This is a genomic window from Corynebacterium dentalis (assembly GCF_900232865.1).
Taxonomy (GTDB): Bacteria; Actinomycetota; Actinomycetes; order Mycobacteriales; family Mycobacteriaceae; genus Corynebacterium; species Corynebacterium dentalis.
Window position 1 is genome coordinate 1 of sequence record NZ_OCTS01000004.1, and the last position, 115,343, is coordinate 115,343.

At 59.4% G+C, this 115,343-nt stretch carries 109 protein-coding genes (1 of these 109 running past the window's edge); 30 read left to right on the forward strand and 79 right to left on the reverse strand.

The genetic code is table 11. The features are described 5' to 3' along the window. Together menD and CS919_RS04440 are read right to left on the reverse strand one after the other, a co-directional pair. A partial coding sequence (gene menD / locus CS919_RS04435; protein WP_234990813.1) for a 2-succinyl-5-enolpyruvyl-6-hydroxy-3-cyclohexene-1-carboxylic-acid synthase occupies nt 1-1,386 on the reverse strand: 1,386 nt, incomplete at its 3' end. 62 nt (nt 1,387-1,448) lie between these two features. Then, nucleotides 1,449-2,516, reverse strand: coding sequence for an o-succinylbenzoate synthase (locus CS919_RS04440; protein WP_234990814.1), 1,068 nt, complete (start codon nt 2,514-2,516; stop codon nt 1,449-1,451). Between the two features lie 19 nt (nt 2,517-2,535). Here CS919_RS04440 and CS919_RS04445 point away from each other — a divergent pair, with 19 nt between their 5' ends. Then, nucleotides 2,536-3,480 carry a 1,4-dihydroxy-2-naphthoyl-CoA synthase gene (locus tag CS919_RS04445; protein ID WP_099298306.1) on the forward strand — a complete coding sequence of 315 codons (945 nt, stop codon included), beginning with the start codon at nt 2,536-2,538 and terminating at the stop codon, nt 3,478-3,480. 131 nt (nt 3,481-3,611) lie between these two features. On the opposite strand, the gene CS919_RS04450 is transcribed toward CS919_RS04445, so the two are convergent. Next, nucleotides 3,612-4,994, reverse strand: coding sequence for an NAD-dependent succinate-semialdehyde dehydrogenase (locus CS919_RS04450; protein WP_099298307.1), 1,383 nt, complete (start codon nt 4,992-4,994; stop codon nt 3,612-3,614). Between the two features lie 324 nt (nt 4,995-5,318). Between CS919_RS04450 and CS919_RS04455 the strand changes: the two genes are divergently transcribed. From CS919_RS04455 to CS919_RS04465, 3 genes are read left to right on the forward strand one after another with little or no spacing between them, the layout of a single operon-like run. Continuing rightward, on the forward strand, nt 5,319-5,738 hold the full coding sequence (locus CS919_RS04455) for a hypothetical protein (RefSeq protein WP_099298308.1): 420 nt from the start codon (nt 5,319-5,321) through the stop codon (nt 5,736-5,738). A gap of 32 nt (nt 5,739-5,770) precedes the next feature. After that, on the forward strand, nt 5,771-7,081 hold the full coding sequence (locus CS919_RS04460; RefSeq protein ID WP_099298309.1) for an AMP-binding protein: 1,311 nt from the start codon (nt 5,771-5,773) through the stop codon (nt 7,079-7,081). Between the two features lie 58 nt (nt 7,082-7,139). Then, nucleotides 7,140-8,027 (forward strand): 1,4-dihydroxy-2-naphthoate polyprenyltransferase, encoded by an 888-nt coding sequence (locus tag CS919_RS04465; protein ID WP_099298310.1) that lies wholly within the window; start codon nt 7,140-7,142, stop codon nt 8,025-8,027. Between the two features lie 60 nt (nt 8,028-8,087). Here CS919_RS04465 and CS919_RS04470 read toward each other — a convergent pair whose 3' ends face one another. After that, nucleotides 8,088-8,492, reverse strand: a complete 405-nt coding sequence (locus CS919_RS04470; RefSeq protein WP_234990815.1) for a DUF4229 domain-containing protein — start codon at nt 8,490-8,492, stop codon at nt 8,088-8,090. 150 nt (nt 8,493-8,642) lie between these two features. On the opposite strand from CS919_RS04470, the gene CS919_RS04475 reads away from it, so the two are divergent. Next, the gene (locus CS919_RS04475) at nt 8,643-9,041 is read left to right on the forward strand and encodes a hypothetical protein (protein ID WP_099298312.1); all 399 of its coding nucleotides are present in this window, start codon (nt 8,643-8,645) and stop codon (nt 9,039-9,041) included. Nucleotides 9,042-9,763: 722 nt separating this feature from the next. Here CS919_RS04475 and CS919_RS10760 read toward each other — a convergent pair. The 9 genes from CS919_RS10760 to CS919_RS04520 all read right to left on the reverse strand — a co-directional run bounded on the left by CS919_RS10760 (nt 9,764) and on the right by CS919_RS04520 (nt 16,966). Continuing rightward, nucleotides 9,764-9,841 (reverse strand): helix-turn-helix domain-containing protein, encoded by a 78-nt coding sequence (locus CS919_RS10760; RefSeq protein WP_200818346.1) that lies wholly within the window; start codon nt 9,839-9,841, stop codon nt 9,764-9,766. Between the two features lie 24 nt (nt 9,842-9,865). After that, nucleotides 9,866-10,054: a recombinase family protein gene (locus tag CS919_RS10765; RefSeq protein WP_234990840.1), complete on the reverse strand. Its 189-nt coding sequence runs from the start codon at nt 10,052-10,054 to the stop codon at nt 9,866-9,868. A gap of 272 nt (nt 10,055-10,326) precedes the next feature. After that, entirely contained in the window at nt 10,327-11,451 is a 1,125-nt protein-coding gene (locus CS919_RS04490) for an aminoglycoside phosphotransferase family protein (RefSeq protein ID WP_234990816.1), read from the reverse strand. A gap of 3 nt (nt 11,452-11,454) precedes the next feature. Next, nucleotides 11,455-12,327 carry a glucose-1-phosphate thymidylyltransferase RfbA gene (rfbA, locus tag CS919_RS04495; protein WP_099298314.1) on the reverse strand — a complete coding sequence of 291 codons (873 nt, stop codon included), beginning with the start codon at nt 12,325-12,327 and terminating at the stop codon, nt 11,455-11,457. Continuing rightward, on the reverse strand, nt 12,324-13,025 hold the full coding sequence (gene rfbC, locus CS919_RS04500) for a dTDP-4-dehydrorhamnose 3,5-epimerase (protein ID WP_099298315.1): 702 nt from the start codon (nt 13,023-13,025) through the stop codon (nt 12,324-12,326). The genes rfbA and rfbC overlap by 4 nt, the downstream gene beginning before the upstream one ends. Nucleotides 13,026-13,070: 45 nt before the next feature. Continuing rightward, nucleotides 13,071-13,826, reverse strand: coding sequence for an iron ABC transporter ATP-binding protein (locus CS919_RS04505; protein ID WP_099298316.1), 756 nt, complete (start codon nt 13,824-13,826; stop codon nt 13,071-13,073). Continuing rightward, nucleotides 13,823-14,866, reverse strand: coding sequence for an iron chelate uptake ABC transporter family permease subunit (locus CS919_RS04510; protein ID WP_234990841.1), 1,044 nt, complete (start codon nt 14,864-14,866; stop codon nt 13,823-13,825). Before CS919_RS04510 ends, CS919_RS04505 begins: the two co-directional genes overlap by 4 nt. Before the next feature lies 1 nt (nt 14,867). Beyond that, nucleotides 14,868-15,917, reverse strand: coding sequence for an ABC transporter permease (locus CS919_RS04515; RefSeq protein ID WP_099298318.1), 1,050 nt, complete (start codon nt 15,915-15,917; stop codon nt 14,868-14,870). Between the two features lie 44 nt (nt 15,918-15,961). Further along, on the reverse strand, nt 15,962-16,966 hold the full coding sequence (locus CS919_RS04520; protein WP_099298319.1) for a siderophore ABC transporter substrate-binding protein: 1,005 nt from the start codon (nt 16,964-16,966) through the stop codon (nt 15,962-15,964). 216 nt (nt 16,967-17,182) lie between these two features. Here CS919_RS04520 and CS919_RS04525 point away from each other — a divergent pair, with 216 nt between their 5' ends. Further along, the gene (locus tag CS919_RS04525) at nt 17,183-18,526 is read left to right on the forward strand and encodes an MFS transporter (protein WP_099298320.1); all 1,344 of its coding nucleotides are present in this window, start codon (nt 17,183-17,185) and stop codon (nt 18,524-18,526) included. Nucleotides 18,527-18,592: 66 nt separating this feature from the next. Here the strand turns inward: CS919_RS04525 and rfbB are convergent, their stop codons facing one another. The 10 genes from rfbB to CS919_RS04575 form a co-directional block, all read right to left on the reverse strand. After that, nucleotides 18,593-19,687: a dTDP-glucose 4,6-dehydratase gene (rfbB, locus tag CS919_RS04530; RefSeq protein ID WP_099298321.1), complete on the reverse strand. Its 1,095-nt coding sequence runs from the start codon at nt 19,685-19,687 to the stop codon at nt 18,593-18,595. A gap of 16 nt (nt 19,688-19,703) precedes the next feature. Next, complete coding sequence (gene ccsB / locus CS919_RS04535; RefSeq protein ID WP_099298322.1) at nt 19,704-20,786, reverse strand: c-type cytochrome biogenesis protein CcsB; 1,083 nt, start codon at nt 20,784-20,786, stop codon at nt 19,704-19,706. Nucleotides 20,787-20,925: 139 nt separating this feature from the next. Then, the gene (locus CS919_RS04540) at nt 20,926-22,605 is read right to left on the reverse strand and encodes a cytochrome c biogenesis protein ResB (RefSeq protein WP_099298323.1); all 1,680 of its coding nucleotides are present in this window, start codon (nt 22,603-22,605) and stop codon (nt 20,926-20,928) included. 24 nt (nt 22,606-22,629) lie between these two features. Further along, nucleotides 22,630-23,421, reverse strand: a complete 792-nt coding sequence (locus tag CS919_RS04545; protein WP_099298566.1) for a cytochrome c biogenesis CcdA family protein — start codon at nt 23,419-23,421, stop codon at nt 22,630-22,632. 33 nt (nt 23,422-23,454) lie between these two features. Further along, nucleotides 23,455-24,063 carry a TlpA disulfide reductase family protein gene (locus tag CS919_RS04550; protein ID WP_099298324.1) on the reverse strand — a complete coding sequence of 203 codons (609 nt, stop codon included), beginning with the start codon at nt 24,061-24,063 and terminating at the stop codon, nt 23,455-23,457. A 60-nt stretch (nt 24,064-24,123) separates the two neighbouring features. Continuing rightward, on the reverse strand, nt 24,124-24,729 hold the full coding sequence (locus tag CS919_RS04555) for a histidine phosphatase family protein (protein WP_099298325.1): 606 nt from the start codon (nt 24,727-24,729) through the stop codon (nt 24,124-24,126). A gap of 35 nt (nt 24,730-24,764) precedes the next feature. After that, on the reverse strand, nt 24,765-26,096 hold the full coding sequence (gene hemL, locus CS919_RS04560) for a glutamate-1-semialdehyde 2,1-aminomutase (RefSeq protein WP_268803747.1): 1,332 nt from the start codon (nt 26,094-26,096) through the stop codon (nt 24,765-24,767). Nucleotides 26,097-26,182: 86 nt separating this feature from the next. Further along, nucleotides 26,183-29,020 (reverse strand): heavy metal translocating P-type ATPase, encoded by a 2,838-nt coding sequence (locus CS919_RS04565; RefSeq protein ID WP_234990817.1) that lies wholly within the window; start codon nt 29,018-29,020, stop codon nt 26,183-26,185. A gap of 123 nt (nt 29,021-29,143) precedes the next feature. Then, nucleotides 29,144-29,686 (reverse strand): hypothetical protein, encoded by a 543-nt coding sequence (locus CS919_RS04570; RefSeq protein ID WP_099298326.1) that lies wholly within the window; start codon nt 29,684-29,686, stop codon nt 29,144-29,146. Nucleotides 29,687-29,704: 18 nt separating this feature from the next. Further along, nucleotides 29,705-30,421, reverse strand: coding sequence for a hypothetical protein (locus tag CS919_RS04575; RefSeq protein WP_143341752.1), 717 nt, complete (start codon nt 30,419-30,421; stop codon nt 29,705-29,707). Between the two features lie 83 nt (nt 30,422-30,504). Here CS919_RS04575 and CS919_RS04580 point away from each other — a divergent pair, with 83 nt between their 5' ends. Together CS919_RS04580 and CS919_RS04585 are read left to right on the forward strand one after the other, a co-directional pair. Continuing rightward, nucleotides 30,505-30,933: a hypothetical protein gene (locus CS919_RS04580; RefSeq protein WP_099298328.1), complete on the forward strand. Its 429-nt coding sequence runs from the start codon at nt 30,505-30,507 to the stop codon at nt 30,931-30,933. Further along, nucleotides 30,924-31,589, forward strand: a complete 666-nt coding sequence (locus CS919_RS04585) for a chymotrypsin family serine protease (protein WP_099298329.1) — start codon at nt 30,924-30,926, stop codon at nt 31,587-31,589. Before CS919_RS04580 ends, CS919_RS04585 begins: the two co-directional genes overlap by 10 nt. A 36-nt stretch (nt 31,590-31,625) precedes the next feature. Here CS919_RS04585 and hemB read toward each other — a convergent pair whose 3' ends face one another. The 5 genes from hemB to CS919_RS04610 all read right to left on the reverse strand — a co-directional run bounded on the left by hemB (nt 31,626) and on the right by CS919_RS04610 (nt 37,609). Next, nucleotides 31,626-32,645: a porphobilinogen synthase gene (hemB, locus tag CS919_RS04590; RefSeq protein WP_200818343.1), complete on the reverse strand. Its 1,020-nt coding sequence runs from the start codon at nt 32,643-32,645 to the stop codon at nt 31,626-31,628. 38 nt (nt 32,646-32,683) lie between these two features. Then, nucleotides 32,684-34,465, reverse strand: coding sequence for a uroporphyrinogen-III synthase (locus CS919_RS04595; RefSeq protein ID WP_194187191.1), 1,782 nt, complete (start codon nt 34,463-34,465; stop codon nt 32,684-32,686). 233 nt (nt 34,466-34,698) lie between these two features. Then, nucleotides 34,699-35,685 carry a hydroxymethylbilane synthase gene (hemC, locus tag CS919_RS04600; protein WP_099298332.1) on the reverse strand — a complete coding sequence of 329 codons (987 nt, stop codon included), beginning with the start codon at nt 35,683-35,685 and terminating at the stop codon, nt 34,699-34,701. Continuing rightward, a complete protein-coding gene (locus tag CS919_RS04605) occupies nt 35,682-37,157 on the reverse strand; it encodes a glutamyl-tRNA reductase (RefSeq protein ID WP_099298333.1) in 1,476 nt (491 codons plus the stop codon). The genes hemC and CS919_RS04605 overlap by 4 nt, the downstream gene beginning before the upstream one ends. A 158-nt stretch (nt 37,158-37,315) precedes the next feature. Next, entirely contained in the window at nt 37,316-37,609 is a 294-nt protein-coding gene (locus CS919_RS04610) for a glutaredoxin family protein (RefSeq protein ID WP_200818350.1), read from the reverse strand. An 84-nt stretch (nt 37,610-37,693) separates the two neighbouring features. Between CS919_RS04610 and CS919_RS04615 the strand changes: the two genes are divergently transcribed. Beyond that, nucleotides 37,694-38,932 carry an HAD family hydrolase gene (locus CS919_RS04615; protein WP_234990818.1) on the forward strand — a complete coding sequence of 413 codons (1,239 nt, stop codon included), beginning with the start codon at nt 37,694-37,696 and terminating at the stop codon, nt 38,930-38,932. A gap of 114 nt (nt 38,933-39,046) precedes the next feature. Here CS919_RS04615 and CS919_RS04620 read toward each other — a convergent pair whose 3' ends face one another. From CS919_RS04620 to CS919_RS04640, 5 genes are all read right to left on the reverse strand, one after another. After that, a complete protein-coding gene (locus CS919_RS04620) occupies nt 39,047-39,148 on the reverse strand; it encodes a 30S ribosomal protein bS22 (protein ID WP_003855542.1) in 102 nt (33 codons plus the stop codon). 332 nt (nt 39,149-39,480) lie between these two features. Next, nucleotides 39,481-39,684, reverse strand: a complete 204-nt coding sequence (locus CS919_RS04625; RefSeq protein ID WP_099298336.1) for a helix-turn-helix domain-containing protein — start codon at nt 39,682-39,684, stop codon at nt 39,481-39,483. A gap of 375 nt (nt 39,685-40,059) precedes the next feature. After that, the gene (proC, locus tag CS919_RS04630; RefSeq protein WP_099298337.1) at nt 40,060-40,890 is read right to left on the reverse strand and encodes a pyrroline-5-carboxylate reductase; all 831 of its coding nucleotides are present in this window, start codon (nt 40,888-40,890) and stop codon (nt 40,060-40,062) included. A 139-nt stretch (nt 40,891-41,029) separates the two neighbouring features. Then, nucleotides 41,030-42,157, reverse strand: coding sequence for an Rv0497 family membrane protein (locus tag CS919_RS04635; RefSeq protein WP_099298338.1), 1,128 nt, complete (start codon nt 42,155-42,157; stop codon nt 41,030-41,032). Between the two features lie 105 nt (nt 42,158-42,262). After that, a complete protein-coding gene (locus CS919_RS04640; protein WP_099298339.1) occupies nt 42,263-43,195 on the reverse strand; it encodes a Ppx/GppA family phosphatase in 933 nt (310 codons plus the stop codon). Nucleotides 43,196-43,219: 24 nt separating this feature from the next. Between CS919_RS04640 and CS919_RS04645 the strand changes: the two genes are divergently transcribed. Beyond that, nucleotides 43,220-44,221 carry a DUF3109 family protein gene (locus CS919_RS04645; RefSeq protein ID WP_099298340.1) on the forward strand — a complete coding sequence of 334 codons (1,002 nt, stop codon included), beginning with the start codon at nt 43,220-43,222 and terminating at the stop codon, nt 44,219-44,221. An 18-nt stretch (nt 44,222-44,239) separates the two neighbouring features. Here the strand turns inward: CS919_RS04645 and CS919_RS04650 are convergent, their stop codons facing one another. The 3 genes from CS919_RS04650 to CS919_RS04660 form a co-directional block, all read right to left on the reverse strand. Continuing rightward, nucleotides 44,240-44,938: a response regulator gene (locus CS919_RS04650; RefSeq protein WP_099298341.1), complete on the reverse strand. Its 699-nt coding sequence runs from the start codon at nt 44,936-44,938 to the stop codon at nt 44,240-44,242. Nucleotides 44,939-45,037: 99 nt separating this feature from the next. Next, nucleotides 45,038-46,339: a sensor histidine kinase gene (locus CS919_RS04655; protein WP_099298342.1), complete on the reverse strand. Its 1,302-nt coding sequence runs from the start codon at nt 46,337-46,339 to the stop codon at nt 45,038-45,040. An 11-nt stretch (nt 46,340-46,350) separates the two neighbouring features. Further along, on the reverse strand, nt 46,351-47,115 hold the full coding sequence (locus tag CS919_RS04660; protein ID WP_099298343.1) for a phosphoglyceromutase: 765 nt from the start codon (nt 47,113-47,115) through the stop codon (nt 46,351-46,353). A 156-nt stretch (nt 47,116-47,271) separates the two neighbouring features. Here CS919_RS04660 and CS919_RS04665 point away from each other — a divergent pair, with 156 nt between their 5' ends. Further along, the gene (locus tag CS919_RS04665; protein WP_099298344.1) at nt 47,272-48,885 is read left to right on the forward strand and encodes a SulP family inorganic anion transporter; all 1,614 of its coding nucleotides are present in this window, start codon (nt 47,272-47,274) and stop codon (nt 48,883-48,885) included. Nucleotides 48,886-48,935: 50 nt separating this feature from the next. Here CS919_RS04665 and CS919_RS04670 read toward each other — a convergent pair whose 3' ends face one another. The 4 genes from CS919_RS04670 to mshA all read right to left on the reverse strand — a co-directional run bounded on the left by CS919_RS04670 (nt 48,936) and on the right by mshA (nt 52,533). Next, nucleotides 48,936-49,943 (reverse strand): hypothetical protein, encoded by a 1,008-nt coding sequence (locus tag CS919_RS04670; protein WP_099298345.1) that lies wholly within the window; start codon nt 49,941-49,943, stop codon nt 48,936-48,938. Next, on the reverse strand, nt 49,940-50,521 hold the full coding sequence (locus CS919_RS04675) for an ABC transporter ATP-binding protein (RefSeq protein ID WP_159460953.1): 582 nt from the start codon (nt 50,519-50,521) through the stop codon (nt 49,940-49,942). The genes CS919_RS04670 and CS919_RS04675 overlap by 4 nt, the downstream gene beginning before the upstream one ends. 7 nt (nt 50,522-50,528) lie before the next feature. After that, nucleotides 50,529-51,131: a type III secretion system chaperone family protein gene (locus tag CS919_RS04680; protein ID WP_099298347.1), complete on the reverse strand. Its 603-nt coding sequence runs from the start codon at nt 51,129-51,131 to the stop codon at nt 50,529-50,531. 94 nt (nt 51,132-51,225) lie between these two features. Beyond that, the gene (mshA, locus tag CS919_RS04685) at nt 51,226-52,533 is read right to left on the reverse strand and encodes a D-inositol-3-phosphate glycosyltransferase (RefSeq protein ID WP_099298348.1); all 1,308 of its coding nucleotides are present in this window, start codon (nt 52,531-52,533) and stop codon (nt 51,226-51,228) included. A 163-nt stretch (nt 52,534-52,696) separates the two neighbouring features. Between mshA and CS919_RS04690 the strand changes: the two genes are divergently transcribed. Continuing rightward, entirely contained in the window at nt 52,697-54,478 is a 1,782-nt protein-coding gene (locus tag CS919_RS04690; protein ID WP_099298349.1) for a long-chain-fatty-acid--CoA ligase, read from the forward strand. Nucleotides 54,479-54,744: 266 nt separating this feature from the next. Here the strand turns inward: CS919_RS04690 and CS919_RS04695 are convergent, their stop codons facing one another. Continuing rightward, on the reverse strand, nt 54,745-56,208 hold the full coding sequence (locus CS919_RS04695) for a UDP-N-acetylmuramate dehydrogenase (RefSeq protein ID WP_370737746.1): 1,464 nt from the start codon (nt 56,206-56,208) through the stop codon (nt 54,745-54,747). Nucleotides 56,209-56,231: 23 nt separating this feature from the next. Between CS919_RS04695 and CS919_RS04700 the strand changes: the two genes are divergently transcribed. The 3 genes from CS919_RS04700 to CS919_RS04710 are packed head-to-tail and all read left to right on the forward strand — an operon-like array spanning nt 56,232 to nt 58,696. Then, nucleotides 56,232-56,732, forward strand: a complete 501-nt coding sequence (locus CS919_RS04700; protein ID WP_099298351.1) for a DUF2505 domain-containing protein — start codon at nt 56,232-56,234, stop codon at nt 56,730-56,732. 2 nt (nt 56,733-56,734) lie between these two features. Continuing rightward, nucleotides 56,735-57,601: an SAM-dependent methyltransferase gene (locus tag CS919_RS04705; protein ID WP_099298352.1), complete on the forward strand. Its 867-nt coding sequence runs from the start codon at nt 56,735-56,737 to the stop codon at nt 57,599-57,601. A gap of 33 nt (nt 57,602-57,634) precedes the next feature. Further along, the gene (locus CS919_RS04710; protein WP_099298353.1) at nt 57,635-58,696 is read left to right on the forward strand and encodes an LmeA family phospholipid-binding protein; all 1,062 of its coding nucleotides are present in this window, start codon (nt 57,635-57,637) and stop codon (nt 58,694-58,696) included. A gap of 7 nt (nt 58,697-58,703) precedes the next feature. Here CS919_RS04710 and deoC read toward each other — a convergent pair whose 3' ends face one another. The 3 genes from deoC to CS919_RS04725 are packed head-to-tail and all read right to left on the reverse strand — an operon-like array spanning nt 58,704 to nt 61,079. Then, the gene (gene deoC / locus CS919_RS04715) at nt 58,704-59,408 is read right to left on the reverse strand and encodes a deoxyribose-phosphate aldolase (RefSeq protein ID WP_234990843.1); all 705 of its coding nucleotides are present in this window, start codon (nt 59,406-59,408) and stop codon (nt 58,704-58,706) included. Between the two features lie 56 nt (nt 59,409-59,464). Further along, complete coding sequence (locus tag CS919_RS04720) at nt 59,465-59,782, reverse strand: DUF2516 family protein (protein ID WP_099298354.1); 318 nt, start codon at nt 59,780-59,782, stop codon at nt 59,465-59,467. Between the two features lie 4 nt (nt 59,783-59,786). Next, nucleotides 59,787-61,079, reverse strand: a complete 1,293-nt coding sequence (locus tag CS919_RS04725; protein ID WP_234990844.1) for a DUF445 domain-containing protein — start codon at nt 61,077-61,079, stop codon at nt 59,787-59,789. Between the two features lie 151 nt (nt 61,080-61,230). Between CS919_RS04725 and CS919_RS04730 the strand changes: the two genes are divergently transcribed. From CS919_RS04730 to CS919_RS04745, 4 genes are read left to right on the forward strand one after another with little or no spacing between them, the layout of a single operon-like run. Then, the gene (locus CS919_RS04730) at nt 61,231-62,301 is read left to right on the forward strand and encodes a FecCD family ABC transporter permease (protein ID WP_099298355.1); all 1,071 of its coding nucleotides are present in this window, start codon (nt 61,231-61,233) and stop codon (nt 62,299-62,301) included. A 12-nt stretch (nt 62,302-62,313) separates the two neighbouring features. Beyond that, nucleotides 62,314-63,324 carry an ABC transporter substrate-binding protein gene (locus tag CS919_RS04735; RefSeq protein ID WP_099298356.1) on the forward strand — a complete coding sequence of 337 codons (1,011 nt, stop codon included), beginning with the start codon at nt 62,314-62,316 and terminating at the stop codon, nt 63,322-63,324. Next, a complete protein-coding gene (locus CS919_RS04740) occupies nt 63,321-64,091 on the forward strand; it encodes an ABC transporter ATP-binding protein (RefSeq protein ID WP_099298357.1) in 771 nt (256 codons plus the stop codon). The genes CS919_RS04735 and CS919_RS04740 overlap by 4 nt, the downstream gene beginning before the upstream one ends. A gap of 51 nt (nt 64,092-64,142) precedes the next feature. Continuing rightward, nucleotides 64,143-64,469, forward strand: coding sequence for an ArsR/SmtB family transcription factor (locus tag CS919_RS04745; RefSeq protein WP_099298358.1), 327 nt, complete (start codon nt 64,143-64,145; stop codon nt 64,467-64,469). A 302-nt stretch (nt 64,470-64,771) separates the two neighbouring features. Here the strand turns inward: CS919_RS04745 and CS919_RS04750 are convergent, their stop codons facing one another. From CS919_RS04750 to CS919_RS04825, 16 genes are all read right to left on the reverse strand, one after another. Then, complete coding sequence (locus tag CS919_RS04750) at nt 64,772-66,475, reverse strand: purine-cytosine permease family protein (RefSeq protein WP_234990819.1); 1,704 nt, start codon at nt 66,473-66,475, stop codon at nt 64,772-64,774. Between the two features lie 91 nt (nt 66,476-66,566). Then, entirely contained in the window at nt 66,567-67,547 is a 981-nt protein-coding gene (locus CS919_RS04755; protein WP_099298359.1) for an urease accessory protein UreD, read from the reverse strand. Continuing rightward, nucleotides 67,540-68,181, reverse strand: a complete 642-nt coding sequence (gene ureG / locus CS919_RS04760) for an urease accessory protein UreG (RefSeq protein WP_099298360.1) — start codon at nt 68,179-68,181, stop codon at nt 67,540-67,542. The genes CS919_RS04755 and ureG overlap by 8 nt, the downstream gene beginning before the upstream one ends. A 77-nt stretch (nt 68,182-68,258) precedes the next feature. Next, a complete protein-coding gene (locus CS919_RS04765) occupies nt 68,259-69,005 on the reverse strand; it encodes an urease accessory protein UreF (protein ID WP_099298361.1) in 747 nt (248 codons plus the stop codon). A gap of 11 nt (nt 69,006-69,016) precedes the next feature. Next, a complete protein-coding gene (gene ureC, locus CS919_RS04770) occupies nt 69,017-70,729 on the reverse strand; it encodes an urease subunit alpha (RefSeq protein WP_099298362.1) in 1,713 nt (570 codons plus the stop codon). Then, nucleotides 70,726-71,151: an urease subunit beta gene (locus CS919_RS10825; RefSeq protein WP_099298363.1), complete on the reverse strand. Its 426-nt coding sequence runs from the start codon at nt 71,149-71,151 to the stop codon at nt 70,726-70,728. Before CS919_RS10825 ends, ureC begins: the two co-directional genes overlap by 4 nt. 15 nt (nt 71,152-71,166) lie before the next feature. Next, nucleotides 71,167-71,988 (reverse strand): hypothetical protein, encoded by an 822-nt coding sequence (locus CS919_RS04780; RefSeq protein ID WP_143341753.1) that lies wholly within the window; start codon nt 71,986-71,988, stop codon nt 71,167-71,169. A 5-nt stretch (nt 71,989-71,993) separates the two neighbouring features. Continuing rightward, nucleotides 71,994-72,299 carry an urease subunit gamma gene (locus CS919_RS04785; protein WP_099298365.1) on the reverse strand — a complete coding sequence of 102 codons (306 nt, stop codon included), beginning with the start codon at nt 72,297-72,299 and terminating at the stop codon, nt 71,994-71,996. A 145-nt stretch (nt 72,300-72,444) separates the two neighbouring features. Next, a complete protein-coding gene (locus tag CS919_RS04790; RefSeq protein WP_099298366.1) occupies nt 72,445-73,512 on the reverse strand; it encodes a magnesium and cobalt transport protein CorA in 1,068 nt (355 codons plus the stop codon). Between the two features lie 146 nt (nt 73,513-73,658). Then, nucleotides 73,659-73,979, reverse strand: coding sequence for a hypothetical protein (locus CS919_RS04795; protein ID WP_099298367.1), 321 nt, complete (start codon nt 73,977-73,979; stop codon nt 73,659-73,661). A gap of 37 nt (nt 73,980-74,016) precedes the next feature. Next, the gene (locus tag CS919_RS04800; RefSeq protein ID WP_099298368.1) at nt 74,017-74,766 is read right to left on the reverse strand and encodes a succinate dehydrogenase/fumarate reductase iron-sulfur subunit; all 750 of its coding nucleotides are present in this window, start codon (nt 74,764-74,766) and stop codon (nt 74,017-74,019) included. Beyond that, a complete protein-coding gene (locus CS919_RS04805) occupies nt 74,766-76,799 on the reverse strand; it encodes a fumarate reductase/succinate dehydrogenase flavoprotein subunit (RefSeq protein WP_099298369.1) in 2,034 nt (677 codons plus the stop codon). Before CS919_RS04805 ends, CS919_RS04800 begins: the two co-directional genes overlap by 1 nt. A gap of 26 nt (nt 76,800-76,825) precedes the next feature. Beyond that, nucleotides 76,826-77,614 (reverse strand): succinate dehydrogenase cytochrome b subunit, encoded by a 789-nt coding sequence (locus CS919_RS04810; RefSeq protein ID WP_099298370.1) that lies wholly within the window; start codon nt 77,612-77,614, stop codon nt 76,826-76,828. A gap of 252 nt (nt 77,615-77,866) precedes the next feature. Continuing rightward, nucleotides 77,867-80,503, reverse strand: a complete 2,637-nt coding sequence (locus CS919_RS04815; protein WP_099298371.1) for a glycoside hydrolase family 65 protein — start codon at nt 80,501-80,503, stop codon at nt 77,867-77,869. 76 nt (nt 80,504-80,579) lie between these two features. After that, nucleotides 80,580-81,323 carry an HAD family hydrolase gene (locus tag CS919_RS04820; protein WP_234990821.1) on the reverse strand — a complete coding sequence of 248 codons (744 nt, stop codon included), beginning with the start codon at nt 81,321-81,323 and terminating at the stop codon, nt 80,580-80,582. A 258-nt stretch (nt 81,324-81,581) separates the two neighbouring features. Further along, entirely contained in the window at nt 81,582-83,804 is a 2,223-nt protein-coding gene (locus tag CS919_RS04825) for a malate synthase G (protein ID WP_099298373.1), read from the reverse strand. Between the two features lie 538 nt (nt 83,805-84,342). Between CS919_RS04825 and aceA the strand changes: the two genes are divergently transcribed. Continuing rightward, on the forward strand, nt 84,343-85,638 hold the full coding sequence (aceA, locus tag CS919_RS04830; protein ID WP_099298374.1) for an isocitrate lyase: 1,296 nt from the start codon (nt 84,343-84,345) through the stop codon (nt 85,636-85,638). A gap of 163 nt (nt 85,639-85,801) precedes the next feature. Beyond that, on the forward strand, nt 85,802-86,881 hold the full coding sequence (locus tag CS919_RS04835; RefSeq protein WP_099298375.1) for a pirin family protein: 1,080 nt from the start codon (nt 85,802-85,804) through the stop codon (nt 86,879-86,881). Between the two features lie 12 nt (nt 86,882-86,893). On the opposite strand, the gene CS919_RS04840 is transcribed toward CS919_RS04835, so the two are convergent. Further along, the gene (locus tag CS919_RS04840; protein WP_099298376.1) at nt 86,894-88,843 is read right to left on the reverse strand and encodes an MMPL family transporter; all 1,950 of its coding nucleotides are present in this window, start codon (nt 88,841-88,843) and stop codon (nt 86,894-86,896) included. A 138-nt stretch (nt 88,844-88,981) separates the two neighbouring features. Between CS919_RS04840 and ramB the strand changes: the two genes are divergently transcribed. Next, on the forward strand, nt 88,982-90,460 hold the full coding sequence (gene ramB / locus CS919_RS04845) for an acetate metabolism transcriptional regulator RamB (RefSeq protein ID WP_099298377.1): 1,479 nt from the start codon (nt 88,982-88,984) through the stop codon (nt 90,458-90,460). 87 nt (nt 90,461-90,547) lie between these two features. Here ramB and lpdA read toward each other — a convergent pair whose 3' ends face one another. Beyond that, entirely contained in the window at nt 90,548-91,972 is a 1,425-nt protein-coding gene (gene lpdA, locus CS919_RS04850) for a dihydrolipoyl dehydrogenase (RefSeq protein ID WP_099298571.1), read from the reverse strand. A 690-nt stretch (nt 91,973-92,662) separates the two neighbouring features. On the opposite strand from lpdA, the gene CS919_RS04860 reads away from it, so the two are divergent. From CS919_RS04860 to CS919_RS04870, 3 genes are all read left to right on the forward strand, one after another. Continuing rightward, a complete protein-coding gene (locus tag CS919_RS04860) occupies nt 92,663-94,000 on the forward strand; it encodes an alpha/beta hydrolase (protein WP_099298379.1) in 1,338 nt (445 codons plus the stop codon). 115 nt (nt 94,001-94,115) lie between these two features. Further along, nucleotides 94,116-95,657 carry a M1 family metallopeptidase gene (locus CS919_RS04865; protein ID WP_099298380.1) on the forward strand — a complete coding sequence of 514 codons (1,542 nt, stop codon included), beginning with the start codon at nt 94,116-94,118 and terminating at the stop codon, nt 95,655-95,657. Nucleotides 95,658-95,682: 25 nt separating this feature from the next. Further along, nucleotides 95,683-96,906 carry a polysaccharide biosynthesis protein gene (locus CS919_RS04870; RefSeq protein WP_099298381.1) on the forward strand — a complete coding sequence of 408 codons (1,224 nt, stop codon included), beginning with the start codon at nt 95,683-95,685 and terminating at the stop codon, nt 96,904-96,906. On the opposite strand, the gene CS919_RS04875 is transcribed toward CS919_RS04870, so the two are convergent. Next, nucleotides 96,903-98,111 carry an MFS transporter gene (locus CS919_RS04875; protein WP_370737747.1) on the reverse strand — a complete coding sequence of 403 codons (1,209 nt, stop codon included), beginning with the start codon at nt 98,109-98,111 and terminating at the stop codon, nt 96,903-96,905. The two genes, CS919_RS04870 and CS919_RS04875, sit on opposite strands and share 4 nt — an antisense overlap. A 100-nt stretch (nt 98,112-98,211) precedes the next feature. Between CS919_RS04875 and CS919_RS04880 the strand changes: the two genes are divergently transcribed. Continuing rightward, nucleotides 98,212-100,287 carry an acyl-CoA dehydrogenase family protein gene (locus CS919_RS04880; RefSeq protein WP_099298383.1) on the forward strand — a complete coding sequence of 692 codons (2,076 nt, stop codon included), beginning with the start codon at nt 98,212-98,214 and terminating at the stop codon, nt 100,285-100,287. 152 nt (nt 100,288-100,439) lie between these two features. Further along, entirely contained in the window at nt 100,440-100,655 is a 216-nt protein-coding gene (locus tag CS919_RS04885) for a PspC domain-containing protein (RefSeq protein ID WP_099298384.1), read from the forward strand. Nucleotides 100,656-100,683: 28 nt separating this feature from the next. Here the strand turns inward: CS919_RS04885 and CS919_RS04890 are convergent, their stop codons facing one another. Next, the gene (locus CS919_RS04890; protein ID WP_099298385.1) at nt 100,684-102,768 is read right to left on the reverse strand and encodes an NADPH-dependent 2,4-dienoyl-CoA reductase; all 2,085 of its coding nucleotides are present in this window, start codon (nt 102,766-102,768) and stop codon (nt 100,684-100,686) included. Between the two features lie 40 nt (nt 102,769-102,808). Here CS919_RS04890 and CS919_RS04895 point away from each other — a divergent pair, with 40 nt between their 5' ends. Beyond that, a complete protein-coding gene (locus CS919_RS04895; RefSeq protein ID WP_099298386.1) occupies nt 102,809-103,147 on the forward strand; it encodes a hypothetical protein in 339 nt (112 codons plus the stop codon). 103 nt (nt 103,148-103,250) lie between these two features. On the opposite strand, the gene CS919_RS04900 is transcribed toward CS919_RS04895, so the two are convergent. The 15 genes from CS919_RS04900 to CS919_RS04980 form a co-directional block, all read right to left on the reverse strand. Then, the gene (locus CS919_RS04900; RefSeq protein WP_099298387.1) at nt 103,251-104,132 is read right to left on the reverse strand and encodes a PRC and DUF2382 domain-containing protein; all 882 of its coding nucleotides are present in this window, start codon (nt 104,130-104,132) and stop codon (nt 103,251-103,253) included. 357 nt (nt 104,133-104,489) lie between these two features. Continuing rightward, complete coding sequence (locus CS919_RS04905) at nt 104,490-105,770, reverse strand: glycosyltransferase 87 family protein (RefSeq protein ID WP_099298388.1); 1,281 nt, start codon at nt 105,768-105,770, stop codon at nt 104,490-104,492. A gap of 1,080 nt (nt 105,771-106,850) precedes the next feature. Beyond that, nucleotides 106,851-107,414 (reverse strand): phage protease, encoded by a 564-nt coding sequence (locus CS919_RS04910; protein WP_099298389.1) that lies wholly within the window; start codon nt 107,412-107,414, stop codon nt 106,851-106,853. A 13-nt stretch (nt 107,415-107,427) separates the two neighbouring features. Next, nucleotides 107,428-107,808, reverse strand: a complete 381-nt coding sequence (locus tag CS919_RS04915) for a DUF2190 domain-containing protein (RefSeq protein WP_099298390.1) — start codon at nt 107,806-107,808, stop codon at nt 107,428-107,430. 11 nt (nt 107,809-107,819) lie between these two features. Further along, nucleotides 107,820-108,710 carry a major capsid protein gene (locus tag CS919_RS04920; protein WP_099298391.1) on the reverse strand — a complete coding sequence of 297 codons (891 nt, stop codon included), beginning with the start codon at nt 108,708-108,710 and terminating at the stop codon, nt 107,820-107,822. Further along, nucleotides 108,710-108,943: a hypothetical protein gene (locus tag CS919_RS04925; RefSeq protein WP_099298392.1), complete on the reverse strand. Its 234-nt coding sequence runs from the start codon at nt 108,941-108,943 to the stop codon at nt 108,710-108,712. The genes CS919_RS04920 and CS919_RS04925 overlap by 1 nt, the downstream gene beginning before the upstream one ends. A 526-nt stretch (nt 108,944-109,469) precedes the next feature. Continuing rightward, nucleotides 109,470-109,856 (reverse strand): excisionase family DNA-binding protein, encoded by a 387-nt coding sequence (locus CS919_RS10635; protein ID WP_143341755.1) that lies wholly within the window; start codon nt 109,854-109,856, stop codon nt 109,470-109,472. Continuing rightward, nucleotides 109,843-110,220, reverse strand: coding sequence for a WhiB family transcriptional regulator (locus tag CS919_RS04935; protein WP_099298394.1), 378 nt, complete (start codon nt 110,218-110,220; stop codon nt 109,843-109,845). The genes CS919_RS10635 and CS919_RS04935 overlap by 14 nt, the downstream gene beginning before the upstream one ends. Nucleotides 110,221-110,723: 503 nt before the next feature. Continuing rightward, nucleotides 110,724-110,912, reverse strand: a complete 189-nt coding sequence (locus CS919_RS04940) for a hypothetical protein (protein WP_099298395.1) — start codon at nt 110,910-110,912, stop codon at nt 110,724-110,726. Between the two features lie 14 nt (nt 110,913-110,926). Continuing rightward, entirely contained in the window at nt 110,927-111,115 is a 189-nt protein-coding gene (locus CS919_RS04945) for a hypothetical protein (protein ID WP_099298396.1), read from the reverse strand. Nucleotides 111,116-111,158: 43 nt separating this feature from the next. Further along, complete coding sequence (locus CS919_RS04950; RefSeq protein WP_099298397.1) at nt 111,159-112,607, reverse strand: DUF3631 domain-containing protein; 1,449 nt, start codon at nt 112,605-112,607, stop codon at nt 111,159-111,161. 533 nt (nt 112,608-113,140) lie between these two features. Continuing rightward, nucleotides 113,141-113,386: a hypothetical protein gene (locus tag CS919_RS04965; RefSeq protein ID WP_099298400.1), complete on the reverse strand. Its 246-nt coding sequence runs from the start codon at nt 113,384-113,386 to the stop codon at nt 113,141-113,143. A 3-nt stretch (nt 113,387-113,389) separates the two neighbouring features. After that, nucleotides 113,390-113,683 (reverse strand): hypothetical protein, encoded by a 294-nt coding sequence (locus CS919_RS04970; RefSeq protein ID WP_099298401.1) that lies wholly within the window; start codon nt 113,681-113,683, stop codon nt 113,390-113,392. A 29-nt stretch (nt 113,684-113,712) separates the two neighbouring features. Continuing rightward, nucleotides 113,713-113,913, reverse strand: a complete 201-nt coding sequence (locus CS919_RS04975) for a helix-turn-helix transcriptional regulator (RefSeq protein ID WP_099298402.1) — start codon at nt 113,911-113,913, stop codon at nt 113,713-113,715. 62 nt (nt 113,914-113,975) lie between these two features. Continuing rightward, entirely contained in the window at nt 113,976-114,224 is a 249-nt protein-coding gene (locus CS919_RS04980) for a hypothetical protein (protein WP_099298403.1), read from the reverse strand. Between the two features lie 334 nt (nt 114,225-114,558). Between CS919_RS04980 and CS919_RS04985 the strand changes: the two genes are divergently transcribed. Continuing rightward, the gene (locus CS919_RS04985) at nt 114,559-115,116 is read left to right on the forward strand and encodes a helix-turn-helix transcriptional regulator (protein WP_099298404.1); all 558 of its coding nucleotides are present in this window, start codon (nt 114,559-114,561) and stop codon (nt 115,114-115,116) included. Nucleotides 115,117-115,122: 6 nt separating this feature from the next. Continuing rightward, nucleotides 115,123-115,343: the beginning of a tyrosine-type recombinase/integrase gene (locus CS919_RS04990; RefSeq protein WP_099298405.1), read on the forward strand. The gene runs 964 nt beyond the window's last position; the window shows 221 of its 1,185 coding nt (coding positions 1-221); the start codon lies at nt 115,123-115,125; the stop codon falls past the right edge of the window.

Here is a 115,343-nt window from a genome sequence, read left to right on the forward strand (position 1 = left end):
GGCGAGGGTTCGCACGCCGTCGAAGGGCAGCCCGGCGCGGGAGACATCGCGGATCGCGGAGGAGGCACCGACCACGAAGGCGTCGCCGTCGCGCAAGCTATCGGCTACCACGGCCGCGGCGTGCATCCCGGTGAAGTGCTCTTCCACGGAAGCACCAAGCACGTCACGCACCGCATCCGCGCCCATGTCGCTGATGGCCTGACAGACTTTCGTCCATCCCGTGGGATGCTCGCCGGTGACACTGATTCCGCTGGCCACGGCGGTGATATTGCTGGCGAGGGTGAACACGCTGTCCGTCTCAGAAAGCACGATGACCTGCGCGTCCGTGGACTTCAACAGCCCCAGGACTGGGCGGTGCAGCGTGGGTCGGCCGATCACCACGACCTGCTCCGGCTGGGTCATGGCTGAGTATTCGCCCTGGCTGACCTCGCTCGCGGAGAACATCGCGGCAGCCGCGCAGTGCACAGGGAATCCGGGGGCGGGTGCCGTGGGCTCGGCGATGGTGGGCACGTGCGCGAGTTGCTCCATTACTTCGCGTGCCCACACTTCGTCGGTAATGCTGCCGGCGATCACCAGCGTGCGCTTGCTGATATCCACTGTGGTCTTGCCGTGCGGAAGCGGACGGGCAGAAGATTGCACGTTCGCGTCCGACACTGTTGCTTCCGGCACTGCCGCTTCCTGACCAGCAGCTTCCTGCCCCGCGACCTGCTGTGCGAACAGACTCAGCGCATCCGCGGACTCCGGCACCAGCGGCTCCTGCAAAGGCACGTCCAGCTGCACGCCACCGCCAGTCACGGGATCGGTTGCTGCCTGCACTGCGGCTGCGGCAGCCTCGCGCACGCGGTTCGTCAGCGCATTCTCGGCCTCCTCGGGATCCGCAGTTGCAGCGCCTGCAGCCTCCACCGCATCGGGATCGCCCGTGCTCAGTACCGCCACCGCGTGAGCCCCGAAAATCCCCACCTGCTCAATGGTCTGGTTCGCACCCGTACCAATCATCCGCAGCGGACGGTTCGCAGAGATCACCAGCAGCGGAACGTGGCTCAGCGTGGCCTCCACCATCGCGGGCAGACAGTTGGCCACCGCAGTGCCCGAAGTAGTGATAATCGGCACTGCCCGGCGCGTGGCCTTGGCCAATCCCAGCGCCAAAAAGGCGCCGGTGCGCTCGTCTGTCCGCACGTGCATGCGCAGCCGACCAGCGCGTTCCGCCTCCGCACACGCCAGCGCCAGCGCCGCCGAGCGGGATCCCGGGCACACCACCACTTCACGCACGCCGTCGCGAATCAGCTGATCCACCGTCACCACGGCGGTGGTCACGGCGGCGCTCATCCGCCCGATTTCGAGCGATTGCGGGCTGTTGGTCTCTGCTGCGTTTAGGTCTTGCTCCATCACTCTCCCCAATCTACTTCAGGCCCGAGACAACTCCTCCCGGAACATCACACCGCACCCGCTTAGAGCAGCGCGTAGCTGTTAGCCAATCGGTTCATCCACCAGTCTTTCCGCTCCCCCACCAGCGCGTATTCTTCCATCACCGCCGCGTCGGGGACCAAGTCTTTCACCTTCATGTGTCCGTCCACGATGTTTCTTTGCCCGACGTCAACAGCGAACAATCCGCCCGTCGCCAACCCTGCGGGCTGGATGGCCACCGCCATGCCATCATCGTCGTGCAACTGCGGAAGGCACGCTGCCGCATAAATGCCAGCACCCATGCCCACCGCAGTATCCAGTGCGGAGCTGATGGTCACTGCCACTCCCAGCTCGGCCACCTCGCGCGCAATGCTCAGCACGTTGTCCACTCCTTGCAGCGGCGGAACCTTGAGAACCGCCACGTCGCAAGCTCCTGCATCCACTACCTCGCGCACGGCTGCGTGCGGGTCCGCGGACTTGCGGATGGCCTCATCGGCGGCGATCCGAACGAAGAGCCCACGTCGTTGGACGTTTTTACGCACCTCCGCCAATTCGCTGACGCTCGCGCACGGTTGCTCTACGTAGTCCAGCGGCCCTCCAGCCAGCAGTGCCTCGATTGCCTCCACTGCTTCGGTCACTGTCCACCCGCCATTGGCATCCACGCGGATCATGGGGCGCTCGCCCCCATTGCCGCCGTGCCCCTGCTCCGCAAACCACGCGCGCACGGCAGCAACGCGCGCCACATCATCAGCCAATTCCTGGCCTTGTTGCGCCACCTTGACCTTTACGGTTGAACAGCCCGGGTAGCGGCGCATCAGCGCATCAATCACGTCCGCGCCGTCCTTGCGCATGTCGACGGCAGGAATAGTGGCATTCACCTCCACAGAATCCCGCACCGGGCTGGCTTGGACCCCCCCAAAACCGAAATCCACCGCGTGGCGCAGCCACCGCGCAGCCTCGTCCGCCTCGTACTCGAGGAAGGGGGACCATTCTGACCAGCGAGAAGTGGCGTCGAATAGGAGGGCCTCACGCACCTGCACCCCACGAAACGGCACCTGCAACGGCAAGGCAACGGGGTGAGCGCGATCCTGGAGCTCAGACAAAGAGATCATGACAACTAAACTGCCATACATGACTGACAAACCCTTTAATCCCACCCAATGGCGCGACGTTCCCGGATTCAACTTCACGGACATCACGTACCACCGGCACGTCGGTGAGACGCGGGCGGACGGCATCGTTCGCGTTGCGTTCGACCGCCCCGAAGTGCGCAATGCTTTCCGTCCGCACACCGTGGATGAGCTGTATCGCGCGCTGGATCACGCTCGGCGCACCCCTGATGTGGGCACTATCCTGCTGACCGGCAACGGCCCGAGCCCGAAGGACGGCGGGTGGGCGTTCTGCTCCGGTGGCGACCAGCGCATTCGCGGACGCTCTGGCTACCAGTACGCCACCGAACACAACGACGATGTGACCGGCTCGGGCGCGGAGACCGTGGACGAGACGCGCGTGAAGGCCGAAGGTGGCCGCTTGCATATTCTCGAAGTGCAGCGCCTCATCCGCACCATGCCGAAGGTGGTTATTTGCCTGGTCAACGGATGGGCAGCGGGCGGCGGACACTCGCTGCATGCGGTGTGCGACTTGACCCTGGCCAGCCGCGAACACGGCAAGTTCAAGCAGACCGACGCAGACGTGGGCTCCTTCGACGCAGGCTATGGCTCTGCGTACTTGGCCAAGCAGGTGGGACAGAAGTTCGCGCGTGAGATCTTCTTCTTGGGCGATACCTATGATGCTGAGACGATGCACCAGATGGGGGCCGTCAACCGCGTGGTGGATCACGCGGAGCTGGAGAATGTGGCCATCGAGTGGGCACGCAAGATTAATACGAAGTCCCCTACCGCGCAGCGGATGCTGAAGTTTGCGTTCAACATGACTGATGATGGGTTGATGGGTCAGCAGGTCTTCGCTGGTGAGGCGACACGTCTAGCCTACATGACTGATGAGGCAGCTGAGGGCAAGGCCGCCTTCCTTGAAAAGCGCGCGCCGGAATGGGATAGCATCCCCTACTACTACTGAGTTAGGCGTCCCTCTGCAAGGGAAATTAGCAGGGGAAGTGGTGCAGTGGGTAGCGGAAGCTTTAGCCTTTGCGATGGTTAGCCAAAAAAATCGGGTGCACCCTCGGAGCTGGGGTGCACGCGGAAGGAATTCTAGCCCTGGGCGTTAACCCGAATAAGGTGATCGTTGACAAATTCGCCGACACCCCATTCGGCCAGCTCCCGACCATAACCGGAGCGTCCCACACCACCGAACGGTAGGCCGGCAGCGGTTTCAGCATGTGAGTTGACGAAGGACATACCGACCTCTAGGCGGGCTGCGACCTCATGAGCCTTATCGAGGTCAGTTCCCCACACAGACCCGGACAGCCCATATTCTGAGTTATTGGCGATTTCGAGCGCATGCTCCACATCTGATGCCTTGTAGAGGCAGGCTACTGGACCAAAGATCTCGTTGCAGCCCAAGTCAGACTCGGGATCCACATCAGTGAGGAGCGTAGCCTCCATGTACGCACCGGCTCGATCCACAGCAGAACCACCTACGGCGACACGAGCCCAGCCCTTCTTAACGCCCTCGGCGATGCGCTCCACCAAGTCATCGCGAGCACCAATCGAGGAAAGTGGGCCCATATCAGCAGAATCATCATCGAAGGGACCCGGCTTAACTGCCTGGATCTTTTCGGTGAGGGATTCCATGGCCTTGTCATAGAAATCTTCCATGACAATCAAGCGCTTGGGAGCGTTGCATGACTGGCCAGCGTTAAACATACGCAGAGCTACATACTGATCCAATACCCAATCCAGATTCTCGTCATCGAGTACGATGAATGGATCGTTGCCACCGAGCTCCAACAGTGACTTCTTGTAGTGCTCGCCTGCGGTCTTCGCTACTGCAGCTCCAGCTTCTTCCGAACCCGTGAGGGACACGCCGGACACGCGAGGGTCTGCAACGAAGGCATCCATCTGAGATCCTGAGGCGTAGATGTTCTGGAAAACACCCTGCGGTAAGCCAGCCTCCTCCAAGAGGTCCTGGCAGGCCTGCGAGGACAGCGGGCAAATCGACGCGTGCTTGAGAACCAAGGTATTGCCCAACAGCAGGTTCGGCGCTGCCCAACGAGCTACCTGGTAGTACGGAAAATTCCATGGCATAACCCCGAGGAGTACGCCTAGGGGATCCTTACGCACGTAAGTTTGCAGCGCTCCTTGAGAGGCGAGGGGCTTGTCTGCAAGGAGCTCATGGGCATGCTCTGCATACCATTCGTAAATTTCCCAGGTGGTCTGTAGCTCGTCCTTGGCTTGGGCAGTGGGCTTACCCATTTCGCGTCCAATGTATTCGGCCAACTCGTCCTGGCGATCACGGTACAACTGAGCCGTCTTGCTTAGAACCTTTGCGCGCTGCTCGATGGGAGCCTGGCGCCAACTGGCGAAGGCTTCCTTCGCACGGTCCAAGATCGCATCACGATCAGAATCATTGATTCGGTTGAACTCTTCTTCGGTTTTTCCGTTGTTTGGGTTTTGAACGTTAAAAGTGGACATACCTCCTGCTTACTCCCTATTCCTCACACTCGCAACGGATCCCGAAGGCAGCATCCGGAACGGAACCAGAAGACCTCCTCGCGGATTCACGCCACGCGCTGGTAGTTCCACTCCCATTTGCAGGTCTGCAAAGCTTCCCGGATACTTAGTAATTTGAAATTTCAATGCTTGCCCAACACCAATACTTGAAAACTCCCACTAATTTGCTAGACTCCCTACTAGAGCAAGCCAGATAGATAGTTGGTGGAAAATATTCAATCTGCTCGCGATTTTAGGAAAGATCAAAACCCGCAATTACCTACATCACGGGAGGGAGCTCAACCCATGTTCGCACTCATGAACCGACTTGTTGGACAGGTATTGAAACGCAATGTTCCGGAGGCGCCAGTCCGCTTCCACGAACCCTCCAACCGTCGCGTGATCAATCGTCAGCCTTCGCTGGCCGCCGCAGCCTCCCGCATTGAACTGCCGGATGGAACCTGGCTGCCCGCCAACGAGCACGAGCTCGCCCGCTACTTCAAGGCAGAGGCGGACCTCGCCACCCCATCGCTGAATGCCTTGGATCGGCGCAGCCCGTCCTACCTGGACATCGTCAGCTACCTCATCGATACCGGCCGCACGCCTGCGACCAGCATGGATATCCAGGAAGCTTTCGTCGCCATCCACAAGCGCGTGCCCGGCCCCATCGAGTTGGAAACCATGCGCGATCAGCTCGATGATTTTGGCCTCTACCTCAGGGAATAGCCCCTCTCAGGCACCCACTAGACTCTGCAAGCATGAGCATCGCGTTAGACACCGCCACAGCAGATCCCCGAAACTTGTACCCGTTCGTGGCGGTTTTGCGCGAAATGATGAGGGGCTTGGCGTCCATCCTGCCGCTACCTCCGGCCCACTCCCCAGCACAACAGCACGCAAACACCCAGCTCAGCGAGGCTATGCGCGTGGACGAACCCATCACAGCGGGGACATTGATCGCGTGCACGTCCGGGTCCACAGGCACGCCCAAAGGTGCGATGTTGACCGCGGACAACCTGCGTGCATCTGCCGATGCCACGGCGGAGTTACTCGCGGATAAGTTTGGCCCGCAGACCGTGCCCGGAGCGTGGCTGCTGACCGTGCCGCCGCACCACATTGCTGGTTTGCAGGTGATCTTGCGGAGTCTCGCTGCGGGTTTTGAGCCGCTGGTCGCGCGCCATCTCCAAGACGAGGCGAGCTTCTCTGCGGCCGGGTTCATCGCGGACACGGAGCAACTGCGCGCCACCTATCCGGAGGCCTGCCTTTACACCTCTTTGGTTCCTGCCCAACTGGAACGCATCGCTGCAAATCCACAGGCTGTCGACGCTCTGATTAGCTACTCGGCCGTATTGGTGGGCGGGGCGGCAGCGCGCGGGGATCTGCTCGCGGAACTGCGCGAAGCTGGCGCTCGCCTGGTCACCACGTATGGCTCCAGCGAGACCGCCGGTGGTGCGGTATATGACGGCCGTGCGCTGCCGGGTGTTCGTCTTTTTGTCGACGCCACACTCCCCGACCAACCCGGCCGAATTCATATCCTCGGACCCGTGGTGGCCTCGGGCTACCGCAACGTGGATTCCGCAGAAGCCTTCCCCTCTCCCGGCACGTTTGTCACCTCTGACCTCGGCAGGCTGAATAACGGCACGCTAGAAGTCCTCGGCCGCGCGGATGGCGCTATCAACTCCGGCGGGTACAAGATCCTGCCCGAGAAGGTGGAGCGCCTCATCTCCTCCCATCTCCGCTCCGCCACATGCACTTCCGCTACCGGCCAGCCACAGCAGCTGACATTCAGCGGCGCGGTGTGCGCGGTGGGCATCCCTCATCCGGAACTTGGCCAAGCCATTGGTATTGCCATCGAGTCACACGAGGCCCCCGCACCCACGGACATCACCGATGACGTGCGCAACCAGCTCCGCGGCGCACCACAAGACGAAAGCCAAGCACCCATCCCTCGCTACCTCATCCCCACCATGGCGATTGCCCTGCCGGAACTGCCGCTGATCGGCCCCGGCAAGGTGGATCGCCGCGCTATCGCTGACCTGCTTATTGAGCGCATCACCCCCGGGCTAAAGTAGGAGTATTACCAGTCCCACGCCGGGCCCGCTCGTTTTTAGCAGAGAGATCAAATCCACGATGACACACACTTCCCATCCCAGCGCTTCCGCCGCGCAGTGGTTGGAGGGCGCACGCCCGCACACGTGGGCTAATGCTATCTCCCCTGTTCTTGCTGGTACCGCCGCCGCGCAACTAGCCGGAGGCGCCAACTTCTTCCACGCGTTCCTGGCCCTGGTGGTCTCTTTGGCGCTGATCATCGGTGTGAATTACGCCAACGATTACTCCGATGGAATCCGCGGCACTGATGAGGATCGCTCGGGTCCACTGCGACTGACGGGCAGCGGCTTGGTGGAGCCGTCCAAGGTGAAGTACGCGGCGTTCGCTAGCTTCACTGTCGCGGGTATCGCGGGCATTGTCTTGAGCCTGCTAAGCGCGTGGTGGTTCATCCTCATCGGCGCGTTGTGCATCCTCGGTGCGTGGTTTTATACCGGCGGAAAAAACCCTTATGGCTACCGCGGTTTGGGCGAGGTCGCGGTGTTTATTTTCTTCGGCCTGGTCGCGGTTCTGGGCACGGAGTTCACCCAGGCTGGACGTGTCTCCTGGGTGGGCCTCGCGTTGGCTGTGACCATCGGCGCCCTGTCCAGTTCCGTGAATCTCGCGAATAATTTGCGAGACATCCCCACCGATAGCGAGACCGGCAAGATCACCTTGGCCGTCCGCCTCGGGGATCGCCGCACGCGCGTGCTGTGGCAGGCGCTTGTCGCCACCGCTGTGGTGCTCACGATTGCGGTGGGTGTGGTTCATCCACTCATGCTGATCGCCCTGGCGGCAGGCATTTTCTGGTTCAACGCGGCGCGCATCATCCGTGCGGGAGTCCAAGGCCGCGGCCTGATCCCCGTGCTCGGCATCACCGGCCGTGGAATGCTGATATGGGCACTGATCGTTGCTGTGGTTTCATTCGTCTAGCCCTTTGCTCTCTGACGCCACACTCCCCGTCGTCGTAAGCTCCCCCGCCCCCGAGGACTCTTAACCCAAGCGCTCTTCCAGTTGCTTGCGCATCTGCAGCTTGTGGGCTCGCCGGCCAGCATCCCAATTCGAGATGTGCTTAGTAGCGCGCAGTCGCAGGTTCTTGAACAGAACCATCGATAACGGAAGTGCCAGCAGTAGCGCGAGCATCGCGCTGATCAGCAGCGGGAAGAAGCTGGCCATACCCAGCAGGATCACGATGGAGTGGATCAGGAACGTCAGCGCCAAGAACAGCACGATGCGCCACAGGCCGTAGAGCGCGATGTCTCGCACGGCTTTTCCGCCCAGCTTTGGCTTACCGATGGGCTCAGCCTGAGCACTGCCGACCCGCGCACCGACAGCCGAATCCTCCCGTAGATCTTCCGCAGCAGCGTTCACTTCAGCATGTTGATCATCTTTACTCACGCTCTACAGAGTAGTTTCGGTGCGGCTGTTCTGGCGAATCTCTCCGTGGGGCAAAGTCATCGAACAATCTTTGCAGCTCACCCCATGAGGCCGTGGGGATCACTTACGATGGAATGAAGTAGTTTTTGCGTCGGAAAGGACATTGAACCCGTGGGCCGTCTGGTCATTTTGCTCCTCATCATCGTGACGATCGTTGTGCTGTGGAAGGCTTTCGGTCCTGGTTCCGGTGTGCGACGCAGCTCCGACCGCGGTTCGGGACAGTGGTCGGGATTGCGGGGGCGCGGCCAGAAGCAGGTGGACTCCACCCCAGCTGGACCCGATGACGATCCGGACTTTCTATGGAACATCCGAAAGGAACGTTTCAAGCAACGTCGTGAGGCCGAGCGCGAGGAGGAGCTGCGCATTCAACGTGCCCGACGCAGGCAAGAGCTGGAAGACAAGGCGCGCGAGGAAAACGCGCAGAATAACCAGAAGCCCAAGGACGAAACTCAGCAAGACCCGAAGGATCAGCGCCCAGACAACGGCGCTAATTCGGAGGATGAAAACTGAGCTAGCTCTCGTCAGTTGGTCAACAGTTACCCAAGATTACTTCCCTGACTTGAGATTGGGACATCTGAGGAGGCTAACCCTCGCTACAAAACTAGGATAAGGACACTTATAACTCTTCCGAATATTGAACTTCGCTAGCCTGGCAAGCCATGTAACGATCGGCTAATCCGCGCAATTGAGCGCAAGATCAAACGGAAGCTGCCGGACGACTACGCAGAATTCTTAAAGAACACAAGTAGTGGCATAGTCAGTCTAAAAAATTGTGTTCTCGAAGATGTTTACCTGCCTTCCGAGGTAGAGCTCGGCAGCAAGCTGGACCAGATTTTCGGAAATTTCAGTGATTTTCTCTCTAAATTGCGGCCATCTCCGGGCTACAAAGAGGTCGAACGATCTCCTTACGATGGGCAAGAGGGAATACACGCCGCCTGTGAAGGCCAAATCGCAGATCTTCTTGGAAGAAGTCTCAAACCGAAGGCCCAGATTTCTACATTGATGACCTACTCCTTCACAGCTTCATTACATCTAAAGGTTGGTCGGCGGTTCAATTTTTTGATGCAGTCATCAATGAATGGTGGAAAAGCCGAACTGAAGTTGGCGTCCTAATAGAAACCCCCCACGGATTTAAACTAAGTGAAGAGTACGTTAGAGGAACCGTGAATTTATTTAGTTAACATCACTCGATAAAATCTAAGTGTTCGCCAAAACGAACCGCAGCCCTCACTTCATCGAGCCTGCTGCAAATAGCTGTACAGCGTTGTTCGCCCCACCCCAAGACGACGTGCGACTTCCGATTTCGGCACACCAGAATCCGCCCACTCGTGCGCCTAAGTGAATTGATCATCGGTAAGCACACGGGCACGACCCTTACACACACCACGCTCTTTCGCCCGGGCAATTCCTTTTGATTGGCGCTCTCGGATGATGGAACGTTCAAACTCCGCCACCGAACCCAATAGTCCCAGCATCAATCTGGCTATTGGGGTCGAGTCCTTCGAGTAGATCTGCCCTTCCATGAGGAATTTCACCGCGCCCTCCTTTGCTAACCAGCTCGTCAACAATGGAATACATATCCATCAGTGAGCGCACGCACCGATCTATTTACGTGACGTTAAGCAGTTCTCCCGCATGGACATACCGCATCGCCTCATCAAGACCTAGCAGCTCACGCGATCCACCGCCGGCCTTATCTGTGTATTAAGTAAAGACCTTCTCCGCCTAGAGTAGCCCTATCTGACGATAAAGATTCTGATTTTTCGAACTTGCCCGGGTAAATGAAGAACCCCAACTACTCCAGCTCTACCCGCGGCGAGTGCCCTGTGCGGTAGTGATCTATCAATAGAAACACGTTGTCCCACCGCTTGAAAGCCTGTGCGCGCTCCAACAGCGGCGGTTCTGCCTCGTGGTGAGGCGCCCCAGCCTTGAGAGCTTCCTCGGAGACCATCCCGGGGAATTCCGGCGCGATGTCCGCCAAGTGTGCGTAGTCCAGTGCAGGGTCGCCGATGGTCATATCGGAAAAGTCGATCACGCCCACGCCGTCGGTGGGGCTCCACAACACGTGATCCGGAATCAGCTCGCCGTGGGTGAGGCAACGCTGCTGGTGCGGGCGACGAATCAGGCTCTCTACTTCAGCAAAAATTTCCCGAACGGTTGCCATCTCTCGAGCACTCAGATTTGGCTCCAGGTAGACAGGGGCGCGCCGCTTCATCAGCGCAAGCTTGCCAGGAAGGGAGCGAGCGGAGGTGTTGAGCTGCGCCGTTTTTTCCCCATCAGTCCACCACGATTCCACGTTGCGCACCGGCACCAAGTCCGGATCTAGGCTGCGCAGACCAGCCAGCATGCTTCCCAATTGAGTAGCAGCCCATGCTCGATCCTCGGCAGACATCGCATCCCATACCTGCCGTGTCATGGGCTCGCCGTGCACGTTGGTCTGCATGGTCAACATCAGCGGCTGATCCGTTCCGAACGTGCCGCGCACGTAGGACTGGCGTACCGTTCCTGGAACGCGCACAGCGTTGAGCTTGTGCGGATCACACACTTGGCCATGACCGAGACCACCGCTGCCACGCTGCCCATCGCCCAGGGCATCCACCGCAGAATTCACCGCCCGGACTGCGGCAAAGCGCAGCTTGGACAGCTGCGCCACCACAGCGGATTCCAGCGGAGCCTGCACGCGGTAGTCCTCGGCATAGGGCACGCGGATGACCACCGTCTCGGGGATCATGTCCGCCAGCTCGCCTTCGTGCGAACTCACCCCATGCAGTTTCACCACGGCGTGATCCATGCCCTGATCCGGCACGCTCACGGATTCCCACGTGAGGTCACGCCAGGTGCGGCTGACAAGATCTGCAAGGCTATCTGGGTGGACGCGCAGGCCGTGGGATCCCGCTTCAGGCTGATGTTGACTGGTCATGTTCTAGCGCTTACCTCGCTTCAACAAGTCTTCCAAGTAGCGGCCATAGCCACTCTTCACCAAACGCGCGGCGGCCGCTGCTAGCTCTTCATCCGAGATGTAGTCCATCCGCCACGCGACTTCCTCAGGACAGCTGACCTTCAGGCCCTGCCGCTTTTCGATGGCACGCACGAAGTCTCCGGCTGCCGCCAGATCATCCACCGTGCCCGTATCCAGCCATGCCGTGCCACGTGGCAAAACCTCCACGTGTAGCCGGTTTTCTTCCAAATAGCTGCGGTTCACATCGGTAATTTCCAGCTCGCCCCGCGCACTCGGCACCAGCGATTTAGCGATGTCCACCACATCATTGGAATAGAAGTACAACCCAGGCACAGCGAATTGAGACTTGGGTTCCTCGGGCTTTTCCTCAATGCTCAAGGCCTTGCCCTGCTCATCGAAGTCCACCACTCCATAAGCCTGTGGCTCTGCCACCCAATAGGCAAAGATGGTGCCGCCTTCTGGCTCCGCGAAGCGGCGCAACTGTGTGCCCAGACCAGCGCCGTAGAAGATGTTGTCTCCCAACACCAACGCCACGGAATCCTCGCCGATAAAGTCTTCGCCCACGATGAACGCTTCCGCCAGCCCGTTCGGCGCATCCTGCACCGCGTAGGTGATGCTCACGCCAAACTGAGAGCCGTCACCCAACAAGCGCTGAAACTGCTCCGCGTCTTCCGCGCGCGTGATCACCAAGATCTCGCGGATTCCCGCCAGCATCAGGGTGGTCAGCGGGTAGTAGATCATGGGCTTGTCGTAGACGGGAACCAGCTGCTTCGACAGCGTTTCGGTGATGGGCCATAGGCGGGAGCCCGTCCCACCAGCCAGGATGATGCCTTTCACTCGTCCGCTGCTTCTTCCCACTCATCGGCGGCGTGCAGCGCCTCCTGCCAGGCGTCGCGCAATTCCTTTTCCCATCCGCGCACGTCGTTCCACGTGGCCAAACGGTCAGTGACCGCAGACAGTTCTGGCGCTGCCGCATCTTTCTCAGATAGCACAGCCTGGTCCTGCGCGATGCCCCAGTCGATGGCGAGTGTGGCGTCGAAAGGATTGATTTCGAACTCACGCTCCGGGTTGTAGGCCTCGGTGACCAGGTAACTCACGGTGGCCTCGTCGGAGGTTGCCGTGAACCCATGCCCGACGCCAAGGGGCACGAACACACCCGCGTTATTCTCCGCATTTAACTCAATAACCACGTGCTTGCCGTAGGTTGGCGAGCCCTTGCGCACGTCGACTAGGACGTCACGCACGGATCCTGCCACGCAGGTCACGAACTTGGCCTGGCCAGGAGGAACCTCAGCCAGGTGAATTCCGCGGACCACGTTCTCCTGCGAACGCGAAAGATTCGCCTGGGCCACGTCAAAGGGGTACCCCAGATACTCGGTGAACTGCTCGGTGCGGAACCACTCGTGGAAGCTGCCGCGGTCATCCCCAAACACTCGTGGCGTGTACAGCCACGCTTCCTTGATGGGCAAAGGGGTGATGCTGCCGGGCTCGATGTCCGCGGCGGAAAAGTCCAAGGCATTCTCGCTGGAAGTCATGCCCCCTACTCTATCGACTGCCCGGGACAACGATCCGCGCACACGCTAGTGGTAGCAGGCAATCGGGCCGTGAGGGCCATCGAGGATGCTCACGGGCGTATCGAAAATTCGCGTCAGCGTCTCTTCATTCATGATGGTGCTCACCTCCGCGAACTCCACGATTTTGCCATCCTTGACGGCACAAATGTGGTCTGCGTAGCGGGCAGCGAAGTTGATATCGTGCAACACCACCAAGATGGTGCGACCGAACTCCCGCGCCGCACTCGCCAAGTGCTGCATCATCTGGACAGAGTGGGCGATGTCCAGATTGTTCAGCGGTTCATCCAGCAGCACATAGTCCGTTTCTTGGCACAGCACCATGGCCACGTAGGCGCGTTGCCGCTGGCCGCCAGAGAGCTGATCCAGGTATCGATTTTCCAGCGCGGTGAGACCCAAGAAATCGATGTACTGCGAGATGATTTCTTCGTCTCTCTTCGTCAGCCGACCCTGTGAATACGGGAACCGCCCGAAGCCGACCAGCTGGCGAACCGTGAGCTTGGTGATGAAGTGGTTTTCCTGCCGCAGGATGGACAGCACCTTGGCCAGGTCTTTCGATTTTGAATTAGCGACGTCAAACCCCGCCACATCAATGACCCCCTCATCGATGTCCAGGAGGCGACCGATCATGGTGAGCAGGGTGGACTTTCCGGCACCGTTGGGTCCAATGAATGCCGTGATGCCACCCGCGGGGATGTCCAGGCTCACCGGACCGATGCCGGTTTCCTCGCCGTACTGCTTGTAGACCTTGTCTAGAGAAATCACAGTGACCCCTTTCGCAGAAGTACCACTAAGAACAGTGCTCCACCCACCAATTCGATGATGATAGATACCGCGCCTTGAGCAGAAAAGACGTTATTCATCAGGAAATATGCCCCTGCAAGCACCACGAAACCAATGACTACGGACAGCGGGAACAGGTAGCGGTGATCCGACGTGCCCGCGAGCTGATACGTCAGGGTGGCCACCAAAAATCCGAGGAAGCTCATGGGCCCCACCAGAGCCGTAGACACAGTGATCAGCACCGTGACAAGCACCAAGACATAAATGGAAAGCGCCTGGTGGCGAAGCCCCAGATTCACTGCTGCATCCCGCCCCAACGCAAGCACGTTGAGCTTGTGGGACGAAACAATCAGCAGCACGCCGGCGCACACCACCACGGGGATAGCGATGGGATAGAAATCTGGATCTGCGTTATTGACGGAGCCGAACAACCGGGCGGTGAGCAGATCAAACTCGCTGGGTGTGAGTACGCGCTGCATGAAGGTTGATATGGAACCGAGACCCCCACCGATCACCACGCCGATGAGCAGCATTGCATGCATATTGGAGTTCTTACCGGTCAACATCCATCCGTACAGCAACAGGGCCAGACCCACCATCAGCACAATCTGGAACACAAACGTGCCCAATGTGCGCGCAGCGATCAATCCCGTGGCACCACCGATGAAAACAGTGGTGGTGTGAATGGCCACGTACAGCGCTTCGAAACCCATGATGGAGGGCGTGATAATCCGATTGTTAGTCACCGTCTGGAAACCAATGGTGGCCAGCGCATGGCAGACCGCCACTACGGCGATGGCGATCACGGAATTCAAACGGCGCTCAGCCAGAAGCCAGAACTGTGGTGTTCCCACGGGCATGGGGTTGCCGTAGGCCAGTAGCCCACCGCCGCACCCCACGGCAGCAATCAGTAAAACAATCAACAATGCCCAGTAGCGATTGCGCACGCGAACCGAGTGGAAAGCGCCAGATCGCCCCTGCGTGCGGCGAGACGTGGAGGGAGCGGAGGTGACGTCGAGCAAATTAGCCACGGTTGACCTGCTTAACAATCAAGACAACAAAGACAACCGCGCCCACAATGCCCAGCACCACGGACACGGGGATTTCAAACGGCGAAATGACTAGGCGTGCGAGGATATCGCAGGCGGTAACAATCGCGATGCCTGCCAGACCCACCCACGGCAAGTTGGAGCGCAGATCATCCCCGCGCAACATCGAGACCACGTTGGGGACGATGAGCCCGAGGAACGGCAAGTTCCCCACCACCACAGTCACCACACCCGTCGCAATGGCGATCAGCCCGGTGCCCACGAACACCACGCGCTGGTAGTTCAGTCCCACGTTGGTCGCCACATCCTCGCCAAGCCCGGCGATGGACAGGCGATCAGCAAGAAAGAATACGGCAACGACTACAAGCAAGACGATCCACAGGAATTCGTATTGTCCCTTGTAGACAGAGGTAAAGCTGCCTGCAAACCAGATGGTCAGCGATTGCAGCATGTCCGTCTGCAAGGCGAAGAAGGTGGATACGGCACTGACCACGGCGCCCAACATGATGCCGACGATTGGCACCACCAGCGACGAGCGCAAAGAGATGCGGCGGAGAATGAGGAAGAACACCATCGCTCCCACGAAGGCGGCCACCACCGCGCCGCCCATGCGGGCCAGGATCGAGGCTCCTGGGAACAGCACCATCACGGTTAGCAGTCCCAGTCCAGCCCATTCCGTGGTGCCCGTGGTGGTGGGAGATACAAAGCGGTTTTGCGTCAGCATCTGCATTACCAGCCCGGACATCGCCATGGCCGCGCCCGCCAGCACCAACGCGATGGTGCGCGGCACGCGGGTGATGCCAAACATCTCCCATCCCCGTTCGCCTTCCAGGATGCTGTACTCGCCGACCGTCAAAGACACAGCCAGCAATCCCAGCACCACGACGACGCCGATCAGCAGGTTCTTATCGAACAGCTGGGCTGCGCGGGTGGTGCGGGTAGTAGAGCTGGGCTGGTTGGCTGTGGCGGTGGTGCTGTTGCTGGCGCTGCTTGCAGTACTGCTAGATGAGCGGGCTGAATGCATTGAGAATCCGAAAAGAACGAGGGCGGGAAGGTCAGCGAGCTCCGTTAAGCGCTGTGCTTTTCGAAGGCGTCCGCCAGGTTGTTGAGAACTTCGGTGTACGTGATGATGTTTTCGTTGGTGTAGGTATCAACCGGTGCGAATATGATCTGCTGATCCTGGACAGCCTGGACGTCGCGTAGGGCTTCGTTGTTCTTAATCACATCCTGTGCGGGCATGTACTCGGGCTTGTCGGCCTCGCTGATGGCGCCGTCACGGTCCATAACCAGCATCCACGCTGGGTTAGCCTCCGCAATCGCTTCCACGGAGATGTCATCTCCTGTGTCACTGGTGGAGGATTCGTCCACCTCTAGTGCAGGTTTGAGCTCCAACCAGTCAAAGATTGGGCCCCAGAAGCGGCCCTTGGATGGAGCCACATAGCCGATTTCTCCACCGGAGACGTTCAGACCCATCACGGAAGACTGCCCGTCGTATCCCTGCTTGGCACGTTCCAAAGCATCTTGGAAGTCATCGACCAGCCGCTGTGCTTCGTCTTGCTTGCCGAAGATCTCTCCCAGCGCGGTGGTGTGGCGGATGAGCTCTTGATCCATGGGCTCTCCGTCCCGTGGTTCCAAATCCACGATGGCCGCATCTGGGTTCAGGGTGCGGATATCTTCATAGTGCTGTGCAAAGCGCTGGCCGTTGACGATGAGATCCGGCTGGGCAGCAACCAGGGCCTCAAGGTCCGGTTCGCGGTGATTGCCGATATCCACGATGTCTTCGTTGTTCTTGTAGTTATCCACGGTTCGCGGGACGATCGGCTTGGGCGCAGCTACGAGGTTCACTCCCCACTGGTCAAGGATTTCAAAGCTACGGTTATCCGTAGCCACTACAGCAGCTGGCGAGACCGGAACCGTCTGCGTTCCATGATTGTCCTGCACTTCAACAGTCTGATCCGCAGTGTCAGAGGAGTTGCTGCTATCTGCGGAGTCCTGCCCGGTAGATGAGCACCCTGCCAAAGCTAGGCTGGAGGCTAGAATAGTTGCTACAAGTATGAAGCGCTTATGTGCCATGGTGAGTTGTTGATCCTTTGAAAGTGAACCTAGTAACTGGAAACGTCAGGTGATCATCAGCTGATCTTTACTCATCTCCGAACGAGTAAGTATGCGCTAACCTTACCTAGGTAATGCTAACTTGGGAAATTCTCACCATACGCTGGCCTTTTCCTGCTCTTCGAGATTTTTCCATTTTTATTACAACTTGATACAGCCCTGATAAATTCACTAGTCATGTCTGCATCACCCAACGCGCCTTCTGCCCCGCACTCGGCGTCCGCCCCACTTTCTGCGCCCGCTCGCAAGCGCGAAGAACGCAAGATCCTGGCAGCCACGCTGGTAGGAACCACCATCGAGTGGTACGACTTCTTCATTTACGCCCAGGCCGCCGGTCTTGTTTTCGGCGCGCAGTTCTTCGCACCTGCCACCTCCGATAACGAGGCCCTCGCCCAAATCGTCTCTTGGGCCACGCTGGGCATCAGCTTCCTGTTCCGCCCACTGGGCGCAGCTATCGCTGGCCACCTTGGCGATCGCTATGGACGCAAGCGGATTCTGGCTCTGACCCTTGTCCTCATGGGCATGGCCACGGCCCTGATCGGACTTCTACCTACCCACGCCGCCATCGGCATGGCCGCCCCAATTCTGCTGATTGTCCTGCGCATCATCCAGGGATTCTCCGCCGGTGGCGAGTGGGGCGGCGCTGCCCTGCTGGCCGTCGAGCACGCTCCGAATGGCAAGCGCGGCCTCTACGGCTCCTACCCACAGATCGGCGTGCCCTTGGGCTTGGGTGCGGCCACGGCCGTATTGCTGCTGCTCACCGCCGCATTCGGCAAGGAAGCATACATTGACTGGGCATGGCGCATCCCGTTCCTGTTCTCCGTGGTCTTGGTCATCGTAGGTGCCATCGTCCGCTCCCGCGTCTCCGAGTCCCCGATCTTCCAGGAGATCCAGGAGCGCGCCGACGAGTCCTCCGCACCCTTGCGCGACCTCCTACGCACTCACACCGGCACGGTTCTGAAGGCCGCGTTCATCTTCGCCGCCAATAACGCCTGCGGTTACATGATCATCGCCTTCATGGGCTCCTACGCAGCAAAGAAGCTGGGTCTGCCGCAAACCGAGGTCTTCCTCGCTGTCATCATCGCGGCTATCCTCTGGGCAGTGCTGACCTTCTGGTCCGGCTCCCTGTCAGACAAGATCGGCCGCACCCAGACCTTCGCCATCGGCTACATCCTGCTGTTCGTCCTGACCATCCCCGTATGGATGCTCATCGATCGCGCCAACATCTGGATGTTCGGCCTGGCCCTTCTGCTCTTCGTTCCTGGTCTGGCGCTGAGCTACGGCCCGCAGTCCGCGATGTATGCCGAAATGTTCCCCCGTTCCGTGCGCTTCTCCGGCGTCTCCGTGGGTTATGCCCTCGGCGCGATCATCGGCGGCGCATTCGCCCCCATGATCGCCGAGCTGCTGCTGGAAAGCTACGGCGGAACGTGGGCCATCGGCATCTACTTGATGTCCCTGTGTGCCATCTCCCTGATCGCCCTGGCGGTCACGCCAAGCGACCTCCACAAGCGCGAACTCTAAGTTCAGCGCAGGGTAGGACAAGCCCGGCACCGGTGCGCTATGCACTGGTCGCCGGGCGTTCGTGTTTTACAGCGGCCGTTCAGTGGCGCGGTATTTTTCTTCCGACGCCACCTTCGCATCTTCCCACCACTGCCGATTATCCCGATACCACTGCACCGTGGCCGCGAGTCCCGCAGCAAAGTCCGTATAGGCAGGAGCCCACCCCAGCTCCTGAATACTGGACGGGTCAATGGCGTAACGCCGGTCATGCCCCGGACGGTCCGTGACGTGGATGAAATCATCCGCAGGGCGATCGAAAATCCGCAGGAGATCGGTCACCACCTGGAGGTTACTGCGCTCGCCATCAGCGCCGATCAGATACGTTTGCCCCAGCTCGCCGCGCTCAATGATCGCCCACACAGCATCGTTGTGGTCATCCACATGAATCCAGTCCCGCACGTTGTGGCCAGCACCGTACAGGCGTGGCTTGTGCCCATCAATAAGGCCGGTGATCTGCCGGGGGATGAACTTCTCTGGGTGCTGGCGTGGCCCGTAATTGTTGGAGCAGTTGGAGATGGTGGCACGCAATCCGAGGGAGCGCACGAACGCGCGGATGAAATGATCCGCGCTGGCCTTCGAAGCGGAATAGGGTGAAGACGGAGCGTAAGGAGTCTCCCGCGTGAAACGCTGCGGATCATCCAGGGCTAAGTCTCCGAAGACCTCGTCCGTGGACACATGGTGCAAGTGCACATCGTGCTTGACCGCCGCAGTGGCCAGATTGACCGTGCCCTCCACATTGGTGCGCGCAAAGATTCCCGGATCCAACAGGGAGTTATCGTTATGGCTCTCCGCCGCAAAATGCACGATCGCCACAGCACCATTGTCCGCGGCACGCGCCAGGCTGGCCACGGCCTGATCCACCACGTCAGCGTCCGCAATGTCACCGCGGGTGAAGTGGAAACGTCCGGGAAAAGCCTGCTCCAGGGGGAGTGTGGCGTCGGAAAGAAAATTGGCCGGCTGCGCCGCGTACGTCATCGCATCGAGCACATGAACGTGCACCTCGGGCCGCGTCTGCAACGTGCGATGCACAAAATTAGAGCCGATGAATCCCGCGCCACCAGTCACCAACAGATGGGTGAATGCACGAGACTCGGCGGACTCGGGGCGCTGCTGTGGGGTCATCGGCTCCGTTATCCTGCTAGTTCAGGCCCGCGTAGGAGTGCAGACCAGAGACCACCATGTTGATGAAGAACAGGTTGAACACCATGGTGGCAAAGGCGATGACGTTAATCCACGCAGCCTTGCGACCACGCCAACCCGGGGTGGCGCGCGCATGCAAGTACACGGCGTAGAGCATCCACGTCATCAGAGACACGGTCTCCTTAGGATCCCAACCCCAGAAACGACCCCACGCGGCATCCGCCCAGATCGCGCCGAACACCACACCCAAACCGAACACGGGAAGCGCCCACACTGCAGTGCGGTACGCCAGCGAATCCAGCTTCTGCGCATCCGGCAATGGCGAAGCAATCACACCGAAAAAGCCCTTCTCTTGGCCCTTCGGCTGCCACGTACGCAGCAGGTACATCAGGGAGGAAATGCCGGACAACATGCCAATGCCCGCACCGATGGACACGGTGGAGACGTGGATCGGGAACCAACCGGACTGCAAGGATGGAACCACCGGTGCAGTATCCGCATACAGATTCGTGCCTGCGTAGAACAGCAGCGCCACCACGGGGGTCAGCAGCCACGGCCACATCACGCGCACGGACTTGCGCTGCACCACGGCAGCGGAAATCACCATGGCAAACAATGTCACCACAGTGACGTACTCAAACAGGTTGCCCCACGGGAAACGGCCCGCAGCCAAACCGCGCAGCACCACCTGCGCCGCGTGCACAGCGATGGCCAACCAGACCAGTGCTTGCGCCACCCCACCGAACTTATCCGCCCGGCGCACGCGAGCCACGATGTAATCCGCCTGCAGGTTCTTCGGCAAATCCGAATCGTCGCGCGTAGCCGGATCAATGTGGTTGGTCGAATCGGAATCATCCCCGGCGCCGGAACCCGCCCCCACGGAGACCTTGCTGCGCGTGGACGCGCCCACTCCAGCGGAGTTCAGCGCGCGGGCACGTCCCCGGCGGCTTTCCGCCGCCAAGTGCACCATGGCGTAGTGGACCAGCGAGACCGCAAGAGCCAGCAGGTAGACGATCACCGCGGCACGGAACGCATTGTCCGAAAGAGCCGCGAGGTCTTGGTCGATGATGTTGTTTCCCATGATCCTTACATTCTCACCGGCCAGGCTCCACGCATCCGCGCAGGCAGCCAACCGGTTGTCTTTGTGTCTCTCATAAAATTAGCCCTGAAGTGTGCAGCGAACAAGCCCCTACCCAGCTGGGCTCAATCTGCCCGGCCTGCTAATCCTGCTCGCCGCGGGCCCGGCTGATCGCCTCATCTAGGCCATCGTCGTAGGAATCATCCCAATCCATTGCATCGGTATCGAATTCCTCGTCCAGCTCTTCGTCATCCAGACCCAGAATCTTCTCCGCCTTGCGGTTGAACTCAGTGCCCCAGCCGGCGGAATCCGTGCGAGACAGTCCCGCGATCTCCACGCGGGTGTTGCCCTCGTCTGTCGGAGTCAGGCGCACCCAGAAGCGGCGGCGTTTGATCCGCAGCGAGCCCACCAAGCTCACCAACATCAACAGCGCAAAGCCCAGCACCCACAGCACCGTCGGATCGCGGGAGACCTGCAGGTTCACAAACTCCTGGGCGCCATCGAAGCGGATCTTTGTACCATCGTCCAGTTCCACGTCCTCGCCCTCACGCAGGTTCACGCGATCCAGCTTCTGCATGGAACCGTTGTGCAGCTGCGCCGAATCCAGCGAGAAGATGTTCTGGCTGCGCCCGGCATCCAACCCGGTATCGCCACGATAAACGTCAATCGCCACCGCAGGGTCATTCATCGCCGGAAAGCTAGAGCTCAGCAGTGCGCCATTATCGCCGGTGAACTCCGCAGTCGGGGCGAACAGACCCTGAATAGAGATTTGGTTTTGGCGTCGATCCAAAAGATCGGGGTACATGTCCGCCGGAGGATCCCAGCGCATCGCACCCGAAGACAAGAAATAGGTCAAGTCATCCGGGCGGAACTGGGTGGTCTCGGTGACCTTCTCCCCGTTCGGCCACGTGATGGTGAACGTCGGCGCGTAACCGTGACCCTGGAGGTAGACGCGATCGCCCAAAATGCGCAGCGGATGGTTCACCCGCAGTTCGTCGTGCTCCCACTGATCGGTAGGCAGCATCGCCGTCTCGGCATCGGCGTAATCGATGTTGGACTCAAAGTGCACGGCCTGGCCGTTGTCCAAGTACTCCGCGTTGAAGTCCTTGATGTTCACGCAGAACGGGGTCAGGCCGGTACCGTCGAACATCGGACCGTAGCGGAAGGAATCAAAGTTGGACACGGCCGAGTTGCAGAACTGAGAGTTCTGGCTGCCCGCCACCACGATGACCTGGCCTTCGTAGTACAGCAGACGTCCCGCGGCCACCGTAACCAAAATGCCCACCAACGCTAGGTGGAATACCAGGTTGGCGAACTCACGCAAGTAGCCCTTCTCTGCGGACAGCGACCACGCACCGGCACGGTCATCCTTGGCTTCTGTCTCATGGAAGGTCCAGCTCTTGAACTCCGTGCGCAGCGAGTCCTTGACCTTGTCCTCTGGCTGCGCCACCTCGCCCACCACGTGGTTTGGCAAACGGCTCAGTACCTTCGGCGCCCGTGGTGGCGCCGTGCGCAGTGCCTTGTAGTGATCCCACGAGCGCGGAAGGATACAGCCGATCAAAGACACGAACAGCAGCACGTAAATGGCCGCGAACCAGGTGGAGCTGAAGACATCAAACAGCTGCAGCTTGTCGAAAATCTCCGCGGTCTTGCCGTTGGCGGAAATGTACTCCGCCACCTTATCCTTGTTCAGGGAGCGCTGCGGCAACAGTGCACCAGGCACTGCGGCCAGCGCCAACAGCACCATGAGCACCAAAGCGGTCCTCATCTTGGTAAGCCATTGCCAGCCGGCCTTCGGCAAGCGCAGGATCTTTTTCATCATGTTGTTGTCCTTTTCCGACGCCGCTTAGACCGGCAATGTCGTGTCAGAAATGAAAGCGACGCGAATCCATTCCACGATCGTCGCCCACTGTCCTGTGAGAAGCAAAATTCCCACGATGATGAGCAGCGCTCCGCCGATCCTTTGGATAATCCGCGAGTGGCGGCGCAGCCAGTCCACGCCGCGCAGTGCCCGGGAGGAGCCGAACGCTACGAGGATGAAGGGAATGCCCAGTCCGAGGCAGTACGCGATGATCAGCGCCACCCCGCGGGCGGCGGTGGCCCCTTCCGTGCCAGCGGAGACAGAGATGATCGAGGCCAGAGTGGGGCCAAGACACGGGGTCCAACCCAGCGCGAAGACGCCTCCCAGCAGCGGCGCACCGGCTAGAGTGGTCCACCGCTTGGGCGCCATGCGGGTGTCCCGCTGCAGTGGGCGGATAAAGCCCATGAAGATCACGCCCATGGCGATGGTCACCACGCCACCGGCGCGCATCAACATTTCCTGGTTGATCATCAGCGTGCTGATCACTCCGAAGACGGTGACCGTGGCCAGCACAAACACCACGGTAAAGCCCAAGACGAACAGCAGCGCCGCGCTGGCGACTTGTGCTCGTTTGTCCTTGACCTTGGTTCCTTCAGCGGTGTAATCCGTGTCCGCGCCCACCACGCCAGCCAAGTAGGAGACATAGCCCGGCACCAGCGGGATCACGCAAGGAGAGGCGAAAGAAACCAATCCTGCGGCAGCGGCCGCCAGCAACGCCAGGAGAATGGGGCCAGCGGAGACGGTTTCTGCAAAGGTTTGGCCGATGTCCTGGGCCATCACAAAGGAATCCACGTAGCTATCCACCGTGATCTACGCATCCTCATTCAGGATGGGTTCCACCACGTCCCACAACTGATCCTCGGTGACTTCCTGCAGGAAGATGTGCGCCGGGCGATGCTGCTTATCCAGCACGATGGTGGTGGGAATCACCGAGGTAGGCACGCCACCCAAGGCGAGTGCAGACTTGAACGGCGGGTCGTACAGGGAGGGGTAGGTGATTCCGTTGTCTTTGACGAAGTTCTGCGCCTTCGCACGGGAAAAGTCCTTCACGTTGATGCCCAGCAGAGTGCCCTCGCCGGTCTGCTGCATGCGCTCGTGCACGCGCTGGAGATCATCGGACTCGCTGCGGCACGGACCGCACCACTGCCCCCACGAGTTCAACACCACCACTTGACCGTCGAATTCATCGAGGGACATCTCCTCATCCGTGATGAGGTTCACGCCGTTGATGTTGCCAATCTTTTCGCGATCCTCTGGGGGATAGGAAATGGACGTCTGGCCACCTGGAGAGACGAATTCAAATGTACCGCCGATGGCCACGGCGTTGCCTCCGGCGGTGTTTTCCTCACCACAAGCCACGAGGGTTCCGGCCGTGGCCACGAGGATCAGCACCGCGATGAACTTCTTGATCTCAAACATGCATACTTCCTGGTGGATGCCCCTGTTTCCAGGGGGTGCATCAAACGTTTTATCAGGCGCCTAGATCTGCTGCGCGGGCTCGCTGTAGTACAGGTCTGTCAGGTCAGCGCCGTCGAAGACCAAGGAGGTCACCGAGGCAAGCTCACACTGGCGGGCCGCTGGGTTATGAGCCAAGGACAGGCCTTGAACATCACGCTGGATCATCACGATGGGCAGTTGGTGAGAGATCAGTACGGCCTCATGTCCGCGCGCCTTGTCGCGAGCATGGTCGATGACATCCCACATGCGCTCGCAGATATCGGTGTAGTGCTCACCCCAGCTGGGCAGGGATGGATCCTTCAGCAGCGGCCAATACTTGGGGTTCCACAACGCACTGCGGGCTCCCTTGATGTGCAGGCCTTCCAACATGTTGCCGGCCTCGATGAGACGCTCATCCGTGGTGATGTCCAAGCCGAGCTTCTCAGCAAACGGCTGGGCGGTCTCCTGCGCGCGCTGTATCGGCGAGACTCCTAGGAAGGTCACATCGTGATCGGCCAGGTCCGTGGCCGTTGCGTGTGCCATGTTCCGTCCGCGCTCGGAGAGCTGGTAGCCCTCCAGACGGCCGTAGAGGATCTTCGCTGGATTATGGACCTCGCCGTGTCGAACGAGGTGAACAATCGTGGTCATGAGTATCGACCCTACCCCCTCGCTAAGCCTAGAACCTAAGTAGCACTCGCCTGTGCAGCGGCCTTCGCGGCGTGTGCGGCTGCGTTCTCAATAGCTGCGAAATCCTCGTCCGTCAGGGCGGTGGAGACGAACCAAGTCTCAAACACACTTGGGGGAACAAAGACTCCGTGATCCAGCATGGCGTGGAAGAACGCCGGGAAGCGGAAAGTATCCGCTGCCTGCATATCAGCAAAGTTCTTGCCTTCTTCTTGGCCGAAACGGAAGGAGAACATGTTGCCTGCGCGCTGTACGTGGTGGGCCACGGATTCCTTGCTCAGCGCATCCGAAACCAGCGTGGCCACGGTGTCTGCGTTCTTATCCAGCGTGCGGTAGGTCTCTTCCGTGGCCAGCTGCAAAGAGGTCAAACCAGACGCCACCGCCACCGGGTTTCCGGACAACGTTCCAGCTTGGTAGACGGAGCCCACGGGCGCCAAGTGGTCCATGATGTCTGCGCGGCCACCGAAGGCTGCGGCCGGCAAGCCGCCAGAGACGACCTTGCCGAAGGTGGTCAGATCTCCCGCCACCTGGTCCTTTCCGAACCAACCTTGGCGGCTGACGCGGAATCCGGTCATTACTTCATCCACGATGAGCAGTGCGCCGTCGGCGTGGGCGATTTCCTTGAGCTGTGCATTGAACGAGTTTCCGTCCGCGTCCACGGAGGAGACGGTGCCCATGTTTCCGGGAGTGCCCTCCACGATGACGGCGGCGATCTCACCGGGGTGCTCGGCGAAGGCGTTCTTCACGGCATCAATGTCCCAGTAGGGGGCCACGATGGTATCTGCGGCAGCTCCCTTGGTGATGCCCGGGGAGTCTGGGAGTCCGAAAGTAGCCACGCCAGAACCAGCCGCTACCAGTAGTGAATCGACATGTCCGTGGTAGCAGCCTTCGAACTTCAGGATCTTGTCGCGCCCAGTAAAGCCGCGGGCTAGACGAGTCGCGGACATGGTGGCTTCAGTGCCGGAGTTAACCAGACGCACCTTCTCCACGGACGTGCGGTCCACGATCTCCTGTGCGAGGTCAACCTCGGCAGAGGTTGCAGCGCCGAAGCTCAGACCCTTGGCCGCTGCCTGTTGCACGGCCTCCACGATCTGCGGGTGTGCGTGGCCGTGGATCATCGGACCCCAGGAGCAGAACAGGTCGACGTAAGAGTTTCCATCCTCGTCGTGGAGGCAAGAGCCCTCGGCGCTGGTAATAAACGGCGCGGTTCCACCGACGGAGCCGAATGCGCGAACAGGCGAATTCACGCCGCCGGGGATCAGCGCCTGCGCACGCTGCATCGAATTTGCGCTGGTGCTGTGGTCAAAGTTCGAACCGGTTGAGTCAGACACGAAGAGTCCTACTCCTTAGGAAAGTTGGGGGCCGTTTGTTCCCCAGTGTAGTTTCCCTTTGATTTCGGTTCGCGAGGGTAGCTCCCTTAGTCCGACGCCTTGACGCTGGCTGCCTCAGCCGCGGCCCGAGTAGCAGGCTGATTCAGATGCGGATCGTGTGCATCTCCACGGGCGTGAGTGCGTGCCTGGGCGCGCAACTCTTGGCGCTTCTTCAGCTGGCGCAGTGCCCGCATGCGCTGCAGCTGACCCTGCCAGGAGTGTGTGTGGCTCAGGAGGGAATCATCGAAATTCCTCCGCACCACACGAGAACAGCGCCACTCGACCAATGCGGAGCTGGCCAGCATCGCCACTGGGGCCAGCAACGGATTGAGGAAGCCGAACATGCCCAGAGCGATGGCAAGAACGTTGTAGCCCCACGTCAACCAGATGTTCCAGTCCACGGTGTTACGCACGTGGCGGGTCAAGTTGATGACTTCGGGCAGAGCCTTGACGTCGTCGCGCATAACCACCACGTCTGCGGTGCTCACGGAAACGGAATTTAGATTGGAGTGGCCGGCCATGAGGATGCCCACATCAGCGGCTCGCAGAGCGAGGGTGCTGTCTCGATCGCCGACCATTGCCACGTGATTACCTCGGGCGTGCAAGCTGCGGACGGTGGCTTCCTTGCGGTTCGGGGCGATGCCCGCCAACACTGTGGAAATGCCCAGGGAGTTCGCGATGCGACGTGCCACACGGTACATGTCGCGGGAGAGCATGAACGTTTCAATGTCCATCTCTTCCAAGCGGTCGATGGCATCCGGCGCATCGTCCCGGAAGGAATCACCGATAAGGATCACTCCGCGATCCTTGCCCTTCCATCGCACGAACACTGGGGTACCACCGGAGATGGCGGCCGATGCCAGGCGATGGTCCTTGATCTCTCCCATGTCTCTTGGACGCCACAGCGAAGCCTGCACATGGCGCATCTCCCCTGCTACTGGGATGTCCACAACGCTCTGGAAAGAACCGTCTTCGCTCACGCTGACCTCGCCCACTTCAAGCCAGTGTGGGATCTCGTCACCACCTGCATTGGCATCGCGGGCCTCACGGTCTGCGCGGACAATCGCGCGCGAAACGGCGTGCTCGGATTCCATGGTCAGCGCCGCAGCCACCCGCAAAATTAGATCTGGGTTTTCCCCAGCCGCCGGAGTCAGCCCGATGACCTGCATGGGACCAGTGGTCAGCGTACCTACGCGGTTAAACACGATGGAGTTCACCAGAGCCAACTGGTGAATCGTGCCCGTTTCCCGCAACAAAACTCCCTGGGAGGCAGCGCGGGCCAGACCAAGGCGCAGCGCCAGCGGTGCGGACATCGCCAAAGTCACGGGAGCCACCGCCACCATGATGGACAACGAACTAGCCACTGCGGCATCCAACGATCCAAAGATGGCCAGCCAACCCAGGAAGTTAACGATGGCGATAGCCATCGCCCACGGCACCAGCAAACTCGCGGAGCGGTTCGCCAGCTGCGTGAAGCGATTCTCATCCCGAATAGCGTTGCGCAGCCAGCGCTCCATCGCCGCCAAGCGGGTCTTGGAACCGGTCTGCTGTACACGCAGTTTCAGGGTGGCCCCCGCATTCCGCGCACCCGCGTAAACCTGATCACCCACAGAGACTTCGGTGCGGCGATGCGCGCCGCCCACAGGCCCCATATCCACCATCGACTTGCCCGAGACGACCTCGCAGTCGCTGGGCACCCAACCACCAGTGGGAATGATGATGTCCTCACCGCGCCGCAGCTCCGTAGGAGCCACCATGGACTTGGTGACCTCACCCTTCTTAGATTTGCGCACCACCAACACGTCCGCCTCAAAGGCATTAGTGGGTACGTGGAGAATGGCCTTGGAGCGCAGTTGGTTGCGTCGGGAAAGAAGGCGACCAAACAACAAGAACACCGTGACACCACAGGCCACGTCCAAGAACATTGAATCGCTCACGTCATCGGCGGCCCACTCTCGGGTCATAAAGACCAGGTGAGAATGCCAACCCATGTCCCCAGCCTCGGTAAAAATCAGCGCGTACAGCGAGTAGAGATACGCCAGCACAATCGCCGTGGAACTCGCGCCATCCAGCGCGGAAAGCCCACGGCGCAAACCGCCGAGCATTGCGCGGTGAAAAGGCCACGCGCACCACGTCACCACCGGGGTAGCAAGAGCCAGAGACACCCACTGCCAGCCATCGAACTGCCACTCCAGCACCACATCCAAGGCCACCACCGGCAGGCCAAACAACACGGCAACAAGCAAACGAAGATTGGTGATCAAGTCACGCGCCGTGTGCAAAACCTCAGTGCTATCAAAAGGATTGCGCACCCGGTGCCCCACCATTGAAGGCTCCGCACCACGCGTGCGCGTACTCGCCAACAGACGGGACGGGTCCTTGGCGTGCGAGTGCTTGCGCATCCGGCGCCGGCTCTCCTGCAGGTCCAAGCGCTCCGAACGGCGGCGCAGCGTGGAGGCTGTCATCCAGCCCTCCACGCCCATCGCACGCATATGCTCCAGCAGCTCAGAAGGGTGCACGTACTCCTCAGCGGAAACCCACGCCATCTTGGAGGCGTACACCACCACCGCTTCCACGCCAGGCATTGCGTTGAGATCCACCTCCAGCGAGGTGGCATCTACTGCAGATTCCAGGCCTTCCAGGCGAAACGCGAAGCTGGACAAGCCCGTGCTCCTACGGAACGTCTCGCGCTCCTCGGAAGCCATATCCGCGGCCTTGTCCATGTCAAAGCCCGCAACCTTGGCCGCGGTTCTCGCCTCATGAATAGCGCGCTCAACGGATTCAACGGTGCCTTCCCGGCTGCGAGAATCCGCGGCTGGGGTTCCATCGAACGCGGTCTTGGGAATCCCCCGCACACCTGCGTGCCCTGCACCGTACTCAGCCACTGGCTACTTGCCTTTCTTCACTGCTATTCATGGATCGCCTCAGCGAAACTATCCGCTGCACTTTACATGAAGGTGCCTCTTATTCTAAGGGCCGTATCGCCACAGCAATCTATGTTGCGGGGATTAGTCCCGCACGCTGTCTCCGGGGAGAGTGCCGTCCCCTTCCACGGGTGCTTCGAGGCGGTGTCCTGCGTCGAAGAAAGGATCCGCGGCCGGACGAAACGCCATCAGGCACGCGATCGCCAATGCGAGGGCAAGGACGGCCTGCCCGGGGCCGGTGAATCCGAAGACCCACCCCAGCAGCATGAAGATGATGGCCAGGCAAGAAACCCACAGCAAGATGCGACGGCGCCCGCGATAGCCCAGCCGCAGGCTAAAGCTCAGCCAGGTGACCAGCAATCCCAGCACCGCGTTGATGCCGCCCAAGATCTGCACATTACTGCGCACAAATTCCATACGCTCGGCTTCCTCAGCGTTAGTCGGCTCCCGGCTCCACTCCACGGTCAAGTTCAGGTACCCGCTGAGGACCATGAGCACGCCCACCACCACGAACAGCAAGGAGGCGATCAGCACGATGCGTGGAATGGGATCTCCCGGCTGCCAACCGGTGGTTCTGCGGTTGCGGTCATCAGCGCTAGGGGCCATCGACGGAAACATGGAAGGCATGGGTGCGGTTCTCCAAGTTTAGCGGCGATCGCGGGGGCGAGAGCCGCTGTGATTGTGCGGATGGTTGTTGTCTTCGCGTTCCTTGGCTTCCTTGCGGGCCTTTTTGGCATCGCGTTCTTCTTTTCGACGCCGCTCTACAGCTTCCGCATATTTTTCCACTTCTGCGGAATCAGGAATGCCGAGCCATTCACTGTTGTCCGGGCGGGACATGAACCACACGCCCAGCATCGCGGCCACGCCGGACAGGATGGCGAGGATGCCCAGCAGCAGAACGAACGCAACGGGCATCGTGTTTGGCGAGCTACCGAACAGCAACAGCACCGCCTGCAGGGCCAAGTACACGGATCCAACGTTGAGGAACAAGCGGGAGTACGGACCTCCACGCCCGGCGCGGTATGTCAGCCACGCGCACAGTGCTGCGGCGGCGAGCATCCATATCAGCATGGATACGTTCATGGCCATGACGTGATCGGTGACGTCTCCCTCGCCCAGCACGCTGTTCATGCTGCCGAGGCCGTCTCCTTGTTCCTGCAGCTGAGTCTTCAGCGCTCGTGGATCCACGATGTTGGCCAAGAACTGCACCAGCGCGTAGACCACCTGCATTCCGGCGACGCTCCACCACATCATCACGCCCAGGCGCACATCTTCCGGCGCACCCTTGAGGTTTTTGGCGAGCCCGTCTTTCCGCCCAACCTTCGGCGGCTTCAGCTCTTCTTTGTCCATTTTGCTGCTCATACGAGTGTCTAGCCTACTTGTAGTGCGGACAAGTTGCCCCTTCGAATGCCCGGATTCTCTCTGCACGGATTAACCTTTCTGCAGTGACCAGCTTTTCTCCGATGCCACCTGTGCCGCAGCGCCCGCGGGCCACGTTTGCGGTGTGGACCAGAAACCACCCCGTATGGACCGTGGCCGCTTCTGCAGCGCTGGGGATTTTTATCGTGGCGAGCTGCATGTTTGTCGGCGGTTTCTTTGGTTCTCAAGCGGTGTCTCCTCGCGTGGGTCAGCCCGCCTCCTCGGCGGCGGAGGTTATCGCCGTACTCAACGCTCGGGGTTTGTACGACGCACCTTTCCCCTACCAGGACGACAACCGCGGCACATATACCTACCTGCTCCATTCGCTTGACCCAGACTTCCAGGCGCAAGAAAACGATGCGGTGCAGCGCTTCACTCATTTTCCGGTGCGCCCCGTGCCTACCCAGATGATGTGTGGGGTGATTTTTCCGTCCCGACGCCAGGCATGTCCATAGACATCGATGCCGAATCGGTCTGCACCCTTTCCTTCCTGGGGCATTACATTGGCTCCTCCCAGCCTGCCGCTTTATCCGCTGGTCATTGCATGGAGGCCGACGATGACGGCTTCGTGGAGTGGTCCACCGATGCGTCTGGCTATCCCGTGCGCCCCCTCGGTCAGCGGGATTCCATGCAGCCGCTGGGCAGCTGGGATGTGGAAATCGGCGAAGATAGTCGGCGCTACGGCACTGAGCACGTCCCGGAGCCCGCGCCGATCGCAGAAGGCCGAGAAACGGACTATTCCGCGCTGTCTCTAGAGGATGGCATAGGAACGGACGCGCGCATTGGTGGGCGCTATGACGTCACCACCTTGGCGGGGCCAGCGGATCTGCACGCGGGAATGATGGTGTGCAAGATGGGATTCCGCACCAAGGAAACCTGTGGACCGATCATTTCCTGGAACGGGTCGATGGTGCGGACAAACTTGTTCAGCCTCACCGGAGATTCTGGTTCGCCGCTGTACATCAAGCTGGGCGGAAACCGGGTGGCTGCTTTGGGAATTCTGTCTGGTTCTCCGATCAGCGACGATGGCGGAACCAATGACTACGTCACGGATTTTGCGCTGCTAGAGCCGGTGTTCAGCGCCACCGGCATGCGGTTGGGGCTGCAGTAGCTGGGAACGTGCCCAGCCCGCTGATTGTCCGAACCGCTAGCCTTTGCGCAGCATCTGCGCTGCCTTGGTAGCCCAGTAGGTCAGCACGATGTCCGCACCAGCGCGGCGGATACCCGTGATGGATTCCATGATCGCCGCATCCAAGTCGATCCATCCCCTTTCCGCAACCGCGCTGATCATCGCGTACTCGCCGCTGATCTGATAGGCAGCCACAGGCACTGGAGACATGTCCGCCACTTCCCGCAGTACATCCAGGTAAGGCATCGCGGGCTTGACCATGACCATGTCCGCGCCTTCGTCAATATCCAGTTGGGTCTCCAACAAGGACTCTCGAACGTTGCGGGCATCCTGTTGGTACTGCTTGCGGTCGCCTTCCAAAGAGGATCCCACTGCCTCGCGGAATGGGCCGTAGAAGCTGGACGCGTACTTAGCGGAGTAGGCCATGATGGACACGTTTTCATGTCCGGCCTCGTCTAGGGCTTCGCGGATGCGGCGAACCTGGCCGTCCATCATGCCGGAAGGGCTGACGATGTGGGCACCAGCGTTGGCCTGGGCCACGGCCAAATCGGCGTAGGCATCGAGTGTGGCGTCGTTATCAATAATCGTCTCACCGAAAGAATCGGTACCCAACACACCACAGTGACCATGGTCGGTGAACTCGTCCAAGCAGGTGTCCGCCATCACCAGGATGTCGTTACCAAACTGCTTGCGGACGGACCTCAGAGCGCGGTTGAGCACGCCATCTTCAGCGATTCCGGCGCTGCCGCTGGGATCCTTGTCCTCTTCCTTCGGCACGCCGAACAGATCCACCGCGCCTACTCCCGCTTCCAGGGCTTCCTCGATTGCGTGCAGCAGGGACTTCTCGGTGTGCTGCACCACGCCCGGCAAGCTGGAGATGGGCTTGGGGCCATCGGATTCTGCGCGATCTGCCACGAACATGGGCAGCACAAAACGGTTGGGGTTGAGGTCCGTCTCCGCGGTGAAATTGCGCATCACGGGGTTGGTGCGCAGCCGGCGGGGACGGCGGAACGGAGTGAAAGCATCGGAGCTAGTCATAATGCTTTCCATGCTAGTCCCGCCGACGGTCTGAAGAATCAGACAGGGGTGGCAGCGCCGGAGGCCGCATTTTCCGTCACGGTTGCGGGGTTGCTCACGCCGTTTTTCCGACGACGCCGCCTCTTCCGCGGCGGTGGCAACTGTCCCGCAGCGCGCAGCTCCGCTACGTGTTCAGCCAGCGCATCTACGAGGTCTTCCACACCCGCGTGCTCCGGCATGACATCCACGCGCAGGCCGTGTTCCTTGGCGGTCTGAGCTGCCATCGGGCCAATGCAGGCGATGATGGTTCGCGTGTGCGGCTTGCCCGCGATGCCCACGAGGTTCTTCACGGTGGACGAGGAGGTGAAGCACACCGCATCGAATCCGCCGGTCTTGATCATGTCGCGGATCTCCGGGCTCGGTGGCGCGGCGCGGACGGTGCGGTAAGCCACCACGTCGTCAACTTCCCATCCCAGCTCGATGAGGCCTTCCACCAGCACTTCCGTCGCGATGTCCGCGCGTGGCAGAAGCACGCGATCCACGGGATCCAGGTCCTCATCATGGGCGGGGAATACATCGACCAAGCCGGAGGCGTTGCGCGCGTTGGCGCTCGGCAGCAACTCCGGGGTGATTCCCAGGTCGCGGACGGCCTGGGCGGTCTTTGGACCCACTGCCGCCACGCGCACGCCGGCGAGGGCGCGGGCATCCAGCCCAAACTCGGCGAGCTTGTCCCACGTTGCCTTCACCGCGTTGACGCTGGTGAACACGATCCAGTGGTAGCGACCATCCACCAGACCCTTAATGGCGCGTTCCATCTGGGCTGGACTGCGCGGCGGCTCCACGGCGATGGTGGGAACCTCCACGGGGATGGCACCATGGCCAGCCAGGCGCGCGCTCATGGGACCAGCCTGGTTCTTGGCGCGAGGCACCAGCACGGTCCAACCGTAGAGCGCGCGGTTTTCCCACCAGGAGTACTTGGAGCGCTGCGCGGGATCCGCCTGCGAACCGATGGTGACCAGCAGTTCATCTGGCAGATCGCCATCCTTTGCCGCGGGGCCGGAGGCAGCGGCGATGGACTTGAGGGTATCCAGGGTCACGTCATAGCTACGCTGACGACGAGTGGTGGCATGCACCGTGACCGTGGCCGGGGTGGAGCCAGGGATATCGCGATGCTTGAGTTCGTTGGCCACTCCCGCCAGGTTGCTGGGAGCTGCGGTGAGGATCAGGGGCAGTCCAGCGCTGGCCAGCTGGTCCCAGTCCGCTCCTTCGCGGACGTCGGCGACAGTCACGTCTGGTCCCACACCAATGCCGGTAAACGCTGGAGCAGCAGCTGCCCCAGTCATTCCGGGGATGACCTGGAATTCCACGTTGGCAGGTGCGGCGAGCGCAGCAACCTCCTGCAGCTCGGCCATAACAGCCTCATTGCTCAGGGGGTTACCTGCTACCAAACGAATCACGTCATCGCCGTGGAGCGCGCGATCGATCATCTCTTGCGCTGTCGTGCGATGCTGATCGTCTTCGGTATCCGGTTCTGCGAGCACGATCTCCGCAGCGCTAGGTGGTTCCGGCTTGGGTGGCTTGCGGCGGGCGCCAGCTTCCTTGGCTGCCTTGACCTTGCTTTCCCACTCCGCTTCGGCGGCCTCTACCTTGTGGATTGGCACCTCGACCTGCTGCGCGATGAGCCGACGTATGCCCACAGTCACTGCGGGATCGACCCACGCGTATGCGGTGTTTTCCAGCACGTCGCGAGCGCGGACGGTCAGGAGATCCGGGTTACCCGGTCCAGCTCCTACAAAGAGGATCCGACCGGTGGCCATCGTGGCGTTTCCGGAATCATTCATGTGTTGGCTTTCCATGTGCGTTGTTCCTCGTACAGCCCCACCGTTGTTCCCGGCCGTAACCGGGGCGATGAGCCCTAGAGCGGCACCGTGCTAAGGCGCTACTCCTAATGAGGGGGGAGAAGAGTGTGAACTATGAAAGTGTGCGGATGCGAGCAGAAGTCAGCGGAAGGTGATTGATCCGCATGCCTTCGCCGCATCCAGGGCGATCAGCTGCTGACGTACGCGGTACGTGGTCAGCGGCTGGCCGCCATGAGTCTGTCTGCACCTGCAGCAAGTAACTCCTGGCCTACGTGTTTACCCACGTCGCGGGCCGCTTCTGCGGACTGTTTCCAGGTGGGATCCAGTAATGTCCGCGTTTCGCCCAGCGGGATAGTGGTTTCCGCCTGACGCACTATTGTCTCGGTTCCATCCATGGCATAGGCACCGCCGTGGACAACCAGGTGCGCGGAGTGTCCGTCTTCGCTGACCTCGATGGTGGAATACGCCGCGACGGGAGCGGAACATCCCGCTTCCAAAGTGGAAAGCACTGCCCGCTCCGCGATCGCCTGGGCGTGGCTTAAAGAATCATCCAGTGGAGCAACGGCCGCGAAGGCAGCGTCATCATCGGCACGCACCTCGATGCTCAGCGCGCCTTGGGCGGGAGCTGGCATCACCAGGAAAGGATCGATGGATTCTGCTGCATTATCCAGCATTCCCACGCGTTCCAGGCCTGCGCGCGCCAGCACCACGGCATCCAGGTCCTCACCAACGCGACCCATGCGCGTGGTGATGTTTCCGCGCAGCGGCATCAGCTGCAGATCTGGGCGCGCAGCCAAAATCTGCGAGACTCGGCGCGGTGCGCCGGTTCCCACGGTCGCGCCGTGCGGCAGTTCCATCAACGGCTTTTTATCCACGCTGATAAGAACTTCGCGTGGATCGACGCGGGGTGGGACCACCGTCCGGAAGCGGGGATCGGGTGCGGTGGGCAGATCCTTGAAGGAGTGCACGGCGATATCGCACTCCTTCTCACTGAGCGCCTTGCGGAGGGTTTCAGTGAACACGCCAATGCCGATCTTGGCAACGGGTGTCTGCGCAGCTTGGGAGGCATCCCCGGGGGTATGCACGATGTGCAGTTCTGCCTGTGCCCCATGCTCGGCAATGCCCTCGCGGACGTGTCCGGACTGGGTGGTGGCCAGCAGAGAGCCACGGGTACCGATGAGGAACGTTCGTTGTTCGGTCATGAGTTCTCCCCCTGGTTGTCTTGAGCCTGATTGATTTGCACCGTATTAACTTGCGCGTTGTTGTTAAGCACGCGGATGGCGCTGCCTAAGTTGCCCGCTCGCGCGACGGAAGCCGTGGCACTGTTGGGCTCGGTCACGGATTGCACCGCGCCTGTCGGCAGTTGGAAAAGAGCAGCCAGGGCGTCCGGGTAACTGACGTGCGCACCGCCAGCGGACAGGCGCTTGGCCTGCACGGTGGGCGTGTGCAACAGCTTGTCTACGAACCTCCGCATGCTGCGTTCCACCAGCTGCCGGTCCTCCGCGGACATCTCCGGCGTACTGCGCTCGAGCACGAGCAGTTCGTCCGCCATCAGGTCCACAGCCTTCTTGCGCAGCGCCTTAACGGTCGGGATCACGGCTTGGGCGCGCTGCTGCTCGAGGAAGGATTCGAGCTCTTCCTTGACGATCGAACGAGCGGGATCTTCATCTTCCACGCTCTCGCCCGCCATGGTGGTGAGCTCTTCGATGTTGAGCAGGTGCACCTGGGGCAGTTCCGCGGCGGCTTGTTCGATGTCACGAGGCATGGACAGATCCACGAGCGCCAGTGGCTTGTCCTGAGCACCCTGCTGCTCGCGCGCTGCGGCGACGTGCTCCGCCAAAACCACGTGTCCGGCAGCTCCCGTTGCCGACACAACTATGTCCACCTCTCCCAGCACGGGTGGCATGTCCGTCAGTGGAACGGCGGTGGCGCTGACTCCCGCCTGCCGTGCGTGTGAAGCCAAGTTTTCCGCTCGGCTGAGCGTGCGGTTGGCGACCGACACGTGGTCGATTCCCAACCGGCCGAGGTAGGTCGAGGCCAGCGATGCCATAGCGCCAGCGCCGATGACCAGCGCGCGGTGGTTGTTCATCGGGGCCTGGTCATTTTTGTCGACGCCAAGGCGGTCCAGCGCCTTGTCCACCGAGAACGAGACCATGGACGCACCAGCTGTGTCGATGTTGGTCTCGGAGTGCACACGCTTGCCCGTGTGCAGAGCGCGCTGTGTGAGGTCATGCAGGGTGCGGCCGACTGTGCCGATCTCATTGGCTTGCTGATATGCCTCGCGCAGCTGCCCGATGATCTGCTGTTCGCCTACCACCATCGAGTCCAGACCGGAGGCCACATTGAGCATGTGCTCTGCGGCGGAATCCGCGTAGTGAACGTACAAGTGCGGTTCCAGCTCTTCCATGGGAAGCCCAGAGAAGTCGGCGATGGTATCCACAACGTGGTCTAGGCCAGAGTGGAAAGCATTGGCCACCGTGTAGAACTCCATGCGGTTACAGGTGGAGAGCACCAGAGATTCGGAGATCGCATCTGTCTCCAGCATTGCCAGCTGAAGCTTTGGCAGTTCCGTGTCCGCTAAGGAGACCTTCTCCAGAACTGGGACGGGTGCGGAGCGAAAAGACAGTCCCACCAGCAACACCGCTGCGGTGCCAGTAGCTGCGCTAACGTCCATACCTAAACCAGGCCTCCTGCATGCGTGTCACCCCGGGTAGGCCGCGTGTATTTAAATTCGCGCGTGGCTGCCTTTTTCTGCAAGGAAGCCCTCGGGTATTTACGGACTCCTACGCTATCCCTTAACCCACCCCAATGACAAAACGATGGGGCTGGGTGTTATAGAGGGCGATCCAGTTCAGCAGCCAACTCCGCGTTGTCAACTTCCCAACAGGCAAACTCTTCGTCATCCACCAGCACCACAGGAACGCGGTCCCCGAATTCTTGCGCCAGCTCCGCATCGCCATGCGGCCCGTCCAGCTGGATCACTTCAAACCGAGCGCCCGCTGCCTGCACCACGGGCAGAATCTGTTCGTGTACCCGCGCGCAGGAACCACAGGTAGAACGCACCAACAGGCTCACCACATGAGCGGCCTTAGGGGAAGCGGACGCAGAGAATTCACCATCAATCACATCTACAAGGTTAACCCAGCGTGCCCAGTAGATAAGACTTCCAAAGGTTTCCCCCGCCTTAAGCAACCGAGTAGTTTGGTGTACGTGATCAACAAGCCCGGCAATGCAGAGGATGCGCATCCCGAACCGCGGGAGACCGGCGTATCCGCCGCGTTCGATGCACTCGAGGATTCCGCATCCGGCGTGGCCAGCAACTTCCGCAGCACGGTACGCGATTTCCTAGCCCGCCACGTATTCCCCAGCCGCGGCGAAAAAGCTCAGCAGGAAGCCGGCGAGGCCTCCGTGCAACACGCCCTGACCGCTCTATCCGGCCCACAGGCTGAGGCGGAAGATGCGGAGTTGGCGTCGGAAACAAAGAGCACACCCACCACAGCCCGATGGCAGGCACTCAACCCAGATGCGCCCGGAGACACCAACAAGGACGCGATCAACAAGCTGGCACAAGAACTCGACGTTCCTGACGATGCTCTGCGAGACGGCCTGCGCAATCTCCACGGCGCAGCAGAAGCCGCAGGTGGCGCGAACATTCTCAACACCCCAGACCCCACGATTCCGCAGGATGCGGGCGCTGCCGCGTTCTTCGACGTAGACAACACCCTGATCAAGGGCGCCTCGATCCTGCTATTCGCGCGGGGTCTGGTCCGCAGACGCTTCTTCGGGGTGGGCGAAGTGCTCGGGTTTGTTTGGAAGCAGCTCAAGTTCCGCATGTCCGGCGAAAACCAAGGGGACATTGACCAAGGACGCGAACAAGCTTTGGCGCTGGTCAAGGGGCACAAGGTTGCTGATTTGACGGAGATGGCCGAGGAGATTTGGGCTGCCAGCATCTCCGAGCGCATCTTCCCCGGCACCAAAGAACTGGCAGACATGCATCTGGAAGCCGGCCACCAAGTATGGCTCGTGACCGCGGCACCTGTTCAGCTGGCACAGATCATCGCCCGGGAGCTGGGTTTCACCGGCGCTCTAGGAACGGTCGCTGAGGTTCAGGACGGCGTGTTCACCGGCCGCATGGTGGGTGACATGCTGCACGGGCCAGGCAAGAAGCATGCAGTGGTGGCGCTGGCAGCCTACGAAGACCTCGACCTGACCCGATGCACGGCGTACTCGGATTCCATCAACGACGTACCGATGTTGTCCATGGTGGGCACGGCCGTGGCAGTCAACCCAGATACGCGGTTGCGGCGCACAGCGCAGCGCAACGGCTGGGAGATCCGCGACTACCGGCGAAGTAGGAAGATCGCCCGTGTGGGCGGTACAGCAGCGGCGGCGGGGGCTGCTGCAGCTGGCGGGTACTGGATCAGCCGCGGCGGATCCAAGAAGTCATAGAAGATCTCTCTAGAAACGCGAAACTCCGCCAACCGTGGTGCGGTGGCACCTCGGTTGGCGGAGCAGCAGAACTACATCCGCGAGCGCGAAAGAATCCCCACGGATCGTTTCGGCTTACTTGCCCAACTTCCGTCGCTGAACGCGGGTACGGCGGAGCATCTTGCGGTGCTTCTTCTTGGACATACGCTTGCGGCGCTTCTTGATCACAGAGCCCATAGCGGGAACCTCACTTCTAATTGGTCGATCTTGTACAGTTATCAGCCCGCCTAACCGTGACGATCGGCCTATGCTCTGCACGTAATGCGCAGGGTATGGAAGTTCAGTTTCAGCTGATCTTCAAGCCGTTTCGCCGTAGCGGGCGGAAACTGTGCCGGGGCGGCCGACACGAATGGTGCATAGTCTACCGTTTCACCGGCGGCTAAAACAAAAAGCCCCTCATCTCCCATCGCCGTAAAGCCCGGAAGCTTAAGGCGAATAAGAAACGGGGGCTTCGTGGTCCAAGTGGGCTGAGAGCGTATAACACCCGCAGCCAGACCTAGGTCAGATGCTTAACCAGCCTGATTGGTGGATTTGTACACGCTGGAGCCGAGGTAATCCTCCACTGCCTTCTCGTGAACTCGGAAGGAGCGTCCTACCTGTACTGCTGGCAGTTCACCGGAGTGAACCAAGCGATAAACCGTCATCTTCGAGACGCGCATCAGCTCTGCCACCTCAGCAACGGTGAGGTAGATTCCATTCTCATTGCTTGCCATCAATCATCACTTTCTAGGCTTTCTTGCATGATGCAGGCTTCCCCTCCTGCAGGACGTCACACAAGAATTGCTGTGTGCCATCATAACTTGAAGAGTGGGGTAGATGTATAACACGGGGGAGATTGCAACGATTGTTATCCGTTGTTAATTGGTGTGACGGAAAGCATCGATAGGGTCTTAACTATTCTGGCGTGGCAAAAGTTATAAAAATACGCTGGAGTGCCCACCGAGTCACTCGAGTTACCTTCTCCCCCACCTGGCACCCCCGTGCACTTTTGGTACGTGCCGCTTCCGGAAAAAAGACCTCCGGCCATCCCGGAGGTCTTTGCCACACATGCTTGCGCTAAGCCCGCTAATCGCAGCGGGAGTCAATGACTAGTCAGACTTGCCCAGCTCGATGGAGCGGTCCTTACATGCTTGCATAGCTCGGTAGAAAGCCGTGCGGAGGCCTTCCTCGTCCAGGGTGCGGGTAGCAGCCGAGGTGGTGCCTCCCGGGGAGGACACCTTGGTGCGCAGCGTGACGGGATCATCCCCACCGTCTTCGGACTGCCCCTTGGCCATCATCGTGGCCGCGCCCTCAGCAGTGGCCACAGCCAGCTGCTCAGCCAGTACGCGTGGCAGACCTAGGTTCACGCCTGCGTCGATCATGGCCTCGGTGACCATGAAGTAGTACGCAGGGCCAGAGCCGGAGATCGCCGTGACTGCGTCAATGTCCTTCTCCTTAACGATCACCACGGTGCCCGTGGCGGACATCAGGTCCTGCACGGCTTCCACGTGGTTCTTCTCTGCGAAGCGACCACCAGCCAGCGCAGAGGCGCCCTTGCCCACGAGCATGGGGGTGTTCGGCATCACGCGAACCACAGGGGTTCCGGCAGGCAGAACGCTTTCCATAGCCTTGTTGGTCACGCCAGCGGCAAGGGAGACCACCACGGTCTCGTCGCCGTTCGAATCCACCGTGTCCGTAATGTCCTGCAGCGCGATGGGCACGATGTCCGGCTTGACCGCGATAAACACGAAGTCCGAGCCGTCTGCAGCCTCAGCGCTGTCCTCAGTGGTCACCACGCCGTACTGGTCCTTGAGTTGCTCAAGGCGCTCGGTCGTTGGGTCAGCAACGATAATGCTCTTCGGGTCAGCACCGTCTCCCAGAATTCCTGAGAGCAATGCCTCGCCGATGTTTCCTCCACCAATAATTCCAATTCGAGTCATGCCATTCACTGTGCCAGCGTTTTGCCAATCCTGCCACGAGCACTCCCCTTAGCGTGGTGTTGTCATGGCCTAATGGACCGAATCCGTGCGCAAGAAAAACCCTCCGGAGATTACCGGAGGGTGTGTACCGCGTGAGGCGCTAGATTCCTATGACGAACCGCGGTCCGAATGTCAGGATCAGCCCCACCACCAGGGCCAAGATCATGAGCAGCTTGTCATTGTGGCGCAGCAGCGCGTGTACCAAGCCAACCAGCACCAAAGTGACGGCCAAGGCCAGCACCAGCACCACGATGGATGGCAGGTTGGACCACATCAGGCTGAAGCCAAAGAAGATGCCCACGCCCGCGGCAATCGCAACCACTGCCTGTAGCAGCATCGCTGGCCAGGAGATCGTGTCATCTTCGTAGTCGATGACTTCGTCTTCATCCAGGCTGGCTTCCAGAGCCGCAAACTCGTCTGGCTTGCGGTCCTTCTTCTTTGGCAGCGGTTTGCGCTCGCGGGTGGATGGTTGCGCGTCGTTGTTCTTATCGTTGTTTTTGTCCGACGCCACCTCCTTCGCTTCAGCTTTTGTCTTATCTTCAGCAGAAGCAGAGGAAGCGGATGCGGATGCGGTAGAAGCAGCGTCGGTACCAGCAGCGGCAGCACCTCCACCGATCAGAGCGGACTCAGCAGCGCGGGCTTCCTTGCCAGATACCGGGGTGGCAGCCTTTTCTCGCTTACGAGACTCTGTCTGTGCTGGCTTCTGTTCCTTGGCAGTATCGGCCTTGTCGGCTGGCTTTGCGTCTACAGGCTTCCTGTCCGCGGCCTTCTCAGTCGGCTTCTTGCCCGCCACCGGCTGCGCAGCAGCTGGCTGCTTTACTGGAGACTTGTGCTCTTCAGCCTTGGTTTGATCCTTAGCCTTAACCTTGGTTTCAGGCTTGGTGTCAAACGAGGATTGGCGCTTCGTCTCAGAATCCGGGACGGCTGCCATCTGGTTGGTGGTTTCGCCAGGCTTTTCCGCCTTGCGGGTGATCTTCTCACCAGCAGCATCCTTGGCGGCTGTTCTTTTAGCTGTTTCGGTAGAGCCTGCAGCCTTGGCAGACTTGGAGGCCTTGTGCTCGTCAACGTCATCCTGAGTAACGACAGGTATGGAACCGGTCAGCTCCGCAACGGAGACACCACCGGTTTCTAGGTTGCGGCGCCTCCGCCGGGGGCGCTCGGTAGAGCTTTCAGATGAACCGCGCCCGTTCCGGGCTAGCAGCTCAGCGACTGTCAGCTTCTCACTCATCAATCGTTCCCATCAAGATCCAACGCGCTCTGATCCATTTTACTTAGACCTTTACCTTACAGTCAGACATGCGCATTCACGCATCACCACAAGGTTAAAACTCCATTACTCCAGCAAAACCTGATCAGTTTGCCTGAAAATTACCCCTTCTCGTAGTGCCCATGGGCACATATGAAGGGTTTCGATGCCCAATTTACGCATCGTAGCTTCAGCTACCAAAGCGCCCGCGACCACTTGGTGTGAACGATCCGAGCTCACGCCTTCCAATTCCGCGCGATCCGCCGCCGTCATGCGAGAGATAAACGCAATTAATTGGCGCAAACCTGCCTGGGTCAACGTGCGCTTGACCCGAGGTCCTGCAGAACTTGGGGCCGCACCAGTCAAACGCGCCAACATGCGGAACGTTTTGGACGTTCCCACGGCCAAATCCAGTGGACCGGAGTCCAATAGTTGGGCCACGGGATCTTCCAAAGTGGAATCAATATAGTCCCGCAGATCAGCAATTACCTTTTTATCCGGCGGATCGGTCTCAAACCACTCTCGAGTCAGTCGCGCCGCGCCCAAGTTCACAGAACACGCCACGTCGGGGTTCTCGTTGGTACCAATGGACATCTCCAGCGAACCGCCACCAATATCCAGATCGCAGATGCGGCCAGCAGACCATCCATACCAGCGCCGCACGGCCAGGAATGTCAGCCGAGCTTCTTCTTCGCCGGAGAGAATCTGCAGATTGACCCCGGTTTCCTTCCGGAGCTTGGCCAGCACGTCCTCAGAGTTCGTTGCCGAACGGATGGCCGAGGTAGCAAACGGAAGCATCTCATCGCAGCGGAACTGCTCAGACATTTCCTTGGCCAGCGCTACGCCGTTGAAGAGCCGTTCCTGGCCCTTTTTGTTGATGGCACCCTTGCTGTCCAGGTACTCCACCAAGCGCATGGGGGTTTTCCAATTGCTCATTGGAGTAGGCGGTCCGCCCCGCTGGGCATCAACCACCACTAAATGAACAGTGTTACTTCCTACGTCAAGGACACCTAATCGCACGGGGACCAGCCTAACCCGTCTACGGTGAATGCTGTGAACCAAACGTCCCAGTCTTCCCCTCGCGCCTCCGGGTATCCGGCCGGCACTGCAGCTGATCAGTCCGTGAAATCCGGCCAGGAACTGCCTGCAGACTACGCACGGGAATGGCTCGAGTTTGTGGATCCTGCGGATTCCGAGCACATCATCCAGGCCGATCTGACGTGGCTGTTGTCCACCTACCGTTGCCGTTTTGGCACGGAGGCGTGTTTAGGGATCGATGCCTCCAATCCCGACGTGGGTTGTTGTGGTCACGGTGCGTTTCTCACCGATGTGGAGGATCGACGCCAACTCGCCCGCGTTGCAGCACAGCTCACTGATGCGGAGTGGCAGAACCGACCCGCAGATGAGGTGGAGCAGTGGCAAGAGGCGCAGGTGGCGTCGGAAAAAGAGGGCACAGAAACCACCGACAACGAGGACGAAGAAAACAACGGGTACGGCACCACGGTGGGGCAGCTGGAGCCGTGGCTCGAATGGGATGAGCTGGAAAATGACGAGGGTGAACTGGAGCCCGCGCTGAAGACCGTGACGGTGGGCGGCGCGTGCATTTTCGCCAATCGGGAGGGTTTTCCGGCCGGGCGAGGATGCGCGTTGCACTCATGGGCGCTCAAGCACGGCGAGAACGTTCTGCAGTCCAAGCCCGAGGTGTGCTGGCAGTTGCCACTGCGCCGGCTGGAGGAATGGGAGACGCGGTCAGACGGCGCGGAGCAGCTGCGCACGACCATCACGGAGTACACCCGGCGCGGGTGGGGAAACGGCGGCGAGGACTTCGATTGGTACTGCACCACAGATTCCACGTGCCATGCAGGGACGAATCCACTGTGGCGCACGCAAGAGGAAGAGCTCACGGAGCTGGTGGGCAGCGATGCATACCGAGTGATCGCGGAGCACTGCGAACAACGGGAGAAAATGGCTGCGGTATCCCCGAGCGGATTCCCGCTGCTGTCTATCCACCCTGCGACGGCGCAAGCTCGGGAGCGCGGGATTTAACCGGCCTCAGGCCGGGACCTAGCTTTCGAACTTGTAGCCCAGGCCACGAACCGTCACCAGGATCTCCGGGCGGGACGGGTTGCGCTCGATCTTGGAGCGCAGGCGCTTGATGTGCACGTCCAAGGTCTTGGTATCGCCCACGTAATCCGCACCCCACACGCGGTCGATGAGCTGACCACGGGTGAGCACGCGGCCGGAGTTGCGCATCAGATATTCCAGCAGGTCAAACTCCTTGAGCGGCATGGGAACCTTGTGCCCATCCACGGTGACGATGTGGCGTTCCACGTCCATCATCACACGATTTTCGCGCAGCACCATGCCATCGTCTGCCAGCTCCTCGCTCTGCGGAGTGTTATCCCCACCGCGACGCAGGACGGCGCGAATGCGGGCGATGAGCTCGCGGGCGAAGTACGGCTTGGTCACGTAATCATCCGCGCCGAGCTCTAGTCCCACGACCTTATCGATCTCACTATCGCGAGCCGTCACCATGATCACGGGCACGGAGGAAGTTTGGCGCAATTGGCGGCACACTTCGGTACCGGACATTCCTGGGAGCATCAGGTCCAGTAGGACGATGTCGATCTGTTCCGAGGCAAAGATCTCGAGAGCGGTGGGGCCATCCCCGGCGAGGGCTACTTCAAAGCCCTCTTTTTTCAGAAGAAAAGCCAGTGGCTCAGCCAAAGATTCTTCGTCTTCGACGATAAGAACGCTAGTCACGGTGGCTCTCGCCCCTCTCTGTAGTTCGGTCACCGCACGATGGCGGTTATCCCGGTGTTACCTTATTGTCCGTTTCTGTTCACAAACCCGCAACCGGAGTTACCCGATCCGCCTGTCTTCATCATCAGGATCATCCCGATCTTGGCCATCTCGATCATCGCTGGTGAAGATTCCGGTGATCACGTCATTGCTATCCGCCAAGGACGTCTGGCTCGGCACCACGGGACTCTCGCCCTCAGGCAGGGTGGTTTCGCTTTGGGTGAAACGAGGCAACTCCAGCGTGAAAGTGGAACCGGTACCCGGGCGAGACCACACGGAGACCCGTCCTCCGTGGTTAACCATCACATGTTTCACGATGGCTAACCCAAGGCCCGTACCTCCTGTATTGCGGGAGCGTGCTTTGTCCACGCGGAAGAAGCGCTCAAACAGGCGCTTCTGATCCTCCGGCGCAATGCCGATGCCGCGGTCAGTCACTCGCACCCGGACCACGTCATCGCGGACCTCGCGGGACAAAGACACGGGAGTGCCCGCCGGCGAGTAGTAGATCGCGTTGGTCACCAGGTTGGACACAGACGTCACCAACAAGGACTTGTCACCCATGACGAGCGCCCCACAGCGCTGATCCTTCACCAATTCAATGTTGGCGGTCTCTGCGGCCAAGTGGCAGCGGTCAAACGCCTCTTCCACCACAGAATCCAAGCTGATTACCTGTGGATCCGGCAAGGACTCAGCACCCTGCAGCTTGGACAAGGAGATCAGCTCAGAGATCATCTGACCCATGCGTCGGGTCTCCCCCACCAACTTGCCACCGAAGTACTCCACGGACTCGGGGTCCTCGCGGACCTCCATCAACGTCTCCACCAGCAAGGAAATCGCGCCGACCGGGGTCTTGAGCTCGTGCGAGACGTTAGCCACAAAGTCCCGGCGCGCGGATTCCATGCGCACGTGCTCGGAATCATCCGTGGCGTAAACAACGGCATAGCGGTTGTCCTGCAGAGTCAACAACTGCACCTGACCAGCAACGGAAATCACGGGACGGCTGCCCCGGCGATGCGGCGGTGAGAAGTGAATCTCGCGCGGCTCGTGATCCATGAACACCCGCTGCACAGCCTTCCACACAGTTTCGTTGACCGTGCGCTCATGCACCAAGGACAGCTCGTGCGCACGCGGGTTGGACATCACCACGTTGCGGCGCTTGTCCACCACCACCACGGCGCTGGGTGCGGACTGGATGGCAAAGTGCAGCACCTGCGCCACGGTGGACACCCGGTTTCCTTGCAGCTCCGCCCGGGTTCGCAGGTTGCGCTTGGCTTTGATCTGCACCCGATAGAACTTGTACCCGAGCACCCCAAAGAGGGCTCCCAGTAGGAGCCCGAGGAGCAACCCGATCAGCAGGTCCATCAACAGGGGTATTACTTAGCTTCGCCCTGAGCAGCCACTGCCGCTGCACCCGCAGCTGCAGCTTCTGGATCCAGGTAGTCACCGCCGGGGTTCAGGACGGTGCCGTCCGTACCCACGCGGTACACCAGCGGGATGCCGGTAGGGATGTTCAGTCCGGCGATGTCCTCGTCGGAAATGTTGTCCAAGTACTTCACCAACGCGCGCAGGGAGTTACCGTGCGCGGCCACCAGGACGGTCTCGCCACGTGCGATGCGTGGGGCGATCTCCTCCTCGTAGTAAGGGACAAAGCGCTTGACGACGTCGAACAGGCACTCGGTGCGGGGGACCTCGGAAAGGTTGGCGTAGCGAGCCTCGTTGGTCTGTGCGTACTCGTTGTCCACGTCGATCTCTGGTGGCGGGGTGTCGTAAGAACGGCGCCACTCCATGAACTGATCGTTGCCGTACTTCTCCTTGGTCTCTGTCTTGTTCAGGCCCTGCAGTGCGCCGTAGTGACGCTCGTTGAGCCGCCAATCGCGGATCACAGGAATCCAGTGCAGGTCCGCTTCATCCAGCGCAATGTTGGCGGTGGTGATGGCACGACGCAGCAGCGAGGTGTACAAAACGCTGGGCTTGAGCCCTGCATCTTTGATCATCTGGCCGCCGCGCTTGGCCTCTTCGCGGCCCTGATCGGTCAGGCGAACGTCCACCCAGCCGGTGAACTGGTTGGAGGCGTTCCATTCGCTCTGTCCGTGGCGCAGGAGGATGAGTGTTCCGTGGTTCTGTTCGTTGTCGCTCATGGTTTCTATAGTGCCATGTTTGGGGGTATTTCCTGTGGGTGGTGGTTGCTGTTTCCCACCGACTCCCCCGGTTTGTGGTCATTAAGGTGTGATTTTTTATTTCCGACGCCACCCCTGAATCTACAGACATAAGTTTCCTGTGAGACTTTAGTTCCTGTGCACACAGCCGAAACTTCTCCACACCTTGTCCTTCCCGCTCCCACTGGGGTGATCCCTAGCTTCCGCTATGCGTTCTCCTCCCTGTCCCGCTTCAGGACTGAGGTGCTGGGTGGCTTGGTGGTCGCGCTGGCGCTGATTCCAGAGGCCATCAGCTTTTCTGTTCTGGCTGGCGTGGATCCGCGGGTGGGATTGTTCGCTTCGGTGACGATGGCCATCACCATCGCTTTCACCGGCGGGCGCCCAGCGATGATCTCCGCGGCCACGGGCGCGGTGGCCGTGGTGATCTCTCCTCTGGTGGCCAGCCACGGGCTGAATTATTTGTTGGCCTGTGTGATTCTGGCTGGCATTTTCCAGCTGCTGCTGGCGGCTGTGGGCGTGGCGAAGCTCATGCGGTTTATTCCTCGATCGGTGATGGTGGGCTTTATTAACTCACTGGCGATCATCGTGTTCAGTGGGCAGATTCCGCATCTCCTGGGCGTTCCGTGGCTGGTGTATCCGTTGGTGGCGGTGAGCATCGCGATTGTGGTGTTGTTCCCACGCCTAACCAGCGCAATTCCAGCTCCGCTGATTGCGATTTTGGTGCTCACCCCGTTTGTTATTGCTACGGGTTGGAACGTGCCGAACGTCTCCGATCAGGGTGAGCTGCCCACCAGCTTGCCGGAGTTCTTCTTCCCAGATGTTCCGCTGACTTTGGAGACATTCCAGATCATCGCGCCGTACGCCTTGGGCATGGCGCTGGTTGGCCTGTTGGAATCCTTGTTAACCGCGAAGCTGGTGGACGACATCACTGATGTGCACTCTGACAAGACACGTGAGAGCTGGGGGCAGGGTATCGCGAACATCGTCACGGGCATGTTCGGCGGAATGGGCGGTTGCGCGATGATTGGGCAGACGCTGATCAATACCCGCAGCGCCGGGGCGCGCACGCGCCTATCCACACTGCTCGCCGGAGTTTTCCTGCTGGTTCTGCTGGTCAGCTTGGGAGACATTGTTGGCTTAATCCCGATGGCCGCTCTGACCGGCATCATGATCATGGTGGCTGTCAGCTCCTTTGACTGGCACTCCGTCAAGCCATCCACACTGCGGGCTATGCCGTTAAGCGAAACTCTGGTGATGCTAGTGACTGTCATCGCCACGTTGCTGACTCACAACCTGGCGGTTGGCGTGGCATTCGGCGTACTCACGGCCATGGTGCTTTTCGCTCGCCGTGTGGCCCACATGGTGACCATCACTCCGGTCTCGCTGGGAGATCTCCCTGCGGGAGATCAGGAGGAAGTGGTCGACGCAGTGCGTGATGGTGCGGAAAACATCTCAGAATCCCCTGCCCCGAACGCCATCAAAAACGATGGTTCAAACTCCCGCATTTACCTAGTGACAGGCCAGTTGTTCTTCGCATCTTCGAATGACTTGGTCTACCAGTTCGACTACGCGAATGACCCGGAACTAGTGGTGGTGGACATGAGCCAAGCCGTGATCTGGGATGCCTCCACGGTGGCCACGCTGGATGCTGTGATTCAGAAGTACGCGGACAAGGAAAAGACAGCGCAGATCATCGGCCTGGATGAGGCCAGCGAGAACCGCTTGCGAAGGCTGTCCGGGAAGCTGGGCTAGCTCACCGAAGGCTGTCCTGCTCTCTGCCGAGTCAAAGAGTCACGCACAAGTCAGATTCTTGTAGCCATGAATCCCAAGAACGCCGCTAGCTTCAGCCCTCCGCTGTAGTACTCCAGTATCTCCGGCGAGACCAACCCACCGATTCCGCTATCCACAAACGTGATTTTCTCCACGACTCGTGACTGTGAACGCTTTATGGCAGCCCACAGAATCGCTGGAATGAACAGAGCTGCTGCCACCAATGGCTGGCCAAACGGGAAGAGCGCAATCAATAGAAGCGCTCCCAACAGCGCATGAACTCCCAGCACAACGAAGCGCTCGCGGAAAACTAACCCGAGCTTGGAAAAGTCCGCGCACCTCATCAACGCAGTTCCCAGCATTGACCACACCATGAAGAAAACGAATATTCCATAGTCACCAAAGACGTCGGCTGTTGCCACAGAAATGGCGATAGCCGCCACAAAGGCCACTGGAATATACGGGCGCCTCCAAAATCTGCGCCAAATCAGCACCCAGAAATTAGCCGTTGCACTGTTAGCTCGCATTCTCAGATGAGAAGAGGCAAGCAGTTCGGAGACGAGGTTGGCGTCGAGAATAGAAAAAGAAGCGCGCGCCAACACGTTGCGCATGACACCACGAAGATAAGTCGGGATGTCGCGCCGATGAATCGCGTGCAGGGCCACTCGGAGGACCAGTGCCAGCAGCAAGCCCTGCCACCAGAAACCTTGCGCCGCTCCCACAGAAGCACCGAGAAAGCCGCACACCAACAGCTGTACGAACTGCAGGGCACCGAACCAGCGCAGCTTTCCTCCGGCTCGGACCTTGTACTGCCAATCCTCCAGGGTCGCGTTGACCAGGGGAAAGAACCAATCTGCCAGCATCATGAGCGCCGCAATCCCCGCTATCGCAGCGCCGAGCCCCACAGGTTCCGGCAATCGCGAGGCAACGATAGCCTGCTCTGCCTGCAACCAACTGACCACGTCGAATGCTGCCCACGCCGCGAACGCAGCGCAGAACAGATAGACCACGAACAATTCCGAGCGCACTGCCTTCATCATGCGCCGATGCTGAGGATGTCATCGCAACTGTTGCGAACCACCGGTGAATGAGTCGCGACCAGCACCACAGATCCTTGATCAGCAATGTCTCTCAACTGAGCACAACACACCTCGACCCAATCCTGATCGAGGTGACGCTCGGGCTCGTCGACGATGGTCACGTCCCTGTGCATCAACAATTGGGTGCCCAGATACACCCGCTGCTGCTGTCCGCTGGACAACCTTGAAGGAGGAGAATCGAGCAATTCTGCCAGCGCCCACTGCTCAATAGCAGCGGAGGAATCCTGCTTGGAATACTTTTCGAGCAGCTTGATGTGCTCGCCTACCGACAGATCGGGATAGAACTCCGGCCGGGAAATGTAGGCAAGTCGCCCCACCATGTTCCGATCACTCGTGGGTTGGCCATCTAAGGTGACGCTTCCCGAGTAGGGATGGATTTCCCCAGCCACTGTGCGCGCGAGCGTTGTCTTTCCTGAGCCATTCGGCCCGCAGAGCCCATAGATCTTGCCCGGCTCAAAGGCCGAGCTCATCTTTCCAATGCTGTGGTCAAAGCCAAATTCGCAGTCGACTACCAGCATCGCAGAACTATGAGTTGTCGGACTCAGCGCCCGTCTCAGGCTGGTTGTTTGGCTCTTCCTGGGAGACCACGGATTCCGGCGTGTGCACGTCCTCCGCGAGGTCGGATCCCGGTGGTGGCGCGAGAGTGGCCACCTCGTCATCGGACGGACGCAGCCGGGTGAACGCACCCAGGTTCATCGTCGGCTCGCCGCGAGACAGACGCCACGCCCATTCGTGGCGGATCGAGGACGCAAATCCACGCTCCAGAATGCGGTTGAAATCCTGGTCAGCGCGTTCCAGGATCTGCCCCAACACGCGCTGCAAATCCTCGGCCGTGGTGGAGTCTGGGAACTGACCCACCAGGTAGATGTCATCGTTGCTATCCAGCGTGTAGTGCACGCCGAAGTTCCGACGGTTCTCGTGCAGCAGCAGCTTGTAGACCTCTTCTTGAGCCTCCTCCACATGCCGGCACACAAACGCCTCGATGCGGAACATCCCCTCTTGCGGGATGAGCAGGCAATTCGTCTTCAACTTCTTCTCGCCAGGGAGTACCACGACGAGGTTGCCGCCAGCCTCGGTGTACTCAACCTCAGCGTCATCTAACAGGGTGCAAATAGCCGCGCGATCCATGTTTTTCAGCCTACACGCGCACTGGACACCAGCCACCCGCTCAGTGCTCGTTCCTCAATGCGGTGAAGTTGTTTCTTTCCTTTCCACGCCATGTTCACCCAGCAGGATTACGCGTAGCGTTCCGCACGCTCTTCGGCAATTCCGCGTAGATCGCGCGCAAACTCTCTGCCGCCTTTTCCCAGGAGAACCGGCTGGCGTGGATCGGCGCGTACTCGGACATCTCGATCCTGCGCTCATCATCTATCAACAGCTCGCCAAGAGCATCGGCCCACACTTCGGGCTCATGCCCTTCCACCAGCAATCCGGACTTGCCATTGTCCACCGCGATGGACAAACCGCCCACGTCGGCAGCCACCACAGGAGTGCCGCTGGCCTGGGCTTCGACAGCCACCAGGCCGAAACTCTCGTTGTAGCTTGGCACCGCGATCAAGTCCGCCGCTTGGTAAATCGAGACCAGCTCCTCTGCCGGGCGCGGACTCAGGAAGCGCACGATATGCGCGATGCCCAATTCCTTGGCCAAATCCTGCAGCTCCTCCAAGCTGTTCTTGCCGGAGCCGGACGGCCCACCGCAAATGACCACGGACAAAAGCAGGTCAGGGTGGCGTCGAACCAAAATGGCCGCAGCCCGCAACAACACATCCGGTGCCTTCAACCTCTGCAACCGGCCCACAAAACCCACCACCTTGGCCAGGAAAGGGATGCCCAGCTCGCGGCGCGTACGCTCCGTGGCGCGATCCGAACCAGGAGTGAAGTGCTCCACATCCGCACCGGGATAGACCACCCGAATCAGGCAATCCTCGGCGTCGTAGCCCTCCACCAAATCCCGAACCTCAGCCTCAGTATTCACGATCAACAAGTCCGCGTTGTCCGCGATCTGCTGCTCACAGATCCGGCGACTGGCAGGCTCCGGCGAATCCCCCGCGGCGAGCAGAGAATTCTTCACCGCAGCCAGCGTATGAGCGGTGTGCACCCAGGGGATATGCCACAGATCGCGCAACAACCACGCCACCTGGCCAGATAGCCAGTAATGCGAGTGGATCAGGTCATAGCCCACGTCCGCGCATTCATTTTGCGTACCCTCGGCATCCTCAGTGGCGCGCTGTTGACTCTTGCGCTGGAACGCCAAAACGCTGCCTGTAAATGCGGCCAACTGCGTGGGCAGCTCTTCCTTCGGCAGGCCCTCATACGGACCAGCCACACAATTAATCACCCGCAGACCCGGCGCCACATGCACCACCTCGCCCTGCAACGGACGCGTAGCGCGGGTGAAAATGTCCACCTCCACGCCCTGCCGAGCCAACTGCAACGCGGTGTTTTTGATGTAGACGTTCATCCCTCCCGCGTCTCCCGAACCGGGCTGTTCCAAAGGTGAAGTGTGGAAGGAGATGATGGCGACTCTCATGAAAGTGAAGTGTAATCGCCGATGCAGCATTTCTCTTTTTTGTTAGTTTCCGCCTACAGACCACCTTTTCCGCGCTATCCTCAAACAAACTCGCTCTTAGAGCGGGCCAAACCGTCCCGAGCACGGGATTCACGCAACGTAGAACAAGAGGAAAGACCACACGATGACGAGCGTCAACAATCCAGATGCGTCCGCCACCGACTCCGGCTCCAAGCCGGAAGGTACCGCTTGGAAGGACAAGCCTTACCTGAAGTACTACGCAGAGTGGACCCCCGAGTCTCTGGACTACCCCACCGAATCCAACCTCGTCTCCATGCTGGAAAAGTCCGTGGCGGAAAACTCCAAGCGGGACATCCTCGACTTCTTCGGTCAGACCACCAGCTACCCAGACTTCGCTGAGCAGGTGAACTCGGTAGCAGCCGGCTTGCAGCACATGGGAGTCAAGCGTGGCGAGCGCGTGGCATTGATCATGCCGAACTGCCCGCAGCACCTCATCGCCTTCTTCGCGGTACTCAAGCTCGGTGCTGTCGTCGTCGAACACAATCCGCTGTACACCGCACGTGAACTCGAAGGCCCATTCAAGGACCACGAGGCGAAGATCGTCATCGCGTGGGACAACGTCTACGACGTCTGCCAAAAGCTGCAGCAGACTACGCAGCTGGAAACCATCGTCTCCGTCAACATGATCGAGGCCATGCCACTGGTTAAGCGCTTGGCTTTGAAGCTTCCTATCCCTTCTTTGAAGGAAAAGCGCGACCAGCTGCACGGCGATGCCCCAGGTAGCGTGCCTTTCTCCAAGTTGCTGACCAAGAAATTCGGTGGCGACGGCAAGAACCTCAAGACCCCCGCGGATCTAGATAGCACAGACCCAGCCGTGATCCTGTTCACCTCCGGCACCACCGGCAAGCCAAAGGGCGCGCAACTGACCCACGGCAACATCATGGCCAACGTGATCCAGGGTCTGGCGTGGGTCAAGGATCTGGGCGAGGGCAAGCAGGAAAAGTACCTCGCTGCACTGCCACTGTTCCACGTCTACGGTCTGACTCTGACCGCTGCGCTTGGCGTGGCCACGGGCGGAAAGCTGGCGCTGCTGCCGAAGCCGGAAATTCCACTGATCGTTGATCAGTTGAAGAAGGAACTACCTACCTACATGCCGGGTGTGCCCACGCTGTACACCAAGATTCTTGAGGCAGCCGAGGAAAACAACCTCGATCTGTCCGGCATCAGCAACGCCCTATCCGGCGCGGCACCACTGCCCACCAAGACCACCGAAGAGTGGGAGAAGAAGACCGGCGGCAAAATCGTGGAGGGCTACGGCCTGACCGAGACCGCCCCGATCATCGTGGCCAACCCCATCACCCCGGACCGCCGCGCGGGTTACATCGGCATCCCATTCCCAGACACCGAGCTGCGTGTGGCGGATCCCGATGACTTCTCCCGCACCATGCCAGACGGCGAAGCCGGCGAGCTGCTGGTTCGCGGCCCACAGGTATTCCAGGGCTACATCAACGTCGAGGATGACGAGCAGCCTTTCCACGAAGACTGGTTCGACACCGGCGATATGGCTGTCATGGAAGAGGACGGCTTCATCAAGATCGTCTCCCGCACCAAGGAAATGATCATCACCGGCGGATTCAATGTCTACCCCGCTGAGGTGGAAGAGGTCCTCACGGATCACCCACAGATCTCTACGGCCGGCGTGGTTGGTTTGGAGCAGGAGGACGGCTCGGAAGAGGTCGTTGCTGCCGTGGTTCTGGAAGAGGGTGTTTCTGAGTCTGATTTCGACGCCGAGGAAGCGCGTGAATGGTCCCGCGAAGCCCTGACCCGTTACAAGGTTCCTCGCCAGTTCTTCGTGGTGGATGAACTGCCTGCAGACATGATCGGCAAGATCCGCCGTCGCGAGGTCAAGGACTTGGTGGAGTCCATGATCGAGGACAAGAAGTAGCTGCCCCTGGCCGTAGTGACTAGGCCTCGACCTAGCCACTTTCTGCTCTGACTACCCCGCAGAGAGAAAGCCCGCCCGGCGCGAGTCATCGGACTTGGCGCAGGGCGGGCTTTGTGCTGGGCAGGCACTGTGCCGAGCTTAGTTGTCAAAAATATGTGCCTCTGTTCAGCACATAATCACTCCCGCCACATTTACCTGGGGAAATGAAAAGCCGCGCTCACAGAGGCACATATTTTCGACATTTGACCTGAATATTTGGGCCTAAACTAGTCCAGCTGAGCACCAACCCACACTGGTTCTGGCTCCAGAGTCACGCCAAAGGCCTCGTGCACCCCGGCGCGCACGGCGCTGGCCAGTGCGATGATGTCTGCGCTGGTGGCGGAGCCACGGTTGGTCAGCGCCAGGGTGTGCTTCGTGGACAGCGACGCCGCCTCGTGCCCCTCAACACTGAATCCCTTGCCGAAGCCGGCGTGGTCGATCAGCCACGCCGCGGAGAACTTGAAGCGCTCCGTGTCTGAAGCATCGCCAGTCGCAGCACCAACCGCACCATCGCCAGCCGCATCTCCACCAGCATCAGCCCCAGCAGCACCAGCACCCGGCTTCACCGCACCATCCTCAGCAGCTCCGCCACGCCCAGCGGAATACACCGGCATTGAGCTGGCCTTTTCCTCGCCACACTTCTCTCGCACAGCAGCAATCACCGCGTCGCGAGCAGCCGCGCCTTCCACCACCGGATTAGTGAAGAAGGATCCCGCTGACCACGTGTCGTGATCCGCTTGATTCAGCACCATGCCCTTGCCCGCGCGCAGCTCCAGCACAGTCGCCCGCACGTCCGCCACGGGCCTGCGCGCGCTCTCGGCACCGGCTTTCGCATCGGCTTCCTGCACGTCCAGCTTCCGCGCCAGCTCGCCAAAACGCAGCGGTTGAGACAGCCCGTCGGTCCCCAACTGGAACTCCACGGCCGTCACCACCGCGCAGTTGGTGAACTTCAGATTCGAGTAGCGGTAGGACAGGTCCAAATCTTCCGGCCCCACCCAGTACAGGTCGTTTTCTTTTTCCGACGCCAACTCCGCGCCATCTGCACCCGCAGCCAGGTCTTCCGCGCCGCGATCGAACAGCTGCACGCGGCTGAGCACCTGGGAAACTTCTGCGCCATACGCGCCCACGTTCTGCACCGGCGTGGCCCCCACGGAGCCGGGGATGCCACTGAGGCATTCCAAGCCAGACAAACCTGCCTCCACCGTGCGCTGCACGAGGCTATCGAAGTTCACGCCAGCAAAGGCACGAACCAGCCCGGACTCCGCATCGATGGTGATGCCGCCCCGGGCATCCCCATCGGCGGCGAAAAGTTCCGCTTCTCCAGACGCATCCAGCCCAGAACTATCCAGCCCAGCCGCCGACTCCTCCGCGCCCGCATCAACAGCAACCTGCTCCGTGGTAGCCCACACCACCACAGTCTTTCGCACGTCATCGCCCTCACCGATGATCAAGTTGGATCCACCGCCGACGACTAAAAGAGGAACGGAGTTGGCGTCGAGCAGAGAAACCACGCCAGCCAGCGCAGACGGCCGAGAACACGCCACCACCGCAGCCGGTGTGCCACCGATGCGCAGCGTGGTCAGGTCCGCGAAGGAACGCTGAACCATCCGCGCGCCGGGCAAGAATTCGGGCGTGCACAGCTTCTCGAGGATCTCGGGCAGGCTTAATTCAGTAGATAACGAATCAGTCACACCACTAACGGTAGTCTGTAAGCATGACTACACACAGCGAGAACACCGCAACCATCAACTTCCCGATCGAAAAGGTCTACGAGGCCCTCTCTTCCAACGAGTACTGGAACTACGAAGTCCAGAACATCAACGATGAGCCAGGCGAGGTCGATTCCTTCTCCGCTGACCCCATCAACGTTGTTCTGTTCGAGCTGCTCCCCAAGGCTGCGCTTCCTGAGGCTGTGCGCGGCATGGTCTCCCAGGATCTGAAGCTCAAGCGCGTGGTGGAGTTCGGCCCAGTTGCTGGCGACGAGGCGACCGGCACCGTCACCGCCGAGGTCAAGGGCGCGCCGGTTCGTTTCAACGCCGACGCCAAGCTCACCGGCAAGGGAGATGCCACCGACCTGTTCGCAGACATCGCCGTAGAGGTTGCAATCCCAATGATGGGTGCCGTGCTGGAGCCAAAGGTTGCTGATTGGGTGCAGGACTTCCTGACCCGTGAGGCTTCCATGATTGAGAAGTACATCTCTGACAACCTGCAGTAAGCGTGGCTGATCACGCCCACAATCTTCGGGCCCGTTCGTGGAATACGGACGGGCCCGTTGGTGTACCCACCCGCGGCACCACTGGCTATAACCGCCTGCGGAAGGCAGACCGGTGGTTGGTGGCGCAACTGCGGGTGCAGGCGTTGCTGCGGAGTGCGGAATTATCTGGGCGGGAGCCGGTGGCCATCGACGTGGGATATGGGGCCTCGCACACCACGACTGTGGAGTGGGCGCGGTTTCTACGCTCTGTGGCGCCGAGCGTGCAGGTCACAGGGTTGGAGATTGAGCCGAGCCGGGTGCTGCCTCCGCGAGATGGCGTGACTTTTGCTCTGGGTGGGTTTGAGCTGTCGGGGATGCGCGCGGACGTGGTGCGAGCGTTTAATGTGCTTCGGCAATATGACGCCTCACAGGTGCGCGATGCGTGGGCGACGATGCAAGCAGGCCTGCGGCCAGGCGGCGTGATCATTGAGGGCACGTGCTGCGAGGTGGGGCGGCGGTCTGCGTGGGTGCTGCTGGATCAACACGGGCCGCAGAGCTTGACGATGGCCTGGACCCCGGGATGCTTGGAACGGCCGTCCGATATCGCTGAGCGCTTGCCCAAGGTTTTGATCCACCGGAATACGCCGGGGCACGCGATTTTCGACGTGCTGCGAGAGATGGATGCCGCGTGGAACCTGGCTGCTCCGCTGGCGGTGTTCGGTCCGCGGGTGCGTTGGCGGGCTGCTGTGGAGCACTTTCATACGGCCACGGGGATTAGGCGGATGACGTCCCGGAGGCGGCACTCTGATAGCTCACTGACGCTGCCGTGGTCCGCGGTTGATGACGATTATGCTGCTGGGAGTTTTCTGCCAACTGGCGACTCCCACTAGCGTGTTGCCAGCGTTTCGGGGACACTTGGTTGGGTGAGTAACCCGAATAATCAAACGTCTGAGTACAACTTCCCGCCGAACCACGGTGGCCAGAACAACGGCGGGCAATTCGCGCAGCAGGGATGGGGACAGCAGCACGGCTCGTCCGCCCGCGCGCCGAAGAAGAAGAGCAGCGTGGGCAAGGTTTTGCTGATTATTCTGCTGGTTCTGGTGCTGCTGGTAGTCGCCGCAGAGTTTGCCGCACGGTGGTACATGAAGGACCAGATTGTCCAGGGCCTAGAAAAGCAGGCCAGTGCCAATAACTTGCAGCTGGAAGAGTACCCTTCGGTGTCCTTTGGTCTTTCCCCCGTGTTGATGGGAATGGCAACCCAGAACTTGCAACAGCTGGATATGACGGTTCCCTCCACGCTGAATATCTCCCACGAAGATGGCGATGAATCTAAGCCTGTGGTGACCGGCAACCCCGAGGTGAAGTTCCATGGCAAGCACATCAAGATTCAGAACCAAGGTCAGGATGTGATCATCGGCGATCTGACCATGAACACTGCCGTACCTTCTGAATACCTCCTGGCCCAAGCCGTCAAGGGCACCCAGGAGCAGAACTCCGGTGGGGGCGGCGGCTTCTTGCAGCAAGCTATTACACTGACCGGCGTCAAGCCCGTACCTGACGAGCAGGTCTTGGAGATGGAAATCTCCCACGGCCTGGCCACGCTGACGATGAAGCCCGTGGTGGAAAACGGCGAGCTGAAGATGCAGGCCGAAGGTGGAGAGATCTTTGGACTGAGCCTGCCGCAGCAGTTCGTGGATTCCATTCAGGATTCACTGAACTCCAGCACGTCCGAATCCGGTCCCGGTGGCCTGAAGTTCGAAAACGCCACCGTCACGGACGAGGGATTGGCCGTGGAAATGCACGGCACCAACGTTGATATGAACGAGCTGTCGCAGAGCGTGGAAGAGACTCCTGGCACCGATGGTGCTGCTGGCGGCTCCGGATCTTCCGGCTCCAGCGATAGCTCCACCAGCGGCGCGCTCAACGAAGAGCAGCAGCGCGAAGGCGATGCCATCGGCTCGTCCACCAGCGGAATGGCCGCCTAGTTCACGCCTAGATAGCGCCCTCTAGGATTGCCCGCGGGGAAGACACCCCGAGGCGCGTGGCACCAGCGTCGATCATTGCCACGGCGGCATCCCACGTGCGGATGCCGCCGGAGGCCTTGATCCCCAACGCACCGAGGTTGCGTCGCAGGTCCTCCCCCATACCGAACGAGGCCAACTTGTTGGCTTTGCGCAGCTCATCGGCCATGATCTCCACTGCCTCCATCGAGGCTCCGCCCGCAGGGTGGAACCCGGTGGAGGTTTTTACGTAGTCCGCGCCCACTGCCACGCAAGCGCGCACGCACGCGCGGATGGCTTCCTCGCTGAGCAGTGCGGTTTCCAGGATGACCTTGAGGATCACCGGCTGTGGCACAGCCTCGCGGATGGTCATCAGTTCGCTGATCAGCGCGTTGGTGTCTCCGGCGATAGCGCGGGCCACGTCTACCACCACATCTACTTCTTCCGCGCCGAGCTCCACGGCGAAGCGGGCCTCGGTGGCTTTGACGAGTGTGGCGTGTTTTCCACTGGGGAAACCCGCGACGGTCGCTATGACTGGGGCGCCCGCGGTGGCGTCGGAATCAGAAGAATCAGCTGGCGCGGCCGGAATCATGGACGGCGAGACGCACACCGCGCCACATCCCAACTCGCGTGCTTCGGCGATTAGCGCGTCCACGTCCTCGCGGGTGGCTTCCGGCTTGAGCAGGGTGGCATCCATGATGGAGGCGACCTGCTCACGGGTCAGCGTTTGGGAGTTGTTGTCAGTCACGTCGATCACCAGCTTCCGCTGGAGTTATCCAACACGTCGCGGATGGCGGGGCGCACGTCCTGCCAGTAAATACCCACGATCACCGCGGCGATGACCCACAGCATCATCACGGTCGGCATCAACAAGCTCAGCCCGGCGGCTACGGCGGCGCCGCCGGTGAGCATCAGCCAGTTCTGCTTCTGCCTGTCGATCACCAGGAACGCGTCATCGCGCGTCATTGCTACTGTGACCAGCCCAAACACTGCCAATCCCAGCACCGCAATGGTGGCGAATAGGTTCACGCCGTAGTACACCCACGGCAAGGTCGAAAATACAGAGTCCATGGGATCATGCTACCGCGAACAGCAGATCCGTCACCGCATAGATCACCAGGCCGGCCACGCCGCCGACGATGGTTCCGTTCATCCGGATGAACTGCAGGTCCTTGCCCACCATAAGTTCGATTTTTTCCGACGCCTCTTGCGCGTCCCATCGCTCAACGGTCTCTCCGATGATGCTGGTGATCTCTCCCGCATAATTATCCGCGAGGTAGCTGGCCGCACCGACCACTCGATCTTCCAGCTTTTCCTGCAGCTCGGGTTCGTCCTGAACGCGGCGACCGAACTCGCGCACCCATTCCGTGATGCGCTGGCGCAGCATGGATTCCGGATCGCGGGCCATAGCGCTGAGGGTGCTGCGCGCGGACTCCCACAGTGCGCCGGGGATGGCGCGCACCGGGGTGGAGGTCATGATGTCTTCCTTGAATTTCTCCACCCGGGCGATCATCACCTCGTCATGCTGCAGGTCGCGTGCCAGCTGGTCGAGGAATTTACGCAGTTCCCGGCGCGCATCGTGTTCCGGGTTGTAACGGACATCGGAGGTGAACTTGATCAGCTCGGTGTAGACCTTGGATCCCACTAGTTCGCGAATGAAGCTGGGCGCCCAGGTGGGTGTGCGCTCGTCGATGAGGTGGGTGACGAACTCCTCACTGTTCTGAGCCTTGTCATCCAGCCACACCACCACGGCTTCGATCGCCGGTTCGGTACGCCCTTCCTCGATGAGCTGTTCCAGCCCACGGCCCAGCGGCGGTCCCCACGTGGGCTCTTGGAGTTTGTCCAGCACCAAGGCGTCTAGGATCTGCTCAGCTTCGGAGGCATTGATGCCGTTGACCACCAGATCCAGCAGGCGCCCGGTTTCTTGGGATACGCGCTCGGCGCCGCCTTCGGCCACTGCCCAGTCCGCTGCACGCTGCGGAATGTGCGCGTTGCGTAGCTTTTCCGCGATCAGCGGCGCGTTGAGAAAGTTCTCCCCCACAAACTCGGAGAGCTGGTGGCCCACTTCGTCCTTTTTCCGCTTGATGATTGCCGTGTGTGGAATCGGTATGCGTAGCGGGTGACGGAACAGGGCGGTGACGGCGAACCAGTCCGCCAGTCCGCCGACCATGCCTGCCTCGGAGAATGCGCGGACATAGCCGATCCACGCGCCGGGGTTGCCTTGGTATTCCAGCCACCGCATGCTGACGTACATCACGAAGGCCACCACCAGCATGAGGCCGGCGATTCGTTGGTGCTTGCGCAGGTCCGCGCGGCGTTGCGCTTCGGTCTGTGGATCGGGGCCGGGCACGGCCGCGCGGTTCGCCACGGCCTCTGAAGTGTGCGCGCCAGTGGTGGTGACACTGCGGGCGGGTTCTTGGTTATTCACTCCGCCATTATGTCACTACCCCGAGACAACCCCACTTCCCCCGAAAAGGAAAACATTTTAACGATCATTAGAATGTCGTTACACTCACCCCATGCCCACACGCCCAACCCGTGCCCTCGCCTGGCTCGTCGCGCTGCTGATCGCAGCGGCTGCCAGCATCATCGCGGGTATCTGCCTGGGCCCCACCAGCGTCACCATTCCCCAAGCCCTCGGCGTGCTCGGCCATCACCTCCCCCAAACCCTCTCCGGCACTGCACCCGCACACACCACGCCCTGGCCCACGGATAGCACCGCGGATTCCATTGTCTGGCAGCTGCGCACTCCCCGCGTGATCCTGGCCGCCACCGTTGGCGCAGCCCTGGCCGTCACGGGCATGGTGCTGCAGGCGGTGGTGAGAAACTTGCTGGCAGACCCTTATATTCTTGGCATTCATTCCGGCGCCAGCTGTGGTGCCGCAGCCGCGATCGTGTTGGGCATCGGCGCACAGTTCGGCGATTACGCCCTCCAGGGCTCCGCATTTCTCGGCGCGCTCGCAGCCACCGCGATTGTCTTCGGCGTGGCGATGTCCACCGGACGCCTGTCTTCCCTGCGCGTCCTGCTGACCGGCGTGGCCATCGGCTACGCCCTGTCCGCCGCCACCAGTTTCCTCATCTTCGCCTCTGATTCCGCCGAGGCCAGCCGTTCGGTCATGTTCTGGCTTCTCGGCTCACTCGGCCTCGCGACCTTCGATGGCACCCTCCTGGTCACCCTCATCGTCACCGCGGTGGTTGCCACGCTCTTCATCCTCCTGTCCCCGCGCATCGATGCCCTGTCTTCCGGCGACGCCATCTCCCTGGCCGTCGGCATCAACCCCAACGTCCTGCGGGCTATCTTGCTGGGCCTGAGTAGCCTACTCATCGGCGTGGTGGTGGCGATGTCCGGAGCCATCGGCTTCATCGGCCTGATCATCCCGCACATCGCGCGGCGCTTGGTGGGTGCCCGCCATCGCTGGGCGCTACCCATTTCCGCTGTTCTGGGTGCCATTCTCCTGCTCTGGGCGGACGTAGTTTCCCGCATGATTCTGGCCCCGCAGGAGATCCCCGTGGGCATTGTCACCGCACTGCTCGGAGCGCCGTTCATCATCCCTCTCATCAAGCGGGCCTACCCCGCGTCCTCGTCTTAAGTGGAGCCTCGCATGTCTGTTTTCTCCCCGTTTTCTTCCCGTTATTCCCGACGCCAAACTCGCCCCACACTCGCAGCCCTGTCCATCGTGGGGCTGGTGATTGTTGCGGGGTGTTCGAGCCTGGCGTCGGACAAGGAAGAAGGACAACAAACCACGGTGAGCAATTGCCACCATGAGGTCACCGTGGATTCGCCGCCGCAGCGCGTGATGACGATGGGTGCGGAATCGATCACCACGCTGGCGCACCTGGGGCAGCTGGACCGGGTGGTGAGCCGCGCGGGCGTGTATCCCAGCGAGTATTTCGATTCCCAGACGATGGAGCAGATCAACCGGATTCCAGCGCTGACGGATCGCGTGAATGCCTCCGGCCACCTGCAGATCTCGGTGGAGGAAGTGCTCGCGCAGAACCCAGATTTGGTGCTCGGGGCCACGGAGACTGTGAACTACCAGGCGCTGCATCCGCGCGGGGTGCCCGTCATTGACGAGCCTGCCTATTGCGACGGCATCGACGGCCCCACGACCTGGGACAACGTGTGGGATCAGGTGAACCTCTACGGAACGGTCTTCGCGGCACAGGACAGGGCAAAGGCGTACGTCGAGGAGCTGAAGACCCGCGTGGAGCAGGTGAAGAAGCAAGCCGAAGGGGAAGGCAAGACCGTCGCGGTGGTCTATCCGGAACTCGGCGGTGGCGTGCTGTACGCCTATGGTTCGCGGTCGATGTCCAATCCGATGGTGGAAGCGGCAGGGCTAAGCAACGTGTTTGATTCCACCGACGACCGCGTCTTCGAGGTCAATCCGGAGGAGGTGGTTTCCCGCAATCCGGATGTGATTATCGCCCTGTATACGTCCGGTTCGGCGGACGATGTGGTGCGGGATGTGACTGAGCGCTCCGGGTTTGGCGATGTGGCCGCGGTCAAGGGCGGGCGCGTCATGCCGATGCTGCTGAACTTCGCGGAGCCCGCCACGCCGCTGTCCGTGGACGGGGTGGAGAAAATCGATGCCTACCTGCGGGATCACCGATGAGCTCTGCGGGAGGTATCGCGGTGCATGACCTTTCCGTGCGCCGCGGCAAGACGCTGGCTCTGCACTCCGTGGACGCCCAGCTAACGCGCAGCGAGGGGATCACCGGCATCGTGGGACCCAACGGTTCCGGCAAATCCACTTTGATTTCCGCGGTCTACGGGGCCTTAAAACCGATGGCGGGAAGAGTGACGGTCGACGGCACGGACGTGCGCGCCCTGTCCACCAGGGCGATCGCCCAAACCATCGGCGTGGTCACCCAAATGACACCTTCCGAGATGCCCGTGAGCGTGTGGGATTACGTGGCTTTGGGGCGCTTGCCCCACCAGAACTGGATGGGTGTGAGCAGCCAAACCGACCGCGAGTGGGTCGACAGCGCGCTGGTCAGCGTGGGAATGCGCTCGCATGCCGGCAAGTCCTTGAATGAGCTTTCCGGCGGTGAGGCGCAACGCATCAATATCGCTCGCGCGCTAGCCCAGAACCCACGCTACCTACTGCTGGATGAGCCCACCAACCACCTGGACGTCCACTATCAGCATTCAATCCTGCAGCTGGTGCGCGACCTTGGTGTCCCCAGCGTGATGGTCTTGCATGACCTGAACCTGGCCGCGCGGTACTGCGATGAGGTCCTTTTGTTCGACTCTAGCACCCTCGCCCATGTCGGACCCGTCGCTGAGGTGCTGACTCCGGAAAAAATCTCCCCGATCTACCGAATGAAGGTGCGCACTATTGACGATTCCGGCACCCCTCACCTGCTCTTTTCCCCTTAATCCCCACGAGTGCCCTCGCCAGCCGGGCACACGCCACTACACTCTTCGACCATGAGCCATTCCCACTCTGCGCCGCTCACCCTCAGCGAGGCTCTTGACCTCGCAGATACCTGGCATCCGGTGTTCAAACTGCTGGGTGATCGCACCCGACTGCGCCTACTGGTGGCACTGCACCACGGCGGTCCGTCCAAGCGCACGGTGCAGGAACTGGCAGACGTCACGGAGACGCGCGTGGTCACCGCCAGCGCAGCGTTGAATCTCATGTCCGACGCAGGGATTGTACAGGCCGAACGGCAAGGCCGAGAGATGCGCTACTCGTTGGTGGATCCGCAGGTCCACCAGGTGCTGCACCATATCGGCGCGTTGCACGAGCACTAAGCTGAGTTCTCTTTAGCGGCCGTCTCACCGAATCCTCCCCTTACCGGTTTAATGACTAAACCACTAAGAAACGGCCGTAGGTTACCGGGATAACGCTTAAACCAGTAAGCAGCGACTGGTACTTCTACCCCCTGTATCCAAAAGCAAAATGTCAATAATATGTGCCGATTCCGGCACACATTATTGACAACTCTGTATAACTGCATGTCAGAGCCCAGCTGCAAACTTGCGTAGTTTTCACGAGCAAGGATTGGCACCCATTTTTGACACTCTCGCTGGTGTCACGGTCGGATGGCCCACACCTAGTTCGGCGGCAGCACGTGCTTGCCGGACTTGTCCAAGGTCAGTGCCAGCGAAGACACGTACTGCTTCTCACCATTCGGGCCCGGCACCGCGGAAGCGATCATGTCTGGGCGTTCCACAATCTCCCCAGTCAGAGCACACTCCAGCGTCGCGTCGCTGGGATTACCGTGCTCATCGAACATGGGCAGGTCGATGCCATCATCTTGGCGTCGAAGATAATACGCACCCTTGGTCACAATGGCGGCCAGCGGCGTAACCACCACCGCAATGAGCGCGGCGAACAGCGGGCTGAACGCGGCGATCCCCTCGCCGAAGGCCCCGAAGAACATCGCCACAGAGATGGCACCGGAAAGCACCAACGAGACCACACCCACGGGGTTGACGTTGAAGAGCATGCCGCGTCGGAACTCAGGCTGCTTCGGAGACAGTTTCAGCAGGTACTTGTTGAAGACAATGTCCGCCGCGACCGTGAAGATCCACGCGATAGCGAAGTTGGAGTAGAAGGAGAGCACAAATCCCAGCACCTGGAACATGTTGAACTCCATCAGAGCCAAAGAAATACCAACGTTCAGCAGCACAAACAGCACGCGACCCGGGTAGCGGTTGAAAGTACGCGAGTAAATGTTTGTCCACGCCAGAGAACCACAATAGGCATTAGTGGTGTTGATCTTGATCTGGCTGACCACTACCAAGAACACGGCCAAGGCAACCGCCAGCCAGTGCGGCATCATCTCCGAATACAAGCTCAGGAATTGATTGACGGGCTCGATGGCCAGATCCGTGCCCTGCCCTAAACGGGCGATGATGTAGACGGCCAGGAACACGCCCACGATCTGCTTAGCCGCGCCGAGGATGACCCAACCCGGCCCACCCATGATCACTGCGGTCCACCAGCTGCGGGCATTTTCCGGAGTCTTTGGAGGCATGAAGCGCAGGTAATCGATGTTTTCTGCGATCTGCGCGGTCAGGGATAGGCACACGCCCGCGGCCAGCATCATGGAGGCAAAGTTCACGCCCTCGCCGCTTTCGCCTGCATAGCTGAGGAAGGTGCCCACCGTCTCCGGCTCGCTAAACAGCAGATAAGCCATCGGCAGAATCATCAGCACCAGCCACAAAGGATTGGTCCAGGACTGGAGCTTGGCCAGGATCTTCATGCCGTAGATGACCAACGGGATGATCATCAAAGAACTGACTGCGTATCCAGCCCACAAAGGAAGCCCGAAACCCACCTTCAAGCCTTGGGCCATGATGGCACCTTCCGTGGCGAAGAGGATGAAAGTGAAGGAAACGAAGATCAGGTTGGTGAGGATGGACCCCAGGTAGCCGAAGCCCGCGCCACGGGTGATCAGATCCATGTCCACGTTGTAGCGGGCCGCATAGTAGGCCAGCGGGAACGAGCTGATGAAGATCAAGACTGCAGCGATCAGAATGCCGCCGATCGCGTTGCCCGTTCCGTGAGTCACGCCGATGGTGGCGCCAATGGAGAAGTCCGCCAGGTAGGCGATGCCGCCGAGCGCGGAGGATGCGACAACTGCAGGCGTCCACTTGCGGTAGTGCCGTGGTGCAAAGCGGAGGCTGAAGTCCTCGCCACCCTTCGTGGTGTTTTCCGCGGTGACTGGGACGTCAGCGCTGGAGGAGCGTGTCGGTATGGACGCCGGGCGGGCAACCACCGAGGGCTGGTCGAGTTTGGTTTCTGGGCTCATGGTGACTGAGCTTAAAAAGCTCAGGTTTCACCCGATGAGCACTTATATCAACGGTTTGTTTCTAGAAGTATGTGTTTATTTCCTAGATGTTTCACATAGTGCGCAGATCAAACGCCGGACGCCCCATAACTGCCCGACGAACAGCGTCATGCGCGGCATGCATCGCAGCACGCACGGTGACGGTTGATCCCCCGGCGATGCGCACCATCACTCCCGACTTGTTCAATACCGTACTCACCCCGATCGCCACCTTGCCATCCTGAACTGCAGGAACAGCCAGAAGTACTTCGTGGCATTGGTCGCTAAGAGACAGGGTTGACGTCGAGCAAAAATCTTCAGGAACCACTACAACCAACGTGCCCCACACCGGCGCATCTCCCCACAACATCAGGTCCGTGCCGCTGCCCGCACCTACCATGACCACGTGATCGTTGAGCAACGGCATGCCATTACGCGTCACACGCATGCACAAGCAGGCAGCATCAAACGCATGACTTTCACCGTGGGCTAAGCGACCCGACAAGGTGATCTCGCCGGCAATCAAAGCAGCACTTGGTGCGACTTCGAACTCGTTGAACTGCACCAAACGCGAGCCACCGAACAACGTGGTGTGCCCCGGCACATACTCCAAGCGCGCACCATCGGCCACAGTGAATGTGGACCATTGCGTTGCCAATCCTGCGTTCATGCGGTGCACATTCGTGGCAGCCTGCGTGGTGACCGTGACTTGCGCACCTTCCCCCACCTGCACCTTTTGCCGAATACGGTCGTTTTCAGCTAGCCCACCACCGGTCGTCCGCACGTACAACACCGCATGCCGAGAGTCTGATGGATCCACGTACAGCGGACGAGTGAGACTCATCGGCGCCTTCACAAAACGCTGCGCAAGCCCTGTCCGCCCGGTAGATCTATCAACTTTCAACTCAGCCTCCAGCACGCCGACCTTCCCGGGCTTGCCTACGCCCAGCACGCCGGATCGCTGGACAACAGCTCTATCTGTACACGCTAGAAACTCCCGCAACTCACGTGGAATCCACGGTGTGAGTAGTGAAGCATCGAGTCGATCACCCATTAGCGCGCTCGCGGTAACTTTCTAAAGCCACCATCAGTTCACCGATGCCCTGCCCGTCCAGCGAGTTCGTCAAGATCACGGTCTTGTTGTCGCGCACATCGTTGGCATCGGAATGCATCTGGTCCAGGTCACATCGCACGTACTTCGCGATATCCACTTTGTTGATCACCAACACGTCCGATTCTGTGATGCCGGGGCCGCGCTTACGTGGCATTTTGTCGCCCTCTGCCGTGTCCAGCACAAAGACGAACACGTCCACCAGTGCAGGCGAGAATGTCAGCGTGAGATTGTCTCCACCCGATTCGAAGAAGATTGTGTCTAGTTCTGGGTGTTCGTCCAACATGTCCGCAGCGGCCATGAGGTTCATCGTCGGATCATCGCGTACCGCAGTGTGCGGGCAGCTTCCTGTTTCCACGCCCACGATCCTGGATCCATCGATCACGCCGTCCAGAACGCGCCGAATATGCTGGGCGTCTTCTTGTGTGTAAATGTCATTGGTAATCACACCCACTTCGTGGCCTGCCTGGACAAACTGAGGCACAAGCACCTCAATCAGCGCAGTCTTGCCGGATCCCACCGGTCCGCCGATGCCAATGCGTAGCGGCGATCCGTTTCCTGTAACTGGGTTGTTCATTGTGTGTCCTTCGTTGAGTTCTCGTTCGTTATTTTCTCGACGCCAGCCCCGCCCCCAACCAGCTTCGTTCACCCTGGTCAGCTCATGAATAGCCGGGCGGGCGCACGCTCGTGCGCGGCACTTGCCATGTCCAGCCCAGGGCTTGCGCGGCCTAGGTGCTGCACGTCCCCGGTCGCGCATAATTCGCGGGCTTCAGCCACCGCCCATTCCGCACGGTCCTCGATCAGCGGCATCACGCGATTGATCATGACCTGGCCACTGATGTGGTCACATTGCCGCAAGCGCAGCGCCGCCGAGGACCATCCGATCACCAATCCAATGAGTTCCACGCCGACGGCTTCCAGCGCATCCAGCCCGCGCGACTGATGAATCAATCCCAATGCGATGGCCTGGTTTCCGGGAGTGTGACGGCGCGAGGTGGCTTCGGAAAAAGATTCCAACACCCCACTAACCGGCGTGACCTCGCCATGAACCCGCAGCGTCTGCCGACCTACCCGCGTGGACGATTTGCGCAGCTCCTCGGTGATTTTCGTGGCTGTGAGTTCGTAATCCAATCGCATCAAAAAATCCAGCGCATCTTCCAGCGACAGCGTGCCATCGGCTACCGCCTCAGCCTGCAGCACAGCCATAGCCGTGGCCACCCCGTCACCTGGAACGGCCGTGTGTCGAAGGTGTCCCTCCAGGGCAGCTCCGGCTTGGTCTGCACCTCGAACCTTGCTCGATTGCACCAGACCTTCCAGCCCGTGCGACAGTGTGTAACGGCCAGAGGGATATGCCGAATCACCGTAGGTCACAGCGTGCAGTAAGGCGGATAGTTGAGTCATTACATCTTCACTTAAAACAAGTAGAAAAGTTGCGCCAAAGGCAAACGCTCGGCCGGATCGATGGTGACAATATCCCCATCCACGCGGACTTCATAGGTGTCCGGATCCACCTGAATATCCGCCAAGCGGTTGTTGCGAATCATGTCCCGCTTGCCCAGGTGACGGGTTCCTCGAACGGGCAGTACCAGCGAATCTAGTCCGAGTTTCTCCGGCACCCCGGCCTCGATGGCGGCCTGGGACATGAATGTCACACGCGTTGCGGGCAACGCCTTGCCGAAGTTGGCGAACTGCGGGCGATAGTAGATCGGCTGTGGGGTAGAAATAGATGCGTTGGGATCCCCCATCGCGGCCCACGCTATGCGGCCGTGGCGCAGCACTACTTGCGGCTTCGCAGCAAAGGAATCCACGGGCCACAGCACCAGGTCGGCGATCTTGCCCTTTTCAATCGACCCGATATGCTCGGAGATGCCCTGCGCGATCGCCGGGTTGATCGTGAGTTTGGCCAGGTATCGCAGTACCCGGTTATTGTCCGCGCCGTCGTCGCCCTCCAGCTCTCCCAGTTGTTCCCGGCAGTGGTGCGCGGTTTGAAACGCCCTGGTCCAGGATTCGCCCACGCGGCCCATCGCCTGGGAATCGGAGCTGAAAATGCTGATCAGACCCATATCGTGCATCACGGTTTCCGCCGCGATCGTCTCTGCGCGCACGCGCGAATCCGCAAAGGACACATCCTCTGGAATGTCGTGGGATAGGTGGTGGCACACCATCACCATGTCCAGCAGTTCTTCCACCGAGTTGACCGTGTAGGGCAAGGTGGGATTTGTCGACGACGGCAGAACGTTGCTCATTCCCGTTACCCGCAAAATGTCCGGCGCATGCCCGCCACCAGCGCCTTCGGAGTGGAAGGTGTGGATGGTGCGATTGCCCATCGCGCGTGCCGTGGACTGGAAGAATCCGGACTCGTTCAGAGTGTCTGTGTGGATCGCCAGCTGTACGTCCATTTCCTCACACACATCCAATGCGTTGGAGATAGCCGCCGGAGTAGCACCCCAGTCCTCGTGCACCTTCAGTCCCGCAGCACCTGCGGCCACTTGGACGCGCAAAGCATCGGGCAAGCTACCGGAGCCCTTGCCCAGGAAACCGGTATTCACCGGCAAGCCTTCTGCCGCGCGCAGCATGAACTGCACCCCGCTTTCACCGGGCGAGCAGGTTGTTCCCAACGAGCCCTCGGCCGGTCCTGTTCCACCACCGAAGAACGTGGTGATGCCGTTGGACAGTCCCTCTTCCGCCTGCTGCGGCGTGATGTAGTGGATGTGAGTATCCACGCCACCTGCAGTAAGAATGCGGTGAGCGCCAGAGATAACCTCCGTGCCGGGGCCGATCAGCAAATCACGGTCCACCCCGTCCTGGGTGTTTGGGTTACCCGCCTTACCGATGCCCACGATGCGTCCATCTTTAATTCCGACGTCACCTTTGACCACGCCGAGTATGGCGTCGAGAACAATGGCACCCAAAATGACGGTATCCAGCGACTCGACCGCCGAGGGATCTTGCCCCATGCCATCGCGGACTGCCTTGCCACCGCCGTAGACGGATTCGTCGCCATAAGCGACGGCCGAATAGTCCTTGTCGATGCGGACCTTAAGGTTGGTATCCGCCAGCTTGACCAGGTCGCCCTCAGTAGGGCCGTAGATCTCTGCGTAGCGGGAGCGATCAATACTGTTCATTCTTTGTCTTCCTCAACTACCGGGGTGGCGGTGGACTGCAGGGAAATCTCATCATTGGCGTGCAGGAACTCATGCAATCGCGACATGGAGGCGGCCTTGATATCCGGATCATCTAGGCTCCCGTTGACCAGACCGCTGAAGCCGTACAGGATGCGGTTGCCGCGGAATTCGGTGAGCTCCACGTCCTTCTCATCGCCCGGCTCAAAACGAATGGCCAGGCCCGCGGGGATGGCCAGGTGCATGCCCCAGGCCTTCTCCCGATCGAACTCCAAACCGGGGTTGACCTCAAAGAAGTGATAATGGCTACCTACCTGGATGGCGCGGTCGCCGGTGTTCTTCACCGTCATATGCTCCCGCGCCGCGCCCACATTGAGCTCAATTTCCCCGGGCTGCACGATGTACGCGCTGGATCCGCTGGACATGGTTGACCTTCTTTTCTAATGAGTGTGAGGATGCGCGTGAGAGTGCGCGTGCGCGTGGCTGTGCGAGTGGGGATGAGGATGCGAATGCTCGTGTTGATGAGCGTGGCCATCTTCGTCTCCGTGCGAGTGTGCGAAGCCCGCCGCATGGTCGGCCAACAACCCGGCCGCGAGGCCATCATCGCCATGTTCGGCGGCGTGCTGCGCGTTTCGCGCGGACAAGTGAATGGCCGTGTGCAGAGCACGAGCACCGCAGAGATCAAAGCGTTGCTCCCCGTCTTCCCACAGGCCCAAGTCTGCTCGCGCGAGCTCCACCCGGGTTGCGCCCAGCTTGTCCAGCGTGTGCATCGTCTGCTCCAAGGTGGGGAAAACGTCCGCTTTTGTGGGGAGTTTTGCGTCGAAACACAAGGAGACCTGGATTTTCTCCGAGTACTGCTCCGCCAATCGCACGCGACGAAAAAGTTCTGCATCGGCAAAGGGATCCACCGCCTGTGCGACAAACGCTAAGGCATCGCTTCCCCGCTGCGTGGCAGCACGAATCCGCCTGCGCAGATACGCGATGGTGTACGTGTCATTAAAGATTGGCGCGGCGAGTAGGAGCTGCGGCACGGAACCGGAAGACTTCAGCCACGTCAGAGTCTGGGCAACCTGGGTGATCGCTGTGAGATCGCGTCCCGTGCTCGCGGGAACGACCACAACCCGCGGACTCTGAGTGGCCTCAATTAGTTCGGTGAGCTCGCGGGTTGACGATGCCACCGGAAAACCTCCTTGTTCAGCGAGTTGCTTCCGCTGCGGGGCTTCCGCCGTGGCGAAGACAATGACCTGAGTATCCTCAGACATCCGCATCACACCCCGATCGGATCGTGGACACTAATTAGCTTGGTCCCGTCAGGGAATGTGGCCTCGACTTGCAAGAGACTTAGCCTCTCACGGACGCCCTCCATCACATCGTCTGGCCCCAACACTTGAGTGCCGATCTCCATGACATCTGCCACGCTTTTGCCGTCTCGTGCTGCTTCGATGCAGGCTTCAGAGATCAGCGCGGTAGCTTCTGGAACGTTGAGCTTGAGTCCGCGGTCTTTACGTCGCCGGCTCACCTCCGCCATCGTGAACACAAAGAGCTTGTCCATCTCACGGGGTGTCAATGACATGAATTTCTCCGACCTTTAGACACATACTGACGTTTGTAACTTAGTGTAAGCGCACCGAAATCAAGGTGTGTTTCCACTATATGAATTCTGTTTCTTTCCGTTGTACTGCCCGTTCCGGTGAGGCTCCACTAGTGTTGCCCCACGCTCACATCCAATTGTTTTTCTTGAACAACAACCACAGTCCCACGGCGAAAATCGCCATCATCCCCAATGCAAAGGGATAGCCCAGCGCCCAGTGCAGTTCCGGCATATCGTCAAAGTTCATTCCGTAGATTGCCGCGATGAGCGTCGGGGCAAAAAGGATTGCCGCCCATCCCGAAATCTTTTTCATCGCGTCGTTTTGTCGCTCCGAGACAAGCGTCGCGTTCACGTCGAGGATCTGCTGCATCGCTGCCCGGTACTCCAGCACTTGGTTGTTCGCGAACGTCAGGTGGTCTGTCACGTCATCCAGGTAGGCCTTGAGCTGCTTCGACATCCCCCGATCTTCCATCTCGCGCCGCAACCCCTGCATTACTTCCATCAGCGGGGTCGTGGCGTGCTGCATGTCGATGATTTCTTGACTTAGGTGGTAAATACGCTCGGCAACGGTCTGATCGCCGGAGAAGACTTGTCGTTCAATCTGTTCCTTGTCCACCGCAATGCCTCGCAACACGGGTAAGAAGCCGTCAACGATGGCGTCCAGAAATCGGTACACAATAACCTCCGGGCGCAGGTCGAGGTCGTCTTCCTTCCCCAACAGCACACGTTCCCATTCTTGTGGATTGACCAGTTGCCCTTCTTTGTCGACGCCATCACGGCCGTCAATCCAACGATTGTCTTGGCACAGGATGTTCAAGGACTGCGGGGTCACCACGAGGTGAAACTCGGAGAAGTCGACTTCCTCTGACTCATCGATATACCGGGTAGACCGCACGACGAGGAACAGCACGTCATCGTAGATCTCTAGCTTGGGGCGCTGCTCGCCCTGCAGAAGGTCTTCGATAAGCAGCGGGTGCAGTTTCCAGGTGTCCCCTAGTTCGAAGATATCCATCGTGGTGGGGCGGGGATAGACATTGACGACGATGCGGTTGTCCGCGTTTTGCACAAAGCGAAGGTCCTCTTGCGAATCTGGGCCGCCTACAGTTTCCACGGGACGTCCGCGGTCTAGGTAGCGCGTAAAGCGGATGGCATTGTTGCCATTGTCCGTGGACTGGGTTTGTGGCCTTTTTGTCATGCGGGGCACTTTCTGACTTCGCAAGAGATACGTGAAAAGGGGAAAGAAACTCGAATAAAAAGAGCCATCGTCAACCAACAGAAGTTAGTTGACGATGGCTCTCGCGCGTTAATGGAGGTGCCTGCGCGCCCAAGAGAGCGCGGGTATCACATGATGCGGCCGGTACGTTCCTTGTACTCGCGGTAGTTCTTGCGTCCAACGTGAACCAAGATGAAACCGAGGAACAGGAGTCCAAAGCCCATAACTGCCCCGGCGATGGCAAAAACTTGCCCATCAGTGCGGTAGTCATTCAGCATTGAGGACAGTCCCCACATCATGGTGCCGAGTCCAGCCATGGACGCCAAGATGAAGCCCATGCCGAGCCACGTGAGGGATCGCTGGAGGGAGGAGTGCGGCGCATCCAAGCTGGACGGCACGTAGCCCTCCTTGTAGAGGCGACCAATCTGGAGTTCTTGGGGAAGAGACATGACGTTTCTCCTACTTTCTAAACAGTATGACTAAATTCTAGTCATCTTTGCCACGGAAAGCGGCACGGGTGCGTTCCTTAGTGATGGCTGCCACAGCGGTCAGGGGGATGCCGGCAGGGCAGACATCCGCACACTCGCCGTACAGGGAGCAGGAGCCGAAGGTCTGCTCTGCCTCGTCGACCATCTTGCGGGCGCGGCGTCCACGCTCCTCGCGGCCCAGTGGGGACAGCGTGAGATGAACCAGCTTTGCACCGGTGAACAGATGAGAAGCGCCGTTAGGGCAGGCTGCCACACATGCGCCGCAGCCGATACATGCAGCGTGATCCAGAGCGCGCTCTGCATCGGAGTGGTTAACCAGCAGGGAATCAGCATCCGGTGCGGTACCAGCCGCAACGGTGATGAAGCCACCCTTTTCCATCACGCGATCCAGTGCGGAACGGTCCACGACCATGTCCTTGATCACTGGGTACGCAGCGGAGCGCAGTGGCTCCAGCTTGATGGTGTCGCCATCCTTGAAGGACAGCAGGCGCTGCTGACACGCAGGCTTGTTCTTGTCTGGGCCGTGGGGACGGTCATTGACCATCAGGCCACAGGTGCCACAGATGCCTTCGCGACAGTCGGATGCGAAAGCGAATGCTTCCTTGCCGTCCTCAACGAGGTTGTTGTTGACGTGATCCAACAGCTCCAGGATGGACATCTGCGGTTCAGCATCGTCAACATTGATGGATTCGAAGTGGCCTTCGGCGTGTGGGCCCGCCTGACGCCAGATTTCAAGATGCAGTTTCATTACTTGTAATTCCTTGTCATGAGCGGGATCTTGTCGAAGTACAGCGGCTCAGCGTGGCGGATGAACTTGTTTGGTCCATCTGGCTGCCATGCGGAGACGAAGCACCAGTTGTCATCGTCACGCTCTGCCTCGCCCTCTTCGGAGAGGTGATCGTCACGGTAGTGGGCACCACAGGACTCGTCGCGGTCCAGGGCGTCCACGCACATGAGCTCGCCCAGGTCCAGGTAGTCCGCAACGCGGGTTGCGTACTCTAGGGTCTGGTTCATGTAGTCCACGTCGCCTGGGATGTGAACGTTGGCCCAGAAGTCCTCGCGCAGGGCGCGGATCTTCTCGATGCCGTCCTTCATGTCCTCGACGTTACGAGACACACCACAGGAGAAGTACAGGATCTCGCCGAGCTGGCGGTGGTAGTACTCAGGTCCGTGTGGGTTATCGCCCTTGATGTTCATGATCTTGTCGAAGCGAGCACGTGCGCGCTGCAGTGCTTCCTGAGCCACTGGGGAGTCAGCCTCAGGGATGGACTCGCCTAGGCGTGGTGCCAGGTAGTTCGGGATCGTGAACGGCAGGGTGAACCAGCCTTCCACAGACGAGGACAGCAGCGAGTTTGCACCCAGGCGGTTTGCGCCGTGGTACATCCAGGAAGCTTCGCCGGAGCAGAACAGACCCTGGATGGAGGTCATCTCGTTGAAGTCCGTCCACAGGCCACCCATGGTGTAGTGGCAGGTAGGGGCGATACGCATTGGGGTCTCGTAAGCAGACTCACCAATGGCCTCTTCGTACATCTGAATGAGGTTGGAGTAGCGCTCACGGATGGTGTCCTTGCCCAGGCGCTCGATGGCGTCTCCCAGGTCCAGGTACACGGAGTTCTTCATTGGACCCACGCCGTAGCCAGCGTTGATCTGCTGCGCGTTTGCACGGGAAGCAATATCGCGAGGCACCAAGTTACCGAAGGCTGGGTAGCGACGCTCCAGGAAGTAGTCGCGCTCGTCCTCCGGAATGGAGTTCGGGTCGCGATCGTCATCCTTCTTCTTTGGGGTCCAGATGCGGCCATCGTTACGCAGCGACTCAGACATCAGGATCGTCTTGGACTGCCACGTGGAGTTCACGGGAAGGCCGGTTGGGTGGAACTGCACGAACGATGGGGATGCCATGAAAGCGCCCAGCTCGTATGCACGCATGAGAGCGGATGCATTGGAGTTCTTGGCCAGCGTGGACATGTGGTACACGTTGCCGTAACCGCCGGTGGCCAGCACAGTGGCGTGGCCGGTGTGAGCGGTGAGCTCGCCGGTGATCAGGTTGCGGGTGATAATGCCCTGGCACACGCCCTTGTCCACGATCAGATCAACCAGATCAGAGTGGGTGAAGATTTCCACGTTGCCTGCACCGATCTGACGGTACAGAGCAGAGGTGGTGGCCAGCTGCAGCTGCTGACCGGTTTGTCCACGGGTGTAGTAGGTACGGGAGACCTGCACACCACCGAAGGAACGGGTAGCCAAGGTGCCGCCGTACTCGCGAGAGAACGGTGCGCCCACAGCGTTCATGTGGTCGATGACCTTAGAAGATTCCATGGCCAAGCGCCAGCAGTCGTTTTCGCGGCAGCGGTAATCGCCACCCTTGACGGTGTCCTTCGCGTGCAGGTAGGTGGAGTCATTATCCAGCTTCTTGCCGCGGGAGGAGTTCACGCCACCCTGGGCAGCAATCGAGTGCGCACGACGAGGGGAATCGTGGTAGGTGAAGACCTTGACGTCGTAACCCAACTCACCGAGAGCCGCAGCTGCAGCACCGCCGGCCAGGCCGGTACCCACGATGAGGATGGTGAACTTGGAACGGTTCAGTGGAGACACCATTCCGAAGTGCTCCTTGGCGTACTGCCACTGCTGATCCTGGGATACAGCGTGTGGAGCATTGTCCTTCAGCACGGAGCCGATTGCCACGCCGGGCACGGCAGATTCCGGTGCGCTGAAAGCAGCCACTGCGTCATCGTAGTTGAAGTCCGCAGTCTGGTTGTGCGGATGATTGGTAATAGCGCTCATATCTTTATCTCCTTCAGACTCGCGGTTTAGTGGCTTGCGCCAGGAACGAATGGAACCTGATCAACCCAACCAAACATCACTGCGAGAGGGATGGAGATGTTGCCGACCATGATGATCGCAGGCAACAGGTAGGAGATCCAGAGGATGACCTGACGGGTACGGTGGCCCGTCACGCCGAGGTCAGAGGAGGCGGTCCAAATACCGTGGGACAGGTGCATGAACAGGATCACCATCGCGAGGATGTAGAAGATCGCCACGCCTGGACGGGAGAAGGACTCCACGAGGTTCTGGTAGGCGGCGTGCTGCCCATCCACTGCACCCTGGAACTCGCCAGCAGCAGCTGGAGAGACTCCCAGAGTCAGATCCAAGATGTGGAAGATGATGAACAGCAGCAGCACGATGCCGGTGACCGGCATGGTACGTGCGGTAAAGGTGTTCCAACCACCGACCATGTTCTTGCGCTTGAAGCGACCGCGGGACTGGTGAGAGCGTCCCACCAGCGCGAATGCGCACCAGACGTGGAGCACGAGGCTCAGCAGCAGGACAATTCGAGCAATCCACAACAGGGACTCATGTGGCAAAAGTGGGTAGCCGAATTCGCGGAGGAAATCAGCGTACGCGTTGAATGATTCAGCGCCGGCATAGATCTTCAGATTGCCGAGCATGTGAACGAGGACAAACAGGCCGAAGATGATGCCAGTCACGGCCATCGTCAGCTTCATTGCCCAGGTAGGGAAGCCGGGCTTCTTGCGCAGCGGCTTAGTACTAATCTTTCCGTGAGAAATTGCCTCACGGTCGTCATATTTAACAGTCATGGCACCTCCAGTGTCATCGCTACTTTAAGTGTTGGAGGGCATGGCTCACTAGTTCACTGAAGTTAACAATGGGCACATACACCCCGTTAAGGGGGAATTTTCCGGTCTCGTCACCAAAGTGTGAACCAGGTCACTTGACAAACGGCATTTACGCAATAGTCACGTTGCGAAAAAGACGCCCCGAAGGGCGTCTTTTCATACCTTTTATATGGGTATATATCTTCTTCGTCGATTACTGTTTCGACGCCAACCTCAGTCCTCTTCAAACAGCGCCGAGTATGCCCGCGCATCCTCCGCCAGTGCGCGATCGTGCGCCCGCGTCGAATCGGCAGAATCATCAGTCAGCACGGTATCTCCCTGAACAAAGACCGGCTCGCTGCCCACGGTAACGTCCTGGCCCATCACCCAGATCGGCCCCACGGTGCCCTCGCCGTCCGCAACCTTGAGCTCCACACCTTCTGGAGTCACCGTCACGTTCAAGCGATTGCCGCGCAAGGTCAGGTTGTACTCCAAGGATTCCCAACCCTCTGGCAACCGAGGACTGATGGAGAACTGCCCGTTGAAATCACGGAATCCACCAAAGCCGTACGTCAGAGCGGACCACACGCCACCGCACGATGCGATGTGTGTGCCGTCCTTCGCGTTGCCGTGCAGGTTAGCCAAATCCACAAACAGGCCACGGTAGAAGAAGTTCACGGCCTTCTCCCGGTAGCCCAGCTCTGCCGCCATGATGGACTGCACCACTGCAGACAGGGTGGAATCTCCCGTGGTCAGGCGATCGTAGTAGTCATAGTTCGCGCGCTTGTGCTCTGTACTGAAGGCCTGTCCCTGCAGGAACAGCGCAAGCACCACGTCTGCTTGCTTGACCACCTGGTACCGGTAGATGGTCAGCGGGTGATAATGCAGAAGCATTGGACGCTGTGGCCCCACCTCGGGATCATCCAGATCCCACACCTCGCGCTGCAAGAACTGATCATCCTGCGGATTCATCCCCAGCTGCTCATTGAAAGGGATGGCCATGCACTTGGCGGCCTTGCCCCACAGCTCCAGTTCCTTTTCCGTCAGCTCCGTCTGCTTCAGCAGATCGCGGTAGGCATCAGGACGGCTCACCTTCATCTGGTGCAACACCTGCGCGGCAATGCGCAGGTTATATTGCGCCATCACGTTGGTGTACAGGTTGTTGTTCACCACGGTGGTGTACTCATCCGGGCCGGTCACGGAGTGGATCTCAAAGCGATCCCCCGCCGCAGTGAAGAAGCCCAAGGACATCCAGAAGCGTGCAGTTCCCACCAAAATATGGATGCCCTGCTCCAGCAGGAAGTCCGTATCGCCCGTGGCATGCACGTACTTCATCAGCGCAAACGCGATATCGGCATCAATGTGATACTGCGCCGTGCCCGCCGCGTAATACGCACTGGACTCTTGCCCATTAATCGTGCGCCACGGGAACAGCACGCCATCGTGCGCCAGCTCTAGCGCGCGCTGCTTCGCCGCCGGCAACATGTCATAGCGGAAGCGCAGCGCGTTACGAGCAAACACCGGGTTGGTGTAGCTCAGGAACGGCAGCATATACACTTCCGTGTCCCAGAAGTAATGGCCACCGTAGCCGGCACCCGTCATTCCCTTGGCCGGAATTCCGCTGGTCTCCGCGCGAGCGGAGGCCTGGATCAGCTGGAACAGATTCCAGCGGACAGCTTGCTGAACAGCGGGCTTACCGCCAATCTTGACGTCGGAACGCTCCCAGAAACGCGCCAGCCACTCCGCCTGATTGATGGCCAGGTTGCGGAAGCCTACGGACTTGGCTCGGTTGATGGTGCGGGCGCAGCGGAAACCCAGCTCCTGCGGGGCCACGTGACGCGAAGAGTGGTAGCTAACGAACTTCTCCAGCCGCAACTTGAGACCCTTCTTGCCGTTGACGTGGTACGCCACGCTAGCCACGTCCTCCTCCACGCGGGTACTGACCTCCACGCCGGAATCCTCCGCAGATTCCGGATTAGACATATCCAGAACGTGATCCATGGACGCGGCCACGGTCATGCCAGAGTGGTTGATCTGAAAACCTAAGGTTGCGCGCTCCGGCTCCGGCTGCGACTGGTACTTCGGGATGAACACCCGCTCCACGAACTCCTCGCCACGGCGTGGATCGAAGCCTTCCTCCGCAGCCTCGCGAGCGTTGTTATCCGGGAACTCGCCCTCACCATCCTCGCGGTTGAGCAGCTGCGAGCTGATGACCACGGCAGCATCATCGTCCAGCAGCTCCACTTCCAAGCTCATGATCGCCAAGTGGCGCTCCTGGAAGCTGACCATGCGCTCAGACGTCACCCGCACATGCTTGCCGCTGGGCGTGCGCCAAACCATCTCGCGGCGCAGAATACCCTCGCGGAAATCCAAGCTGCGCCGGTAGTCCGTGACCTCGGCATTGCCCAAGCGCAGAGGCTCATCGTCAATGTAGAGGCGCATCGGCTTGCCGTCTGGCACGCTCACGATGCCCTGACCAGCACGGGCCAGGCCGTAGGCATCCTCGGCGTGCTGAATGTTCCACGTCTCGTGGACACCGTTAATAAACGTGCCGTGCTTGGAAGAATCCCGGCCTTCCTCCGGATTGCCGCGCATCCCTAGGTAGCCATTGGACAACGCGAAGAGCGTCTCCGAAACGCCCAGGTCCATCCGGTTAGGCTTGGTCTCGATGAACGCCCACTCGTCAATGGGGTTGTTCTCCCAGTCCATCTCCTCAAAAGGATTCACGTGGTGGTGCTTCTGATCCACCCGGAAATTCAGCTCCGCCAAGTTTTCCCCATCAATAGGACGATCCGGGCCGTCGAAATCGTTCTCTCTGCGCTGCTTCAGAAATTTCTCCAGCTGCGAGTGATTGGTGTTGCTCAGGGACATGGACGCACTCCTTCATACCGACGTGAAAAGTAAACAGTAAAGCGCGCAAGCCACAGCCCACGCGCTGGGTCAGGCTTTAACTCTGCAGCAAATCCCCAAGATCTCGGACCACCACGTCCGCGCCCGCATCCAGCAGCGCCTGCTCCCCCGCGCCCCGATCCACGCCGATGACCAGCCCAAAGTCACCCGCTCGTCCGCTGGCAACACCGCTGGTGGCATCTTCCAGAACCACCGCATCTTCCACACCCACGCCCAGCTGCTCAGCTGCATAAGCATAGGTATCCGGCGCAGGCTTGCCCGGCAGCTCCCGGTCATTAGCCACGATGCCGTCCACAATCAGCTCAAAGCGGTCCACCAAACCGGCCGCCTCCAGCACTGGGCGCGCGTTCTTCGAGGAACTCACAATAGCCATGCGCGGCACGTCCTCGCCCGCATCCTTGCGCGCCCGCCACTCGTCCAGTAGCGCCACCGAACCGGGATACGCCTCGACACCCTCAGAGACCAGCTTCAGGAAGTCCTCGTTCTTCCGTGCCCCCAGGCCATGGATCGTGTCCTTGTCCGCAGCATCCTCCGCGGTGCCTTCGTCCACGGTGATGTTGCGGCTTTCCAGCAGCGCGGCCACCCCTTCATCCCGACGCCGACCATCCAGGTAATCAAAGTAATCCTGCTCGGTATACGGCTCCGCACCCCGCTGCGCCAAGAAAGCACTAAACATCCTGCTCCACGCCTCACGGTGCAGCGCGGCGGTCGGAGTAATAACTCCGTCAAGATCAAACAGCAGCGCCCCGTAGCTAAACAGTGGCTTGTCGAGTTGTGGCACAGCGATCAGGTTCCTTCCCCAGAACGTTCGCGAATGAACGTTCGCGAGTAGACATTCGAAAGTGCAAAAACAACTGCGTCCCATACTAACGGGCCATAAGACATTCGGCTGCGCGCAAGAAAACGCGCAAGCTCTCAGCGCCCGCAGTCACACTGCAGGAGGAAAGCTTGCGCGTTGATAATCAGGAGGTTGGCGTCGGAAAAGAAACCACACTAACCCACCGAGGACCATTCAGGCCCTCACCGGAACAGCAACCGTTTAGGCGATGCCGTGCTTTTCCTTGAACTCGCGACGGCGAGCGTGCAGGATCGGCTCGGTGTAACCGGAAGGCTGCTCCTGACCCTTGAGGATAAGGTCCTTCGCGGCCTGGAAAGCAACGGACTCGTCGAAGTTTGGAGCCATGTTGCGGTAGGCAGCGTCGCCCTCGTTCTGACCGTCCACCTTGGCAGCCATGCGCTGCAGGGACTCGAGGATTTGCTCCTCTGTCACCACACCGTGCTTGAGCCAGTTGCTCAGCAGCTGGGAAGAAATGCGCAGGGTAGCGCGGTCTTCCATCAGGTCGATGTCATGGATATCAGGAACCTTGGAGCAACCCACGCCCTGCTCCACCCAGCGGACCACGTAGCCCAGGATGGACTGGCAGTTGTTGTCCAGCTCTTCCTTGATCTCTTCCGCAGACCAGGTGGCATTGCCCTCGCCGTTGGCAGGACCTGCAACTGGCAGGGTGAGGATCTTGCCCAAGGTGTCACGACGACCCTCGGTGCGCAGCTTCTCCTGCACCGCGAAGACGTCCACCTCGTGGTAGTGAGTAGCGTGCAGCGCAGCACCGGTTGGGGAAGGAACCCACGCGGTGGATGCGCCCTGCTTAGGCTGGCCGATCTTCTGCTCCAGCATCTCAGCCATCAGCTCGGTCATGGCCCACATGCCCTTACCGATCTGCGCCTTGCCAGGCAGGCCGTGTGCCAGGCCGGCATCCACGTTGTTGTCCTCGTAGGCGAGCATCCACTCGGACTGCTTCATCTCGCCCTTGCGGATCATTGGGCCCGCAACCATGGAGGTGTGGATCTCGTCGCCAGTGCGGTCCAGGAAGCCGGTGTTAATGAACGCCAGGCGATCCTTCACCTGGGCGATGCAGGCATCCAGGTTGGCGGAGGTACGGCGCTCCTCGTCCATCACACCCACCTTCAGGGTGTAGCGAGGCAGATCCAGCAGGTCCTCGATAGCGGCGAACAGATCGTTGGTGTACGCCACCTCTTCTGGGCCGTGCTGCTTTGGCTTCACGATGTAGATGGAGCCCTGGCGGGAGTTGCGCAGGTCATTGTCCTTATCGATGCCAGGGATGGCACATGCAGCGGTGATGACACCGTCCATGATTCCCTCGAAGACCTCTTCGCCATCCTTGTCCAGGATCGCTGGGTTCTGCATCAGGTGACCCACATTGCGGACGAACAGCAGGGAGCGGCCGTGCAGGCGCAGCTCGGAGCCATCGCGACCGGCGTAGGTGCGGTCTGGGTTGAGGGTACGAGTGAAGGACTTGTCGCCCTTTTCGATCTTCTCGGACAACTCGCCGGTGTTCAGGCCCAGCCAGTTGCGGTAGCCCAGGGTCTTGTCGGTGGCATCCACGGCTGCCACGGAATCCTCGAAGTCCATGATGGAGGAAACTGCTGCTTCCACCACGATGTCCTTCACGCCAGCCTTATCGGTGCTGCCAACTGGGGACTCTGGATCAATCTGAATGTCCAGGTACAGGCCGTTGTTGCGCAGCAGGATGCTGGTTGGGTTTTCCTTGTCACCGGCGTAACCAACGTAAACGTCTGGCTCCTGCAGGCGGACTTCGTTGCCATCGATCGTGGCGGTGAACTGGCCGGATGCGATGGAGTATTCGGTGACGTCCTTGTGGGAGCCGGACTCGAGTGGCACGGCGCGGTCCAGGAACTCACGGCTCCACTCGATGACCTTGTCGCCGCGGACCTTGTTGTAACCCTTGCCCTTTTCCTGGCCGTTCTCCTCGGAGATGGCGTTGGTGCCGTAGAGGGCATCGTAGAGGGAACCCCAACGTGCGTTAGCAGCGTTCAGAGCAAAACGTGCATTCAGGATGGGCACCACGAGCTGTGGGCCAGCGGTGCGGGAGATCTCGGTGTCAATGTTCTCAGTAGAGATCTCGAAATCGCCGGGCTCTTCTGCGAGGTAGCCAATTTCCTTCAGGAAGCTGGTGTACTCCTCGGCGTTCTGCTCGCCCTTGTGGGAGCTGTACCACTCGTCCAGCTTGGACTGGAGTTCATCGCGCTTGTTCAGCAGTTCGCGGTTGCGGGGGGTAAATTCCTCGACGATCTTGCCGAAGCCGTCCCAGAAAGCCTTCTGCTGCTCTTCGCTTTCCTTACCAATACGGGAGAGCACTTCGCTATTGACGAAGTTGTACAAAACCTCGGAAACCTGCAGGTTGCCGGCCTGTACGCGTTGCGTAGCTTGGGGTTCAGTCATTACTACACCTCTATCTTTCGGATGAGTACTTATGTCTCCACCCTAGGTGACGGCTGTCACGGTTGGGATAATTCTTCCCCCTGCCCCACTCTTGGCACCCCCGCCTCGGGGAAGTTTCGGAAATGTTGCGGTGCGGTTACCTCTATGTCTTTCTATTTTCGACGCCAAACACCACCCCTTCAGCTTTCGCAAAATCCCCAGCTTGGCACGCAACGGGTGGATAGTAAGACTTGAACAGCACCGGAATGCAATGTTTAAAACTTCGCAAACTTTGCAAATTGGGTAGGCACCCCCACACATAATTTGAACCGTATGCAGCATTGACGTGGATTTTTACCTTGGTATCTTGGGGATTAGCGACATGGGCACACCTTTCACCGATGCGCCGCCACTGTCCGCGAAATCCTTAGCGGTTTCGCACACAGTTGGATGAGAGCGAACACTCGGGAGTCACGGTTGCCGCAGGTCGTGCACGTTCAGAGCAGCTACGCACTGGAACACCAAGCACAATTTCCACTTTAAGGAAGTGAACTACCAGATGACTAACACTGGCAAGCCACGTACCGCAGCAGAAATCCAGAAGGATTGGGACGAGAACCCACGCTGGGCTAACATCACGCGCGATTACACCGCACAGCAGGTTGAAGACCTTCAGGGCACCGTCGTCGAGGAGCACACCCTCGCACGTCGTGGCGCTGAGATCCTCTGGGACGAGGTCACCAAGGGCGGCGATTACTACATCAACTCCCTGGGCGCCCTCACCGGTAACCAGGCTGTTCAGCAGGTCCGCGCTGGCCTGAAGGCTGTTTACCTGTCCGGTTGGCAGGTTGCAGGTGATGCAAACCTCTCCGGTCACACCTACCCAGACCAGTCCCTGTACCCAGCTAACTCCGTTCCTTCCGTGGTTCAGCGCATCAACAACGCTCTGATGCGTGCTGATGAGATCGCTCACGTTGAGGGCGACACCTCTGTTGACAACTGGCTCGTGCCAATCGTTGCCGACGGCGAAGCTGGCTTCGGCGGCGCGCTGAACGTTTACGAGCTGCAGAAGGCCATGATCAAGGCCGGCGTTGCAGGTTCTCACTGGGAGGACCAACTCGCTTCTGAGAAGAAGTGTGGACACCTTGGTGGCAAGGTGCTGATCCCTACCCAGCAGCACATCCGCACCCTGAACTCTGCTCGCCTGGCAGCAGACGTTGCTAACACCCCAACCCTGGTTATCGCTCGTACCGATGCCGAGGCTGCTACCCTGCTGACCTCCGACGTTGACGATCGCGACAAGCCATTCCTGACCGGCGGCCGTACCGCTGAGGGCTTCTACAACGTGCAGAACGGCATCGAGCCTTGTATCGCACGTGCGAAGGCTTACGCTCCTTACGCTGACCTGATCTGGATGGAGACCGGTACTCCTGACCTGGAGCTGGCTAAGAAGTTCGCTGAGTCTGTTCGCTCCGAGTTCCCAGACCAGATGCTGGCCTACAACTGCTCCCCTTCCTTCAACTGGTCTGCACACCTGGACGATGACACCATCGCCAAGTTCCAGAACGAGTTGGGCGCAATGGGCTTCAAGTTCCAGTTCATCACCTTGGCTGGCTTCCACACCCTGAACTACTCCATGTTCGATCTGGCTCACGGCTACGCCCGCAACCAGATGTCCGCATTCGTGGACCTGCAGAACCGCGAGTTCAAGGCTGCCGAAGAGCGCGGCTTCACCGCTGTGAAGCACCAGCGCGAGGTTGGCGCTGGCTACTTCGACCGCGTTGCTACCACCGTGGATCCAAACTCCTCCACCACTGCTCTGAAGGGCTCTACCGAGGAGGGCCAGTTCCACTAAGCCTCTGATTATCTCGGTTGATTCTCTTCACTGAGGAAACACGCCAGATAGCAGCAGGTTCATAGCGAACTGTGCACACGAGGCAGGACGGGCTTTCTAGCCCGTCCTGCCTTTTCATATCTGTAGGTGACATGCCACTGACGCTCACGGCTATGATTGCCGCATGAGCAATACGGATGCCCACCCTTCGGAGATACTGTGCCGCGGAGGTGGCTGCGCAGATGCGACCAGTGCTGCAGCTGGCTACGTTCCCGTGGAAATCATCACCGCTCGGGACGTTCCACTCGGTGGTCCGCGCGCGATGAACGTCCGCCGCACGCTGCCCCAGCGCAAGCGATCCCTCATCGGCGCCTGGTGCTTCGCTGATCACTACGGCCCGGATGATGTCTCACGCACCGGCGGGATGGATGTTGCCCCGCACCCGCACACTGGCTTGCAGACGGTCAGCTGGCTGTTCGAAGGTTCCATCGCCCATATCGATTCGGGTGGAAATTCCGGCACGGTTCTACCCGGCGAGGTCAATCTCATGACCGCGGGAGCGGGCATCTGCCACTCCGAGACTTCCACGAAGGACGTCTCCACCCTGCACGGAGTCCAGCTCTGGGTCGCGCTGCCGGAGAGCGCGCGTTCCACTGCTCCCCGCTCATTCGAGCACTACACCCCGCCCGTCACTGACCTCGACGGCGGATCGGCCGTGGTGTTCCTCGGCGATCTTGCTGGTAGCCACAGCCCGGTGGAGACCTTCACCCCACTGCTCGGCGCCGAGCTCCGCATCGATCCGCATGCAGAAATCACTGTGAATGTGCAGGAGTCCTTCGAGCACGGTCTCCTTGTCGACGCAGGCAGCGTCACCCTCGAAGGAATCTCTATCCCTCAGGCTGGAATCGGCTACACGGGCGTGGGCGCGCACACGCTGCACATCCGCAATGATTCCGATGATCCTGCGCGAGCCATTCTGCTCGGCGGCGAACCTTTCGCGGAGGACATCGTGATCTGGTGGAACTTCGTGGGCCGGTCCAGCGAGGAAATCGCTGAATACCGCGAGCAGTGGCAGCAACGCACGGAGCGCTTTGGGCAGGTCGAAGGCTATGTGGGCCACGGTGGGCCGGACCAGAACGCCGATGGCATGAGCTGGCTTCCCGCACCTCGCCTGCCCAATGGAATCATCAAGGCGCGGAAGAATCCGTCACCAGAAGCGCGCCCCGATCTGCCTGAAGCTGGCAGTAGCTCCTCCCTGCGCTAACACAATCCACGGCTAAGTAGAGTGGCCATTGATCTCGGATGGCCACCAGAATTTTTCTCCCAGCAACTGCACCACTGCCGGTATCAGCAAGGTGCGCACGATCAAAGTGTCCAGTAGCACGCCGATGAAGATAACGATCCCGACCTGAGCCAGAACCACCAGTGGAAGTACTCCCAACGCTGCAAAAACTGCGGCGAGAAGTATTCCTGCCGAGGTAATGACACCTCCTGTGGCCGATAGTGCGTTGAGAACTCCGTTCCTCGTGCCGTGCTGCGTGGCTTCTTCTCTGGTTCGAGTGATGAGGAAGATCGTGTAATCAATTCCCAAGGCCACAAGAAAGACAAAGGCATAGAGTGGCGTGGTATCAGCGAAAGCCTCAAAGCAAAAGATGTAGGTGGAAATCCACCAGCCCAGGCCCAATGCTGCCACGTTGGTCAACAACACAGTGGCAACCATGATCAGTGGTGCGAGGAAGCTGCGTAGAACAATCACCAAAGCGATGAAAACCAAGAGAAGCACTGTGGGGAAGATCAACAGACGGTCGTCGGCAGAGGATTGCTCTTGATCATGCAGCTGCGCATCTTGGCCACCCACGCGAGCTTCCGAATAATTCGATTCGGCGATGAGTTCTCTCAGTTCAGCGGTACCAAAGCCAGAAACATTGAGAACTTCCCACTCTCCGACCGGATCCGCTGCTTGAACCACAGCTCCCTTTGCTCCAAGAGCCGCCGTTAACCCTTCGGAATCATGGGTAATCACCTTGGCCGGCGTGGCATCTTGTCCAGGAAACTTTTCCGCCAGGCGATCTGCGGCAGATATCGATTCTGGCGTATCGATGAATTGATCAGATTGGGTTAGCCCGGTTGAGATGCCCATGGCTCCCGCACACGCAGTTCCCAAAATGATCATGGCAGCCACTACTACAGCCACAGGGCGCTTTTTAACGAACTTCCCCACCGAATCCCACATGCGGTGATCTGTTGCTTCACCCACCGTCGGCTTCTTCGGCCAGAAAATCCATCGGCCGCACAGCACCAAAAAACCGGGGAGTACTAGCGCACCAAACACCAGCGCAATGATGATGCCCACCACAGATGCCAAGCCCAATCCGCGGGTGGTGGGCACGGCGGAGAGCAGGAGGCATGAGACGCCGACAAGTACCGTAACCGCAGACATCGTCACTGCTTTTGCAGTGGGAGTCCATGCAGCGGCCATAGCCTCGAAGCAAGATGTGTGACGATGCAACTCGTCGCGGTATCGCGAAATCAGCAAAAGCGCGTAATTGGTTCCCGCTCCGAATACCAATACCGAGAGAATTCCGGAAACTGACTCATTCCACGGCACTCCAACTGCAGAGAGCACCCAGGTGAACACGATTTGGGCCAGACGATCCGCGATCGCGATAACCACCAGAGGAACGACCCACAAGATGGGAGAGCGGTACGTAACAATCAGAAGCACCGCGATGATCGCGGCTGTCACACTCAGCAGGAGAAAGTTCGCCCCGGAGAAAACGTCCACCAGATCTGCAGAAACTGCCGCAGGCCCAGTTACAAACGTCTCCACCCCCTCCGGCGCATTCGCAGCGAGCTCAGTCCGCACATCGAAAACTCTTTGTGCCCCCTCTTGTGCACCTTCATCTGGGACTTCAAAAGGAATGATGGCGGCAGTGGAATCATCGTTGGGAATAAGCGGCCCACCTAGATCCATAGCTAACCCCTGCAATTTCCCCAGATCAAGCACCTTGCCCGACGCGGAATCCAACAGTGCAATGGCAGTCTGGGCATCGTCTCCGGGACGTTGCTCAAGGACTTCCGCAACAAACTTGGAGTCCGTTGCATCCGGAAGGCTGGTAGTTGACGATTGCGGCTGTTCCATTGCGCCGATGCCCATGGCCAAGCCAGCCAAGACAACAAGCACAAGTGCGACCCACCGAGGCGACTTGATCGATGAAACGGTCATAGCAACTCTCCTCTGTACGCGGATTCCCAATCTTGCTTCGGCGAAATACATCCCACTCTAGGTGCCCGAAATACCTGGCAAATTCTCTCACAGAGATTCGGTTACGCAAGTGCCCCACCTAAAGATACTGTTAGCTTCATGAGCTCCGAGCATCCTGACACTGACCGCACCTTCGTGGGGTCTCGTCTACGACAGCTGCGAAAGGAACGGGATATCTCCCAGGCGCAGCTCGCTCAGACCCTGCACCTTTCGGCCAGCTACGTCAATCAGATCGAGCACGACGTGCGACCCCTGACCGTCAAAGTCTTGGAGCGCATCACCGAGGCTTTCGGCGTAGACGCCACCTTCTTCGCCGCAGAAGACTCCACTCGCCTGCTCGCGGAGCTGCAAGACGTGGTCATGGACCGAGAAATCTGTCCCGCCCCGCTCGACGTGGTGGAGCTGGCATCCTTGGTGCGCAACCACCCGTCAGTCGCTCGCGCCATGGTGGACATGCACTCGCGCTACCGCAACGTCTCGGACAAACTCACGCTGGCTACAGAGGAACGCATCCAGGGTTCTGCAGTGATGTCCATTACCCCGCGTGGCGAGCTGTTCGGCCGAGCCTCTGGCCCCGAGGTATTCAGCATGCCGCACGAGGAGGTCCGCGATTATTTCTATTCGCGCCAGAATTACGTCGACGTCCTAGACGTGCAGGCCGAGAAACTCTCACACACCCTCCAGCTGGGCAATCATCAGATCCGTCACACGGAGGACATCCTCGCCAACCGCCTGCAAAGCGAACACAGCATCCCCGTGGTTTACTCTCCTAATTTGGGCGATACTCAGCACACCTTCGACCAGCAGACGCGCAAGATCTACGTGTCCTCGAAGATGCGCCCCGGTCAGATCGCATTCCGCCTCGCCACGGAACTGGCCTACCTCGAAGCCGGGGACACCATCTCCTCGCTCGTAGAACTTGGCCACTTCACGTCAGAGAGCTCGCAGGCACTAGCTTCCCGCGGCCTCGCCACCTACTGGGCTGCAGCACTGCTGCTGCCCTACGGCATGTTCCACGCCTCAGCAGAAGAATCCCGCTATGACCTCGAATTCCTCATGCGCGACTACGGCGTGGGCTACGAAACGGTCTGCCACCGCCTGTCCACCCTCCAGCGCCCCAGCCTGCGCGGCATTCCCTGGACATTCGTGCGCGTGGACCGCGCAGGCAACATGTCCAAGCGACAATCCGCCTCCGGTCTGCACCTATCCCACTCCGGCGGTACATGCCCGCTGTGGAACGTCTACGAGACCTTCTCCTACCCCGGCAAGATCATGCGGCAGATGGCGCAGATGCCAGATGGCCGCAGCTATCTCTGGATCGCGCGCACCGTCAACCACCACCGCTCCGCGTGGGGCCAGCCCGGCAAGATGTTCGCCATCGGACTGGGCTGCGAGCTGAAGCACGCCTCCCGCACCGTCTACGCAGACGGCCTCGACCTCGCAGATCCCAGCGCCGCCACCCCAATCGGATCCGGTTGCCGCATGTGTCCTAGAGACAACTGCCCCCAGCGAGCATTCCCGCCGATCCACCGCCCCATCACCGTGGACGCACATAGCTCAACGGTGTCGCCTTACTAGTCCGCGCTGAGGTTGGCGTCGAAAAGAAAAAGAAACCGGACCCACCTACCACGATAAGCAGATAGACCCGGCCTAGCACCGCGAAGGCTATAGGTTGATCATGTGACCTTCGATGCCCTCTGCGGCTTCCTTCATTGCCTCGGACAGCGTGGGGTGCGTGTGCACGTTGCGGCCGATCTCACCGGCGGTGAGGTCGAAGCGCTGCGCGAGAGTCAGCTCTGGGAGCAGCTCGGAGACATCAGGTCCCACGAGGTGTCCGCCGATGAGCTCGCCGTACTCCGCATCCGCGATGAGCTTCACGAAGCCCACACCGTGACCCAAGCCAGCAGCCTTGCCGTTGGCAGAGAATGGGAAGGAAGAGACCTTGATCTTGCGGCCTTCCTCGTCTGCCTTCTTCTTGGCCTGCTCCTCGGTGTAACCGAAGGATGCCACCTGCGGGGAGCAGAACGTTGCGCGAGGCATGTTCATGTAATCGCCCAACAGTTGAGTGTCCGCACCAGCCATGACCTCGGCAGCAACCACGCCCTGCGCCTCGGCCACGTGGGCCAGCTGCAACTTGGCGGTGACATCGCCGATAGCGTAGATGCCATCAACGTTAGTCCGCATGTGGTCATCGATATCGATGGCGCCGCGCTCGGTGAGCTTCACGCCCGTGTTCTCCAGGCCAAAGCCCTCCACGCGAGGGGCAAAGCCGATGGACACCATCACGCGGTCAGCCTTGAGGGTTTCGGACTTCTCGCCGTCCGCAGACTCAATGTCTACCTCAACGCCCTTACCCTCGCCGTTGTCGCGGACCTCAGTGGTCTTGTAACCGGTCTTGAGCTTCACGCCCAGCTTCTTGTACTGCTTGGCGATCTCCTTGGAGACGTCCTTGTCCTCGTTAGGCAGAACACGATCCATGAACTCGACGATAGTGATATCTACGCCGAAGTTAGCCAGCACGTAGGCAAACTCCATGCCAATGGCACCGGCGCCAATGATCACCATGGAATCTGGCTTATCGGCATTTAGGATCTGCTCTTCATAAGACACGATGTTTCCGCCCAGTTCCACACCAGGAATGGAGCGGACCACGGAACCGGTAGCGACGATGCAATTATCAAAGGTGATCGTCTTGCCAGCATCGTCACCATCGGAAACCTCAATGGTCTTGGCATCCTTGAAGGATCCCTTGCCATTGATCTCCTGAATCTTGTTCTTCTTCATCAGGTAGTGGACGCCCTTGACGATGCCGTCCGAAACCTTGCGGGAGCGCTGGTGAGCCACACCATAGTCCATGGAGATGTTGTCACCCGTGATGCCAAAGGTCTTGGCCTCACGAGTGATGGTGTGAGACAGCTCCGCGTTACGAATCAGTGCCTTAGAGGGGATACAACCAACGTTGAGGCACACACCACCCCAGTATTGCTTTTCGATAACGGCGGTTTTCAGGCCCAGCTGGGAGGCACGAATTGCCGCCACATATCCGCCGGGTCCTGCTCCGAGTACTACTAGATCATAATGTTCAGCCACGATGCCCAAGGATACGCGCCTAGAACATGACTGTCTCCCCACCCATAAACAAGTAGGTGGGGAGACAGGGGGACTACACAGTTAAGGTGGCGCTCTCCTAGGGCATCAACCCTGGAGAGCCGCTTGGGGACTACCCCAAGAAGGGCTGAATCAGCGCCAGAGTATGGACGAAGATTCCGCTTCCGAGGGCCTTAAAATCCCTGGTGAGACTAGAGAAGGAATCGGTTGAGATGAGGAACTCTTCATTAAGGAAGGACTCAGGCAGGCTGTTGATCAGTGAGGCCATGGTTTTCTCCAGTGAAGGGCGAATCAACAGAGAAGAAAGTGAGAATGCTTTCTCGATCAGCTGAACAAACAAACAAAGAAAACTGATAGAAAAGCAACAATCGCTCATATTTTGGCAGACTTTCCTGTGTTGCGCACCTCCAACGCATAAGGAATTTTTCCACCGCAACCAGGCTTTGCGGGTGACGTTGAGCGAGCTGACAGTTTCTTGCCAACTTGCCTTACTTTTTCCCTACGGACACTGTAATGTCCCATTTTGTTATGGCCTTATTCCCGCCAGCAGCTTGAGACAAGGGGCAGTCGCCTTCGGTTGAGAGCTTCGTTTTGGCGAGAGTGGCCGTTTACTTTCCATCGAAGATGCACCACGCGTGTTGATTCGGTTTACATCTTTCCAAAGGTTCTGAAATGAAGCGCACCATCTTCCGCGCCACTGCCGCAGCCATGGCGGTACTGGCACCCGTGACCGCCACTACTCTTGTCGCTCCAGCCGCGCAGGCCGCGGATGCCGTCGCGCTTCTAGAGGTCAAGGCAACATCCGTCACCTACCAGAACGGTGCGGGTGAGGATGTCACGTACACGGATTACACCGGTGCTACGCCGAACCAGCCAGCCACCAAGACTCAGTGGCGCTCCATCATCCAGGATTACAACCGCGCTGGCTATGACAACGTGCGCGAGGTGTGGGCATGGTCTGAGGCCATGCAGCGCAACATTCCTCTGGTTCTGATCCAGCCTCTGGCCAAGGAGAAGCGCACGAACGCTCCTACCCTGTACCTCATGAACGGCGCTGACGGCGGCGAAGGCCGCGCAAACTGGTTGGCACAGACGGACGTTATCGAGTTCTGGGGCGGCAACGAGGGCAAGCGCCCGGACCAGAAGAAGTCTCGCAACAACCCCAACGGCCCACTGACCTCCCCAGGCATCGGCGCCAACATCGTCATTCCTATGGCTGGCGCGTTCTCCTACTACACGGACTGGAACAGCGAAGTTCCTGCACTGCAGGGTGACGGACAGGGTCCTCAGAAGTGGGAGACCTTCATGACCAAGGAACTGCCTGCTGCAATGGAGGGCTTCCAGCAGAATGGCGCCACCATCGCTAGCGATGTCAAGGCAGTTGCCGGCATGTCCATGACCGGCACCACCTCCCTGCTCTACGCAGAGCACAACCCTGGCATGTACAACGCTGTGGGCTCTTTCTCCGGCTGTGCAGAGACCATCAGCCCAATGGGCTCCACCTTCGTCAACGTCACGCTCAACCGCGGCGGCGCGAACATCGATCAGATGTGGGGTGGACTGAACACGGACACCGCTCGCTACAACGATGCGCTGCTGAACGCAGAGAAGCTGCGCGGACAGCAGAACGTCTACGTATCCAACGGCACCGGACTGGCCGGTCGCCATGACCTGCCGAGCTCCCCTCGCGTCAACGGCAACCTGTCCGCTTCCGGCCAGGTCATCGTTGAAGGCGGCATCATCGAGGGCGCTACCAACGCATGTACCCACAACTTGGCTAACCACACCAACCAGTTGGGTATCAACACCATCAACTACAACTTCCGCCCACAAGGCACCCACCAGTGGGGCTACTGGCAGGATGACACCCGCGACTTCTGGAATGACCTGGTCACCGGCCTGGGCACCGGCGCAGTGCAGCCGGACAGCGCTAACGATCCGTACCACTACGTCAACGGCGGCTCCGGCTCTTCCGCAGATCTGCCTGACTTCGCTCCGCTGAGCAACTAAACGCACAGCAACTAGAAGCTGAGCAACTTACTCAACACTTTCCATGACAAAGGGGAATAACCGCCAATTGGCAGGTTATTCCCCTTTGCTTATGCCCAGCTAGTAGGGTGCTTGTGTGAGTAAATCAAGGCCGTTGCGCAGTACCCCGATCGATGGAGCTCGCGACCCGTACACGGGCGTGGACTACAACTTGGGATTCCATATCCACTCGTATGACTTGGATCTGGATTACAACGCCGGCCCCAACCACCTCAATGCCACCGCCGTGCTGGCCATTGAGAACTACCGCGAGCTAAAGACTCTGACCGTGGATCTGGCCAGCAGCCTGCGCGTATCTCGCGTGGCCCTGACCGGGCACGGACAAGCTTCCACCCAGCCCGAACTGCTGGAAATCCGCCGCTACCGCCACAGTGGCAACAAGCTGCACGTGACCTTCGTCAACGAGCTTCCTGCGGATCTAGTCTTCGATCTGACCGTGAAGTACTCCGGCAATCCCCGTCCTCTGCGCTCCCCATGGGGCGAAGTGGGATGGGAAGAAACGGACGAAGGCGCCCTCGTCGCTGGCCAACCCAATGGCGCTCCCAGCTGGTTCCCCTGCGATGACACTCCGGATGAAAAGGCTCGTTACCGCACCCGCATCACCACGCATCGCGATGTCACCGCCGTGGCCACGGGCGATCTAGTCAGCGAAAAGGCGTCAGGCGTCAAGATCACACGCGAGTTCGTGGTGGACTACCCCATGTCCACTTATCTGGCAGCGGTCTACATCGGCCCTTTTACGCACGAGGATCTCCGCCCCGCCACCGTGGGTCGTAAGGAGGTTCCGGTGGGCGCTTGGTTGCCTTCGGGAACCCCGGAGGCAAAGCAGGTTCGCGAGCGTTTCCACCATGATTTCCGCGCGCAGTCGGAGATGGTCGAGGCCTACAGCCAGATGTTCGGCGCCTATCCCTTCCCCGCCTACGAGGTGGTGGTGACCTCCGAGGAGATGGAAATCCCTCTGGAGGCCCAGGCCATGAGCATGTTCGGTTGCAACCACGCGGATGGCAACGGCACGTGGGAGCGGTTGATCGCCCACGAGCTGTCCCACCAGTGGTTCGGCAACTCTGTGGGCCTGGTGGAATGGCGCGATATTTGGCTCAACGAAGGCTTTGCTTGTTATGCGGAATGGCTCTGGTTTGAGCATTCGCAGCAGATCCCGGCGGCCCATCACGCGTGGGTGCACTATCGCAAGCTGCTGCAGAAGCCGCAGGATCTCCTGCTCGCGGACCCTGGCACTGCGGCTATGTTCGATGACCGCGTGTACAAGCGCGGCGCGTTGACGGTGCATGCGTTGCGCATGATGCTGGGCGATAAGGCCTTCTTCCCTCTGGTCGAGCGCTGGACCACCGAGCACAAGATGGGCTTGGTGGAAACGCGCGATCTGGAGAATCTGGTGGCCAGCGTGCTCGTGGAGCATCGTTTGTGTGCCTCCGCCGAGGAGGCCTCAGAGCGTACGAGTGCTTTCTTCGACGCCTGGCTCCGGGCCTATGAACTCCCCGATTTCCCGCTGCCTTCCCCCGACGTGCAGACCAACGGTTCTGCCGAAGCTGCGCCTCTGAATCTCACCGACGCTGACTTTGCCGCTCTCCCCGCGGGTACCAGCGTGGATGACGAGTAGCACCTCGTAGTACACCACTTTTGCCATGCGCTCTTTGACCTTTGCCACGATCGCCGTTGCCCTCGCAGGCTATGCGGTGATTTTGGTGGCGGCTCGGGGGCTCTCAGCCTCTGACTATGAAGCGTTCATGGTCTATTGGGGTCTGTTCTTCGCGGTAACGGGGCTGCTGGACGGCTTGCTTCAAGAAACCGCGCGAGCCGTCACGGCGCAGCGGACGAACCCCACAAGCCATAAGCGGATTCACGCGATTCCTTTTCGTCTGACGTCCGTTTTTGCACTCGTCACCGGCCTGCTCGCCGCTGCTTCCGCACCGTGGTGGGCTCCCGTGGTCAGCCCGGACTTAGAGGTATGGGGCGCTGTCCTGTTTGTGTTGGGGCTGGTGGCCTATGCCTTCCAGGCCACCGTGTGTGGGCTGATTTCCGCCGCGCACAAGTGGTCCACGTTCGCGTGGCTGATCACCATTGACTCGGTGATCCGCCTGGCTCTGGCCGTCTGGGCATGGATGGTGGGATGGGAACTGCTGGCGTTCCTCATCGTTACGGTGATCGGCGCGCTCACGTGGCTGGCCATTCTTTTCGTCTCGCCCGCCACCCGTTCTTTGCTTTCTGATCGTGCCGACGTCACTGCTGGCTCTTTTATTAATCGCAGCCTCAAGGCCATGATCGCCAGCGGGGCCAACGCGATGATCATCACCGGTTTCCCGGTGTTGCTGAAGTTCACTGCGGGCGCGGACATCGCCGCTGGGGCTTTGGCCGCAACCATCACTGCGGTCACGCTGACTCGTGCACCGATCCTGGTGCCGATGCAACGCTTCCAACCAGCACTGATTGTGCACTTCACGAAGAACCGCGATCGAGTGGTTCGTGCAGCTACGCTTCCGATGTTGGCTGTGGTGGCTATCGCGCTTATTGGTGGCGTGGCCGCATACCTGGTGGGCCAGCCTCTGATGAACCTGTTCTTCCCCGCAGATCTGGTGGTATCCCCTGGGGCCCTGGCGATTCTGACTGTGGCATCAGGCTCTACTGCCCTGCTAATGATCAGCGGTTCGGCGGCTCTGTCCTCGGACAAGCACACGCTTTACGTCATGGGCTGGATCGTGGCCACGTGCGCCACCGTGGCTCTGTTGACCGTGAATGGTTCACCAGAGGTGCGCTCAGCACTGGGCTTGGGTATTGGACCCTTGATCGGTGCGGCGGTGCAGATGAGCGTGTTGTGGGCGAGTGGGCGTCGGAAAGAAAACCACATCTAGGCGCTGGGAGCCGGCAGGAAACGGCGAGAAAACACCGTGACCACCACCAAAGAAATGACGGCCATCACCGCGCCGAATCCCAACATCATCGGGTACGTGAACCACTCGTTGAGGCGAGTGAGAATCATCGGAAAGAAAAAGCCGAGGTAGGTCACCGCGTAGTAGACGGCGGTTAGTCCACCGAGGTCATTGGGACCGGCAATGCGCTGCACCTCGCCGAGACAAGAAACCATGCACATACCAAAGCCCAGGCCCAGAATCAGCGAGCTCAGCACGACCTTCCACATGACCACATCGGTGGCGGTCCACGTGGCCAACGTCATGCCCACGATGGTCAGAACCAAGCCCACCTGTTGGCCCTTGGCGCTGTACGCATTGTCCAGCAGATGATTGAACTGCTGGATCGTAAAGCCCAGCATGAGGGCCACGGCCGTGACGATCGCGGAAAACGCAATGGGGAAGCTGACATCGTCCTGCACCAAGCTCGGCATGATGGCGTAAGACACTCCCGCACAACCGAAGACCCACGGCGCGGCAGGAATCACTGCCAACAGGAAACGCGGATTCTTTACGCTCGGGATGCGCAGATCGCTCCAGAAAGAGCCCTTGACCCGCAGATGCGCGGACTGGCGAGTCTCCGGCACGGTCAGCATGCCAATCACCGCCGCCACCGAAACCAGTGCGTGGACCACATAGGGAATCTGGCCAGGATGTGGGCCCCATTCCGCCAGCAACCCGGCTATCAGTGCACCTAAGGCGAAGCCGCCAGTCATGGACATGGTGGAGCGCTTGGCACCCGAACCTTCCTGGACAGAAGAATCAAAAGCCGGCGTGGACAACTCCTTGATCCAGGAGCCACCAGCAGTCATGGCCATGCCGATAGAAATGCCTGAAAGCACGCGACCCGCGAAAATCAACGGCTCGCTGGCCTCACCCAGGGCGATCAGCACGCTAGCAAGCAAACCCACGATGGGCGCGGGCAGCATGACCACCTTGCGCCCATAACGGTCCGAGAGCGGCCCGGCCAGCAGCAGGGATACCGCGATGCCCACGGCGTAGGAAGCCAACAACGAATCGACGAACACCGGAGAGAACGTGGACTCTCCACGGTAGAACACCATCATGGGAGTGAACTCGTTGCCGCCCCAGGCAACGGCCACCACGGCAAAGGCAACTAGCTTCCAGGAATTGTCCACTCTAGGCATGAGGGACATAGTAGTCCTTTGCCACGACATGCAATCTAGACAGTATTAAGTTTCTATAGCTTCCGTGCTTTAGGGTGCACATGTGGATAACATGGGGTATATGTCACAAGAAAACTCTGATGTAACGCAGACTACTGCTGAAACTTCCAAGGGAACGCCTGCTCCAGAAACGCTGTCGAACACTCCAGATCCTGATCTGGCTAAGGAAGTTGCCCGTGACTTCCAGTTCGTTCTCGACGGCGAATTCCCCGAGACTCGCGACAAGATTCGCGAGATGCTCAACGTCGAGGAGATGCTCCCCTCCTTCGGCTTGTCTCTGGAAGAGTCTCGCGCCAACATCACCGGCAAGCTCCAACAAGTCATGGAGTCCGGCCTGCCTCGCGGAGTCTTTAAGGAAGAGCAGGGTGGCACCGGAGAAACCGGCCCTTCCCTGACCTCCATCGAGATGCTGGGTCACGTTGACCTCTCCCTGATGGTCAAGGCCGGCGTGCAGTGGGGACTGTTCGGTGGCGCCGTGGGCAACCTCGGCACCGAGCGTCACCAGCAGATGGTGACCGACCTGATGAACTTGGATGCCCTCGGCTGTTTCGCCATGACCGAGCGCGGACACGGCTCCGACGTGCAGTCTTTGGAGACCACCGCTCATTACGACCCAGAGACCAAGGAGTTCATCCTGAACTCCCCTACGGCCTCCTCTGAGAAGTTCTACATCGGCAACGCTGCTCGCGATGGCCGTTGGGCAGCCGTGTTCTGCCAGCTCTACACCAAGGATTCCGAGGAATCTAAGGGCGTGCACTGCATCCTGGCCCGTATCCGAGAAGACGACGGATCCCCCGTAGAGGGCGTGCGCATTGGCGACCACGGCTTCAAGGGTGGCCTGGCCGGTGTGGATAACGGCACCATGATGTTCGATAACTACCGCGTGCCTCACGAGGCTCTGCTGAACCGCTTCGCCGATGTGGATGAAGAGGGCAACTACTCCTCTCCTATCGAGAACTCGAACCGTCGCTTCTTCACCATGCTGGGCGCACTGGTTCGTGGTCGCGTGACCGTGGGTGCTGCTGCCGGATCCGCCGCTCGCACCGCACTGGACATCGCCACGACATACGCCAACCTGCGTCGCCAGTTCGCTTCTGACGATTCTTTACCAGAAAATAAGCTCATCGAACACCGCAAGCACCGCCTGCGCTTGATCCCAGCAATCGCGAAGTCCTACGGTTTGCAGCTGGCGACGAACAAGCTGATCTCTCGCGTTCACGAGCTGGATCAGTTGGGTATCGACCCAACCAACATGAGTGACAAGGAGCAGGCTGACCAGCGCGAGCTCGAGGCTCACGCCGCTGCTCTGAAGGCCGCAAACACCCGCCATGCCACGGACACTATCCAGGACATGCGCGAGGCCTGCGGTGGCGCCGGCTACATGGCAGAGAACTACTTGACCACGCTCAAGGGCGACTCTGACGTCTTCACCACCTTCGAGGGTGACAACATCGTCATGATGCAGCTGGCTGCCAAGGAGCTCATGACGGGCTTCGCCCGTGAGCTCGGCGGCCTCAAGCCAATGGAAATGGTGATGTTCGGTCTGGACAGCTTCAGCTCCCTGCTGCGCCGCCGTACCGCTGCGGACAAGCTCATCCAGAACCTGCAGGACACCTTCACCAACTCCGAAGAGACTTCCCTGTTCGACCCCGCATACCAGGTCAAGCTGCTCTCTGAGCGCGAGGACAACCTCATGATGTCCCTGGCTCGTCGCCTGCGCCAGGCCCGTGATCTGTCCGTGGAAGAAGCTGCCAAGGTTGTGGATCAAGCCCAGGATCACCTGCTGGCTGTTGCCGAGGCGCACGTGGATCGCATCGTCTTCGAGGCCATCCTGGACGGCGAATCTCACCTGCGCACCAAGCAGGGCGCGAAGGTCTTCGAGCAGATCCGCGACGTGTACTTCCTGTCCACCCTGCTGGAGAACGCCTCCTGGTACCTGGAGCAGAACATGCTCACGGGCACCCGCACCAAGGCAGCCCGCGCAGCGCTGAACGACCTCGTGGATTCTCTGGGTCCATGGTCGCAGACGCTGGTGGATGCCTTCGGCGTTCCTTCCCTGATGCGCGACACGATGCTGCTGGAGGACTACGACGAGATGGTTCCTCTGTGCGAGCGTCGGCCAGCAGGTTCCGCTTAAGGCCTAGGCCTCCGCTTCTCTAAATAGGAAGAACCCTGAAAAGCACCCTGAATGTTGCTTTTCAGGGTTCTTCTTTGCCTCAATCGGCCTAGCGTTGAGGAAGTATCGCAGCACTCAACGCAGAAACCTCCCCAACGAGAAGGAGACACCCCATGACCAACTACTACGCTTCCCAGTCCCCCGCCCCGCGCGGAAAGCTCCGCCGCAACACCCACAACCGGTGGATCGCCGGAGTCTGCTCCGGCTTGGCAGATTTCACCGGCCTGTCCCCCAACATGATGCGTCTGCTGTTTGTGCTTTCCTGCTTGCTGCCTGGGCCTCAGTTCATTTTCTACATCGTCGCGTGGATTGCCATCCCACGCGCCTAAAGGAACTTGGCCAGGGCAGGTGAGGCGCCTAGCCCATCGCCCGGGCCGTGAGCTCCTTCTGCAACTTCAGGTGCCACGGCAGTGGCTCCGGCGTGGGAGCCCCGTCCTGTGGCTCTAGCGCAGCAACGGCTTCAGTAGCTTGGCGGATGGCGCGCTTGGCGTCGAGCTCTGCGGCCACATCGGCACCGCCCACAATGCGGGCTTCAATACCTGCGGCCTGGACCTGGTCGAACAAGGTACGAACAGATTTCTGACCCGTGCACAGCACGATGGTGTCCACGTCCAGCACCTTGCTTTCGCCCTGGTGAGTGATGTGCAGGCCGGCATCGTCGATCTTGTCGTAGGTCACGCCCGTCCACTGATTCACGCCCTTGGCCTTGATGGACGCGCGGTGCACCCAGCCGGTGGTCTTGTTCAGGCCGCGGCCAATGTGGGAGGTCTTGCGCTGCATCAGGTGAATCTCCCGGCGAGCCTTATCCACCTCAGGCTTGGTCACGCCACCGCGCTTGTCACCGTCCACGCCCCATTCCCGCTGCCATTCTTCAAGGTCCAGCGTGGGCGACTTGTCGTAGGCCAGGAACTCCGAAACGTCCACACCAATTCCGCCCGCGCCGATCACCGCCACCTTGTCACCGGCAGTCTTTTCTCCGCTGAGCAGCTGCGCGTAGGTCACCACCTTGTCATGCTCAATGCCCTCGATGCCTGGCACACGTGGTGCCACGCCCGTGGCAATGATGACCTCCTCAAACCCGCGCAGCGCATCCACGTCGGCTCGGGTATTGAGCTCCAGCTTGATGCCTAGCTCTTCGATGCGGGTCTTGAAGTAGCGGATGGTCTGGCGGAATTCCTCCTTGCCGGGGATCTCCATGGCCAACGCGAACTGTCCACCAATGTGATCTTGGGACTCAAACAACGTCACGTCGAAGTTGCGCTCACCTGCAGAGACAGCAGCGGCTAGGCCTGCGGGACCAGCTCCTACTACGGCGACGCGGCGTCGGGAAGGAGAAGGCAACAACACCAACGAACGCTCATGGCACGCACGCGGGTTGACCAAACAGGACGCTCGCTTGTTTTCAAACGTGTGATCCAGACATGCCTGGTTGCAGGCGATGCAGGTATTGATAGCATCCGCGCGCCCTTCGGCGGCCTTTGTGACGAAGTCCGGGTCTGCAAGGAACGGACGCGCCATCGAAATGAGGTCGGCCTTGTCGTTGGCGATCAAGTCCTCGCCCGTCTGCGGGTCGTTGATTCGGTTCGACGCCACCACGGGGATATTCACGCTCTTGCGCACTTCGGCGGTGAATTCCGCGAAAGCTGCGCGGGGAACGCTGGTAACGATAGTGGGAACGCGAGCCTCATGCCAACCGATTCCGGTGTTGATGATGGTGGCGCCAGCGTCCTGCACTTCACCGGCGAGAGCCAGGATTTCCTCCGGGGTCTGGCCTTCGGGAACGAGGTCGATCATGGACAGACGGAACACGATGATGAAGTTTTCGCCCACAGCATCACGGACGGCCTTGACCACCTCGCGGGCGAAACGGCGGCGGTTTTCCGGGGTGCCGCCCCACTTGTCAGTGCGCTTATTGGTGCGCGGTGCGAGGAACTGATTGATCAGGTAGCCCTCGGAGCCCATGATCTCCACTCCGTCATAGCCAGCTTCTTGAGCCAGCTTGGCAGATTTGGCGTACTTGGAAATCTCCCGCTCAATGGCCTTTTCGGACAGCTCGCGTGGCTTGAATGGGTTGATGGGGGCCTGGATAGCCGAAGGCGCGACGTTCCACGGTGCGTATGCGTAACGACCAGTGTGCAGCAACTGGAGAGCGATCTTTCCGCCCTTTTCGTGCACTGCATCAGTGATGACGCGGTGGGCGCGTGCCTGGCGCTTGTTGGTCATCGTTGAACCAAAAGGCTTCACGACACCGCTGAACGAAGGGGAATAACCACCCGTAATCATCAGGCCAGCAGAAGCTCGGGCGGCAAAGAATGCTGCCTGATCTTCCACATAGTGCAGGCTATCCTCCAACCCGGTGTGCATGGAGCCCATGATCACGCGGTTTTTCAGAGTGGTGAAGCCGAGATCGAGCGGCTCGAGCAGATGCGGGTAGTCAACCATGTGAACCAGAATATCGGTTGTTGAGACATCGAGTGGCAGATTGTCGCGAAACCTTAAGCGCGCAGAAGCTTTCGGGGCTGCCGCACTGACCGCCGTCTCCCTGTCCGTTGCCGGAGCTGGCACTGCAGGGGCGGGCGCATTCCACGGTCGTTACACCGAACAGGAGTGCTACACCCAACAACCAGGCAAGGCATATTTTGAGCTTGGCACGTTGCGCTACAGCGAGACGATCGGAAACTGCAGCTTCCTCAAGACCGGCGACGCATACCGAGGAGCCAGCTCACCTAACGTGATAGTCATCGCCAACGTCACTTACCCCAACGGTGCGAACGCTGTGGCCTACACGGAAGATCCAACTGGCCTCTACCCCACGCGCTAAAAGCTAGCGGATCCTGCGGGGTTCACACAGCGAAAAGCCACTGACCAAACTTCTGATCAGTGGCTTTTACTGTGCCTAGCGAGTTGCTAAAGATCTTCGAGATCTAGCGACGATCGCTATCGATGTCTGCGTCGGTCTCGATCTGCTCCTTGGCAAGGGTCTCGGTGTGGCGCTCGGTCTCGGTGACCTGGTCCTTCTCGAGGGAAACCTTCTCCACTGGAACGGTGCGCTTGTTGACGTCCACGCGCTCTTCGTTCAGAACGACGGATGCCTCGTCCTCGCCGATTTCGTCGCGGAAGTTCTCTGCATCTGCTTCAGAGATAGGGGTGCGCTCCACGCGGACCTCTTCGCGAGTGACAGGAACCTCGACGGTCTCCTTGTCCTCGACGACGTACTTGCGCAGACGAGCCTTGCCGGTCTGAACCTGCTCCTTCTCTACGTCGAGCTGCTCTTCGGAACGCACGATGGAGTTGTCATCTGCAGCGCGGTCCGTCTCTACGCGGTCACGATCCAGGTCGGCGCGGCCGCGGTCAGTCTCAACGCGGTCGCGGTCCAGGTCTGCACGGTCGCGATCGGCAGCGGCGGTGGTACCAGCCACGCCCGCAGCCTCAGTGGTTCCAGCGTGACGCTCATCGCGACGGTCGTCAGCGACGTACTCGTTCTGGTCCTGAGCACCGGCGATACCGTAGTGCTCGAAGATGCGATTCTGCTCTTCAGGAGTCAGGCCCTCGTCAGCATTGACGTCCGGCGCATCCTTGATGCGATCCTTTGGGAATGCCAGCTGCAGGTCTTCGCCCTGAAGACGGTGTCCCTTCAGAGGAATCAGGCTTGAGGACATTCCGAAGAGGCCGTGCTTGACCTCTACGAAGGTTGGCTGACCGGAGTGGTCATCGACGAAAACTTCTCGAACGTCGCCCAGCTTCTCACCGTTGCTGTCAAAAGCGGTGGTGTTGAAGAGGTCGCGAATGTTGTTCTGAGTAGTCATGCTAAATCCCCTTTCTGCGGGAGAGTCGTTTGTTGGCCGTCGTCACCGGAGAGTTGCGCTTTATTTCAAGCCCTGCATCTCAACAACGCGGTGATCTCGAGCCTACGAATCCTCCCTGCTCAAGTCACAAATTCAGTAAATGAAATGGGCATTATTTACCCATTCGTTGGCAGTTACCCCCTTAGGTGCCTAATCTCACAAAATGCGCTCCACCTGCATTTTTCTCCGATCGCAACCCTGCGTTTTTATGCTTTCTTTGCAGCTTTGCAGCTAATTCCGGATACAAATGACAGGAAACTGCCAGATTAAATTCACCTAAAGTTCACTTCTGTACTTGGAAAATCGTTCAAAAGTTGCTCACTTCGCGGTTGAAAACTCGCGGTCTTCTGTTTCATCCCGTTGTTCTTTCCTATGCCAAGAAACGATCATCATCACGAGAGCAAACAGCCCGTACCCCACAACAATTGCCACCCCCTCCAAGATGAAGCTCTGCCTCCACAGGAAGATGTCCGAGCGATTAGGATGTGCCCAACCAAACGAGGCCATTATGTATTTGCTGTAGAACGGGATCATCGTTACTCCGATGAAACCCACCGCCAGCAGCGCTCCCAACTGTGAAAACAGCCATCCCCCCACGCCGTCCCAGCCCTGCTTGACCCGCAGCTTCTCCCATTTCTCGTTGATGAAACATGCAACGCACACGCACAGTGGAACCAGCCACACCCAATGGTGGAACCACGAAAACGGGGAAATTAGCACTGCCGTGAGTCCGGACAAAGCCATGGCAAAGGACTTGTTCCCCTGTTGCAGACTGCGCCGCACTCCCACCACGCAAAAGAAAACAACAATCCCAACAGCACACAGCCACAGCCCATTCGAGCCACCGCCGAGTTCCCTGAACAACACAGCCTTGATGGACTGATCTCCCGGATTGCTTTCCGCGCCAATGCGCTCGGAATGAAAGACAGAGTCGGTCCAGAATCTCCTGGCGTCTGGCACATAGATAAACCCCACAATCACCGTGCCGATGAACGTCAACACGCTCACGATCAATGCGCGCCAATTGCGCTCCAACAGGAAATTCAGACCGAAAAACGCCGGTGTGAGCTTCAGTCCAGCTGCCAGACCCACACCCACACCCGCCCACGGACGCTTGGCAGGGAGCAGATCGAGGGTCACCGACAGCATCAGGAAAAGATTGATTTGGCCGTAGTAGAACGTCCCCTTGATGGAATCGAGAGCGATCGACGCAAACGCGATGCCCGTTCCAATCGCCACCACTGGAACAGAAAATTCCACCTTCCGCTCGGCGAAAACGGCAAAGACCACGGCAAGCAGAGCCAGCACGCTCAAAAGCTGCCACACGGTTGCGGCAGTCACCAGCGGCCAGCGCGTGAGGAAGGAAAATACCGCAGCAGAAAATGGTGGGTATGTGAAGGGGAGATTACCGATAAAGGGAGCATCGTAGAGCTCCCGACCTGCGATAATTTCCTGCCCAGCCTGGTAATAAATGTCGAAATCCAGTGGCGGGCGCGCTCCCCACACGCGGTTGTTCGGGGCGTAACTTTCCACCTGAAACAGCCACATCAATACGGCACTGAGAGCCACAAGCCACGTTGTTTTACCACGCCACAGCACCGGCGTTCATCTCCTCACACTGCGCGCGTACAGGTGTCCGCGCAAGGAACAGATAAAACATTACGCCCAAAGGAAAAACCTCCACCCGATTACATCCGGATGGAGGTGAACTTCTTTTCTGCGAATTAAACGCCACACGGAGCCGCTTGCGAGAATCGAACTCGCGACCTTTTCATTACGAGAAAGTCCGTCTAGCCGTTATCGGGGTATGCACACCGCCATCCAGTTAGTCAAATTAGCTGGTCAAAAGACGTTCAGCGTTATCCATGAATTAGGCAAAGTTTTTCTATAGCGGACTGAGAGCGGACTGCCAGTTCGAGAGGATCACCTACTCATGATTCGGTAGCTGCGGAACAAACAACACCACGCACTCGCCGCCTCCCCATATCTCCACAACCCGGAATACCCGGCACACCCGGAACACCACAGGTCACAGCACTGTGAAATGTTCCACCCTGCGTAACAGCCCGGAACCGCACCCGGAACAACCCGCTAAGAACAACAGTCTCCATTGCGGGCATTTCAAGCCACAACCACAACACGATCCCAAAAGCCCGCAACAACCGTAATACCCGTAACAACACAGGTCAGAGCGTTACACCTAAACCGATATAGACCCCAAAACCCGTAACCAAACCCGTAACTTTGCACCGCGTGTAAAAAAACCTGACTGAGCGGGGGGCGGTGCTGAGACAGACGGCATACCCGCCTAAGATTTTCGCGTTAACGGGCGTTCTGCTGTAGAGGTTCTGGATTTCCCAGACCCGTACATGGTCTTAGCGTCTATGCCTACGGGGGTGGTGGTGCACGGTGGGAGGAGGTGGCCTCCCCTGGGTTGCTGCGAAGTCAGTTGAGTATTCCGCTGTTGAAACAAGATCATCAATTAGGCTCCGTTGGGGCTTCCTTGCCTGAACGGGATAGCGGTAGACCTCACAGTAAGGCTGCGGAGATGTTCAGCGTCTCCCACGCTCCGTAGCCACCACTCTGCACCCTGTGCTTGCCCGACCCATGAAACGCGAAAAAGCCCTCACACAGTGACCAATCGCTTGGTGTGAATGAGGGCTAGAGTGCCAGAGCAGTTTAGCTACGTACCCAACCAGCGGTCGTGTCATCGTCAGGCATGGATCGTCCGTGTCCTACTTCAAAGTAGGGAACCTTGTCGTTGTCCATGTTCCCGAGGCGGGCGCGTACCGTATCTGGGTCGTGCTGATATTCGAGTATCCAGTCTTCACGGCGGGCGGTTCCAATCTTGCCTAGCCGGATTGCTTGGTCTACTACTCGTTCAGCGTTGAGGCGCTGTTCCTGATTACGTGCTTTCATTCCGAGCTTCACAGCTTGGCTCATGTCTTCCCACACGTCACTGTCGATCAGTACCGGGCGGTTCGCTGCGGCTGCGGCTGCTACTTTTTCATCGGCCTGGTCTACTGTCTTCTCGATCTGTTCCATCACGGCGGTGAGGTTCGCAATGAACTTCTCAGCGGTGGTGTCAGGTTCGATGCCTAGGGTGTCACAGATCGTTTCCCACTGGTCTGCGGTGAACGTGACCCCCTCCCGGGGCGTGTCCTGTTGGGAGGGGGCGGGTGGTTGCTTCTCGTTCGGTGTCGCGGCGAATCGGGCGAAGATGCCCTTTTTATTGTTTGCCATGTGCGAGTCCTTTCTAGTGGTAGAGGCTGATGTAAGCGGTGTGGTCATCGACGGGCTGGAATACGTAGCCAATTGGCTTGCCGTCTGTGACCGCTGCTGCGGTTCCGGTTTCGCTTACCTGAACTTCCACACCGGGGGTTAGTGGAATATCCGTAGTGACCTGGACAACGCGGGACGCGCCACGTGCCAGGCCTACTAGTTCGCCCTGGTTCACGTCGTACTTGAACACACCAGCGACGGTGCTGGTGGTGTTCGCGGTGGTAGCTAGTGCCATGCCGTGATCATCGGTGTTGACGGTGAGGGTAGCGAAGGTGCGCCCCTTGATTGCTTTAGCCGCCGCTACAGTGATGTCACTGCCATCGTTGTAGAGGTCGTGTGCTTGATTTGAGTACATTCTTTTCTCCCTTAGTTAATGCCGGTGATTCGGCGGATAGCGCGTGGATTGGTCACACCCATGACTGGCATGGCGTAGGACTGAACCCACATTTGGCGGTGCTCTTCATCACGCCACGTGGTGGTGGTGAGCTGTTCTTCGTAGTCCACAAAGCCAACCTGTCCGGGGTCGACCATGTAGGCGGTTCCTGCTGGAATGTGGAGGCTGCTGAACAGTTCGAGGTCGAAGCTGTCGAGAACGTCTGCAAGGTCTTTGCCGTAGGCGGTTGCCAACGCGGCCTTTTCTGCTGGGTTTACGAGCACGAGCTTGTAGGTGATGCCTAGATCGTCCTTGTCGGCTGCGAGTTGCGCGGCGGCGAAATCGGCGGTGGGGCGGTCTGCTGACTTGGTGACACCTGTGGTGCCCTCGAAGTTCAGTGCGCCCCATGAGTGACCCTTGACCTCACCGTTGTCATCCAGTGCTGCAAGACCCGCTTCGAGGGTTTCGATTGCTCGCTGGTTGAGCTTTCGGGTGATGGTGTTCGACAGCTTGGTTACGTCATTGTCGAAGTCCACGGACTGGTTACGGCGGCGTGCTTCATCGGTGATGGCGAACTTTCCGCCAAAGTCCTGCACACGTGCCAGACGTGGTTCTGGTCGCTCTGAGTACACCACGGGGTATTCATCGCCCGGGGCGCGATCCTTTACGTCAATGTCGGTGTAGAGGTGCTTTTCGGTGATCTGTGAGTAGATCACGCCGCCACCCTGCACGGCCTGGCCGGAACCGGAAAAGACCTTATCTACGAGTAGGTTTGGTTCGATCAGTTCAGCGAGGCGTTCAGTAATCACCGTTGGGGCGTTGAGCGCCTGGTCGACCGTGATGAGGTTGCCGCTTTGCGCGAGGTGTCCTGGGTAGATAGGCATTAGTTGATCTCCTGAATGTTGAAGTTTTCTGCGTAGACGATGCCGTCGATGAGGCCTGAGTAGTACTCAGCGAGCCGTTCAATGCTGTCGAACCCTGGTTCGATCAGTTCGCCGCGCGCTACTGGGTGCGCGGCTGTGAAGCGATGACGGGTGTTTTCGTCGTATCGGTTCTTCTCGAGCTCTTGGATGAGTTCCGAGGCGGGCACGATGCGCCCTGCGTTAGTTCCTGACATTATTTTTCTCCTTTTAAATGAATGTGATCGTGGCGGGTTTCATCGAACCCAACCGCTTTGATTAATCGAGATGATCTTGTGGGCACTGCTAGCGGCTACCGGAGCGGTGCTGTAAAGGTCTCTGAGCGATTCGAGGGTGGTGATGGCCGGTGGTGTGACCCCCAGCAACGCCACGGCTGTTAACGCGAACCTGTGCGTGTTCCCCTGAGCGTCTTCCATGTCGAACACCCCCTCTAGCGACCTGTCTGGGTAGCTGTCGGGGAGGATGTCGGATAGCCACTGCGGTATCCCCTCAAAGTCGCCTAGAAGCGTTGTCCCCTTATCAGCGAGTCGTAACCGTGTGACCCTGCCTAGTGCTGGTTCACCGTCGAATCGTGGGTCTTCATGACCTAGTTTCAGCACCGGGTTTCGCAACCCCGGTGCGTGCTGTGCCGCTACTGCTGCGGCGAGGTCAGCGCGAGTGATGCTCACCCTGCCTGTTGAGGCATCCCACGTCCCCACTTTTGCCAATGGGATGCCGGTGTATTTAGTTTCTGTCATTCACATGCTGCTCCACTTCGAGCCGTTGTAGCCATAGCTTTCCGGCTCTCTTGTCCCCTGATAATTTCCCCTGAGCGACGAGTTGTCTCACGTGTCTATCGGATACGCCAATTAATTCTGCGGCCTCTGATGTGGATAATTCGTCGCTTATTTCATCATCCCAGTTTTCTATTGCGTTCCGCTGTTTCTGCGGATCTGCGGAAGCATTTTGTAGCGCTAGTCGTATATTTACTATTTCGGGGTGCACGGTTCCACCTCTGAGGTCTATTTCAGTTTCTCGGCGTTCTAGTATTGCTGCTACTTTTCGGGCGGCTTCTTCGGTAATGATTACCGATTTACCGGGAATGAGGAATACGTGGTTACTGATTGGCATGAGGCTTCTCCAGTGGATGGTTTCCGTAGGCTTTGCCCGCCCATATTCCGCGTTGCTGGCCGGATGGGAGGGCTTGGACTTTTTCGCGGCATTCGTTGATTACTGGGCAGGTTGCGCATAGTTGCTGTGCGCGGTGAAAACGGCGTTGGAATATATCGTCATGCTCACCGGTGCCTTGCTCATCGAAGTAGGGTGCCTGGCCTGCGCAGGCTGCTGCCCATAGGTCGATGGCGTAGATCGGTGTCCCGGCGTGGCGTTCTAATATGTCGTCGCTGCGTTTCTTTCGGCGGCGTTCTTCGCCTGTAGGTTCGGTGGGTAGTTCAACGATCCGGTGGGCGGTGAGCAGAATATTAGGGTCGGTCATTAGCCCTATTTTCTGCATTTACGCGGTGGATTGCTGAGTATTCGATGCCAACTATTCGGTGCGGTTCTCCACGTTGGTCGATTCGACGCGCCACGATACGGGCTGCGGTAGGCCACTTTTCCGGATTGTCTTCAAGGTGTGGGCATCGGCTAAGTACTAATTGTTTCCCTGGTGTCATTTACATTCCTTTTTGATAGTTTCGGTCGTTTTCTATTGCGTCGATCATTGCGTCGGATACGGCGGGTACGTCTCGTAAGTTGAGGTTGAATAAGAATTTTCCAACGCGGAGCTGTAAGTGCGGTTGTCCATTTTCGTCGTAAAAGGTTGCTACTGAAACGCTTGCTTTTGCGAGGTGTTGGCCGTTTCTTGTTCTGAGGTGTGCGCGGACGGATTGTGTGCCGTTGCGGATTGTTTGTCGTGTCATGTGTTTTGTTCTGGTTTGTAGGTGTGCCAGTGTGCTTCTCAGCTAGTGGCGGGGGCTTGTTGGTTGTCGACCTTTTGGGCTAGTCCCAGTCGATGCCCCACTTCTCGTCTACGACTTGGGTGAGCGTGTCAACGAGGGCGATTGCCTGGTCTTTGGTGAGGTCGTATGTGCGTGAGCCTCGGACGTGGAGCATCTGTGGTTTGTTCTTGGATGGTTCGATGATGATCGCTTCATCTCCACCGGCGTGGTTTGTTGCTGTGGTGATCATGGTTTCCTTTTCGTTTAGTTGTTGCGGTTCGGCCAGATTTCTTCGGCTTTGGCTTGGAGGCCTGCGATGAACTGGTCGACGTGTTCGGGTGTCATTTCGATGATGTTGGGTGTGGACATGAATAGTTTGTTTGGGTGGTTGCGGGATCGGTCGAGGATGATGTGTGCGGGGTTGTTGTAGCGGTTGTGTGCTTCGATACGCATGTGTTTCCTTTGGTTGGTTAGCTGAATGCTCGGGTGGGGGTTGTTAGTTTCGCGTGTAAAGCTGGTGGTTGACGGTGGTGACTAGTGCGGCGGCGGTGAGCCGTTCGAGGGCAGCGTGTACCTCCTGTTCGTCGCGGTTGATTCGTTGTGCGAGTGCGCGGTAGTTCTCAGCGTCGCATGGCGTCATGTCGGTGAGGATCGCCATATCGTCCTCGGATGGTGCCTCATGTGGGGTGGACTGTTCCGGGTGCGGTTCCGGGCTGTTACGCAGGGTGGAACAGTTTGTGACGCTGTGACCTGCGGTGTTCCGGGTGTGCCGGGCATTCCGGGTTGTGGGAATAAAGGGCGTGAGGTGTCGATCCCAGGCATCTTTCAAGCCCACCTGCTCCCCGCCTTCCTGGAACGTTGGATAGACCGAGAAGCCGCGAAAGGTCGTATTGCCTTCACGTATTTTCACAGGCTTGACCATGAACGGCCTGAGCATCTTCGAGACCTGAGCCGGTGTGATGCCCTCGCGTCCCATGTGCTGCCACTGCCCATCCTCCAAACAGTTCAACCCATCACACAGATCACGGGAACTCACAAACTCCCTACCGCTCATCACCGTCCGAATATCCTCGAGAAGCTGCACGCCCCGTGGGCGTTCCTCCATGCCCGGTTTCGTCACAAAGTAAGAACACGCCTCGCGGGCATAAGCTCCCCACTGCTGGCCTGCCACGTCGGCAATAGCGATAAGTGGTGACCAAATCTCAGCGGGTCGATCCTCAACACCCGGCGGCAACTCCGGTTCGTAGATGCTCAAATAGTCCTTCAACTCATCGGATGAAGACCACTGCTCGAAGAACTCCGTGAACTCTTCGGATTCACTCTCAGCGGCGCGGATTTGGAAAGGTTGAATCTTCTCCCCTGGTTTCCGCTTACGCATCTCAATGGCGATAGCGCGGGTCGTGATCGTATCCGGCATGTTCCCGGCGATACCTGCGAGAGCAACCGGGGCGAACGTGCGGAACGTCTTAATCTCGTTGCCGTCCCCCACACACCGTTCAGCGGTGCCGCCCTGCTTGTATCCCGAGTTGACCAGCCCGCGTAGCTCCTCCTGCTTGCTTTCTCCCCTACCGTTGAACATCGCGTCGGTCTCATCGAACAGGATCGTCGGCGGTAAGCCGTTGTCGTATCCTCTTTCAATACTGCGGAACAGCACGGCCGGGGTGGTGCTGTCCGTCCGTCGTGGCGCGTAGGTCACGTTCTCCAATAATTCCAGCTGCCTCGTCTTCCCAGACTGCGGTGTAGCGCTAGAAAAAATCAGCCTCGGTGTGACGTAGAAACAGGTCACCACCCACGTGTGCGCCGCCCATAAAGCCATGACGCGGGCTTCATGCTCTGACAAGTGGACGCTGTACTTGTTGATCCACGCGGTGAGGTTGTCGAGTGTTTCAGCGAGCGTGGCGCTAGCAGTTGGTCGTGGTTTGGTGATCGTTTTAACAGTGTTCATTGTCCCCCCTGGGTGTTGACTGGTGCCGGTAAACGGCCTTTCGTGATGAGCGGCTCTAGATGCCTCTGTAGTGGCATCTGATCCCCTGTATTCCCCCGGGGATGCCTCACCTTCATTTCGTCACTGTGACCCTGTGTGTGGCCGGGCTGTCCGGTTGCGCCAACCTGGGCGCGTTCGGTACGGTCACTTAGTAGTTGCCGATGGCTTTGCCATAGGTCGACAAGCTTTGACAGTAGTAGCGACGCTAAAAAGACGATCAGGATTCCCGCCCCGCCGTCTTCTAGCGTCGCTTTTGCTATGTCTGCCATTCAGTATTTTCCTCCCATGTGGACGTGTCCAGATGCTGCATGAGTGCGCACGTGGGGCATTGCTCTATCTCGGTGATTCCGAGTAGCCCAAAGTGCTCTTGTGTGACGTAGCGGCCTCGCTTGTACGTTTCCCCACAAAACGTGGTCATGTCCCCGTTGGGTTGATCTGTGGCCTGGTGTGCGTAGTCCAGCTCAGTGTGAGTTTTCGGTGTCATATCTCCCTCGTTACTTCATTCCGTTGCCCGGCTCGGATGGCTGGAGCAAGTCCTCAAGGCTCATCGTCAACCAGTCAGTGAGGTCTGAACGCTTATTGCCGATTGCCTCTAGTGCCCTGTCGATGTGCCACTGTTGAAGTCCGACGTTCCATACCCATTGCTCATTGTCGATTTCTTCATCGGTGAGCTGGTGGTGGATGAACATCTCACCAATTGCGCGGATGATGGCATCGTCCATTTTCCAGTTGAGGTTCATTGGTTATCCCTGTTCTTTGCTAGTGGTGGTGTAGTTGCTGAATAGCGTGTGCATTTTTTCGACTGCATCCTCGGCGGTGATGATGCCTTCGTCGTGCCAGATGAGCGTCATAGCAACGATGTGCTCAATTTCGGCTGGTACGGTGCGTTCTTGCCATGCTTTGTGCACGTGGTTGAGCGCCGCGTCATGGTCGCGCCCGGTTTCAAGGCAGTGGGCAAGTGTGTGAGCGATGTGCGTATAGTGCAGCAGCCCATCCTTCGCGGCGGTGGGGCTGGCCTTGAGTGGTTCGATATTCATGGTGTGTCCTTTTCTTTGAGGTGGTCTGGTTAGGCGCTGTGCTCTACCGCGCCGGTGGTGGCGTACTGCTGTTCAATCCATGCTTCAATGTCTTCACGCTTGTAGAAGCAACGCTGTCCGAGCTTGAACCATCGAGGCCCTTTGCCCTGGGCGCGCCATGCGCGGAATGTGTTGATGGATAGGCCGGTCATGTCGGCTACTTGCTGGGTGCTGAGAATGTTTCGGTTCATTGATTCCTGTCTGTGTGGACATGAGAAAAGGCACCCCGTGGGGTGCCCTGCTCTGCTGTTTGTTATGCCGCCACCTGTGCTAGTTCAGCCCGTATCACGTTCCTCACTGCCAGTTCCCCTGTCGGGTCACTGTGGGGTATCAGCCTCACCTCTGTCGGTGTCCTATCTTTTATCGCTTCTAGTCTCTGCTGTTCTTGCTCCATTTTCTTCCTGAGTTTCTTCACTAGCTTGATGCTCTGTGCTTTGGAGAGGTTCAGGTTGAAGGTGTCGAGTTCTTCTAGGGCGATTGTGAATAGTTCGGAGTTTTTCATGGTGTCCTGTCCGGTTTCGGTGGGGAGGGCTTCTGCTGTGTGCTTTGGCTCTCCCGGCTGATACCCCAGTGTGTGAGGCTGTGAACCTCACCTGGTGGCTCCCTCTGTGAGGGAAGATCATGCGATCTAGGTATGAGTATGCCCGCATGTTGTATGTGATGTCAACATGCACATGCGTATTTGTGTTATCTACAGCCATCGTGAGCGTTCCACACGCGGCCGACCAGCCAAAACAGTGGATCGATAGCTTTTGAGTGTGATACAATTCACAGCTAGAAACGCTTGCACATGCGCTCATGTTGTAGGCAGATGGCCAAAGTGGCACTATTGACACATGACACAAACTGACCCCACCAAACCGGAAGTGGGCAACGAAATTCGCAGACTCCGGGAATCATCCGGGATGACTCAAACCGAACTCGCTAGACGCTTGAACGAGACGCTGGAAGCGAAGTACTACCAAACAACCATCGGCAGGATCGAAAGCGGCGAGCGGTCAATCAGCCTCCCCGAGGCGGCCATTATCTCCGAAGCGTTGAATGTCTCAATCACTCAACTAGCCGACCTCTCCGCGCCCCCCTCCGTTGAGCGCCTCTGCGCTAATTATGGGGCTAGAATAAACGATGTAACTAATTCACTAGCCTCAGTGGCATTTAATTTGCGGAACGCCGAAAATTATGCGAGTACTCTTCAAGAAAGAATAAAGGCCAACCACAATAAATTAAGTGTTCCTAAATACATGGTCACCCTAGTCGAACATACGCCTGATGAAATAGCTGCATATGAATCAATGCTTATTTCAATTGAAAAGATGATTGAGCATACTAACTTCTTTTGGCGTCGCTGGCTTGTAGAAATCAATGCCGAAGACGATCAGTCAGAAGATGGTTAGGCTAGCATGTCTGCTCAACGTCGCACGCCGGGTACAACCCGCATCGAAGACCGCTGGTACAACCAACACAAGCAACCCACCACACGCCACGGGCAAGGCTCACGCTGGCTCCTCCGATGGGTAGACAACAACGGTAAAGAAAAAACCAAAAGCTACGCCCGTAAAACCGACGCTAAACGCCACCAAGAGGCGATCTCGGCACAATTCCACAAAGGCACATACATAAA

Coding starts and splice junctions, on each gene's coding strand:
- CS919_RS04440 (WP_234990814.1), bottom strand. CDS start 2,516: ATGATCTCTTTGTCTGAGCTCCAGGATCGCGCTCACCCCGTTGCCTTG.
- CS919_RS04445 (WP_099298306.1), top strand. CDS start 2,536: ATGACTGACAAACCCTTTAATCCCACCCAATGGCGCGACGTTCCCGGA.
- CS919_RS04450 (WP_099298307.1), bottom strand. CDS start 4,994: ATGTCCACTTTTAACGTTCAAAACCCAAACAACGGAAAAACCGAAGAA.
- CS919_RS04455 (WP_099298308.1), top strand. CDS start 5,319: ATGTTCGCACTCATGAACCGACTTGTTGGACAGGTATTGAAACGCAAT.
- CS919_RS04460 (WP_099298309.1), top strand. CDS start 5,771: ATGAGCATCGCGTTAGACACCGCCACAGCAGATCCCCGAAACTTGTAC.
- CS919_RS04465 (WP_099298310.1), top strand. CDS start 7,140: ATGACACACACTTCCCATCCCAGCGCTTCCGCCGCGCAGTGGTTGGAG.
- CS919_RS10765 (WP_234990840.1), bottom strand. CDS start 10,054: ATGGAAGGGCAGATCTACTCGAAGGACTCGACCCCAATAGCCAGATTG.
- CS919_RS04490 (WP_234990816.1), bottom strand. CDS start 11,451: ATGACCAGTCAACATCAGCCTGAAGCGGGATCCCACGGCCTGCGCGTC.
- rfbC (WP_099298315.1), bottom strand. CDS start 13,025: ATGACTTCCAGCGAGAATGCCTTGGACTTTTCCGCCGCGGACATCGAG.
- CS919_RS04515 (WP_099298318.1), bottom strand. CDS start 15,917: ATGCATTCAGCCCGCTCATCTAGCAGTACTGCAAGCAGCGCCAGCAAC.
- CS919_RS04520 (WP_099298319.1), bottom strand. CDS start 16,966: ATGGCACATAAGCGCTTCATACTTGTAGCAACTATTCTAGCCTCCAGC.
- CS919_RS04525 (WP_099298320.1), top strand. CDS start 17,183: ATGTCTGCATCACCCAACGCGCCTTCTGCCCCGCACTCGGCGTCCGCC.
- rfbB (WP_099298321.1), bottom strand. CDS start 19,687: ATGACCCCACAGCAGCGCCCCGAGTCCGCCGAGTCTCGTGCATTCACC.
- ccsB (WP_099298322.1), bottom strand. CDS start 20,786: ATGGGAAACAACATCATCGACCAAGACCTCGCGGCTCTTTCGGACAAT.
- CS919_RS04540 (WP_099298323.1), bottom strand. CDS start 22,605: ATGATGAAAAAGATCCTGCGCTTGCCGAAGGCCGGCTGGCAATGGCTT.
- CS919_RS04545 (WP_099298566.1), bottom strand. CDS start 23,421: ATGGCCCAGGACATCGGCCAAACCTTTGCAGAAACCGTCTCCGCTGGC.
- CS919_RS04550 (WP_099298324.1), bottom strand. CDS start 24,063: ATGTTTGAGATCAAGAAGTTCATCGCGGTGCTGATCCTCGTGGCCACG.
- CS919_RS04555 (WP_099298325.1), bottom strand. CDS start 24,729: ATGACCACGATTGTTCACCTCGTTCGACACGGCGAGGTCCATAATCCA.
- CS919_RS04570 (WP_099298326.1), bottom strand. CDS start 29,686: ATGCCTTCCATGTTTCCGTCGATGGCCCCTAGCGCTGATGACCGCAAC.
- CS919_RS04575 (WP_143341752.1), bottom strand. CDS start 30,421: ATGAGCAGCAAAATGGACAAAGAAGAGCTGAAGCCGCCGAAGGTTGGG.
- CS919_RS04585 (WP_099298329.1), top strand. CDS start 30,924: ATGTCCATAGACATCGATGCCGAATCGGTCTGCACCCTTTCCTTCCTG.
- hemB (WP_200818343.1), bottom strand. CDS start 32,645: ATGACTAGCTCCGATGCTTTCACTCCGTTCCGCCGTCCCCGCCGGCTG.
- CS919_RS04595 (WP_194187191.1), bottom strand. CDS start 34,465: ATGAATGATTCCGGAAACGCCACGATGGCCACCGGTCGGATCCTCTTT.
- hemC (WP_099298332.1), bottom strand. CDS start 35,685: ATGACCGAACAACGAACGTTCCTCATCGGTACCCGTGGCTCTCTGCTG.
- CS919_RS04605 (WP_099298333.1), bottom strand. CDS start 37,157: ATGGACGTTAGCGCAGCTACTGGCACCGCAGCGGTGTTGCTGGTGGGA.
- CS919_RS04620 (WP_003855542.1), bottom strand. CDS start 39,148: ATGGGCTCTGTGATCAAGAAGCGCCGCAAGCGTATGTCCAAGAAGAAG.
- CS919_RS04625 (WP_099298336.1), bottom strand. CDS start 39,684: ATGGCAAGCAATGAGAATGGAATCTACCTCACCGTTGCTGAGGTGGCA.
- proC (WP_099298337.1), bottom strand. CDS start 40,890: ATGACTCGAATTGGAATTATTGGTGGAGGAAACATCGGCGAGGCATTG.
- CS919_RS04635 (WP_099298338.1), bottom strand. CDS start 42,157: ATGAGTGAGAAGCTGACAGTCGCTGAGCTGCTAGCCCGGAACGGGCGC.
- CS919_RS04655 (WP_099298342.1), bottom strand. CDS start 46,339: ATGGACCTGCTGATCGGGTTGCTCCTCGGGCTCCTACTGGGAGCCCTC.
- CS919_RS04660 (WP_099298343.1), bottom strand. CDS start 47,115: ATGAGCGACAACGAACAGAACCACGGAACACTCATCCTCCTGCGCCAC.
- CS919_RS04670 (WP_099298345.1), bottom strand. CDS start 49,943: ATGATGAAGGCAGTGCGCTCGGAATTGTTCGTGGTCTATCTGTTCTGC.
- CS919_RS04675 (WP_159460953.1), bottom strand. CDS start 50,521: ATGCTGGTAGTCGACTGCGAATTTGGCTTTGACCACAGCATTGGAAAG.
- CS919_RS04680 (WP_099298347.1), bottom strand. CDS start 51,131: ATGGATCGCGCGGCTATTTGCACCCTGTTAGATGACGCTGAGGTTGAG.
- mshA (WP_099298348.1), bottom strand. CDS start 52,533: ATGAGAGTCGCCATCATCTCCTTCCACACTTCACCTTTGGAACAGCCC.
- CS919_RS04690 (WP_099298349.1), top strand. CDS start 52,697: ATGACGAGCGTCAACAATCCAGATGCGTCCGCCACCGACTCCGGCTCC.
- CS919_RS04700 (WP_099298351.1), top strand. CDS start 56,232: ATGACTACACACAGCGAGAACACCGCAACCATCAACTTCCCGATCGAA.
- deoC (WP_234990843.1), bottom strand. CDS start 59,408: ATGGATGCCACCCTGCTCAAGCCGGAAGCCACCCGCGAGGACGTGGAC.
- CS919_RS04720 (WP_099298354.1), bottom strand. CDS start 59,782: ATGGACTCTGTATTTTCGACCTTGCCGTGGGTGTACTACGGCGTGAAC.
- CS919_RS04730 (WP_099298355.1), top strand. CDS start 61,231: ATGCCCACACGCCCAACCCGTGCCCTCGCCTGGCTCGTCGCGCTGCTG.
- CS919_RS04735 (WP_099298356.1), top strand. CDS start 62,314: ATGTCTGTTTTCTCCCCGTTTTCTTCCCGTTATTCCCGACGCCAAACT.
- CS919_RS04740 (WP_099298357.1), top strand. CDS start 63,321: ATGAGCTCTGCGGGAGGTATCGCGGTGCATGACCTTTCCGTGCGCCGC.
- CS919_RS04745 (WP_099298358.1), top strand. CDS start 64,143: ATGAGCCATTCCCACTCTGCGCCGCTCACCCTCAGCGAGGCTCTTGAC.
- CS919_RS04750 (WP_234990819.1), bottom strand. CDS start 66,475: ATGAGCCCAGAAACCAAACTCGACCAGCCCTCGGTGGTTGCCCGCCCG.
- CS919_RS04755 (WP_099298359.1), bottom strand. CDS start 67,547: ATGGGTGATCGACTCGATGCTTCACTACTCACACCGTGGATTCCACGT.
- ureG (WP_099298360.1), bottom strand. CDS start 68,181: ATGAACAACCCAGTTACAGGAAACGGATCGCCGCTACGCATTGGCATC.
- CS919_RS04765 (WP_099298361.1), bottom strand. CDS start 69,005: ATGACTCAACTATCCGCCTTACTGCACGCTGTGACCTACGGTGATTCG.
- ureC (WP_099298362.1), bottom strand. CDS start 70,729: ATGAACAGTATTGATCGCTCCCGCTACGCAGAGATCTACGGCCCTACT.
- CS919_RS10825 (WP_099298363.1), bottom strand. CDS start 71,151: ATGTCCAGCGGATCCAGCGCGTACATCGTGCAGCCCGGGGAAATTGAG.
- CS919_RS04780 (WP_143341753.1), bottom strand. CDS start 71,988: ATGTCTGAGGATACTCAGGTCATTGTCTTCGCCACGGCGGAAGCCCCG.
- CS919_RS04785 (WP_099298365.1), bottom strand. CDS start 72,299: ATGTCATTGACACCCCGTGAGATGGACAAGCTCTTTGTGTTCACGATG.
- CS919_RS04790 (WP_099298366.1), bottom strand. CDS start 73,512: ATGACAAAAAGGCCACAAACCCAGTCCACGGACAATGGCAACAATGCC.
- CS919_RS04795 (WP_099298367.1), bottom strand. CDS start 73,979: ATGTCTCTTCCCCAAGAACTCCAGATTGGTCGCCTCTACAAGGAGGGC.
- CS919_RS04800 (WP_099298368.1), bottom strand. CDS start 74,766: ATGAAACTGCATCTTGAAATCTGGCGTCAGGCGGGCCCACACGCCGAA.
- CS919_RS04805 (WP_099298369.1), bottom strand. CDS start 76,799: ATGAGCGCTATTACCAATCATCCGCACAACCAGACTGCGGACTTCAAC.
- CS919_RS04810 (WP_099298370.1), bottom strand. CDS start 77,614: ATGACTGTTAAATATGACGACCGTGAGGCAATTTCTCACGGAAAGATT.
- CS919_RS04815 (WP_099298371.1), bottom strand. CDS start 80,503: ATGTCCCTGAGCAACACCAATCACTCGCAGCTGGAGAAATTTCTGAAG.
- CS919_RS04825 (WP_099298373.1), bottom strand. CDS start 83,804: ATGACTGAACCCCAAGCTACGCAACGCGTACAGGCCGGCAACCTGCAG.
- aceA (WP_099298374.1), top strand. CDS start 84,343: ATGACTAACACTGGCAAGCCACGTACCGCAGCAGAAATCCAGAAGGAT.
- CS919_RS04835 (WP_099298375.1), top strand. CDS start 85,802: ATGAGCAATACGGATGCCCACCCTTCGGAGATACTGTGCCGCGGAGGT.
- CS919_RS04840 (WP_099298376.1), bottom strand. CDS start 88,843: ATGACCGTTTCATCGATCAAGTCGCCTCGGTGGGTCGCACTTGTGCTT.
- ramB (WP_099298377.1), top strand. CDS start 88,982: ATGAGCTCCGAGCATCCTGACACTGACCGCACCTTCGTGGGGTCTCGT.
- CS919_RS04860 (WP_099298379.1), top strand. CDS start 92,663: ATGAAGCGCACCATCTTCCGCGCCACTGCCGCAGCCATGGCGGTACTG.
- CS919_RS04870 (WP_099298381.1), top strand. CDS start 95,683: ATGCGCTCTTTGACCTTTGCCACGATCGCCGTTGCCCTCGCAGGCTAT.
- CS919_RS04875 (WP_370737747.1), bottom strand. CDS start 98,111: ATGCCTAGAGTGGACAATTCCTGGAAGCTAGTTGCCTTTGCCGTGGTG.
- CS919_RS04880 (WP_099298383.1), top strand. CDS start 98,212: ATGTCACAAGAAAACTCTGATGTAACGCAGACTACTGCTGAAACTTCC.
- CS919_RS04885 (WP_099298384.1), top strand. CDS start 100,440: ATGACCAACTACTACGCTTCCCAGTCCCCCGCCCCGCGCGGAAAGCTC.
- CS919_RS04890 (WP_099298385.1), bottom strand. CDS start 102,768: ATGGTTGACTACCCGCATCTGCTCGAGCCGCTCGATCTCGGCTTCACC.
- CS919_RS04900 (WP_099298387.1), bottom strand. CDS start 104,132: ATGACTACTCAGAACAACATTCGCGACCTCTTCAACACCACCGCTTTT.
- CS919_RS04910 (WP_099298389.1), bottom strand. CDS start 107,414: ATGGCAAACAATAAAAAGGGCATCTTCGCCCGATTCGCCGCGACACCG.
- CS919_RS04915 (WP_099298390.1), bottom strand. CDS start 107,808: ATGTACTCAAATCAAGCACACGACCTCTACAACGATGGCAGTGACATC.
- CS919_RS04920 (WP_099298391.1), bottom strand. CDS start 108,710: ATGCCTATCTACCCAGGACACCTCGCGCAAAGCGGCAACCTCATCACG.
- CS919_RS04925 (WP_099298392.1), bottom strand. CDS start 108,943: ATGTCAGGAACTAACGCAGGGCGCATCGTGCCCGCCTCGGAACTCATC.
- CS919_RS10635 (WP_143341755.1), bottom strand. CDS start 109,856: ATGCCAATCAGTAACCACGTATTCCTCATTCCCGGTAAATCGGTAATC.
- CS919_RS04935 (WP_099298394.1), bottom strand. CDS start 110,220: ATGACCGACCCTAATATTCTGCTCACCGCCCACCGGATCGTTGAACTA.
- CS919_RS04940 (WP_099298395.1), bottom strand. CDS start 110,912: ATGATCACCACAGCAACAAACCACGCCGGTGGAGATGAAGCGATCATC.
- CS919_RS04945 (WP_099298396.1), bottom strand. CDS start 111,115: ATGCGTATCGAAGCACACAACCGCTACAACAACCCCGCACACATCATC.
- CS919_RS04950 (WP_099298397.1), bottom strand. CDS start 112,607: ATGAACACTGTTAAAACGATCACCAAACCACGACCAACTGCTAGCGCC.
- CS919_RS04965 (WP_099298400.1), bottom strand. CDS start 113,386: ATGAACCTCAACTGGAAAATGGACGATGCCATCATCCGCGCAATTGGT.
- CS919_RS04970 (WP_099298401.1), bottom strand. CDS start 113,683: ATGAATATCGAACCACTCAAGGCCAGCCCCACCGCCGCGAAGGATGGG.
- CS919_RS04975 (WP_099298402.1), bottom strand. CDS start 113,913: ATGAACCGAAACATTCTCAGCACCCAGCAAGTAGCCGACATGACCGGC.
- CS919_RS04980 (WP_099298403.1), bottom strand. CDS start 114,224: ATGAAAAACTCCGAACTATTCACAATCGCCCTAGAAGAACTCGACACC.
- CS919_RS04985 (WP_099298404.1), top strand. CDS start 114,559: ATGACACAAACTGACCCCACCAAACCGGAAGTGGGCAACGAAATTCGC.